The organism is Ahrensia marina (assembly GCF_001293565.1).
GTDB lineage: Bacteria > Pseudomonadota > Alphaproteobacteria > Rhizobiales > Rhizobiaceae > Ahrensia > Ahrensia marina.
On record NZ_JXMU01000015.1, the window covers coordinates 1 to 113922 of the forward strand.

The 113922-nt window shown below is 50.5% G+C and carries 117 protein-coding genes, 1 pseudogene and 1 riboswitch; of the genes and pseudogenes, 52 read left to right on the forward strand and 66 right to left on the reverse strand.

Going from position 1 to position 113922, the window contains the following annotated elements; translation table 11 throughout:
* Together SU32_RS17525 and SU32_RS10700 are read left to right on the forward strand one after the other, a co-directional pair.
* Positions 1-149 (forward strand): GIY-YIG nuclease family protein (locus SU32_RS17525; protein ID WP_483756991.1); only part of this gene is annotated, 149 nt, incomplete at its 5' end.
* A gap of 185 nt (positions 150-334) precedes the next feature.
* Positions 335-994, forward strand: coding sequence for a hypothetical protein (locus tag SU32_RS10700; RefSeq protein ID WP_053999364.1), 660 nt, complete (start codon positions 335-337; stop codon positions 992-994).
* A 21-nt stretch (positions 995-1015) separates the two neighbouring features.
* On the opposite strand, the gene SU32_RS10705 is transcribed toward SU32_RS10700, so the two are convergent.
* The 17 genes from SU32_RS10705 to SU32_RS10785 all read right to left on the reverse strand — a co-directional run bounded on the left by SU32_RS10705 (position 1016) and on the right by SU32_RS10785 (position 16424).
* On the reverse strand, positions 1016-1771 hold the full coding sequence (locus tag SU32_RS10705) for an ABC transporter permease (RefSeq protein WP_053999365.1): 756 nt from the start codon (positions 1769-1771) through the stop codon (positions 1016-1018).
* The gene (locus tag SU32_RS10710) at positions 1768-2493 is read right to left on the reverse strand and encodes an ABC transporter ATP-binding protein (protein ID WP_053999366.1); all 726 of its coding nucleotides are present in this window, start codon (positions 2491-2493) and stop codon (positions 1768-1770) included. Before SU32_RS10710 ends, SU32_RS10705 begins: the two co-directional genes overlap by 4 nt.
* On the reverse strand, positions 2490-3176 hold the full coding sequence (tenA, locus tag SU32_RS10715; protein ID WP_053999367.1) for a thiaminase II: 687 nt from the start codon (positions 3174-3176) through the stop codon (positions 2490-2492). The genes SU32_RS10710 and tenA overlap by 4 nt, the downstream gene beginning before the upstream one ends.
* Complete coding sequence (locus SU32_RS10720; RefSeq protein ID WP_053999368.1) at positions 3173-4111, reverse strand: ABC transporter substrate-binding protein; 939 nt, start codon at positions 4109-4111, stop codon at positions 3173-3175. The genes tenA and SU32_RS10720 overlap by 4 nt, the downstream gene beginning before the upstream one ends.
* The gene (locus SU32_RS10725; protein ID WP_201454930.1) at positions 4111-5118 is read right to left on the reverse strand and encodes a HesA/MoeB/ThiF family protein; all 1008 of its coding nucleotides are present in this window, start codon (positions 5116-5118) and stop codon (positions 4111-4113) included. Before SU32_RS10725 ends, SU32_RS10720 begins: the two co-directional genes overlap by 1 nt.
* Positions 5115-5711: a thiamine phosphate synthase gene (locus tag SU32_RS10730; RefSeq protein ID WP_053999370.1), complete on the reverse strand. Its 597-nt coding sequence runs from the start codon at positions 5709-5711 to the stop codon at positions 5115-5117. Before SU32_RS10730 ends, SU32_RS10725 begins: the two co-directional genes overlap by 4 nt.
* Positions 5708-6481, reverse strand: a complete 774-nt coding sequence (locus SU32_RS10735) for a thiazole synthase (protein ID WP_053999371.1) — start codon at positions 6479-6481, stop codon at positions 5708-5710. Before SU32_RS10735 ends, SU32_RS10730 begins: the two co-directional genes overlap by 4 nt.
* Before the next feature lie 2 nt (positions 6482-6483).
* Positions 6484-6681, reverse strand: a complete 198-nt coding sequence (gene thiS, locus SU32_RS10740) for a sulfur carrier protein ThiS (RefSeq protein WP_053999372.1) — start codon at positions 6679-6681, stop codon at positions 6484-6486.
* Complete coding sequence (locus SU32_RS10745; protein WP_211097750.1) at positions 6665-7657, reverse strand: FAD-dependent oxidoreductase; 993 nt, start codon at positions 7655-7657, stop codon at positions 6665-6667. Before SU32_RS10745 ends, thiS begins: the two co-directional genes overlap by 17 nt.
* Positions 7657-8469: a bifunctional hydroxymethylpyrimidine kinase/phosphomethylpyrimidine kinase gene (thiD, locus tag SU32_RS10750; RefSeq protein ID WP_053999374.1), complete on the reverse strand. Its 813-nt coding sequence runs from the start codon at positions 8467-8469 to the stop codon at positions 7657-7659. Before thiD ends, SU32_RS10745 begins: the two co-directional genes overlap by 1 nt.
* 53 nt (positions 8470-8522) lie before the next feature.
* Positions 8523-8622: riboswitch (TPP riboswitch) on the reverse strand.
* Between the two features lie 32 nt (positions 8623-8654).
* Entirely contained in the window at positions 8655-9800 is a 1146-nt protein-coding gene (locus tag SU32_RS10755; protein ID WP_053999375.1) for an iron-containing alcohol dehydrogenase, read from the reverse strand.
* Between the two features lies 1 nt (position 9801).
* Positions 9802-11181 carry an aldehyde dehydrogenase family protein gene (locus SU32_RS10760; protein WP_053999376.1) on the reverse strand — a complete coding sequence of 460 codons (1380 nt, stop codon included), beginning with the start codon at positions 11179-11181 and terminating at the stop codon, positions 9802-9804.
* Between the two features lie 3 nt (positions 11182-11184).
* Positions 11185-12552, reverse strand: a complete 1368-nt coding sequence (locus SU32_RS10765; RefSeq protein WP_053999377.1) for a glutamine synthetase family protein — start codon at positions 12550-12552, stop codon at positions 11185-11187.
* A gap of 86 nt (positions 12553-12638) precedes the next feature.
* Positions 12639-13673, reverse strand: a complete 1035-nt coding sequence (locus SU32_RS10770) for a TRAP transporter substrate-binding protein (protein WP_053999378.1) — start codon at positions 13671-13673, stop codon at positions 12639-12641.
* A gap of 62 nt (positions 13674-13735) precedes the next feature.
* On the reverse strand, positions 13736-15058 hold the full coding sequence (locus SU32_RS10775; RefSeq protein WP_053999379.1) for a TRAP transporter large permease: 1323 nt from the start codon (positions 15056-15058) through the stop codon (positions 13736-13738).
* Complete coding sequence (locus tag SU32_RS10780; protein WP_053999380.1) at positions 15058-15624, reverse strand: TRAP transporter small permease subunit; 567 nt, start codon at positions 15622-15624, stop codon at positions 15058-15060. Before SU32_RS10780 ends, SU32_RS10775 begins: the two co-directional genes overlap by 1 nt.
* Complete coding sequence (locus SU32_RS10785; RefSeq protein WP_211097747.1) at positions 15621-16424, reverse strand: N-formylglutamate amidohydrolase; 804 nt, start codon at positions 16422-16424, stop codon at positions 15621-15623. Before SU32_RS10785 ends, SU32_RS10780 begins: the two co-directional genes overlap by 4 nt.
* A gap of 107 nt (positions 16425-16531) precedes the next feature.
* Here SU32_RS10785 and SU32_RS10790 point away from each other — a divergent pair, with 107 nt between their 5' ends.
* A complete protein-coding gene (locus tag SU32_RS10790; protein WP_053999382.1) occupies positions 16532-17392 on the forward strand; it encodes a MurR/RpiR family transcriptional regulator in 861 nt (286 codons plus the stop codon).
* A gap of 15 nt (positions 17393-17407) precedes the next feature.
* Here the strand turns inward: SU32_RS10790 and SU32_RS10795 are convergent, their stop codons facing one another.
* The 9 genes from SU32_RS10795 to SU32_RS10835 all read right to left on the reverse strand — a co-directional run bounded on the left by SU32_RS10795 (position 17408) and on the right by SU32_RS10835 (position 26743).
* Complete coding sequence (locus SU32_RS10795) at positions 17408-18169, reverse strand: SDR family NAD(P)-dependent oxidoreductase (RefSeq protein WP_082376646.1); 762 nt, start codon at positions 18167-18169, stop codon at positions 17408-17410.
* Positions 18170-18307: 138 nt separating this feature from the next.
* Complete coding sequence (locus tag SU32_RS10800; protein WP_053999383.1) at positions 18308-20029, reverse strand: ABC transporter substrate-binding protein; 1722 nt, start codon at positions 20027-20029, stop codon at positions 18308-18310.
* A 67-nt stretch (positions 20030-20096) separates the two neighbouring features.
* Complete coding sequence (locus SU32_RS10805; protein ID WP_053999384.1) at positions 20097-20378, reverse strand: DUF2160 domain-containing protein; 282 nt, start codon at positions 20376-20378, stop codon at positions 20097-20099.
* 12 nt (positions 20379-20390) lie between these two features.
* Entirely contained in the window at positions 20391-21287 is an 897-nt protein-coding gene (locus tag SU32_RS10810; RefSeq protein ID WP_201454931.1) for a carbohydrate ABC transporter permease, read from the reverse strand.
* Entirely contained in the window at positions 21287-22174 is an 888-nt protein-coding gene (locus SU32_RS10815; protein ID WP_053999385.1) for a carbohydrate ABC transporter permease, read from the reverse strand. The genes SU32_RS10810 and SU32_RS10815 overlap by 1 nt, the downstream gene beginning before the upstream one ends.
* A 2-nt stretch (positions 22175-22176) precedes the next feature.
* A complete protein-coding gene (locus SU32_RS10820) occupies positions 22177-23250 on the reverse strand; it encodes an ABC transporter ATP-binding protein (RefSeq protein WP_053999386.1) in 1074 nt (357 codons plus the stop codon).
* 2 nt (positions 23251-23252) lie between these two features.
* Complete coding sequence (locus SU32_RS10825; protein WP_053999387.1) at positions 23253-24332, reverse strand: ABC transporter ATP-binding protein; 1080 nt, start codon at positions 24330-24332, stop codon at positions 23253-23255.
* Between the two features lie 12 nt (positions 24333-24344).
* Entirely contained in the window at positions 24345-25865 is a 1521-nt protein-coding gene (gene glpD / locus SU32_RS10830; protein WP_053999388.1) for a glycerol-3-phosphate dehydrogenase, read from the reverse strand.
* 110 nt (positions 25866-25975) lie between these two features.
* Positions 25976-26743 carry a DeoR/GlpR family DNA-binding transcription regulator gene (locus tag SU32_RS10835; RefSeq protein ID WP_053999389.1) on the reverse strand — a complete coding sequence of 256 codons (768 nt, stop codon included), beginning with the start codon at positions 26741-26743 and terminating at the stop codon, positions 25976-25978.
* Between the two features lie 301 nt (positions 26744-27044).
* Here SU32_RS10835 and SU32_RS10840 point away from each other — a divergent pair, with 301 nt between their 5' ends.
* The 4 genes from SU32_RS10840 to SU32_RS17325 all read left to right on the forward strand — a co-directional run bounded on the left by SU32_RS10840 (position 27045) and on the right by SU32_RS17325 (position 29872).
* Positions 27045-28454: a cytochrome ubiquinol oxidase subunit I gene (locus SU32_RS10840; protein WP_053999390.1), complete on the forward strand. Its 1410-nt coding sequence runs from the start codon at positions 27045-27047 to the stop codon at positions 28452-28454.
* 11 nt (positions 28455-28465) lie between these two features.
* Positions 28466-29467, forward strand: coding sequence for a cytochrome d ubiquinol oxidase subunit II (gene cydB, locus SU32_RS10845; protein ID WP_053999391.1), 1002 nt, complete (start codon positions 28466-28468; stop codon positions 29465-29467).
* Complete coding sequence (locus SU32_RS17105) at positions 29467-29574, forward strand: DUF2474 family protein (protein WP_082376647.1); 108 nt, start codon at positions 29467-29469, stop codon at positions 29572-29574. The genes cydB and SU32_RS17105 overlap by 1 nt, the downstream gene beginning before the upstream one ends.
* Positions 29575-29716: 142 nt before the next feature.
* On the forward strand, positions 29717-29872 hold the full coding sequence (locus tag SU32_RS17325) for a hypothetical protein (protein ID WP_160316309.1): 156 nt from the start codon (positions 29717-29719) through the stop codon (positions 29870-29872).
* 71 nt (positions 29873-29943) lie between these two features.
* Here the strand turns inward: SU32_RS17325 and cckA are convergent, their stop codons facing one another.
* Positions 29944-32517 (reverse strand): cell cycle histidine kinase CckA, encoded by a 2574-nt coding sequence (gene cckA, locus SU32_RS10850; protein WP_425394272.1) that lies wholly within the window; start codon positions 32515-32517, stop codon positions 29944-29946.
* Between the two features lie 157 nt (positions 32518-32674).
* Here cckA and SU32_RS10855 point away from each other — a divergent pair, with 157 nt between their 5' ends.
* Complete coding sequence (locus SU32_RS10855) at positions 32675-33505, forward strand: flagellar biosynthetic protein FliO (RefSeq protein WP_053999392.1); 831 nt, start codon at positions 32675-32677, stop codon at positions 33503-33505.
* Positions 33506-33564: 59 nt separating this feature from the next.
* Here the strand turns inward: SU32_RS10855 and dksA are convergent, their stop codons facing one another.
* Positions 33565-33984, reverse strand: a complete 420-nt coding sequence (gene dksA / locus SU32_RS10860; RefSeq protein WP_053999393.1) for an RNA polymerase-binding protein DksA — start codon at positions 33982-33984, stop codon at positions 33565-33567.
* Positions 33985-34177: 193 nt separating this feature from the next.
* Here dksA and SU32_RS10865 point away from each other — a divergent pair, with 193 nt between their 5' ends.
* The 4 genes from SU32_RS10865 to SU32_RS10880 all read left to right on the forward strand — a co-directional run bounded on the left by SU32_RS10865 (position 34178) and on the right by SU32_RS10880 (position 37954).
* Positions 34178-34684 carry a SixA phosphatase family protein gene (locus SU32_RS10865; protein WP_053999394.1) on the forward strand — a complete coding sequence of 169 codons (507 nt, stop codon included), beginning with the start codon at positions 34178-34180 and terminating at the stop codon, positions 34682-34684.
* Between the two features lie 97 nt (positions 34685-34781).
* Entirely contained in the window at positions 34782-36230 is a 1449-nt protein-coding gene (locus tag SU32_RS10870; RefSeq protein WP_053999395.1) for a YcjX family GTP-binding protein, read from the forward strand.
* A complete protein-coding gene (locus SU32_RS10875) occupies positions 36227-37333 on the forward strand; it encodes a YcjF family protein (RefSeq protein WP_053999396.1) in 1107 nt (368 codons plus the stop codon). Before SU32_RS10870 ends, SU32_RS10875 begins: the two co-directional genes overlap by 4 nt.
* An 87-nt stretch (positions 37334-37420) precedes the next feature.
* A complete protein-coding gene (locus SU32_RS10880; protein ID WP_053999397.1) occupies positions 37421-37954 on the forward strand; it encodes a hypothetical protein in 534 nt (177 codons plus the stop codon).
* Here the strand turns inward: SU32_RS10880 and folK are convergent.
* The 5 genes from folK to SU32_RS10905 form a co-directional block, all read right to left on the reverse strand.
* Positions 37947-38462, reverse strand: coding sequence for a 2-amino-4-hydroxy-6-hydroxymethyldihydropteridine diphosphokinase (gene folK, locus SU32_RS10885; RefSeq protein WP_425394273.1), 516 nt, complete (start codon positions 38460-38462; stop codon positions 37947-37949). The two genes, SU32_RS10880 and folK, sit on opposite strands and share 8 nt — an antisense overlap.
* Complete coding sequence (gene folB / locus SU32_RS10890; protein ID WP_053999467.1) at positions 38452-38811, reverse strand: dihydroneopterin aldolase; 360 nt, start codon at positions 38809-38811, stop codon at positions 38452-38454. Before folB ends, folK begins: the two co-directional genes overlap by 11 nt.
* A 15-nt stretch (positions 38812-38826) precedes the next feature.
* The gene (gene folP / locus SU32_RS10895; RefSeq protein WP_053999399.1) at positions 38827-39687 is read right to left on the reverse strand and encodes a dihydropteroate synthase; all 861 of its coding nucleotides are present in this window, start codon (positions 39685-39687) and stop codon (positions 38827-38829) included.
* Positions 39688-39715: 28 nt separating this feature from the next.
* Positions 39716-40036: a 2Fe-2S iron-sulfur cluster-binding protein gene (locus SU32_RS10900; RefSeq protein ID WP_053999400.1), complete on the reverse strand. Its 321-nt coding sequence runs from the start codon at positions 40034-40036 to the stop codon at positions 39716-39718.
* Positions 40037-40154: 118 nt separating this feature from the next.
* Complete coding sequence (locus SU32_RS10905) at positions 40155-40538, reverse strand: Hpt domain-containing protein (RefSeq protein ID WP_082376649.1); 384 nt, start codon at positions 40536-40538, stop codon at positions 40155-40157.
* 1182 nt (positions 40539-41720) lie between these two features.
* On the opposite strand from SU32_RS10905, the pseudogene SU32_RS17655 reads away from it, so the two are divergent.
* Positions 41721-44231, forward strand: a pseudogene (locus tag SU32_RS17655) (apolipoprotein A-IV repeat region-like domain-containing protein); the annotation flags it as partial.
* A 1352-nt stretch (positions 44232-45583) separates the two neighbouring features.
* On the opposite strand, the gene SU32_RS10915 reads toward SU32_RS17655, so the two are convergent.
* The 4 genes from SU32_RS10915 to SU32_RS10930 are packed head-to-tail and all read right to left on the reverse strand — an operon-like array spanning position 45584 to position 49660.
* Positions 45584-46198 carry an ABC-type transport auxiliary lipoprotein family protein gene (locus SU32_RS10915; RefSeq protein ID WP_053999403.1) on the reverse strand — a complete coding sequence of 205 codons (615 nt, stop codon included), beginning with the start codon at positions 46196-46198 and terminating at the stop codon, positions 45584-45586.
* Positions 46199-46258: 60 nt separating this feature from the next.
* Positions 46259-47635: an MlaD family protein gene (locus SU32_RS10920; protein WP_053999404.1), complete on the reverse strand. Its 1377-nt coding sequence runs from the start codon at positions 47633-47635 to the stop codon at positions 46259-46261.
* Positions 47636-48457, reverse strand: coding sequence for an ABC transporter ATP-binding protein (locus tag SU32_RS10925; RefSeq protein WP_053999405.1), 822 nt, complete (start codon positions 48455-48457; stop codon positions 47636-47638).
* Positions 48458-49660, reverse strand: coding sequence for an MlaE family ABC transporter permease (locus tag SU32_RS10930; RefSeq protein WP_082376651.1), 1203 nt, complete (start codon positions 49658-49660; stop codon positions 48458-48460).
* A gap of 113 nt (positions 49661-49773) precedes the next feature.
* On the opposite strand from SU32_RS10930, the gene dgcA reads away from it, so the two are divergent.
* The 4 genes from dgcA (at position 49774) to SU32_RS10950 (ending at position 55165) form a co-directional block, all read left to right on the forward strand.
* On the forward strand, positions 49774-50748 hold the full coding sequence (gene dgcA / locus SU32_RS10935) for an N-acetyl-D-Glu racemase DgcA (protein WP_053999406.1): 975 nt from the start codon (positions 49774-49776) through the stop codon (positions 50746-50748).
* A 15-nt stretch (positions 50749-50763) separates the two neighbouring features.
* Positions 50764-51540, forward strand: a complete 777-nt coding sequence (locus SU32_RS10940) for an SDR family oxidoreductase (protein ID WP_053999407.1) — start codon at positions 50764-50766, stop codon at positions 51538-51540.
* A gap of 90 nt (positions 51541-51630) precedes the next feature.
* A complete protein-coding gene (locus SU32_RS10945) occupies positions 51631-53946 on the forward strand; it encodes an NADP-dependent malic enzyme (protein ID WP_053999408.1) in 2316 nt (771 codons plus the stop codon).
* Positions 53947-54088: 142 nt separating this feature from the next.
* The gene (locus SU32_RS10950; RefSeq protein WP_053999409.1) at positions 54089-55165 is read left to right on the forward strand and encodes a DUF2865 domain-containing protein; all 1077 of its coding nucleotides are present in this window, start codon (positions 54089-54091) and stop codon (positions 55163-55165) included.
* Here the strand turns inward: SU32_RS10950 and gltX are convergent.
* From gltX to rpiA, 10 genes are all read right to left on the reverse strand, one after another.
* A complete protein-coding gene (gene gltX, locus SU32_RS10955) occupies positions 55083-56462 on the reverse strand; it encodes a glutamate--tRNA ligase (protein WP_053999410.1) in 1380 nt (459 codons plus the stop codon). The two genes, SU32_RS10950 and gltX, sit on opposite strands and share 83 nt — an antisense overlap.
* Before the next feature lie 46 nt (positions 56463-56508).
* Positions 56509-57726 carry an MFS transporter gene (locus SU32_RS10960; RefSeq protein WP_053999411.1) on the reverse strand — a complete coding sequence of 406 codons (1218 nt, stop codon included), beginning with the start codon at positions 57724-57726 and terminating at the stop codon, positions 56509-56511.
* Positions 57727-59403 carry an NAD+ synthase gene (locus tag SU32_RS10965; RefSeq protein WP_053999412.1) on the reverse strand — a complete coding sequence of 559 codons (1677 nt, stop codon included), beginning with the start codon at positions 59401-59403 and terminating at the stop codon, positions 57727-57729.
* Positions 59404-59451: 48 nt separating this feature from the next.
* The gene (locus SU32_RS10970; protein WP_053999413.1) at positions 59452-60252 is read right to left on the reverse strand and encodes a DODA-type extradiol aromatic ring-opening family dioxygenase; all 801 of its coding nucleotides are present in this window, start codon (positions 60250-60252) and stop codon (positions 59452-59454) included.
* A gap of 111 nt (positions 60253-60363) precedes the next feature.
* A complete protein-coding gene (locus SU32_RS10975; protein WP_053999414.1) occupies positions 60364-60756 on the reverse strand; it encodes a GFA family protein in 393 nt (130 codons plus the stop codon).
* Between the two features lie 73 nt (positions 60757-60829).
* On the reverse strand, positions 60830-62209 hold the full coding sequence (locus SU32_RS10980; RefSeq protein ID WP_053999415.1) for a class II 3-deoxy-7-phosphoheptulonate synthase: 1380 nt from the start codon (positions 62207-62209) through the stop codon (positions 60830-60832).
* 114 nt (positions 62210-62323) lie between these two features.
* Positions 62324-62950, reverse strand: coding sequence for a gamma-glutamylcyclotransferase family protein (locus tag SU32_RS10985; protein ID WP_053999416.1), 627 nt, complete (start codon positions 62948-62950; stop codon positions 62324-62326).
* The gene (gene gor / locus SU32_RS10990; protein ID WP_053999417.1) at positions 62950-64341 is read right to left on the reverse strand and encodes a glutathione-disulfide reductase; all 1392 of its coding nucleotides are present in this window, start codon (positions 64339-64341) and stop codon (positions 62950-62952) included. Before gor ends, SU32_RS10985 begins: the two co-directional genes overlap by 1 nt.
* Positions 64342-64446: 105 nt before the next feature.
* Positions 64447-64992, reverse strand: a complete 546-nt coding sequence (locus SU32_RS10995; protein ID WP_053999418.1) for a DUF2059 domain-containing protein — start codon at positions 64990-64992, stop codon at positions 64447-64449.
* Positions 64993-65034: 42 nt separating this feature from the next.
* The gene (rpiA, locus tag SU32_RS11000; RefSeq protein ID WP_053999419.1) at positions 65035-65736 is read right to left on the reverse strand and encodes a ribose-5-phosphate isomerase RpiA; all 702 of its coding nucleotides are present in this window, start codon (positions 65734-65736) and stop codon (positions 65035-65037) included.
* 164 nt (positions 65737-65900) lie between these two features.
* Here rpiA and SU32_RS11005 point away from each other — a divergent pair, with 164 nt between their 5' ends.
* From SU32_RS11005 to SU32_RS11015, 3 genes are all read left to right on the forward strand, one after another.
* Positions 65901-66581, forward strand: a complete 681-nt coding sequence (locus SU32_RS11005) for an HAD family hydrolase (RefSeq protein WP_053999420.1) — start codon at positions 65901-65903, stop codon at positions 66579-66581.
* Positions 66582-66696: 115 nt separating this feature from the next.
* Positions 66697-67734 carry a fatty acid desaturase gene (locus tag SU32_RS11010; protein ID WP_053999421.1) on the forward strand — a complete coding sequence of 346 codons (1038 nt, stop codon included), beginning with the start codon at positions 66697-66699 and terminating at the stop codon, positions 67732-67734.
* 168 nt (positions 67735-67902) lie between these two features.
* Entirely contained in the window at positions 67903-69504 is a 1602-nt protein-coding gene (locus tag SU32_RS11015) for a fumarate hydratase (RefSeq protein WP_053999422.1), read from the forward strand.
* A 22-nt stretch (positions 69505-69526) separates the two neighbouring features.
* On the opposite strand, the gene SU32_RS11020 is transcribed toward SU32_RS11015, so the two are convergent.
* Together SU32_RS11020 and SU32_RS11025 are read right to left on the reverse strand one after the other, a co-directional pair.
* Positions 69527-70144: a pyridoxamine 5'-phosphate oxidase family protein gene (locus SU32_RS11020; protein WP_053999423.1), complete on the reverse strand. Its 618-nt coding sequence runs from the start codon at positions 70142-70144 to the stop codon at positions 69527-69529.
* Positions 70141-70494 carry a gamma-butyrobetaine hydroxylase family protein gene (locus SU32_RS11025; protein WP_053999469.1) on the reverse strand — a complete coding sequence of 118 codons (354 nt, stop codon included), beginning with the start codon at positions 70492-70494 and terminating at the stop codon, positions 70141-70143. The genes SU32_RS11020 and SU32_RS11025 overlap by 4 nt, the downstream gene beginning before the upstream one ends.
* A gap of 102 nt (positions 70495-70596) precedes the next feature.
* Here SU32_RS11025 and moaA point away from each other — a divergent pair, with 102 nt between their 5' ends.
* The 13 genes from moaA to SU32_RS11090 all read left to right on the forward strand — a co-directional run bounded on the left by moaA (position 70597) and on the right by SU32_RS11090 (position 82331).
* The gene (gene moaA / locus SU32_RS11030) at positions 70597-71622 is read left to right on the forward strand and encodes a GTP 3',8-cyclase MoaA (RefSeq protein WP_201454934.1); all 1026 of its coding nucleotides are present in this window, start codon (positions 70597-70599) and stop codon (positions 71620-71622) included.
* The gene (locus tag SU32_RS11035) at positions 71615-72700 is read left to right on the forward strand and encodes an NAD(P)/FAD-dependent oxidoreductase (protein ID WP_053999424.1); all 1086 of its coding nucleotides are present in this window, start codon (positions 71615-71617) and stop codon (positions 72698-72700) included. Before moaA ends, SU32_RS11035 begins: the two co-directional genes overlap by 8 nt.
* Positions 72701-72770: 70 nt before the next feature.
* Positions 72771-73694 (forward strand): DMT family transporter, encoded by a 924-nt coding sequence (locus SU32_RS11040; RefSeq protein ID WP_053999425.1) that lies wholly within the window; start codon positions 72771-72773, stop codon positions 73692-73694.
* Positions 73695-74606: a DMT family transporter gene (locus tag SU32_RS11045; RefSeq protein WP_053999426.1), complete on the forward strand. Its 912-nt coding sequence runs from the start codon at positions 73695-73697 to the stop codon at positions 74604-74606.
* Positions 74607-74693: 87 nt separating this feature from the next.
* Positions 74694-75905 (forward strand): multidrug effflux MFS transporter, encoded by a 1212-nt coding sequence (locus SU32_RS11050; protein WP_053999427.1) that lies wholly within the window; start codon positions 74694-74696, stop codon positions 75903-75905.
* Positions 75906-75944: 39 nt separating this feature from the next.
* Positions 75945-76832: a formate dehydrogenase accessory sulfurtransferase FdhD gene (fdhD, locus tag SU32_RS11055; protein ID WP_053999471.1), complete on the forward strand. Its 888-nt coding sequence runs from the start codon at positions 75945-75947 to the stop codon at positions 76830-76832.
* Positions 76825-77451, forward strand: a complete 627-nt coding sequence (gene mobA, locus SU32_RS11060) for a molybdenum cofactor guanylyltransferase MobA (protein ID WP_053999428.1) — start codon at positions 76825-76827, stop codon at positions 77449-77451. Before fdhD ends, mobA begins: the two co-directional genes overlap by 8 nt.
* Positions 77448-77963 carry a molybdopterin-guanine dinucleotide biosynthesis protein B gene (mobB, locus tag SU32_RS11065; RefSeq protein WP_053999429.1) on the forward strand — a complete coding sequence of 172 codons (516 nt, stop codon included), beginning with the start codon at positions 77448-77450 and terminating at the stop codon, positions 77961-77963. Before mobA ends, mobB begins: the two co-directional genes overlap by 4 nt.
* Positions 77960-79231, forward strand: a complete 1272-nt coding sequence (locus SU32_RS11070; protein WP_053999430.1) for a molybdopterin molybdotransferase MoeA — start codon at positions 77960-77962, stop codon at positions 79229-79231. The genes mobB and SU32_RS11070 overlap by 4 nt, the downstream gene beginning before the upstream one ends.
* A 4-nt stretch (positions 79232-79235) precedes the next feature.
* Positions 79236-79790, forward strand: coding sequence for a cytochrome b (locus SU32_RS11075; RefSeq protein WP_053999431.1), 555 nt, complete (start codon positions 79236-79238; stop codon positions 79788-79790).
* A 138-nt stretch (positions 79791-79928) separates the two neighbouring features.
* On the forward strand, positions 79929-80711 hold the full coding sequence (locus SU32_RS11080; RefSeq protein WP_053999432.1) for an ABC transporter substrate-binding protein: 783 nt from the start codon (positions 79929-79931) through the stop codon (positions 80709-80711).
* An 82-nt stretch (positions 80712-80793) separates the two neighbouring features.
* Positions 80794-81501 (forward strand): ABC transporter permease, encoded by a 708-nt coding sequence (locus tag SU32_RS11085; RefSeq protein ID WP_053999433.1) that lies wholly within the window; start codon positions 80794-80796, stop codon positions 81499-81501.
* Entirely contained in the window at positions 81498-82331 is an 834-nt protein-coding gene (locus SU32_RS11090; RefSeq protein ID WP_053999434.1) for an ABC transporter permease, read from the forward strand. Before SU32_RS11085 ends, SU32_RS11090 begins: the two co-directional genes overlap by 4 nt.
* 21 nt (positions 82332-82352) lie before the next feature.
* Here SU32_RS11090 and SU32_RS11095 read toward each other — a convergent pair whose 3' ends face one another.
* The 4 genes from SU32_RS11095 to SU32_RS11110 form a co-directional block, all read right to left on the reverse strand.
* The gene (locus SU32_RS11095; RefSeq protein WP_053999435.1) at positions 82353-82826 is read right to left on the reverse strand and encodes an Lrp/AsnC family transcriptional regulator; all 474 of its coding nucleotides are present in this window, start codon (positions 82824-82826) and stop codon (positions 82353-82355) included.
* 72 nt (positions 82827-82898) lie between these two features.
* The gene (locus SU32_RS11100) at positions 82899-83501 is read right to left on the reverse strand and encodes a uracil-DNA glycosylase family protein (RefSeq protein ID WP_053999436.1); all 603 of its coding nucleotides are present in this window, start codon (positions 83499-83501) and stop codon (positions 82899-82901) included.
* Complete coding sequence (locus SU32_RS11105; RefSeq protein WP_053999437.1) at positions 83498-84130, reverse strand: glutathione S-transferase N-terminal domain-containing protein; 633 nt, start codon at positions 84128-84130, stop codon at positions 83498-83500. The genes SU32_RS11100 and SU32_RS11105 overlap by 4 nt, the downstream gene beginning before the upstream one ends.
* Complete coding sequence (locus tag SU32_RS11110) at positions 84127-84726, reverse strand: thermonuclease family protein (protein ID WP_144421107.1); 600 nt, start codon at positions 84724-84726, stop codon at positions 84127-84129. The genes SU32_RS11105 and SU32_RS11110 overlap by 4 nt, the downstream gene beginning before the upstream one ends.
* A 122-nt stretch (positions 84727-84848) precedes the next feature.
* Between SU32_RS11110 and SU32_RS11115 the strand changes: the two genes are divergently transcribed.
* Positions 84849-86402, forward strand: coding sequence for a sensor histidine kinase (locus SU32_RS11115; RefSeq protein WP_053999439.1), 1554 nt, complete (start codon positions 84849-84851; stop codon positions 86400-86402).
* A 13-nt stretch (positions 86403-86415) separates the two neighbouring features.
* Here SU32_RS11115 and cobT read toward each other — a convergent pair whose 3' ends face one another.
* The gene (gene cobT / locus SU32_RS11120) at positions 86416-87438 is read right to left on the reverse strand and encodes a nicotinate-nucleotide--dimethylbenzimidazole phosphoribosyltransferase (RefSeq protein ID WP_053999440.1); all 1023 of its coding nucleotides are present in this window, start codon (positions 87436-87438) and stop codon (positions 86416-86418) included.
* A gap of 88 nt (positions 87439-87526) precedes the next feature.
* On the opposite strand from cobT, the gene cobS reads away from it, so the two are divergent.
* Both cobS and SU32_RS11130 read left to right on the forward strand, forming a co-directional pair.
* Positions 87527-88324 (forward strand): adenosylcobinamide-GDP ribazoletransferase, encoded by a 798-nt coding sequence (gene cobS / locus SU32_RS11125; protein ID WP_053999441.1) that lies wholly within the window; start codon positions 87527-87529, stop codon positions 88322-88324.
* Positions 88325-88352: 28 nt separating this feature from the next.
* Positions 88353-88574, forward strand: a complete 222-nt coding sequence (locus SU32_RS11130) for a DUF1289 domain-containing protein (protein ID WP_053999442.1) — start codon at positions 88353-88355, stop codon at positions 88572-88574.
* On the opposite strand, the gene SU32_RS11135 is transcribed toward SU32_RS11130, so the two are convergent.
* Both SU32_RS11135 and dusA read right to left on the reverse strand, forming a co-directional pair.
* Positions 88571-89395: a sulfite exporter TauE/SafE family protein gene (locus SU32_RS11135; RefSeq protein WP_082376657.1), complete on the reverse strand. Its 825-nt coding sequence runs from the start codon at positions 89393-89395 to the stop codon at positions 88571-88573. The two genes, SU32_RS11130 and SU32_RS11135, sit on opposite strands and share 4 nt — an antisense overlap.
* Before the next feature lie 26 nt (positions 89396-89421).
* Positions 89422-90459 carry a tRNA dihydrouridine(20/20a) synthase DusA gene (dusA, locus tag SU32_RS11140; RefSeq protein ID WP_082376663.1) on the reverse strand — a complete coding sequence of 346 codons (1038 nt, stop codon included), beginning with the start codon at positions 90457-90459 and terminating at the stop codon, positions 89422-89424.
* A gap of 372 nt (positions 90460-90831) precedes the next feature.
* Between dusA and SU32_RS11145 the strand changes: the two genes are divergently transcribed.
* The 8 genes from SU32_RS11145 to SU32_RS11180 all read left to right on the forward strand — a co-directional run bounded on the left by SU32_RS11145 (position 90832) and on the right by SU32_RS11180 (position 98356).
* The gene (locus SU32_RS11145) at positions 90832-91821 is read left to right on the forward strand and encodes a TRAP transporter substrate-binding protein (RefSeq protein ID WP_053999443.1); all 990 of its coding nucleotides are present in this window, start codon (positions 90832-90834) and stop codon (positions 91819-91821) included.
* Positions 91822-91900: 79 nt separating this feature from the next.
* Positions 91901-92431 (forward strand): TRAP transporter small permease, encoded by a 531-nt coding sequence (locus tag SU32_RS11150; RefSeq protein ID WP_053999474.1) that lies wholly within the window; start codon positions 91901-91903, stop codon positions 92429-92431.
* 2 nt (positions 92432-92433) lie between these two features.
* Positions 92434-93711, forward strand: a complete 1278-nt coding sequence (locus SU32_RS11155; protein WP_053999444.1) for a TRAP transporter large permease — start codon at positions 92434-92436, stop codon at positions 93709-93711.
* A 13-nt stretch (positions 93712-93724) separates the two neighbouring features.
* Positions 93725-94471: a ribonuclease activity regulator RraA gene (locus tag SU32_RS11160; protein WP_201454935.1), complete on the forward strand. Its 747-nt coding sequence runs from the start codon at positions 93725-93727 to the stop codon at positions 94469-94471.
* Complete coding sequence (locus tag SU32_RS11165) at positions 94447-95208, forward strand: FadR/GntR family transcriptional regulator (protein ID WP_053999445.1); 762 nt, start codon at positions 94447-94449, stop codon at positions 95206-95208. Before SU32_RS11160 ends, SU32_RS11165 begins: the two co-directional genes overlap by 25 nt.
* A gap of 32 nt (positions 95209-95240) precedes the next feature.
* Complete coding sequence (locus SU32_RS11170; protein WP_053999446.1) at positions 95241-95987, forward strand: SDR family NAD(P)-dependent oxidoreductase; 747 nt, start codon at positions 95241-95243, stop codon at positions 95985-95987.
* A gap of 584 nt (positions 95988-96571) precedes the next feature.
* A complete protein-coding gene (locus tag SU32_RS11175) occupies positions 96572-97705 on the forward strand; it encodes a type III PLP-dependent enzyme (protein WP_053999447.1) in 1134 nt (377 codons plus the stop codon).
* 72 nt (positions 97706-97777) lie between these two features.
* A complete protein-coding gene (locus SU32_RS11180; RefSeq protein ID WP_053999448.1) occupies positions 97778-98356 on the forward strand; it encodes a GNAT family N-acetyltransferase in 579 nt (192 codons plus the stop codon).
* Here the strand turns inward: SU32_RS11180 and SU32_RS11185 are convergent, their stop codons facing one another.
* Entirely contained in the window at positions 98357-98680 is a 324-nt protein-coding gene (locus SU32_RS11185) for an ArsR/SmtB family transcription factor (RefSeq protein WP_053999449.1), read from the reverse strand. It lies immediately after the preceding gene.
* Between the two features lie 76 nt (positions 98681-98756).
* Between SU32_RS11185 and SU32_RS11190 the strand changes: the two genes are divergently transcribed.
* From SU32_RS11190 to SU32_RS11225, 8 genes are all read left to right on the forward strand, one after another.
* Positions 98757-99209 carry a YeeE/YedE family protein gene (locus SU32_RS11190; RefSeq protein ID WP_053999450.1) on the forward strand — a complete coding sequence of 151 codons (453 nt, stop codon included), beginning with the start codon at positions 98757-98759 and terminating at the stop codon, positions 99207-99209.
* Between the two features lie 3 nt (positions 99210-99212).
* On the forward strand, positions 99213-99641 hold the full coding sequence (locus tag SU32_RS11195) for a DUF6691 family protein (RefSeq protein ID WP_053999451.1): 429 nt from the start codon (positions 99213-99215) through the stop codon (positions 99639-99641).
* Positions 99642-99657: 16 nt separating this feature from the next.
* Positions 99658-100575 carry an MBL fold metallo-hydrolase gene (locus SU32_RS11200; protein WP_053999452.1) on the forward strand — a complete coding sequence of 306 codons (918 nt, stop codon included), beginning with the start codon at positions 99658-99660 and terminating at the stop codon, positions 100573-100575.
* Positions 100576-100736: 161 nt separating this feature from the next.
* Entirely contained in the window at positions 100737-102038 is a 1302-nt protein-coding gene (locus tag SU32_RS11205; protein WP_053999453.1) for an extracellular solute-binding protein, read from the forward strand.
* A 61-nt stretch (positions 102039-102099) separates the two neighbouring features.
* On the forward strand, positions 102100-102981 hold the full coding sequence (locus tag SU32_RS11210; RefSeq protein ID WP_053999454.1) for an ABC transporter permease subunit: 882 nt from the start codon (positions 102100-102102) through the stop codon (positions 102979-102981).
* 133 nt (positions 102982-103114) lie between these two features.
* A complete protein-coding gene (locus SU32_RS11215; protein WP_245625526.1) occupies positions 103115-103906 on the forward strand; it encodes an ABC transporter permease subunit in 792 nt (263 codons plus the stop codon).
* A 12-nt stretch (positions 103907-103918) separates the two neighbouring features.
* Positions 103919-104980, forward strand: a complete 1062-nt coding sequence (locus SU32_RS11220) for a sn-glycerol-3-phosphate import ATP-binding protein UgpC (protein WP_053999455.1) — start codon at positions 103919-103921, stop codon at positions 104978-104980.
* Between the two features lies 1 nt (position 104981).
* A complete protein-coding gene (locus SU32_RS11225) occupies positions 104982-105992 on the forward strand; it encodes an endonuclease/exonuclease/phosphatase family protein (RefSeq protein WP_053999456.1) in 1011 nt (336 codons plus the stop codon).
* Positions 105993-106004: 12 nt separating this feature from the next.
* Here SU32_RS11225 and SU32_RS11230 read toward each other — a convergent pair whose 3' ends face one another.
* The 9 genes from SU32_RS11230 to SU32_RS11270 all read right to left on the reverse strand — a co-directional run.
* Positions 106005-107108 carry a DUF1513 domain-containing protein gene (locus SU32_RS11230; protein WP_082376659.1) on the reverse strand — a complete coding sequence of 368 codons (1104 nt, stop codon included), beginning with the start codon at positions 107106-107108 and terminating at the stop codon, positions 106005-106007.
* Between the two features lie 6 nt (positions 107109-107114).
* The gene (locus tag SU32_RS11235) at positions 107115-108197 is read right to left on the reverse strand and encodes an imelysin family protein (protein ID WP_053999458.1); all 1083 of its coding nucleotides are present in this window, start codon (positions 108195-108197) and stop codon (positions 107115-107117) included.
* Between the two features lies 1 nt (position 108198).
* Positions 108199-109728, reverse strand: a complete 1530-nt coding sequence (locus SU32_RS11240; RefSeq protein WP_425394271.1) for a di-heme oxidoreductase family protein — start codon at positions 109726-109728, stop codon at positions 108199-108201.
* A 2-nt stretch (positions 109729-109730) separates the two neighbouring features.
* Positions 109731-110216 carry a bacterioferritin gene (bfr, locus tag SU32_RS11245; RefSeq protein ID WP_053999459.1) on the reverse strand — a complete coding sequence of 162 codons (486 nt, stop codon included), beginning with the start codon at positions 110214-110216 and terminating at the stop codon, positions 109731-109733.
* A gap of 59 nt (positions 110217-110275) precedes the next feature.
* Entirely contained in the window at positions 110276-110593 is a 318-nt protein-coding gene (locus tag SU32_RS11250) for a (2Fe-2S)-binding protein (protein ID WP_053999460.1), read from the reverse strand.
* 13 nt (positions 110594-110606) lie between these two features.
* Complete coding sequence (locus SU32_RS11255) at positions 110607-111881, reverse strand: imelysin family protein (RefSeq protein WP_144421108.1); 1275 nt, start codon at positions 111879-111881, stop codon at positions 110607-110609.
* Between the two features lie 12 nt (positions 111882-111893).
* Positions 111894-112424: a hypothetical protein gene (locus SU32_RS11260; RefSeq protein WP_144421109.1), complete on the reverse strand. Its 531-nt coding sequence runs from the start codon at positions 112422-112424 to the stop codon at positions 111894-111896.
* A 270-nt stretch (positions 112425-112694) separates the two neighbouring features.
* On the reverse strand, positions 112695-112967 hold the full coding sequence (locus tag SU32_RS11265; protein ID WP_053999463.1) for a hypothetical protein: 273 nt from the start codon (positions 112965-112967) through the stop codon (positions 112695-112697).
* A 96-nt stretch (positions 112968-113063) separates the two neighbouring features.
* The coding region (locus tag SU32_RS11270) for an ABC transporter ATP-binding protein (protein ID WP_053999478.1) at positions 113064-113922 on the reverse strand (859 nt) is incomplete at its 5' end.

The window sequence follows — 113922 nt, forward strand, 5'->3', positions numbered from 1 at the left end:
GGCTTGTCTGGTACGAAGAACATGACGACATACGAGATGCTATTCAGCGTGAAAAATCGCTCAAACGCTGGCGGCGCCAATGGAAAATTAATCTGATCGAGAGCATCAATCCTGAATGGCACGAGCTATATAAAGGAATGGGTTGGTAGCAGTTCTGTTCGGATTTTGCTGCCCACCTTCACGGAATGGATCCTCGGCTCGGCGGCCGAGGATGACGACAGTGTGGGGCGAACACCGCGCCCGATCCCTGCCCTAGAGGGAGAGAAAGATTGCGCCAACTTATCCAACTCCCCAAAACCTGACCCCATAATCTTCCCCAAACAACGAGGACGATATGGACTGGCAGGCGGCGATCAACATAAACAGGCAGGCATTGCTGCGAATCGTAGCGGCGCTGGTGGCGCTTGTTCAAATTGGCAACGCTGTGCCACATGTCGTGCGCCATCAAATCCTGCGTGTGCTTGATCCCGCCGAAAGTGCAGCACGGCGGCTGATTGTGCTGGCGGCACGGGTTCAGAAAAGCGCGGAGATTGTCTCTGCTGCTTCGGCCAACCCTAACCTGCCGGATTTTGCTGCGTTCAATCGCACCATACAAACACCACGCTTTAAACTGTTCGATCCGCGCAAGCGTTTTGACTGGCTTGATGATCAACCAGCAAAACAGATGCCCAAAGCCATGCCGCGCATCAGCGTGATCGGCGTATCGGACCCCGTGTTTGAAACGCCCAAGGAACTTAACCAAGACAACACCGCCCTCACCCGTCGCCTCCAAGCGCTGCAAGACGCGCTTTCCGATCTGCCCAGAGAGGCAAAGCGTCTGAGCCGTCAGATGCAAAAGCGGAAAACCGCCCCCGCTGGGCCAAAGCGTGTGCCGCCCCTGCGACCGGGCCTGCCGCCAGGTTTCCGGCAAAAGCCGGATCACACGGTCGATTGTGTCTTAAAAGAATGTCATGCGCTGGTGCTTCAGCACATGGCGCTGACAGATACGTCATGAACGGTAATTTCACGCAAATCATTATGGCCCGCTGCGCGTTTCACCCTGCGCATAGGCCGTTAAACGCTTGGCCAGAAGTCCGACAAGGCTGTGTAAAATCACCGTCAGGCAGGCAAGTGCAATCAAACAGGCAAACATCAGATCGGTTTTGGCGCGGCCATTGGCCAGCAGCATCAGATAGCCAAGCCCCTTGGACGCGCCGACCCACTCGCCAATCACCGCGCCGATCGGTGCATAAACCGCGGCCAGCTTCAGCCCCGAACCAAGAGACGGCAGCGCCGCCGGAATACGGATATGACGCAAAATCTGCATCCGCGCCCCGCCCATTGTTTTGGCCAGATCAAGATAGCCGCGGTCAATGCGTGTCAAACCGTCATGAAAAGCTGAAGTTACGGGAAAATAGATGATCAGAACCGCCATCACCACTTTTGAACCCATGCCATACCCGAACCACAATGTGAGCAAGGGCGCGAGCGCAAAAACCGGCACGGCCTGGGTGAAAACCAGAATGGGGAGCATCAGACGCTCGGCTGTTTTGAAAAGCGTCAATTGCAAGGCCGTTGCCATGCCGAGCAAGGTGCCCAGCAGCAGCCCCAGCACGACTTCGGTTATCGTCACCAGCGCATTTTCAGCGATCAGCGCACGGCTGAAATATGCCGCTTTTGCAACGCGCCACGGCGATGGCAAAATAAAATGCGGTGCTCCGGTTATCACAACCAGCACTTGCCAGATGCCGAGCCCCAATAAAATTGCCAGTAGGAAATCGAGTTTTCTCATGCCGCCAGCGCCCGCAAATGCGCCAGTAATTTTGACTGGCAATCCAATGTTTCAGGCGCATCAACCGCGCGTATCGCAGGCATTTGAGGTGCCGGCCAGACATCCATACCGGTTTTGCCCATGACAAGAATCTGGTCCCCTAAACGGCTTGCTTCGGCTGGATCATGGGTAACAAGAAGCACGGTTTTATCGCTCAAAAGCTCGGCGGCAAGCTCTTGCATATCGGCGCGGGTGCCAGCGTCCAAAGCCGAAAATGGTTCATCGAGAAGCACAATGGGCCGGTCCTCCATCAGGGTCCGCGCGAGCGCTGCCCGCTGGCGCATTCCGCCTGATAAAGCGCCCGGCTTTTTGTGCCCATGGGCGCCAAGGCCAACCCGTTCCAGCAAGGTGACCGCGCGCTTCTGGTCGCCGGTTTCACCGCGAAGCGAAGCGCCGATCATCAGATTGTCGGTCACCGAAAGCCACGGCAAAAGCAGATCGGATTGCGCCATATAGCTAATCCGCCCCGCAACCGGCTGCCCGTCAGAAGAGGAAATGTTGCCCATGAAAACACCGCCTGTTTCAAGTCCCAAAAGCAACCGCAAGACGGTCGATTTTCCGACACCCGACGGGCCGAGCAAACAGGTCCAACGCGCGGACGGCATCACAAAGCAGGCATCAAAAAGCTCGCGGCCTTCGAGCATGAAATGCCCGCTAAACGTGATTTCAGGCGGCTGGTTCATTGTCCGCGCAATCCCATATCCCAGAACCCGACTTCAAGCTGCGTTGCCTTGGTATAACGCGCTTGCAGGATTTCACACCTTGGCGATGCAGACAGATCATTACCGATACGCCGCTCGACCGCCTTATCAATCATCGCGCCCGCAGTGCGGCAAACCTCTTGATATTCATCGCCCGCATAAGTTTCGATCCATTGCATATAGGGCGTATCACCGGATGCTGTTTGCGCCAGCCGCGCGCCGATTTCACCATAACCAAGTACGCAAGGCGCAAGCGCGGCCATCAGATCAAGAAAATCGCCCTGCATTCCCGCATCCAGTACATAGCGCGTATAGGCAAGGTTTTCGGTCGTTTCGCCGGCGTTGAACAAGGCTTCTTCGCTGATTCCGGCGGCGGCACATGTTTCGACATGCAACGCCATTTCATGATTGACCAGCGCGTGAACTGTTCCGGCACAAATTTTCATCTCGTCCTGCGTTTCCGCTTTAATCACACCCAGAGACCAGGCGCGCGAATAGTGAACAAGATAGACATAATCCTGGATCAGATAATGCAGAAATGAAGCGCGCGGCAGACTGCCATCACGCAAACCTTCCACGAATGGGTGGGTGACATAATCATGCCAGCTCTGTCCGGCTCCTTCGCGCCACAGCGCGAAGGTTTTTCCATAATCAGGATAACTCATTGCGCGGTCACATCGATCGCAATCGCCTCTACCGGATTTTGTGACGGGATAAGTCCGGCCTCATTGAGAAACGCTTCAAACGCGGCATAGCGCCCGGCATCCATAGCAGCAGGACGTTTTGCAAAACGCGGCCAGGTATCCGTCCATGCCCGCTTGTTTAATTCATCCTGTAGCTCTGTCGAAGTACCGGCAAATATTTCCCATCCTTCCTGCGGGTGGTTGGTAATGAATTGTGTCGCCTTTTCGGTCGCCGCAAGAAAACGGGCGATCATTTCCTTATCCATCGTGTCTGAATTGGCCACATAGATAAGCTCATCATAGGATGGCAGGCCTTCTTCCTCGACGTAGAAGCACTTGCCCGCGACACCTTCGATATCCATCTGGTTAAGTTCAAAATTTCGATAGGCACCAATCACGGCATCGACCTGTTTGGACATGAGAGCGGGCGACAGTGAAAAATTCACATTGATCAATTCGACATCGTCTAAACTGACACCGTGATTGGATAACACAGTGCCTAAAACAGCTTCTTCAACACCGCCGACTGAAAAGCCGACTTTTTTGCCTTTCAAATCCGCAGGTGTTTCAATTGGGCCATCTTCAAGAACAAGCAGGCAGTTCAGCGGCGTGGCAACCAATGTGCCAACGCGCTTAAGCGGCAAGCCTTCATGGATCTGAATATGCAATTGTGGCTGATATGAAATAGCAAGATCGCCCTTGCCTGCGGCAACCAGCTTGGGTGGATCGGACGGGTCGGCAGGGGCAATAATTTCCACCTCTAAATCCTGTTCTGCAAAATAACCTTTTTCCTGCGCTACAATAATCGGTCCGTGGTCAGGGTTGATAAACCAATCCAGTAAAACCGTCATTTTTTCTGCCGCCATTGCCGGTGTCGCCAGCATAGCAAGTGCCATAGTCAAAGCAGTTCGTTTCATTATTGCAGCCTTTCAGTTTCGGGCGCATCGCCCATTGCAATCAAGGAAATGGGACCATCCCAATATGTTTTAAGGTGAGAAGCAGCCTGCCAGGACCTCAAGCCAGAGCGGCATATCAGTACAGCGCGCTGCGCCTTGTCCGGTGCCGGTTTTGCGGAGGCAAAATCACTTACCTTCATACGCCGGGCATAAGAACGGATAAGATCAGGGGCTTCGTTTTTATCCCGCAGTTCAACCACCCAATCGGTAGGCTGAATATCGTCATCAGCGATAAATCCGAAGACGCCAGTTTCAGGCTCCGGCGCTTTATCAAAGCGAAAGCCGCCGCTTCGCATCGTACGCAAATCATGGGTAACAAGCTGGCCAAGCGGTGAAGGCTTTAGCTTCAAAAGTACCGACAAAGCCATCTGCGCTTGAGCAGCCCCTAAAAGACCGACGAGCGGTCCGACAACGCCTGCAGTTGCACAGGTCGCCGCGCGATCCGGCAAGTCCGGAAAAACCGCGCGCAAAGAAGGCGCAGTGCCGCAAAAGCCGCCGACATAACCGGAAAAGCCAAGCGCCGACGCGGTAATCAACGGAGTTTCAGATGCCTTGCAGAAATCCGATAAAATATAGCTGGCCGCGAAACTATCGGCGCAATCGACCACCAATGTTGCCTGCTCAACAAGTGCGCCCGCATTGGCAGGCGTGAGGCTCTCGCACATAGGCAAAAACTTGCAATCCGAATTTAACCCCACCAGACTTTCAGCAGCAATTTTCGCTTTAAAACGGCCAATGTCATTTTCTCTAAACAGCGTTTGCCGGTGCAAATTTGAGAGTGAAACAATGTCTCCGTCCACAAGAACCAAACGCCCGACACCCGCGGCTGTAAGATATTGAGCAACCGGACAACCAAGCCCGCCAATGCCCACAATCAGCACTGTGGCGTCAGCGAGCAAAGCCTGACCTTCCGCGCCAATTTCAGGCAATATTTCCTGCCGTGCATAGCGGTTGTTTGGGCGGCTCATCGCGTTGCCTCCAGCCAGGCTTTCACCCGTGCTTCAGGATTAGCATTCAAAGTGATATCCGTGACTGCGGAAACAACATCGGCACCCGCCTGAAAAGCACCGGCCGCACGGTCAATATTCATGCCGCCAATGGCAATCAAAGGTGTATCCCCGATCAGCGCGCGCCATTTGGTAAGCTTTTCAACGCCCTGCTCATGCCATTTCATCTTTTTCAAAATAGTCGGATAAATCGGACCGAGCGCGATATAATCAGGTGCCAGTGCCATGGCGCGTTCAAGCTCGGCACGATCATGCGTGCTGATACCTATCCGCAGTCCGGCAGAGCGAATTGCTTTAATATCAGCATGGTCCAGATCTTCCTGACCCAAATGAATGAAATCGCATTTCTCATCTAAAGCGATCTGCCAGTAGTCATTCACAACCAGCGTACAATCATGCAGCTTGCAAAGATCACGCGCGTTGCGGATTTCATCGCGCAAAATATCTTCGGGCATATCCTTGATACGAAGTTGCACGAGTTTAATGCCAAGCGGCAAAAGCCGTTCGAGCCATTTTGCGCTGTCAAAAATGGGATAAAACCGGTCAAGCATCATAGCAAAAATGCCTTTCCAAGAACCGGTGTGGAAGGCGCGGCCATGTCGCGCGGCTCCATCGGGTCTGCTGCCGCGGCCAGATGACCGGCGTGAACGGCACCCGCAAACGCTTCAGCCATCGCAGCCGGATCACCCGCCTTTGCAACCGCCGTGTTTAAAAGAACAGCATCAAACCCCATTTCCATCGCCTGAGCGGCTTGTGACGGCAGCCCCAACCCTGCATCAATGACCAACGGCACATCTGGAAAATGCGCCCGCATTGATTTCAATCCATACGGATTGTTCAAGCCTAAGCCGGAACCGATGGGTGCGCCCCAAGGCATAAGAACCTCACAACCGGCATCCAGCAATTTACCGGCAACAACAAGATCTTCTGTCGTGTATGGGAAAACCTGAAAGCCATCGTCAGTTAGAATACGCGCTGCTTCAACAAGACCGAATACATCCGGTTGAAGCGTATCCTCCTCACCAATGACCTCCAGCTTGATCCATTTGGTGCCAAAGACTTCGCGCGCCATATGTGCGGTCGTGACGGCCTCTTTCACGCTGTGACAACCAGCCGTGTTGGGAAGCACATGAACGCCGAGATCGCGGATGATCGCCCAGAAATCCTGCCCTGCCCGATCATTGCCGCTTTCGCGGCGAAGCGAGACTGTGGCAACACACGCCGCACTGCGCTTGAATGCCTCCACCATGATTGCTGGAGACGGATATTGCGCTGTGCCCAGCATCAATCCGTTTTTCAAAGTCGTGCCGTAAAAATCGCGCATCACTAACCTCCCTGCATTGGCGCAAGGACTTCGATCAAATCATTCTCATTGAGTGATTGTGTCTCGCGAAGCGTTGCCGGTACAAACTGGCCGTTAACTGCAGTCGCTACTTTCGCATCGCCAAAGCCCTGCTCTTCAAGCAGGGCAACAAGTGTATTGGCATCCGTTTCAATGGCTTCACCATTAAGCTGAAGTTTCATCCATCATCTCCGGTTTTGTGTTATCAAAAATCATTTCAGCGACCATTCGCGCCATTGCAGGTGCCAGCAAGAACCCGTGGCGAAACAGGCCGTTCGCGCAGATCAAATTTCCGTCGCGGCGGATACGCGGCAAGTTGTCGGGAAAAGCCGGTCGCGCATCGACGCCGATTTCGAGCACTTCAGCTTCTCCAAAAGCCGGATTGAGCGCGTAAGCCGCACTGAGCAATTCAAGCAATGACCGTGCGGTCACATGCGTTTTTTGACTGCTTTCAATCATGGTCGCGCCCAGCATAAATATGCCGTCACCGCGCGGAACAACGTAAAGCGGTATGCGCGGATGCAGCAGGCGAACCGGCCGGTTAAGCACTACATCCTTACAGGATAAAATGAGTATTTCGCCTTTAACACCGCGCAGATCATTGATTGTGTCGCGCGCAGCAAACCCGCGGCAGTCCACGGTTAGGCCCTCACGCGTATATAGTTTGGGGTCTGCATCTTCGGTTTTGAACGTAACGCCATCTGCCACCAGACCGTCACGTAGCCGACCAAGTGCCAAACGCGGTGACAGATGCGCTTCGTCCTTAAAGAACAAGCCCGTGTTAAAGCGGCCGGCCAGATCAGGCTCCAAAGCTTCGACTTCGGCACCGGAAACAGTTTCAAAATGACTTGTTCTGCGGCCAAAACGGGAAAGTTCGGCTTTATCACGCGCCGGTGAAACAACCAGCGTGCCACAGCGATTGACCGCGTCGGTTTTTACCTGCCACCAATCCGCCGCTTCCTGTCCGAGACGAACCACCGGTTCTTCTGCGCTTTCACCCTCACAAAAAGGTGCGAGCATGCCGCCTGCCCACCATGAGCAAGCATGCGGACCGATACCGTCATGGCGGTCCACTACAAGCACATCGGCCCCGCGATCACGCAAAACCCGCGCAACGCAAAGACCGGCAACACCGCCACCTATGATACTTATCTGCATCATGTCCATTGCGCCGAAAAGTGATGGACGGGCCCATGGCCTGCACCAATATCCAAATCATCGGCAGCACAAATGGCAGCATGTAGATAAGCATGAGCGCGCTTTACGGCTTCCGCCATTGCAAAGCCCGATGCTAGATTGGCAGCAATTGCCGCTGAATAGGTACAGCCCGTGCCATGTGTGTTGCGTGTGTTGATACGCGGCGCTTCAAAACTGGTTATAACCCCGCTCTGCTCGACCAGAACATCGGTGCAGACAGTGCCCTCAGCGTGCCCCCCCTTCATGAGAACAGCTTTGGGACCAAGCGCCAGAAGTGCTTTGGCCTGTGCAACAATTTCATCGTGTGATTGCGCAACATCACAACCAAGCAAGCGGGCAGCCTCGGGAAGATTAGGCGTTAAAAGATCGGCCTGCGGGAGAATGGCGTCCAATAAAGCGGTGATCGCTTGATCTTGCAAAAGCGCATCGCCGGATTTTGCGATCATCACCGGATCGACGACGACCTTGCCATTATAACCTTTCAGCGCCTCTGATACTTCATGAATAATCGGCGCGGAAAAAAGCATTCCCAGTTTAATAGCATCGACGGCAAGATCGGATAGGACCGCAGAAATTTGCGCCGCAACTATATCAGCGGGCACTTCATGGACGGCCGTTACTGCAGTGGTGTTTTGAGCGGTGATCGCCGTGATGACGCTTGCGCCATAGGCTTTATTTGCTGAAAAGGCTTTTAAATCGGCCTGAATGCCCGCACCACCGCCACTATCGGAACCAGCAATCGTCAATGCAATCGGTATTCTTTTCAACGTCATTACGCCTCCAAAATGGGGCAAAACGACGGGAAAAGGAGATTGGCCGCAATAGGCTATGCGAATTACCCGTTCCCTACGCCGGCATTGCCCGGATCAGGTTCGACGGGTCGGTGCAAGCACCTCTCAGCCCAATGGGCCCCCCGACGGATAAAGCGTCCTTAACGCATAATTTTCAGCGGTGCAACTTAAAGAATGGCCTCAAGCAGCGCGCGTGTATTTTCTTCAGTCATTTTCACCGGATTTCCACCGGTGCTCGGATCACGCAAAGCATCAGCAACCAAGCGGTCAATATCAGGATTTTTAACGCCCAAATCAGTAAGCGTTTTAGGAATCTGCATCGACGCGTTCAGCTCATCGACATAAGCGCAGAAACCGTCAAACCCGCCATCAATACCCAGATAGGCAGCAGCGGCATCAAAACGCTGCGCAATAACTTCCTTGTTGAATTGCAGCACCGCCGGCATACAAACCGCATTGGTTGTACCGTGATGGGTGTGGTGCAAGGCGCCGATCGGGTGGCTCAGTGCGTGAATGGCGCCAAGGCCTTTCTGAAAGGCTGTCGCGCCCATCGCCGCAGCGGACATCATATGCGCACGCGCTTCTATGTCTGTGCCATCGGCATAGGCACGCGGCAGATATTCTTTAACGAGCCGCATGCCTTCAAGTGCCATGCCCTGGCTCATCGGATGATAATGCGGGCTGGAATAGGCTTCCACGCAATGGGCAAAAGCATCAAGTCCCGTACCGGCCGTGATAAATTTCGGCATCCCGACTGTGAGTTCCGGATCGCAAATGACCGTAACCGGCAGCATTTTGGGATGGAAAATGATCTTCTTCTCATTTGTTTCAGAGTTGGTGATAACGCTCGCGCGTCCCACTTCCGAACCGGTACCGGCTGTTGTCGGCACGGCAATAACCGGCGCAATCGCATCTGCATCAGCGCGTGTCCACCAGTCGCCAATATCTTCAAAATCCCACAATGGACGCGACTGACCGGCCATGAAAGCAATCACTTTGGCAAGGTCCAAACCGGAGCCGCCGCCAAATGCGATAACACCGTCAAAACCGCCGTCACGATAAATTTTAACCCCTTCAGCGGCATTTAAATCGGTCGGATTTGGATCAACATCGGAAAATAGTGCACGACCCAAACCGCCCGCTTCCATAAGATCAAGCGTTTTGGACGTTATATCCATCGATGCCAAGCCCTTGTCGGTGACCAAAAGCGGCTTGGTGATGCCAGCGGCAATACACACATCAGCGATCTCTGCGATTCGCCCAGCGCCAAATCGAATGGCTGTCGGATATGACCAATTAGCAGTCAAATTCATATTAGTTAGCTTTCTTCAAATGATAGGATTTTGGTCGGGTCAGATTGTGATAGCCGATGACCGAAAGGCCGCCGCCGCGCCCTGTATCTTTACAGCCTGTCCAGCAAAGCGCCGGGTCCAGATAATCGCAGCGGTTCATGAAGACTGTGCCGGTTTCAATTCTGCGGCCAATTTTCATGCCGCGGTCAACATCGGCTGTCCACAATGATGCGGTCAGTCCGTAATCGCTATCGTTCATCAGCGCGATCGCTTCCTCATCATCCTTGACTTTCATGATGCCGACAACCGGACCGAAACTTTCATCACGCATGACACGCATATCATGATTTACATTGGTCAGGATTTGAGGCGTCAAATACGCACCGCCATCGTCTTCGGCAAACGTCTCGATGTGGGCGACCGCACCGGCGTCGACCGCTTCTTTGATTTGAGCGCGGACTTCATCGGCGAAGCGTTTATGTGCCATCGGACCGATTGTCGTTGCCTCATTCAGCGGATTGCCAAGCTTGTAATTTTTGACAATGGCCACCGCCTTTTCAACGAAGGCATCATACAAAGATTCAACCACATAGATGCGTTCGATACCGCAGCAGCATTGGCCGGCATTAAACATTGCACCATCGATCAACGTATCAACGGCAGCGTCCAAATCCGCATCTTCCATCACATAGCCGGGGTCTTTGCCGCCAAGCTCCAGTCCGAGACCGGTAAATGTGCCTGCAGCCGCTTGTTCCATCGCTTTGCCACCGCCGACAGATCCTGTGAAATTGACAAAGCCGAAACTGCGCTCGGCAATCAGCTCGGACGTGGTTTCATGGTCAAGAAAAACATTCTGGAATACATCTTCAGGAACACCGGCGCTGTGAAAGGCTTTCGCCATACGTTCACCGACCAGCAATGTTTGCGTGGCATGTTTAAGCATCACGCTGTTTCCGGCAATCAAGGCCGGCGCAACGGTGTTGATCGCTGTCATATAAGGGTAGTTCCAAGGAGCAACGACCAGCACAACGCCATGCGGTTCGCGCGCAATCAGCTTTTTAAAAGACGCATCATCGGCAATTTCGATATCTGCCAATGCTTCGTCGGCGATTTTCGCCATATAGGTCGCGCGCTCTTCAAAGCCGCCGAACTCGCCGCCATAACGAACCGGACGGCCCATCTGATGCGCAAGTTCCGGCACAATCTCGTCATTCATAGCACCGACAGCCGCAACACCGGCCAGCACGAGATCAATACGCTCCTGCAACGGGCGATTGGCCCATTCGGTTTGAGCAGCTTTGGCTTTGGCAACAGCGCTGCGCGCCTGTTCACTGCTTAGCACCGCCCGTTCAGCAAAAACCGAGCCGTCGATCGGTGAGATACATTTCAACATTTTTGTCATTGTTTACGCTCTTTCAAATCCGCGTGCGATTTCATAATCGGTTACAACCCGATCAAATTCTTCCATTTCCCATGTCGCCGCGCGCACATAATGGTCGACCACATCATCGCCCATTGCCTCACGCAGCATTTTAGAATGACGCAACGTCTCCGATGCATCACGCAGCGATGTCGGCAATGATTTTGCGTTATCATCCTTATAGATATCGCCCTTTGTCGGCGGCGCCAATTCCAGCTTATCTTCCAGTCCTTTGATACCGGCTGCCATTAATGCGGCAATGGCCAGATAGGGATTGATATCCGAACCACCAATCCGGCATTCAATACGCACCCCTATTGTGCCTACACCGCAAAGCCGGAAGCCGGCTGTCCGGTTATCGATCGACCAGATGATTTTGGTCGGCGCGAATGTTCCGGCCGAAAAGCGCTTATAGGAATTGATATAAGGCGCAAGAAAATAAGTAAGGTCAGGTGCATATTTGATCATGCCGGCAACATAATGGCGCATAGTCTGCGACATTGTATGTTCGCCGTCAGCGTCAAAAAACGCAGGCTCGCCATCTTTCGTCCATAGCGACATATGCACATGCGACGAGGAGCCAACACGGTCATGATGCCACTTTGGTAAAAAGCTCGCCGCGTGCCCCTGTTGCCAGGCTATTTCCTTGGTCGCATGTTTGGCAATCGTGTGAAACTCGGCGCAATCCATCGCATTTGAATAGCGAATATTGAGCTCTTCCTGCCCGGCTTCCGCCTCGCCCTTGGAGTTTTCTACCGGAATACCGGCATTGAATAAATGATTACGCAGCGGGCGCATAACGCCTTCTTCGCGCGTGGTCTGCATAATGTGATAATCTTCATTATACCCGCTGATCGGCTCCAGATCGCGGTAACCGCTTTTGCGGATTTCCTCAAAACTTTTCTCAAACAGAAAAAACTCCAGCTCTGTCGCAGATTTGGCTTCAAAACCAAGTTCGGCAAGACGCGCAACCTGTTTCTTCAAAATGGCACGCGGTGAATGGCTGATTTCTTTATGGGTATGGTGATCAAGAACATCGCACAGCACCATGACGGTGCCCTCCAGCCACGGCATTGGCCGGATCGTATCAAGATCGGGCTGCATGACATAATCGCCATAACCGCTTTCCCAGCTTGTCGACGCATATCCGCTTGGCGTGGCCATTTCCAAATCAGTCGCCAGCAGATAGTTACAGCAATGCGTTTCTTTATAGGCACTTTCGATAAAGTTTTGCGCGTGAAACCGCTTACCCATCAAACGGCCCTGCATATCAACAAGGCATACAAGAACAGTATCTACTTCACCCGACGATACTTTTTGTTTCAGCGCATCAAACGACATCGTACCTGTCATGAAAATTCTCTTCTCTGTAAGTAAACTGTTTTCGCATTAAACCAGCGCCGAATTTCGGCGCTGGTCTTGTTCACGTAATCGCCGGATTAGCCGTAGCGGTACGGACGTCCTGCTTTTCTCATGTCCGCATTATATTTACGGAAAATCTCGACGACTTTCGCTTTTGTCGGCGATTCAGATGCAATCTCATCCCAGAATTTTACAGCCGCTTCTTCAACGGTTTCCCATTCTGCGTCAGGGATTGTTGTCAGCTTGAGCTTGTCACCATTGACGCGAAGATTGGCTTCTCCGCCCCAATACCACCATTGGCGGTAGTAGTGGCTCTGCTCCATGCAGACTGTGAGCATTTGCTTGAGATTGTCCGGCAGTTCATTCCAGCGGTCCATATTGGCAAAGAAGTGGCCAATCCATGCGCCTGAAATATTGTTTGTCAGGAAGTAATTGGTCACATCAGCCCAACCGACTGTGTAGTCTTCGGTAATACCGGACCATGCGATACCATCCAGCTCACCGGTTTGAACCGCAGTTTCAATATCTTCCCAAGGAAGTGTTACAGGCACCACACCAAACTGACTGAGGAAACGGCCCGCTGTCGGGAATGTGAAGATGCGCTTGCCTTTAAGGTCCGCCAATGAATTGATTGGCTCCTTGGTTGCAAAGTGACATGGATCCCATGCGCCTGCCGAAATGTGCTTCACACCAACCGCAGCATATTCCTCATCCCAGATTTCTTTCAAACCGTACTGGTTAAACAGCACTGGAACATCCAGCGAATAACGGCTTCCGAACGGGAAGTAACCGCCAAAAACAGTCACTTCTGTCGGCGAAGCCATTGAGTCATCGTCCGATTGAACTGCGTCGATTGTGCCGCGTTGCAAGGCTTGAAAAAGCTCGCCTGTCGGCACTAACTGGTCTGCGTAGAACAGCTCGATTTCCATCTGGTCACCGGCGATCTGGTTAAATGTGTCGATCGCAGGCTTGATAACATGCTCGCCCAATGCGCTACCGGCATATGTCTGCATGCGCCATTTAATTTTTGACTGTGCAATCGCAGGCGTTGCCAGCGCGGCAGCCGGTGCAGCAAGTGCCGCACCTTTGATAAATGTACGTCTAGTCGTCATGGTACTCTCCTCGTTTTCAGCTCTATTTAAAAAACAGTTGCCGCCTCTTTGCGAGGTTCTTGTTAATTCCCGTATACGTAGTTTGGCAGCCACATCGCGATTTGCGGAAACAGCATGACCATGATCAGTGCAAACACCATCACCAGCACAAACGGCGTGATCGATGCGTAAATATCTTTAAGTGTAATCTCCGGCGGCGCCATTGCCCGCATCAAGAACAGATTATAGCCGAATGGCGGTGTCATATAAGCAATCTGGGTCGTGATCGTATAAAGTACGCCATACCAGATAAGGTCAAATCCGAGCGCATCGACCAGCGGCACATAAAGTGGCGCAACGATAACCAGCATCGCAGTGTCATCCAGAAATGTTCCCATAATCAGGAATGAAAGCTGCATCAGGATTAGGATCATCCACGGGTTGAGACCCAATTGCTCTGTGAACAGGCCATCAATGGCATTAACCGCGCCCAACCCGTCAAAGACCGCGCCAAAACCTAGAGCTGCAAGAATGATCCACATAAACATACAGGATATGGCGAGTGTCTGGCGGACAGAAACTTCAAACACTTCGCGGGTCATACGCCCTTTAAGAACAGCGGCCAGAAACGCTGTTGTCGCGCCGACCGCAGAGCTTTCGACCAGCGAGGTCCAGCCATTGACAAACGGCACCATCATCGCCGCAAAAATAAACAATGGAAGCAGTCCCGCACGCAGCAATTTGAGCTTTTCCTTGCGCGTAACGTCACGGTCCGCCTCCGGCAATGCCGGTCCAAGCTCAGGCTGAATGCGGCAACGAATGTATATGTAAATCATAAACATGGCGGCCATCATCAGGCCGGGCAAAATACCCGCAAGCCAAAGCTGGCCGACCGGCTGTCGCGCGATCATCGCATAAAGCACAAGCACAACGGACGGCGGCACCAGAATACCCAAGGATGAACCGGCTTGAATAACACCGGTCACCATGCGCTTGTCATATCCACGTTTTAATAGTTCCGGCAGCGCAATCGTTGCACCAATAGCCATGCCGGCGACTGAAAGGCCGTTCATCGCGGAAATCAAAACCATAAGCCCGATTGTGCCGATCGCCAGACCGCCGCGCACCGGCCCCATCCAGACGTGGAACATTTTATAAAGATCATCGGCAATTTTGGATTCCGACAGCACGTAGCCCATGAAAATAAACATCGGCAATGTCAGCAGCGGATACCATTTCATCAGCTTCATGGCTGACGAAAACGGAATATCGGACCCGCCGACACCCCAAAGTGCAATGGCTGCAATAGCGCCCACAGCACCGATTGCCCCAAAAACACGCTGGCCGGTAAACAGCATTAGCATCATGGATGAAAACATGAAAATGGCGATCATCTCTTGTGACATTAAACAGTGCCGCCTTTAATTCTGATGAGGTCTTTCAAAAGTTCGGAGATCGCTTGCAGTAGCATCAAGAAAAAACCAAAAACCATGACAATTTTGATTGGCCAGATTACGGGACGCCAAGCGGTCGCGCTGTGTTCCAAGCGGCCAATTTCTTCTGTTCCAGTCAACAGCCCCCAGTAAAAACGGAAAGGCTCGTTCTGGTAATGACCAAGGGAGTAAGCCGTCGAACTCAACGCACCGTAGAGCAATACACCAAGATAGAAAATCAGCATCAAAACGGTGATGGCATCAACTTGCGCTTTGCGGTGATCGCTCCATTCGGCGTAGAACAAATCCATGCGCACATTCGCACCAAGTTGGATCGAATATGGCCCGCCCATGATGTAATAGGTCACCATGGCAAATTGCGCCATTTCCAAGGTCCATAAAGATGGATTGAAAAATGTTTTTGAAATGGATGACCAGAGCAAAATGCCGCCCATGACAAAAATGCCGTACATCATAATGCGGCCGATGCGAAAATTCACGGCATCAACAGTTCGGATATAGGATCGGGCAAAACTCATGGCGACACCTGCTTGAGCTGTTCGCCTTGCCCGACTTGCGACAAGGCATCATTCAGCAGCACCGCAAGCATGCTGGCAACCGCTTCGCAATCCTCCTCGGTGGCGATCAAATCGTTTCTGATCTCGATCATGACGTTGAGAATACTGCGGCTTATTCCATGCTCGATGAGTGTGTGCATGACACCGTCCTGCGCACCATAAGGCTCGTTACGCTCAACTTTCATCACAGTATGGTTGAGTGCCTGCGCCAGCATGGCATCTGCCAAGCGTGAATCCTTATCATGCAGAATACCGATTTCGACCGCCCTCACCTGACCTTTGTAAACCGGCGTAAAACTGTGGATCGTTACCAGCGCAATCTGTTTATCGTGCTTGTCGAGTTCTGATTTTAAAGCCGCCTCAAAAGGCCGGTAGAACTGCTCTACCCGGAGTTTGATATCACCGGCGCTCAAATCAGCGTTGCCCGGGATGTCAAAAATTTCGCTGCGTGACGGCACAGCGTCAACAGCTTCCGGTGGACGGTTGCAATCATAAAGAAGGCGTGAAGCACCGCCCAATACGGCGGGCGCCTGCAATTTTTCACTGAGCTTGTGTGTGACCGATGCGGCACCCGGATCCCATGCAATATGGCTCTGGCGCAAATCCTCAGGCAGTCCGAGATTGTTATACGCGGCAGGCATATAATTCGACGCGTGCTCGCACACCAATAAGAATGCAGACTGATGACCGCTTCTTAAAATCTCGACCTGCGATGAACTTTGCATCTGCCGCAAGTAAATCTCTCCCACCTTAAATCCCATTTTGTAAAATCCTCTTCAATTGAGTTTCACTTGTCAAGATTTATTCTATTTTCTTTTTTACGCGGATACTTTAAATCTGTTTTTCAACGAGGGGGTGAAGTTATCCGATGAAATCAATTGCCGAGCGCCTGCAGGAAAAGACGGATCAACTCACCCGTGCCGAGCGACAGCTTGCACAAACAATCATGCAGAATTATCCGGCGTCTGGATTGGGCACCATTACGACTTTGGCAAATACCGCTGAAGTATCAACGCCCACAGTTGCAAGACTCGTGCAAAAGATTGGTTTTTCAGGCTTTCCCGACTTTCAGGCGCATTTACATAAAGAACTGAATGAAAAAATATCCGGCCCAATAGCTAAGCGCGAAGGCTGGGCGAACAATGCGCCGAACGAGCATATTATTAACCGTTTTACGGACGCCGTTATTGACAATATCAGGCATTCGCTTGCCGACATTGATACCGAGCTTTTTGACGAAGCCTGCAAAAAACTAAGCGATCTAGATCGGCGCATTTTTGTTGTGGGCGGACGGATTACCCGCACCTTGGCGGATTATTTTTTCCTGCACATGCAGGTTATCCGCAATAATGTCACGCATATCAGCTCCAGTTCAAATGCCTGGCCGCATTATCTGATTGATGTTTCCGAAGGCGATATTGTCGTTATCTTCGACATCAGGCGTTATGAAAACAGCACGCTTAAACTGGCTGAAATGGTGCGTGAAAAAGGCGCCGAGATAATACTTTTCACAGACCAGTGGAATTCACCCATCAGTAATTATGCCAGCCACAGTTTCAGCAGCCGGATAGCTGTTCCATCGGCGTGGGATTCAAACGTAACCTGTATGCTTCTGGCTGAAATTGTCATTGCCGAAGTGCAAGAACATCACTGGGAAACCACCAAAGAACGCATGCAGGATCTCGAAAACATGTTCGACCGCACACGTTTTTTCAGAAAATTTTCGTAAGGGCCGCAACGAAGATCAGCAGATAAGCTGTCCGCCATTAATTTCAAAAACCTGACCGGTCACATAGCCCGACAACTTGTCACTGGCAAAAACCACATATGCCGGAGCACAATCTTCCGGCGTTCCCAGACGCTTAAGCGGAATTTTGTTTCTCGTATTTTCCAGCTTTTCCTTGCTCGAATAACGTTCATGAAAATCGGTGGCAATTGTACCGGGCGAAACTGCATTGACGCGGATACCGTCAGTTGCAAGTTCAGTAGCAAGAGCCTTGGTATAGGTAGCAACAAAGGCTTTCGTCGCACTGTAGATGGACGACCCCGCACTGCCGCCCGTCGTTGCAGAAATCGAAACCGTGTTGATGATTGAGGCATTACCCGCAGTTTTAAGCGATGGTATCAACCCGCTTGTGATACGCACAACAGACGTCTGATTAAGCGCCACCAGCTTGTCATATTGCTCAACTGTCAGTTCCTCAGCAGGAAAACGGCCGAGCATTGTGCCCGCATTATTGATCAGCACATCCACTGTCGCCGCTTTCGACTTTACAAAATCAACGAACGCATCGCAGGTCGCGCCGTCTGAAAGATCACCCTCAAAAACCTCATCGGCAATATTGTCCAAAAAGGCGGATGTGCCGTCACGGCCGCTATGCGCTATGAGCCTTGCACCGCAAGCGGAAAGCGCTTTTGCCGCAGCAAGTCCGATACCGCGACCGGCACCGGTTATAACCACAGTCTTCCCGGCCAATAAGTTATTGTCGAAGCCAAATTCTGTCACGGGTCCATCCTTGGAATTTCAATAATTTCTCATATTCGGTTCATACACCGGAACCAATAAAAAAAGGGGCCAATATGGAAGTGGCCCCTTTTTCGCACCCGCTCATAAACGGGTACTTAATGCATCAAACCAATCAGCTTACTGCCAGCTTTTGATCAGCTCGTCGTAGGAAACGGTTTCGCCTTGCGGCTTTTCGTTTTCAACTTTTGGCTTTGGTGAACCAGCCTCTGACAACCAGAACTCGGCATCTTTTTCCTCGTTCAGCTTCGGACCAAGTTCACCCTGAACGCCTGCGCGCTCCAGACGGGAAAGAACTTTTTCCTGTGCTTCACAAAGGCTGTCCAATGCTTCCTGTGCAGATTTTGCACCTGACATTGCATCACCAATGTTCTGCCACCAAAGCTGTGCAAGCTTCGGATAGTCAGGAACGTTTGTACCTGTTGGAGACCACTGAACACGCGCCGGTGAACGGTAGAACTCAACCAGACCGCCAAGTTTGTCAGCCCGCTGAGTAAAGTGATCTGAATTGATCGTAGAATCACGAATGAAGGTCAAACCAACATCAGACTTTTTCACGTCAACAGTTTTTGACGTTACGAACTGCGCATAGAGCCATGCAGCTTTCGCACGGTCAACAGGCGTTGATTCCATAAGAGTCCATGAACCGGCATCCTGATAACCGATTTTCGTGCCCTCTTTCCAGTAAACACCATGTGGTGAAGGTGCCATGCGCCATTTAGGCGTGCCATCTTCGTTCATGACCGGAAGGCCCGGCTTCACAGTGTCGGCAGTAAACGCTGTGTACCAGAACATCTGCTGGGCAACATTGCCCTGCGCAGGGATCGGGCCAGCTTCACCAAATGTCATACCCATTGCTTCAGGCGGTGAATATTTGTTGAGCCAGTCGATAGCTTTTTCAACAGCGTAAACAGCAGCCGGAGAGTTGGTCGCACCGCCGCGGGCTACACATGAGCCAACAGGCTGTGAGTTTTCGTTCACACGAATACCCCATTCATCAACCGGCAGACCGTTTGGCTCGCCCACATCACCCATGCCTGCCATAGACATCCAAGCGTCAGTGTAGCGCCAACCCAGTGACGGGTCTTTTTTACCATAGTCCATGTTACCATAGACTTTTCCGTCAACGCCCATGTGGGAAAGATCACGACCGGTGAAGAATTCTGCGATATCTTCATAGGCAGACCAGTTCACCGGAACACCAAGATCGTAACCGTACTTTTCTTTAAAGTCGGCTTTGTTCTTGTCGTCGTTGAACCAATCATAGCGGAACCAATAAAGGTTTGCGAATTGCTGCGTTGGAAGTTGGTAAAGCTTGCCATCCGGAGCAGTCGTAAACGATGTACCGATGAAGTCTTCGAGATCAAGGGTCGGGCTTGTTACGTCTTTACCTTCACCTTCCATCCAGTCAGTCAGGTTACGAACCTGCTTGTAGCGCCAGTGTGTACCGATCAGGTCCGAGTCGTTGACATAGCCGTCATAGATGTTCTCGCCGGACTGCATTTGCGTCTGTAGCTTTTCAACCACATCGCCCTCACCAATCAGGTCATGCGTGACCTTGATGCCAGTGATTGCTGTAAATGCAGGTGCCAGAACCTTTGATTCATATTCATGCGTTGTGATCGTTTCTGACACAACTTTGATTTCCATGCCTTCAAACGGCTTGGCAGCATCAATGAACCATTGCATTTCTGCTTTTTGCTCTTCCGGTGACAGCACTGAAAGCTCACCGATTTCATCGGCAAGGAATTTTTCAGCCGCCGCCATGTCAGCATGGGCCGGTGCGCCCATAGCCAACATCAGCACACTGGCTGCACTGGTCGTTAACAGATAATTTCGCATTATTAATCCTCCCTAAGGTTCAATGCGTTTTGAAAAGGGCTTGCCGCCCTTTCCGTTCAGTCGAGTGCTATACAGTTTTAAACACAACGATTGCGTAGAGAACTGAGACACCCATGGCCCACCAGAGGTTGGGACCAACAAGACCCAACCAGGCAAGATTGATAAACGCTGCGCCAAGCAGCGAGATAAAGAGCCGGTCGCCGCGCGTTGTTTCAAATCGAAGAATACCAACGCGAGGATTGCCGCCCGGTGAGAAATACTCCCACACGCACATAGCAATGAGGCAACCAATAATTCCGCCCCAGAAAAGTGCCGTTGGGCCGGTCCAAGCCATCCATGATAAATCCATGACAAACGCCTCCTAAACCCGTCCGAGGGCAAAGCCCTTGGCAATATAATTACGTACGAAATAGATCACGAGCGCGCCGGGGATAATGGTCAAAACACCGGCAGCAGCAAGCACGCCCCAGTCAACGCCGGATGCGCCGACAGTACGCGTCATGATAGCCGCAATAGGTTTGGCGTCCGTTGTGGTTAGCGTGCGTGCGATCAGGAGTTCAACCCATGAAAACATGAAACAGAAGAACGCAGCAACACCGATACCGGACGCAATCAATGGCGTGAAAATCTTGATGAAGAATTTTGGAAATGAGTAGCCGTCAATATAGGCGGTTTCATCAATCTCCTTCGGCACGCCGGACATGAAGCCTTCCAAAATCCAAACGGCAAGCGGGACGTTGAACAGACAATGTGCGAGCGCAACAGCAATATGCGTATCAATCAACCCGAACGCGGAATAAAGCTGGAAGAACGGCAATACGAACACCGCTGCCGGTGCCATACGGTTCGACAGCAACCAGAAAAACATGTGCTTGTCGCCAAGAAAGCGATAGCGCGAAAAGGCATAAGCGGCAGGCAGCGCGACGCTGATCGAGATGATCGTGTTCAACACAACATAAATAATCGAGTTGATATAACCGCTATACCATGACGGGTCGCTGAAAATAACGCGGTAATTGGCAAGCGTTGGATTTGCAGGCCAGAGCGTGAAAGACGACAGGATTTCCTGATTGGTCTTAAAGCTCATATTGGTCAGCCAATAGATCGGCAACATCAGCAAAATAATATAAATCGTAGGCACCAGCCATTTCAGACTTCGCTGCTTCTTAATAGAGCTTTCGGTACGCACTTTTGTTATGTCAATCTTGTTGCCAGAGGCATCTTTGGGCGTTGACGGTGTTAGCATCGTATCAGCCATTATTCTGCCGCTCCCTGCTCTGGTTTGTCTGCGCCTGTGTGGCTCATGACTGTAAAGAATACGTAACAAATGAGAATGATAATCAATTGATAAATCAATGACATAGCTGCCGCCGGACCAAGATCGAACTGGCCGATAGCCTGCTTGACCAAGTCAATTGACATAAAGGTTGTCGAATTGCCTGGTCCGCCGCCGGTCAGAACAAATGGCTCGGTATAGATCATGAAGCTGTCCATAAAGCGCAGCAGGAATGCGATAATCAAAACACCGCGCAGCTTCGGTAATTGAATGAAGCGGAACACAGACCATTTTGATGCGCCATCAATACGTGCCGCCTGATAATAAGCGTCCGGTATCGAAGCCAGCCCAGCATAGCAAAGCAGCACAACAAGACTTGTCCAATGCCACACATCCATGACGATAATCGTCACCCAGGCATCGAAGATATTGGATGTATAGTTGTAATCTACGCCAATCGCATCCAGCGTATGCCCCAGCAATCCGATATCCGCACGGCCGAAAATCTGCCAGATTGTGCCGACCACATTCCACGGAATAAGAAGCGGTAATGCCATCAAAACCAGACACACCGGCACCCATGGGCCCTTTTTGGGCATACAAAGCGCAATGCCTATACCCAGCGGTATTTCGATACATAAAATGATGAAAGAGAAAAGCAGATTGCGGCTTAGTGAATTCCAAAAGCGTTCAGAATTCAAAACGTCCTGAAACCATTCAGTGCCCGCCCAGAAAAATTCATTATTACCGAACGTGTCCTGAACCGAATAGTTCACAACCGTCATGATTGGAATGATCGCACTGAGCGCAACCAATACAAATACGGGAAGAACGAGAAGCCACGCCTTGTTATTATACGTCTTATCCATGATTAGGCGCCCCTTCTAACCAAGTGTGAATTCTCATAAATATTGATCCGCGACATATCAAAGGACACTTTTGGATCGGCAGGAACCGGCGCGCCCTCAGGCAACACGGCATTGACGTCCTGCCCTTCAAGCGACGCGCGTACAATTTTGAAACGCCCGATATCTTCCACCGATTTCACCTGAACGGGCATGCCGGTTTTCCCGCTTGAAAGCGTCACAAATTCCGGGCGGATGCCAACTTCAGCGTTCTCCTCAAGCGCACGGTACTCATGAGCCAGATTGATCTCATGACTACCGATGCGCGCGGTCTTTCCTTTGACTTGGGAGGAAAGGATATTCATGCCCGGCGAACCGATGAAATAACCGACAAATGTATGCGCCGGTTCGTCAAAAAGCTCTTCAGGTGTGCCAATCTGCACAACTTCGCCTTCATACATGACAACCACTTTGTCCGCGAAGGTAAGCGCTTCGGTTTGGTCATGGGTCACATAAATCATCGTGTGACCGAGTTGGCGGTGCAGATCTTTTAGTTTTGTACGCAATTGCCATTTCATATGCGGGTCGATAACCGTCAGCGGTTCATCGAACAAAATGGCGTTAACGTCATAGCGCACAAGCCCGCGGCCGAGCGAAATCTTCTGCTTTTCATCTGCCGTCAGTCCGCGTGCTTTGCGGTCCGCTTTGTCTTCAAGATCAAGCACCTGGATCATATCAGCAACGCGTTTGTCGATCTCGTTCTTAGGCACCTGACGGTTCACCAGCGGAAATTCCAGATTTTGGCGCACTGTCATCGTGTCGTAGATCACCGGAAACTGGAAAACCTGAGCAATGTTGCGCTGCTCGGGTTGTAGTTCCGTTACATTTTCCGAACCGAACAAAATATTGCCTTTGGAAGGCACGAGCAGTCCGGAAATAATATTTAAAAGTGTTGTCTTGCCGCAGCCCGATGGCCCCAACAGAGCATACGCACCGCCGTCATCCCACTCATAATTAAGTTCTTTAAGGGCAAAGTCCGCATCCGTTTTCGGATTTGGATAATAGGAATGTGCCAATCCATCGAGCGTAATTTTAGCCATGATTAAGCTCCTGCCATTTGTGGTGACGCGATCAGCTTGCCCTGTGCATCAAACACAAAGAATTTCGACTGTTCGAGATAGACCGGCAATTTGTCGCCAATGTTAACGCGGAAAACACCGTGCATAAGCGCAACAATATGAGCCGACCCGATATCCATATGAATGAACGTCTCTGAACCGGTAATTTCTGTCGTTGTGACGGTACCTTCAATCTTGAGCGCATCACCCGATGGCTCGGAAAGTGTGGCATGGTGCGGACGCACGCCGACTGTATAGGTGCCGTCAGTGTTTTCTTTAATTTGCTCCGGTGCGCCAACTTGCGCACCACCAGTGCTTAGAAGATTTCCTTTTTTCTCAACCTCAATGACATTCATTGGCGGGTCGGAAAATGTTTGCGCTGTCAGCAAATCTATCGGACGGTTATAAACATCAATTGTATCGGCGAACTGCGTGATACGGCCCTCGTGCAATGTCGCGGTTTGACCGCCAAGCAACAGCGCTTCCTGCGGCTCGGTCGTCGCATAAACAAAGATCGCACCGGTTTCGGCAAAAATCTTCGGTAATTCGACACGCAATTCTTCGCGCAACTTATAATCCAGATTGGCGAGCGGCTCATCCAAAAGAACAAGCTCGGCGTCTTTAACCAGAGCGCGCGCCAAAGCTGTGCGCTGCTGCTGGCCACCGGACAGGTTCAACGGCGTGCGGTCAAGATAAGGCGTAAGCTTCATTAGTTCAGCGGCTTCGCGAACACGGCGGTCAATTGTCGCCACATCAACTTTTGCAACCCGCATCGGTGAGGCAATGTTCTCGTACACCGTCATTGCCGGATAGTTGATGAACTGCTGATAAACCATCGCTACATTGCGTTTTTGGACGGGCAGTCCAACAACGCTTTGACCATCCATCAAAATGTCACCGGATGTCGGCCGGTCAAGTCCTGCCATAAGCCGCATCAAGGATGTTTTACCCGAAAGCGTTGGACCCAAAAGAACGTTCAACGACCCCTTTTCCATACGCAATGAAACATCATTGATATGAAGAGCGTTTCCAACTTTTTTGCTTACATTTTTAAATTCAAGCACTGTGAGAAACCCTTATTCTGCCGCTTGTGAAAGCTGAGCGGATCTTTTCCGCATCCATTCTTCCAGCACCTTAACTTCATTATCTTTGAGACGCAGCCCCAGCTTGGAGCGGCGCCAGATGACATCATCTGCAACCCGCGCCCACTCATTACGCATCAAATAATCGACTTCTCGTTCGCTTAAAGAACCGCCGAACTGGATGCCCATATCGTCAATCGATGACGCGCCGTCCATAAGCTTCCATACGCGCGTGCCATAGGCACGTACCAACCGCCATGCCAGCTTTGGCTCCAAAAATGGGTACTTGGCCTGAACATCGGCAACGAACTGGTCAAAAGCATCAACCTTGAAGTCACCGCCGGTCAGGTGCGAGTTCGCAGTCCAAGCCGCTTTTTTGGCGCCAATGGCCACTTCGATCTTTTCAAGCATGGATTCAGCAAGCTTGCGATAGGTTGTAATCTTGCCGCCGAAAATATTGATCACCCGCGGCTCGTCGCCTTCGCCGTCTTCGCGCAGAACATAGTCGCGTGTGGCTTCTTTTGCTTCCGATGCACCATCATCAAACAATGGGCGTACACCTGAGTAAGTCCAGACAATATCTTCAGCCTTGACCGGCTCTTTAAAATATTCGCTTGCCGCTTCGCAAAGATAGGTCACCTCTTCAGGCGTAATCTTCACATCGCTTGGATTACCTTGGTAATCCCTGTCAGTAGTACCGATAAGCGTAAAATCTTGCTCATACGGCAGAGCGAAAATGATGCGCTCATCAGCATTCTGGAAAATATAGGCGCGGTCATGATTGTGCAGTTTCGGCACGACGATATGGCTGCCCTGAACAAGGCGTACATTTTTAGAGGCATTGCTGCCGAATGTATTGCCCAAAACCTCGTCCACCCAAGGACCGGCGGCATTTACAATAAGTTTGGCCGTGCGGGTGCGCGTTTCGCCGGTGTTCAGATTTTTAGTCGTAATCGACCAGTGGCCGTTTTCGCGCCGTGCGGAAATACATTGCGTGCGGGTTTCAATAACAGCACCACGATCTTGCGCATCCTTCGCATTCAATACAACCAATCGCGCATCATTGACCCAGCAATCTGAATATTCAAACCCTTTTGAAAACACCGGCTTGAGAGGCTTGCCCACTTCTGCTGTTTTCAGATTCACCGTGCTTGTACCCGGAAGCAGCACCCGCTTGCCAATATTGTCGTAAAGAAACAGACCAAGCCGCAGCAACCATGCCGGGCGCAAGCCGCTATGATGCGGCAACACAAAACGTAGCGGCCAGATGATATGAGGCGCGGATTTTAAAAGAACCTCACGCTCGCCAAGTGCCTCGCGCACAAGACGAAATTCGTAATGTTCAAGATAGCGCAAACCGCCGTGAATAAGCTTGGAAGACCATGAGGATGTACCGCTCGCAAGGTCATTCATTTCTGCAAGACAAACGGAGTAGCCCCTGCCCACAGCATCGCGCGCGATACCGCAACCGTTAATGCCGCCGCCAATGACGAATATATCAAAATCTACCGACAAGAATTCCTCCGAACAACCACGAATACCCCATCAAAGAACCGCGGTTCTTATTAAGAGATACGAAACTTAAACGAATGTCAAACGAAAGTAAACGAAAGCGTCAGTAATTCTCAAGATTCAGCGATTTCGATCACCCGCACATCGCTTTCTTCACAGATTTTTCTAATCTCATCGTTCGGCAAACGGTCCGTGACAAAAACATCGACTTGTGACAAATGGCCAATCCTCACCGGAGCGGCGCGGTCGAATTTTGAAGAATCAGCGACCAAAACAACGGTTCGCGCATTTTGGATAATCGCCTGCGCCACTTTTACCTCGCGGATATCGAAGTCCAGCAACGCGCCGTCAATATCAATGGCTGACGAACCAATGATTGCGTAATCCACTTTAAACTGCTTGATGAAATCAACCGCGGTCTCACCGACAATTGCGCCATCACTGATGCGCACTGCGCCGCCTGCAATCACGGTTTCAATTTCCGGAAACACACGCAAACTATTGGCAACATTGATATTATTGGTAATTACCAGTAGTTTTTTATGCAATGATAATGAGGCGCAAACCGCCTCGGTCGTTGTGCCGATGTTCACAAACAGCGAGGAATTATTCGGGATAAGGTTGCCGGCCGCTTTGCCGATTGCGATCTTTTCATTCGCCGCGATCTGCCTGCGTGCTTCATATTCGAGATTTTCACGGCGATCGATACTACGTGCACCGCCATGAAAACGGATAAGTTTCTTGGTGGCATCAAGATCTCTTAAATCAGCGCGTATGGTCTGCGGCGATGTGTCAAACTCCTTGACCAACTGCTCTACTGACACCGTTCCATTGGTTTTCAGTATCTCCAAAATTCTCTTATGTCGCTGCCGTGACTGCACTTTTCCATCCCGTTACAAGAATTGCGTTCTCACAATAAAACGAAAATTATAAACATACCAGTAACTTGTATGTTTCGTTATTTTTCCCACGCCACAAACACACAATTTGTACAGACTAACCCGAATATGCGCGCGATGTTTTGTTCATTTTTAAAGTAATGGGGTTGTCTCAACTGCGTAGTTTGGTCACGCTTCTTGTTGCCGCATTGATGCCACTTGCAAAATAGGAGCATAGTGAGCGCGGCCTACCGTTGAAACCGGTAACAATCATCGGGCGTCTATATGGCCGTTGGAGAACCAAATGTTTGAAAATTTCTCAGCAGAAATGCTAGCGCGTGTGCAATTTGCATTCACGATTTCCTTCCATATCATTTTCCCCGCATTCTCTATCGGACTTGCCAGCTATCTTGCGATTTTAAATGCGCTTTGGTTGCGCACGCGCGATGAAACATATCTGACCTTATTCAATTACTGGAAGAAGATATTTGCCGTTGCCTTCGGCATGGGTGTCGTCTCCGGCATCGTTATGTCCTACCAGTTCGGCACCAACTGGTCCGTGTTTTCCGATAAAACCGGTCCGATATTAGGGCCGCTTATGGCCTATGAGGTTTTGTCCGCGTTCTTCCTTGAGGCCGGTTTCCTCGGTATCATGCTGTTTGGCCGAAAGCGCGTTGGCGACGGGCTTCACATGTTTGCAACAGCCATGGTGGCCTTTGGCACATTAATGTCAGCGACATGGATTTTATCGGTCAATTCATGGATGCAAACACCCGCAGGCTACAGCATGAACGAAATCGGGCAGTTTGTTCCGGAAGACTGGTGGTTGATCGTCTTCAATCCGTCTTTCCCCTATCGCCTTGTCCACATGGTACTGGCTGCATATCTGACCACCGCACTTGTGGTGGGCGGCGTTGGTGCATTGCACATACTCAGAAACCGTGGAGATGTTCCGGCGCGGCGCATGTTTTCAATGGCAATGTGGATGCTGGTTATCGTTGCTCCCATGCAGATATTCGCAGGAGACTTGCACGGCCTCAACACTTTGGAACACCAGCCTGCCAAAGTCATGGCTATGGAAGGCCATTATGAGAGCCATCCCGAAGGTGCGCCGCTGATTCTGTTTGGTATTCCAAATACAAGAGAACAGCGCGTTGATTACGCGATCCAAATCCCGAAGCTTTCCAGCTTGATATTAAAGCATGATCTCAATGCGCCGCTGGATGGCCTCGACACAATACCCGAAGCTGACCGGCCGCCTGTCGGAATCGTGTTCTGGAGTTTCCGGATCATGGTTGGACTTGGCTTTGCCATGCTCGGCTTGGGCGTCTGGAGCCTTTGGCGCAGATTTCGCGGCAAGCTCTATGACGGTGTCTGGCTTCAACGCGCTTCAATCGTAATGGGGCCGCTGGGCTTTGTAGCGGTTCTGGCCGGATGGGTCACAACGGAAGTCGGCCGCCAACCCTTTACGGTCTATGGCCTGCTTCGCACCAGCGACAGCCTTGCGCCGATAGCTGCGCCAGCAGTCGCAACATCTTTGATCGCCTTTATCATTGTATACTTCTTCGTGTTCGGCGCTGGCACCTACTATTTGCTGCGTATGATGAACAAACCGGCAGACACCGATCATCTTGGATTGCGTGATGGCCCGATCCGCAGTGCGGGCACCACGCCGGCCATGCAGTCAAAATCAAAATTCGACACCAAGGAATAAGGAGCGCTGATATGTTTGAGCTATCATTTATCTGGGCTGGGATTATCGCCTTTGCCGTTTTGACTTATGTGATCCTTGACGGCTTTGACCTTGGTGTCGGCATCCTGTTTCCGTTTGCCAATAGCGAAAAAGAGCGATCAACCATGATGAACTCTATTGCGCCAATATGGGATGGTAACGAGACATGGCTTGTATTGGGCGGCGGCGGGCTGTTTGCTGTCTTTCCGCTGGCATACGCCGTCGTTATGCCTGCGCTTTATATGCCGATTACACTTATGCTGCTGGCTTTGATCTTCCGCGGTGTCGCTTTTGAATACCGCTGGAGAACCGTCCGCTGGAAACGGGTCTGGGATATCGCCTTTTTCGGCGGCTCTCTTATTGCCGCGCTTATGCAAGGGATTGCGCTTGGCGCTCTGGTTCAAGGTATTGAAGTGGCAAACCGCGCCTATGCAGGCGGATGGTGGGACTGGCTTAGCATGTTCTCCATTTTGACAGGTATTGCTGTTGTTATTGGTTATGCCCTGCTCGGCTCAACTTGGATCATACTCAAAACTGAAGGTCCGCTTCAGGAGCAAATGCAGCGTTACGCATATTGGCTTGCAGCCGGAACATTGGGTTTCATTGGCGTTGTAAGCATTCTGACACCGTTTCAGGATCCCGTATATTTCCAGCGCTGGTTCAATCTGCCCGGCAGCGTGCTCAGCGCGATTATGCCGGCAGCGTTGATCGCAGCAACATTTGCTCTTTATTCCGGATTAAAGGCCAAGAAAGACCTGCAACCGTTTCTTGCCGCTCTTAGCCTGTTTGTCTTGTGTTTTATCGGGATCGGCATCAGCTTTTATCCCAATATGGTCCCGCCAAGCCTGACAATTGTCGAAGCTGCGGCCCCCGATTCAAGCCTGCTGTTTGCATTGGTTGGCACTGTGGTGCTTGTCCCGCTTATCCTCGGATACACGGCCTACGCCTATTGGGTTTTCCGCGGCAAAGTTAATCCTGATGAAGGGTATCACTAATGGCAAATAGCCGTGTGCGAAAACTGGCATGGTTTGCTTTCATATGGCTATGCAGCGTGGCCGCATTGAGTGTCGTTGCCTATCTGATCAGATTAGCCATTCTCTAAATGCAACCATCATGGCGCATTGTGCCGTGAAGCCATGCAAAAACGCATAGCAATTGTGCGTATATTGCACTGCACAATTCGCCGAACTCTACCTATATTGTCTTCAACGAGACAAACACTCACCTGAAAAGGAAATGGGTACATGAAAATCAAATCAGCATTCAGCCGTATTGCAGACGCTTTCTCAACACCGACACGCGAGCAAGCTGAGAATTCTTATCTTGAGCGCTCTATCTCTCTTGCAGACCTAGAACGTCGCCAAAATGAGATTGCACGCGGAAAATTCCGCAACTTCTAAATTATAAGAATAACTTCCAGTCATTACGCCCGGAGCCTGCGCTTCGGGCGTTTTTTTGCGCTCAAGCCGGATTAATCATTGCTGTCGAGCGTTTCCTTCACAACAGTAGCAAGCTGTTTAAGCGAGAACGGTTTTGGCAGGAACCCGAACTTCGCGCCTTCCGGCAGGTTTTTGGAAAATGCATCTTCGGCATAGCCGGACACAAAGACAAATTTCACACCCGGATAATCTTTGGTCACTTCCCGCAAGAGTGATGGGCCGTCCATTTCAGGCATAACCACGTCGGAAACGATAATATCAACTTTACCGTCCAACTCTTCCAGCACATCCAGCGCTTCCATACCGTCACCCGCTTCATGTACCTTATAACCGCGCGAAGTCAGTGCACGAATGCCGCCCATTCGCACTGCATCTTCATCCTCAACCAGCAAAACAGTGGCAGAACCGGACAGGTCCTGCTTTTTGTCTGCCTTGGCATCGCCTTTTGGCTTAGCGGTTTCCTCTTCACTCGGAACATGGCGCGGTAGGAAAATACGGAATGTTGTGCCCTCACCGACCTCTGAATCAGCATAGATATAACCGCCGGTTTGCTTGATGATGCCATACACCATCGACAGTCCGAGACCTGTTCCCTTGCCGACCTCCTTGGTGGTAAAGAACGGCTCGAAGATTTTTTCCAGCACTTCCGGCTCGATACCCGTACCGCTGTCACGAACATCGATCATCACATAATCGGCTGCTTCCAATCCGCGGTAATCCAGCTCGGCAATATCATCGGCGCTCATATTTCGGCTCGAAACAGTAAGATCGCCGCCGTCAGGCATCGCATCACGGGCATTGACTGTTAGATTGACGATCACCTGCTCAAATTGCCCCAGATCAGCTTTCACCGGCCATATGTCGCGCCCGTGATCAATGGTCAGGTTAATCGTGTTACCGATCAAACGGGACAAAAGCATACGCAAATCAGCCAGAACATCGGTCAATGACAGCACTTCCGGACGCAAGGTCTGTCTGCGTGAGAAAGCAAGCAACTGGCGTACGAGTGACGCAGCACGGTTGGCGTTCTGCTTGATGTTCATAATATCAGGGAAAGACGGGTCCGTCGGCCGGTGATTGGTCAACAGCAAATCGGAAGCCATAATGATGGCCGTCAGAACATTGTTGAAGTCGTGCGCAATACCGCCAGCCAACTGACCGACAGCCTGCATTTTCTGGCTTTGCGCCATCTGTCCTTCAAGCGCTTTTTGCTCGGTCGTGTCCATTGCATAGACAATCGCCGCCTCTTCGCTGGCTTGCTCGCCTTCAAGCCCGGCAACACGCGCAACAGCATTTACAAAAACACGAATGTGTTTTTCCTCGCGCATATTATCCGTCATAAGAACAGTGTCGAGAGGTTCAATGTTGACCTGATTTTGCCGTGCCAGTTCGAAGATTTTTTCAAAACGTGCCTGGTCGCGTTCATGCACAAATTGCTCAAATTTAACACGGCGGTTCAATTCCTCCCCGTCAGGTGCCGTGCCAAATAAACTCGCAAAAGAAGCATTCGTTCTTATAATCCGGCCATCTTCATCGATCGCTGCAATCGCCATCGGCGTGGAGTTAAAGAACCGTGTAAAGCGAAGCTCTGCGCTTCTAAGATCCTGCGCCTCGTTGTCACCTTCAGTTCTGTTGATAACGATGGTCCGAGATTGACCTGCGACACCATCTGAATGGGTCTGAACTCTGTGTATAAGCTGAACAGGCAGACGCTCGCCAGAGCTGGCGGCTAAATCCAGATCCAGCATAGCTGTGCGTATATGACCTGGCTCTGCCTTGATAGCGTTGATGAGTTGAAGCCCTTCTTCACTCAAAATGTCGTCGGTTCCCACAGAGCCGGCGCTGAACGACACAAGATCGATGCCAAGCCATTCGGCAAGGGTCGCATTCAAATATTGCACTCGGTTATTGGCGTCAGAAGAAAAGAAGCCAACCGGTGCGCGGTCGAGGTGGTCAATCGCTTTTTGCAGTTCCAGAAAATACTGCTCCTGCGCATCACGCTCTTTGGAAATGTCACTCAGGCGCCAGACTTTCATCTCGGCGCCAGCGGGCGCAGCCATGGTACGAACGGTTGCCCTGTACCAGTGGGCCTCCTTCTGCTTGCCATCCAGGCTCGCTGGCAGACGAAACTCCTCGCTGGAATCAACCGTTTTGTGTGCGTCATTTGCCAGGCGGTAAAGCGCATTGGCAGCGTCTTCATGGCGCGACAGCACATTTTCAAGCGTGTTGAGATCAACACTTTCTGTTACACCTGTTAATCTGCCGTAAGCCGCATTGGCATAGACGATGGAATTATCGGAATCGGTGATGCAGATACCATCATCAAGACTGTTGAGAAACGTATCGCCGATATCGTCATTTTGCTTCAAGCCGCCGAACTCGACCAATCCAATGACGAGGGCAAATAGGAAAAAGACCCCGATCATCGCCAGAATGCCCAACAATGCTAGGAGAAACCCCTCATTTATAGTGTCGCGGAAAAAGACCAGAAAGCCGAAACATATAAGTAGGACGACAGCCAGCATAGTAAGCCGGATGAACGCGGTCGGCTGATTCTTACGATAAACAAGCGGTTCACTGCTCTTTACCGTCGATTTACGTCCCAACATAAAATACCCCAAAACACCCACATTCATCTCTTATAGCTTGAATCATAAAGCTGTGAGGCGCAAAAGCCCCTTATCCATAAAAAATTGTAAATAGTCAGACATCTTGATAGCAGTTGCTGGCATTAGAACATCAGGCGAGAAAAGGAATTCATTCATGTTTGAATGGCTAGCCGAACAATTTGGTGATCAGACTGCCTTGATCATATATTACTTCATTATATTTGTCGCGCTGATCATTGCCGTTATTTTCCTTCGCTGGATATGGAAGAGCATTTCAGGCGGCACTTTCGTCCATGGCGGCAAGGATCAGCGGCGTCTGGCCGTCGTTGACGCGACTGCCGTCGACAATCGCCGGCGTCTGGTTCTGGTTCGCCGCGATAATGTCGAGCATCTCGTGATGATCGGTGGCATGAGCGATGTGCTTATTGAAAGCAATATCGGGCAGCACGAAGCTTCGGTTCAGGCCGAGAGCTTTGAGGAGCCGGAAAAAGTGCGTCCGGCTGAAAAACGTAAAGTGGAACCGCAGGCAGCAGCCCCCGTTGTCGCCGCAGCAGTACCAGAGCGCCCCGAAGCGCCCGCCCCGCAAGCGAAGCCTGAACCGGTTGTCGCAACTACGCCGGATGTAAGCCCGCAAACACCGTCTACTCCAACGGTAGAACCGCAGGTGTCACCAATCGCACCAAAGCCGTCACCTGCAGCACGTCCGGAGCCACCTGCACCGCTTGTTAAACAGCCGCAAAACAGTGAACCTTCTTTCGGGGTCGCAGAAGTTAAAGCAGCAAGTGAATATGAGTTTGACCTTGATATTTCAGCGAATGACCTGACCGTAGCCGCTGAAAAACCAAAACACGCGGCCAATACGTTCGAGCCTAGCGTTGATTTCCCTTCAGACTCAGCTAAAGCCAAAAACGATGACGAGGCGCGCAAACCGCTCGAAGATGAGATGGAAGCACTGCTGAACAAGCTTACCGGACCGGAAAAATAAGCACAAAAAAGCCCGCCACTTGAAAAAGTCGCGGGCTTTAATTTCGATTAAGCTTTGTCCTAGTCGTCGCGGTAAACTTTTTCGCGGCGCTCATGACGCTCTTGGGCTTCAAGAGACAATGTCGCGATCGGGCGGGCATCGAGCCGCTTCACACCAATCGGATCACCGGTCTCTTCACAATATCCGTAAGAACCATCGTCGACCCGGCGCAAAGCTGAATCAATCTTGTTAATCAGCTTGCGCTGGCGGTCACGCGCACGCAACTCGATAGAACGGTCAGATTCAGAAGAAGCTCTATCGGCAACATCCGGATGATTTGAACTCTCACGCTGCAGATGGTCTATGGTCTCGCGCGATTCACGCAATAGCTCTTCACGCCATTTTACTAATTTATCACGAAAATATGCCCGCATCCGATCATTCATGAACGGTTCTGAATCGTCAGGGGAATAATCCGCAATGCGAATTTCATCAGTCATTCACTCACTCCCAGCAAATCGATATTGGCCGGTGTATACGCATAGCTTAGTCAAGGAACAAGTGAAGATTAGTTGAAAATGATTTGAACCTTTGACTTCTCACAACATTTGACAGCCTCGCACGGCAAATGCGATTGAAATTTGGCCCTATTACGGCTATCGCTGGGTCTCTTTCTGGCAGGATAACCATTATATGAACCGATTATTTCTGTTTCGTCACGCAAAAGCGAGTTGGGCCGAGCCCGGTATGCGGGATTTTGAAAGGAAGTTATCGCCGGAGGGTATCGAAGAAGCGCAGCGTATCGGAACAGCTTTGCGCGAACGCGGTTTTATTCCAAGCCAGATTATTTGTTCTTCTGCCGTGCGTGCACGCGAAACCTTTGACGCTGTTGACCAAAATGATGGTTGGCGCGAAAAGGTCACCTATACCGACACACTATATTCAACCGATGCGCCGGGCTATCTGGAAGTTGCATCCGAGCTTGGCCGTGATGGCGATTTGATGCTTATCGGGCACAATCCCATGCTGGAAGACCTTGCTATTGCGCTTGGTCAAAGCGGCAATGATGACGCTTACACCCATATCAATATGGGCTTTGGCACGGCCTGTGTGGCGATATTGAAATTCGAAGGTCCGATGCGCGATATTCAGGACGCGAAATGGACACTGGAAGATTATATACGTCCGCGCGACCTATAATCTCTGACTGTTAAAGCTGTTACTTTTTTGAAATACGCCCATAATGTAACTACCTATAAGGGATAACGTTACGTCTTGAGTGCAAAGGTTGAATAGTTTGGCTTCTCTGACTTCACTGGGAGATGAAGCGCTTATCGCGCTGGATACAATTTCCGAACGTGCCACCGGTCTTTTCTATCCCAATATAAGATTGGGCGTAACGGGCCTTTCGAGAGCAGGCAAATCCGTCTTTATCTCAGCCTTGGTTCACAACCTTATACATGGCGGTCGACTGCCGCTGTTTGAACCTGCCCATAACAACCGGATAGCAAAAGCCTATCTCGAGCCACAGCCCGATGATGGGGTGCCGCGTTTTGCCTATGAAAAACATGTCGAAGACCTGATTAAAAATCAGGTTTGGCCTGAATCAACACGCGCGGTCTCCCAATTGCGCCTAACAATTGAATATGAGACTGCCTCAGGATGGGGCCGCTGGTTTTCGGGCAACAAGCTTCATTTGGATATTGTTGATTACCCCGGCGAATGGCTTTTGGACCTTCCCCTTCTCGGCAAGGATTTTGCGACATTCTCGCGCGAAGCCATTGTGCGCGCAAAAAGCGAAAAAAGAACCGAAATCGCCAAAGAATTCCTCGGCCTAGCGGACAAACTTGAATCAAATGCTCAAGCTGATGAAACCGCTGTCAGAGAACTGTCGGACAGCTTTAAAACCTATTTGGCCAATTGCCGTAACGATGAGCTTGCCCTTTCCACCCTACCGCCCGGCCGTTTTTTGATGCCCGGTGATATGGAAGGTTCGCCTGCTTTGACTTTCGCCCCGCTCCTCGGAGTCACGGACCGCGCTGAACCCGGCTCCATTCAGGCGATGATGGAGCGTCGCTATGAAGCCTATAAGTCGTTGGTCGTTAAACCGTTCTTCCGTGAACATATCACGCGCCTTGACCGCCAGATCGTGTTGATTGACGCAATGCAGGCCATCAACGCCGGTCCGGAAGCTGTGGCCGATCTGGAGCGGGCACTGGTCGAGATTATGAGTTGTTTCAGACCGGGCGCTGGTAATCTACTCACCTCACTCTGGCAACGCCGTATAGACAAGATATTGGTGGCAGCAACCAAAGCCGACCATTTGCATCATGAAAGCCATGACCGGTTAGAGGCTGTCGTCGACAGGCTGGTCAAAAACGTGACGGTTTCAGCCGGTTTTGCCAATGCTTCTATAGAAACGGTTGCCATGGCCGCAGTGCGCGCCACCCGCGAAGCGACGATTGAAGATGACGGGGATAAATTACCCGTCGTCGTGGGCGTGCCCGCAAAAGGCGAATGTATTGGCGATGACGTTTTTGACGGGATACGTCAGACCGCCGTATTTCCGGGCGATTTACCGGACGATCCGGAGCTTTTGTTTAAAATGGAAAGCCTGCCTGAACAGCGTTTTGTCCGGTTTAAACCGCCCAAGCTTGAGAAAACAGCCGAAGGGGTGACCTTGTCATTGCCGCATATACGACTTGATAAAGCATTGCAGTTTCTTTTGGGGGACCGCCTCCAATGAGCAAACCTTCTGATCCACGCAAACCGCGCGCCTTTTCCGTTGATGCGGAAAACACTCGAAAAGCTGCGGCCAAAACAGAAAAAGCAAAGCCGAAACCGCGAAAACCCCGTTCTATACCGGCCTCACCGACACTAAACTTCGAGAAGACCGATGAAGCGTTCTTCGCTGCGGAAGAGCGCGGTGAACTGGACGCCTTGGCACCGCCACCGCAAAAGCGCTTGAAAAGGAGCCGCATCAAATTTAGCGCGATAGCGCTTGCCGCGCTCGGCTTTCTTATATCTGCCTCTATAGGGCTCTGGCTTGAAAGCCTGATTACGGATTTGGCCTCACAAAACATCTGGCTTGGCCGCGCAGCAATGATCGCCACCGCCCTGTTTGTGCTTGGCGTTTTTGCTTTTGCCATACGCGAACTGCTCGGCATCTGGAAGATTCGTTCCATTTCCAAATTGCGCGAGCGGATTGAAACCGCCATTTCGGAAAACAAACCAAAAGAAATCAACAACGTAACCAAAGAACTTGAATCACATTTTGAGAACCATCCAAAGACAGCGCATGGCCGCAGCGTTTTGCAAAGCTACAAAAACGAGATTATGGACGCGCAGGATCGCTACAACCTGACCGAACGTGAATTGCTTGCTGGCCTAGACCGTGAGGCACGGCAGATTGTCATGAACTCTGCCAAAAGAGTATCTGTTGTCACGGCGGTCTCTCCGCGCGCACTCGTCGATATCGGTTATGTTCTTTATGAAAACATACGATTGATACGGGTCATGTGCGAACATTATGGCGGCCGCAGTGGCGTTGTCGGTACAGTCAGCCTCTTGCGCCGAGTCATCGCCCATCTGGCCGTTACCGGTTCCATTGCCATTGGTGATGGCATCATCCAGCAACTTTTAGGGCATGGTCTGGCCGCCAAACTGTCTGCACGTCTGGGCGAAGGCGTCATTAACGGCCTTATGACTGCGCGGGTTGGCTTGTCAGCAATCGATGTTTGCCGCCCGGCCCCGTTTCACGCCCTAGAAAGGCCCAGAATCTCGGATTTTGCCTCCACGCTCGCATCGGTAAACACCGTAAAGCCGCAACAGGACACGGTAAATAAATAGTTCGGGTTCTGCCGAAAAAAAACGATGCGTTAACCATTCGCGTTCATCATTGGACGATATTTCCAATCCAGTCGGGAAGAGTTTTCAATGTTTGTTCGTCTTGTTGCTTCGTGCCTATCTATTGCTGCCATTGCTACAACCAGCCTACCGGCACATGCTGACACCGCACGCGATGCAAAATTTCTAAACAAGATTGAAGGTTCCTGGCGTGGCCCGGGCGAAATTGTTGCGGGCAAATATAAGGGCACTAAATTTACCTGCTCCCTTGATGGCTCAACACCGGCAAAAACTCTTGGCATGTCGCTGAAAGGCGAGTGCCGTGTAGGTATTTTCAGCCAGAAAATGGAAGCAACGGTCACCCGCAAAGGCAAGACCTATAAAGGGTCATTTCTCGATGGCGCATTGGGCGAAGGCCTTGATGTCACAGCCGGTAATGTGACACGCGACCGGATTGTCCTGACTCTGAAACGCAAAGAGTTGAACGGCGCAATGCTTGCCCGCCTTGCAAACGACAACAAGTTGAATGTTACGGTTTCAGTGCGTGTGGGAGAAGACCTTGTGCCGGTTATCGGCATGAGCCTCAACCGCATCGACAACATGGCTGTCGGCTCTATCAAATAGGCAGCGTCAGTTCTTCTGAAGCGATCTCGATATCACTGGTGTCAAGCTTTCCGGCATAGTCAGCAACTTTGCGCCCTGCAACCACACGATCTGGCGCAACATCCATTAACGGTACGATGACGAAGGATCGCTCTGCCATACGTGGGTGCGGTACGGTCAAACGCTCGGTTTCGATCGATGAATTGCCGTAAACCAGCAAATCAAGATCCAGCGTTCTTGGCCCCCAACGCATATCGCGCACCCTGCCCCGCAAACGCTCAATGGATAATAGTTCGTCTAGCAAGGCCTCAGGCATCAATGAAGTTTTGACCTCGGCACATGCATTAAAAAACCAGTCCTGATCAGTCACACCCCAAGGTGGTGTCTTGTACACTTTGGAAATTCTGGTCACGCGGCACTGCGCGTTGCTATGTAAAGTATCAATAGCGAACTGCATAGAAGCACAGACATCGCCGACATTACCGCCCAGCCCGATCAGCGCCGATTCTTCAACGTGATTAAGGTTTATAGACAACGCGAACCTCGACATAATCCAATACGCCGGGCACGGGTGCATTGGGTTTGCGCACCGTAATATCAGCCTGTTTGATTTGCGGAAATTCATCACATAGAGATTTTCCGATCTCCAGAGCGATGGCTTCGATCAAATAGCGCCGCTCGCCTGCAATAATTTTTTCAATCTCGATAAATGCACGCCCGTAATCCACTGTGCCGTCAATCGAGTCATTCTCAAGCGCGTTGCCCGGATCAACCTGCAAAACAGCATCGACGTAAAAGCGCTGACCAAGAAACTCCTCCTGATCATAGACCCCGTGACGCGCAAAAAATGCGCAGTTTTTCATGCGGATTTCATATATCAAGATTCAAGCCTCTCATGATGGGCGTTGACCCGAAGCGATCAAAGCATCGGCAAGCTTTAATGCATCGGCATTCACATTTATATCATGTACGCGGAATATTGCAGCGCCGTTTTTTCGCAAAAGCGCTGTCGTTGCAGCCGTTGCCATATCGCGGTCTTGCGCTTGACGACCGGTTATCGTGCCTAAGAACCGTTTGCGGCTGGTCCCGATGAGAAACGGAAAGCCTAAAACATGCAATTCAGCAAAACGGTTCATAAGCTCGATATTGATTTCAGCGGTCTCTTTGCCAAATCCAAATCCGGGATCGAGCATGATCTGGTTCTCATTCAAACCCGCCTGCTCCGCGATTTTGAGAGAGCGCCCGAAAAACTGTTTCTGGTCCTCGATAACATCGCTCAAAACATCACGGCCGCGGTTCGTGTGCATGATCACGATACCGGCGCCATATTCGGTGGCAACACGGGCAATGTCCGGCTCTTTCTGCAAACCCCAGACATCATTGACGATGTGAGCGCCGGCAGCCAAGCCTTTTTCAGCGGTGGATGCCCGATAGGTATCAAGAGAAATCAATGTTTCGGGCGCTGCTGCAATAATGGCTTCAAGTGCAGGAATAAGGCGCGCCTGTTCCTCATCACCATCAACAGGGTCAGCGTTGGGCTTGGTGCTTTCGGCGCCAATATCAATGATTGTCGCGCCGTCATTGGCCAATTTTACCGCCTGGGTTGCGGCAGATTGCGGATCGGCAAATTTCCCGCCATCTGAAAAACTGTCCGGTGTCACATTCACGACACCCATCAGATGCCCCAGCGGACCGAGCGTTATGGTTCGGTCCGATGCAAGGTGCCATTGTCTTTTACGGAACGGGTCAAGCATAGCCGCCCCTCACTTGATTATAAGAAAATCAGGCTTGACGTTCAGGGACATGCACAACAAGTCCGTCAAGATCATCCGTCATTTTTACCTGACAGGATAGACGCGACGTTGGCTTCTGCTCATAGGCAAAATCAAGCATATCTTCTTCCATCACGTCGGGCGCGCCAACCTTTTCGCTCCATGAATCATCAATGTAAACGTGGCATGTGGCACAGGCACAAGCACCGCCGCACTCTGCTTCCACGCCTGGAACAGAATTTTTGACAGCATTTTCCATCACCGTTGAACCGCTGGCGACATCCAGTTCAAACTTAGTGCCATCAAAGGCGACGATCGTTAGCTTCGGCATGATTTCTCCAACTGATAACCCTTGCGCGTCTATGCGCGCTTAACCTCTAGGCTGCGGACTTAGCCTTTAGCTGTTAATTGTCAAGTATTGCTATTTTGCTGCCAGCACCTTGTGACGATTAGCGCAAGAGCGAGGAAATATAGTCACAGGTGATATTTACTTCCGCAACCAGCGAAGAAACATAAGCCGCCTCTGAGGGATGATCTTCAAGATCACCGGCACAATTTGCAACATTAAAGGCACCAACTGCGCGGGCGGCACCTTTTAGATTATGGGCAGCAAGCTTGCGCGCATCGCAATCGCACCCCTGCTCCATTTCACGGGCCAGCTTGTGAGCCTGTTTAAGGAAAATCTGGAGGACTTCTTCTTCCAGGCCGCGATTGCCGCCTGTTTGGCGGGCCAAATGAACCAAATCAACGGGGCGCGACCGCGCCTCCAATTGTGATTCTCCCGCAGGAGAGGAGAACACCGGATGTTCGGCATTTAAAACTGCTTGTCCCATATCAACACCTTTTTTGCACGCTGTACACAACCACTCCCGATTTTAAGCGTGCCAGAAACTCCTACCCGACAAGTTAACAAAACAGGCGGATTTGCAGGATTTTCGGCACAAAATGATAAATGTTTGTCGGGCGTGTTAACTTTATATTTAAACTTTTAGTGGTTTCGCGATTCAATTGTTTATTTCACGCGCCTGTATCGATACGATACGGGCAAAGCGTGCTGACACCCTAATTGTGCCTTTTTATGGGCATTTAGGCTGAAGACCAGCAAATAATAATTGAGTATGCGTACAGGCCTTCTGGCCGAGTGAGGCGAAATGGCAGTTAAGAAGAATGACCTAACAGATCTCGATCTGGACATGGAAGAAGCTCTTCAAAATGCACTGGATGAAGACCTAGACGACGATCTGGACTTGGATCTCGATTCAGAACTTTCACTTGATGATTTTGAAAATCAGGTGGCTGAAGCTGCAAACGAGCTAAAAAATGACACCAAGCCTGCTGACGAACCGGCAGCGCAGACAGCAGCGCCAGCCGCTGCTGCGTCGACGATTGCGCCTACTTCATCTTTCCGCCCTGCCAATGATGATGATGCTGAACGCGAATACGCGCAAATGATCGCGCGTCTTAATAATAAGCCTGCCAGCTCGTCATATATTGTCGCCACCTTTGTAAGCCTTCTTTGGGCGGCAGGCGGCATATTCTTGGCGCACTCACTTTATGCTCCTGAAATTTGGCAGGTGGGAAGTCTTCAGGAACTTCGGGCGATCCCCGGAGCGCTTGCCGTATTGGTCGGTACACTTGTTCCTATCTTCATGTTCTTTGCATTTGCGATCATGATTCGCCGCGCACAGGAAATGCGCATGACGGCGCGCTCTATGAGCGAAATTGCATTCCGTCTTGCCGCGCCTGAAAAAATGGCTTCTGACCGTGTGGCCACGGTGGGTCAGGCGATTCGCCGTGAAGTTGCTGCGATGGGTGAAGGCATCGAGCGCACCGTTGCCCGCGCTTCCGAACTTGAAGCATTGATGCAAACCGAAGTGAACGAGCTTGAGCGTTCTTATTCTGACAATGAAGTCCGCGTTCGCTCGCTTTTGACTGATCTTGGTAATGAGCGCGAAGGGATTGTCACCCACGCCGAACGTTTGCGCGCCTCCATTTCCGGTGCGCATGAAGAGCTGCGCGACGAACTGACCAGCGCAGCCGATGTTATCCGTGAAAATGTGCTGAATGCCTCAACACAGCTTACGATGGCGCTTAACCAGTCCGGTGAGCAGCTTGTCAGCCGCATCAATGAAAGCGGCGGCGAGATCAACCAGTCTATCGCACAGCGTTTGCAGGAGGTTTCCGGAAACCTGCTTTCTTCTGGCGAAACATTTGCAAGCTTGCTCGATACACGCATTGCGACCCTGCAATCAGAAACAGACAGTGCAAGCCAGCGCCTTGCAGAAGCGCTTGAAGCACGTTCATCTTCAATGGTTTCCCTTATTGGTGGCGCGACAGAATCCATGACAAGCGAGTTCGATACCCGCATGGCCGACATGGAGCGCATCCTGAATGAGCGCGGAACGTCACTTCTTAACGAGTTCCAGACTCGCGTGGAAGCAGTCAATACCGGCACAGACCGTCTTGACGGTGCTCTGGATTCACGGGCACGTCAGCTTAACGAAACATTGCTCGAACGCACACGTGCAATTGCCGAAACAATGACAAGTGGTGCGGAGAATTTCTCTTCCCGCGTTGGCGAGCAGGCGGCAAGCATTACAACATCACTGTCTGCTGAACTAGAAAGCCGCGCGGCTGCATTTACCGAAAAGCTGAATGCGGTATCCGCCATGATGACAGAACAGTCAGATTCGTTTTTGCAGCGTGCTGATGAAAAGACACAAGCCATTTACGGTGCGGTTGATCATACCGCTGCCAAGATTAGCGACCGTCTTGAAGAAAGTAAAAATGCGCTTGAGCAAACGCTGGAACAGCGCGGCGCGCAGCTTGATTCTTCGCTTACAACACGTACCGCAGCATTGACGGCAAAGGCCGAACAATTTGCGCAAACAGCAGATGAGCGCGCCCGTGCCATCGAAACAGCTGCCGATCAAACAACAGCACGGCTTGCTTCATCGCTCAGCGCTCAGGCCTCAAAGCTCGACGAGACCATGCAGGCAAGCGCCTCTGATTTCGATGCGAAGCTTTCTGCACAGGCACAAAATCTTGACCGCAAGGCAGATGAACTGGCGGCCCGTGTAGAAGCGGCCACATCCAATACAGTGAATAAAATTGACGAAACGTCGGAAAACCTGATGTCGCGTCTTGATGAGAAAACACAAGCTATCTACGGCTCTGTTCAGCATACAGCCGAAAAACTGACCAATGCACTTGCCGGCCAAACCGGCGGAATGGATGCCAAAGTTGAGGAGTTGGCTGCGCGGTTCAAACGCGTTACGGAGGAAACCTACAGCCGCATCGACACAGATGGCCGCAACTTCCTGGCCCAGCTTGATGAAAAAGCCGGTGCGATTAGCGGTTCCATTGGCCACAATAGTGCAAAATTCAGTGAAACCATTGATTCTCAAAGCGCAACGATTGAGGAAAAACTGGCGCTGCTGGACGCACGCCTCACCGCGATTTCCGAAGCGACAACGCAGCGCATTGAAGAAACATCTTCCGGCTTCATTTCTCAGCTTGATGCCCGCACCAATGCAATCTACGGCGCTGTAGACCGGACAACCGAACGTCTCGGCTCTGCCTTGAGCGCCCCTGCTGATGATCTTGAAGCAAAAGGCGCAAAACTTGGCGAACGCCTCAGCGCCATTGCCATGGAGATGTCCGCACTGGTGGAACAGCGCACAGCCGCTGCTGTTGATTCAGTTCAGGCAAGCACCTCCGCGCTTGATCAAACTTTCGCAACTCAGTCCGGTATCGTGAGCGAACGTACCGAAACCATGGAAAAAGCACTGACCATGGGTGTCGATAACGTCAGACGCACATTGGAAGAAAGCGCAGGTAAACTGGCCGCGACATTGCGTGACAAAGTTACGGAATCACGGCGCGAAATCGAAGAAGAAGCGAACCGCATCGCTCAGATGTCCAGCGACAATGCAGAAGGCATGTCTGAACGCATCGCCGCTGTTCTTCGTGACCATCAGCAGAGCCTGACAGCGGAGATTTCCCGCTATGAAGGACAGATCGAAGAGCGCACCAAAGAGCTTAATGCTATCTTGGACAATTCGGCCAAGCCGCTTGTTGATCGCCTGACGGATAATGGCGCTAATCTGGCTGCTGAACTCGAAAATGCGACCAAGGCTGCGACCGAACGCCTGCGTGCTGAAAACGCGGAACTGGTCAATATGCTTGCCACACGCACTGCCGACACGCTGACCGCTGTTGAAGAAATGCAGCAAAACCTTAAAGGTGGTGTTGACGGTATGATGGGTACTTTGACCGCCAAAACACAGGACACAGTCAATACCGTTGAGACCATGCGCTCAAATCTTGAAGGCAACATTGACGGAATGCTCAACTCCATTACGAGCCGCACCGCGCAGGCCGTTAACGCTGTAGAAGGCATGAACCAGAATCTGAGCGAAAATGTGGGTGATCTTGTTGAGCGTCTGTCTGCATCCAACTCCCGCCTAGGTGAATTGATTGAGCATGCAGCAGCCAATATCGGTTCAATTGACGGCCGTCTGGATGCAAGCACGGAAGCCTTCCTGAAGAAAGCAGGCGGCGTTGCTGAAAACCTCGCACAGTCTGTCTCGTTGCTGACGACAAACACCAACAAGCTGGACGACGTTTCGACCAAGACATTGCAAAACGTTGCGTCAATCGCATCGCGCTTTAACGAGCATGGCAATGTCCTTGAACAGGCCTCTACTTTGCTGGGTTCTGCGCAGGACAATTTGTCGTCAACACTTGAAGAACGCCGCAATGCACTCGAAAGCTTGTCCAACGGACTAGTTGGGAAGTCTGAGGAAATTCAAACACTGATGCGCTCGTTTGAAGACGTGATAACCTCAACACTTGAGACAATCGAAAAACGTGCGCTGACCTCAACAGACAGTCTGGCCCATTCAATTCGCCAGACCGCAGAAGAAGCGATGAGCCGCTTTGATGAAGCAACCTCGGATATGCGCCGTGTATCATCGGAAATGCGTGATGAATTGACCAATACCCGCGATGAAGTCCGCAAAGGCGTTATGGCGCTGCCGGACGAAACCCGCGAGTCAGCCAATGCGATGCGCCGGGCCGTATCCGAGCAAATCAAGGCATTGAAAGATCTCTCACGTATCGTGGAGGATTCCGGGCGTGCGTTTGACGTCGGTGATGGAGGGTCCCGCGGAAAAAAGGCTTTGGCCTCGGCGAGCGCTACTAATACAGCGCCTGCCGAGGTTACACGCCGCAACTCTGCTCCGGCCGCAAAACCGGCACAGGCGCCAGCGCGGGCACAGGCATCACAGCCCCAGTTGCGCGGTACAGTGAATACTGCACCTAGCTCATCCAGTGACAGGTCAAGTTCGAACGGCTGGGTCAGCGATTTGCTACGCCGTGCATCGCAGGAAGGCGACTTGCCTGAGGCAGGACCGACACAATCCTCGTCTCGGTCTTCGGCAAAACCAGCGAGCGCACCCAAAGGTGATACGCTGAATACTTTGTCAGCGGATATTGCCCGTGCCATTGACCATGAGGCTTCTGTTGATCTTTGGGACCGCTATCGCCGCGGCGAACGCAATGTGTTTACACGCCGCCTTTATACGCTGCGCGGACAGAAAACCTTTGAGGATATGAAGCAGCGTTATGACAATGACCGGACATTTGCCGACACGGTAGACCGTTATATTGCTGACTTTGAACGTCTGATTGATGATGTAAGCCGCAATGACCGTGATGGCACAATGGCCCTTAGCTATCTGACATCGGACACGGGTAAAGTGTATACCATGCTTGCCCATGCAAGTGGTCGCCTGAAATAAGGCATTGCTTCAAATCATAAAAAGGCCGGCTGCAGTCATGCGAGCCGGCCTTTTTATTCTAGTTTTATATGCATTTAGATTTTGGTTGTAACCCAAACAACCATTTTTTCGCTGACATCGGTAAAGGCTGTATCCAGCGCTCGCACATAGTCATTGGAGGCGCTTGACCCTGCATTGGCAGCCGATGAGAAGGTCTGGCTGGCAATGACATTACCGGTCCGGTCATTAAGCAGTTTTACCGCAATCGTGACCTTTGCCTGATTGCTTGAGGCGACAATACCAAATGCCCTGATTTCTGTGATCAGTTGGTAGTCAATCGCCAGTCCCTGACCGGGCAAACCAATACCTGCAAATTTGTTTGAACTGTCAAACGCTGTGGCCAGTTTTTGCTGGACAACGCGCGGCAAGCGGTCGCTCCACTGCGCCTCGGAAAGGTACTGAATTGTAAGCCCAGAGGTTTCAATAACAATGTTTTCTGAATCAAGCGCTTTGAGAGCGGCAGGCTCAACAATCAATATCTGGGAGCCACGGCGCACGGATTGGGCGTTGGTGACTTCCGCAGCAGATAGCTCGAAAGTATCGGAAATAGCTTTCTGGCCACCGATTGCAGCACATCCGCTCAGCAAACCTATGCCGATCGCGCTTAATGCGCCTCGCAAAAATCGTTTCCCAAAAACCGAATGTGTCATTACCCAACCAACCCTTTAACGCCAAGCATGCGATCTGCGCCGCATCACTTTGAACCTTACTTATCGACGCTGACGCGTACCGTCAAAACGTTTCACATCACCTTCACCGCCAAACAACAGGCGCTGCGGGTTTTGCTCCAGCGACGAGATCGCGCTCTCAATCCGGTTGATGGAGCGTCGTGTTTCGGCAACCAAAGCCTCAACATCGCGCAGTCCCCGTCCAGAAAATCTCTCAAGACCCGCCGTTATCGTTCCAAGGCGCGCATTGAGCGTATCAGCAACAGCACGGAAGGCAGTCAAAGTTTCATCGACATTTTCCATGACATTTTCAGCCGATCCGTCGCCCAGAAACCCGTCAACCTTTGCCAGAACACCATCAACCCTAACGGATGCGGCATTGAGACGTTCCGCCATCTGCGATGCATTGGCAAGGATCGTTTCAATTTCCTTGCGGTTTTCGCCCAGCCCGTCTGTTAGCGTGCTTACTTCCTTAGCTGCTTTTTGAATTTCTGTGCCGGCGTCAGCAAATCCACTAACTGCCCGGTCTATATCCTCGGATTTGATAGCAGCGGTTATGTCTTTCAACTGGCTGACAATTTCATCAACCTTGGGGCCTGTTCCCGCATAAGCATCAACCAGCGCTGTAACTGAACTGCCAACACCGCTCAGATCATTCGACATTTTGTTGAGGTTTTCGGTAACGCCCTTGGCATTTGCCACAATGGCCTGCACATCTTCTGGCGGAACAGAGGCGACAAGGTTGTTGGCACTTTGAAGCAGACTGCTCATATCACCGGAAACCTCTTCCAAGGTGGTTCCAAGATCGCCCATGCTTGTCATAAAGCGTTCGACTTTATCTGTGTTTTTAGCCGCCGCATCTGTCAGTTTGGCTGTGTTGGCGAGTGTTTGTGTCAATGGACCACGCGCATCCGCAACAAAGCCTTCCAGTTCGCTTAAAACACTGTCCGTGCGGTCAAAAATATCTTGCGCCGTGACAAGCAAATTGTTCACCGCAGACGGATCGGCTGTCACTGTTGCAACACCGCCCTCATTTTCCGCGGCCTGAAAAACGGTCATTTCATTAAAATCGCCGCCTTCAAACTCGATGTGGGCAATACCTGTCAAACCGGTAAAGCCAAGGATCGCCTTTGTCGAAGGCGTAATTGGCAAATTCGCGCGAACACGCGAGCGCGCAATCACGATGCGCGGGTTGGTCGGGTCAAAGCGCAAATTTGTCACCTTACCAACATTGATACCGTTAAAAAGTACAGGGCTGCCAACGCTCAAACCTGTAACAGACCCTTCAATCACCACATCAAGATCGGTCTGCTCTTCCCCGCCGCCGGACCGTGCAATCCAAAACACAAAAGCAAACGAGGCCGCGAAAACCGCGACAGTGAACAAACCAACAAGTGTATAATTTGCTTTAGTTTCCATTTACTGGCTCGCTAACTGAGAATTATTTGACTGCATTTTGCGCTGCGCCTTATCAAATGCAGGAATTGTACGTGCCCGCTCACCCTTGAAGTAGGATTGTATCCAGGGATCATCTTGGGCAAGCATATATTCCAGATCGCCAACAGCGATAACTTTTTTTTGCCCCAGCACGGCAATCCTGTCCGTAACAGAGAACAAACTGTCCAGATCGTGCGTCACCATATAAACCGTCAGACCCAGCGTATCGCGCAGCTTTGCAATCAAAGCATCGAACTCTGCAGCACCAATAGGGTCAAGCCCTGACGTTGGTTCGTCAAGGAAAACAATGCTGGGATCAAGCGCCAGTGCGCGTGCAAAGGCGGCCCGCTTGATCATACCGCCAGACAGTTCAGACGGCATTTTGTGCGCATCGCTTCGCTTTAAACCGACAAGCTCCATCTTTAGCAAAGCGAGTTCACGCATGAGGCTTTTCGGCATTGATAAATATTCGTGCATCGGCACTTCGATATTTTCAGCCACAGTCAGCGAGGAAAACAGCGCACCATGCTGGAACAGCACACCCATACGCATATCAATGGCGAGACGGGTGTCATTATCAGCCGCATCAATGTCGTGGCCAAAGAATTTGATCTGCCCCTTCTGGCGCTGGTTAAGGCCTAACACAGCACGCATCAAAACAGATTTACCGGTGCCCGAACCGCCGACAAATCCCAAAATTTCACCGGCGTAAACATCCAGATCAAGATCGTGCAGCACGACATGGTCACCAAACTGAACATGCACATCGCGAACGGACAGGGCTATATTATTCTTGTCAGCCATTTAGAAATTCACCGCTGCGAAAAAGATTGCGAACAGGCCATCCACGACAATCACAACAAAGATGGATTTTACAACAGATGATGTAACCCTTCGGCCTAACGATTCCGCACTTCCTCCAACTTTCATGCCCTCAACTGAAGCAATGATTCCGATAATGATCGCCATAAATGGTGCTTTGATGACGCCTGCAAAAAAGCTCGTTAAATCAACAGCTTCACGCACACGCGCCAAAAAAGCATCCGGCGAGATACCGGAATAAGTTTGCGCCACGATCATTGCACCGCCCAAAGCCGCCATATTGGCGACGAACGTCAATAGAGGCAATGAGATAACAAGCGCGATCAAACGCGGCAGTATCAATACGCCAATCGGGTTCAATCCGATCACTTTAAGTGCATCGACCTCCTCGCGCATTTTCATCGAGCCTATTTCAGCCGTGATGGCGCTGCCCGACCGGCCAGCGATCATGATCGCCGTTAAAATAACGCCGATTTCGCGCAGAACCAGGATACCGACCAGATCGACGACGAAAATTTCAGCACCGAAATAACGAAGCTGAAACGCGCCCTGCTGCGCAATGATCGCGCCCATGATTACGCTCATGAGAACAATAATCGGAATGGCACCAACGCCCATTTTGTCAATTTGATTGGCAACCGGTGCCAATGACATGCGCCGGCCCTGCCCCGACTTCATTTGTGAGCCGCGCACAGCGGCACCCAGCAGGTTCATTGCCGACAGGAAGTCTGCAACGAACGCATAGGAAAGCTTGCCAATGCCCGGTAGAATTCCGGAGAACTTAAATGGTGCCGGTTTGACAACATCACTCTCATCATTGGTGACGGCATGCATGACCGCATCGAACAAAATCGTATTGTTTTCACCAAGATTGTGAACGTCTACTTCGGTGCCTGCTCCTTGAATACGGAGCTTTAACCGCGCGATCATCCATGCGCCGGCGGTATCCAGCATCGTGATATCGCCGCAATCGATAACAAACCGGTCAGCATCTTTAGGCAGTTTGATCGCCTTGAACTTCTTGTCAATCGTGCCGACACTATGGGTCGCCCAAACACCGTCAAGAACGATCGTATGGGTTCCGCCTTCCGTATTCTCTGAAAAAGACGGCAGGCGCACTTCATCATCAGACAATGATGAGATTGCCGAGCCTTTCTTTAAGATTGCACTTTTGCTTCGAGTCATGCTGTTGTTCTTAAAGTGTTAACAAAAACTTGTCTGCAACCCGAAAGACACACTCGCATTCGTTTTCCTATATATTCTATAATTATTTGGTGAAGCCTACCGGTGAATTGATCATGCTTAAAATAAATATTGAAAAACAAAGCTATCCTATTCGTGGTGAATTCAGAATTTCACGCGGCGCCAAAACAGAGGCAGAGGTCATCCTTTGTCAAATCGAGCAAGGCGAAACGATCGGCAGAGGCGAATGCGTGCCATACAACCGCTACAATGAGGATATGGACAGCGTATTCGCGCAAATTGAGGCCATCAAGTCCGGCGAAATAGACGAAATCGAAGAGCAAGTCACACACCTCAAACCGGGTGCTGCCCGTAACGCTTTGGATTGCGCGATATGGGACTGGAAAGCCAAATCCACAGGCAAGCCAGTTGCAGATCAGATCTGCCGTATGGCACCGCGCCCTGTGGAAACAGCGTTTACTCTTTCGCTCGACACGCCCGGCCGAATGGCGGATGCAGCGCGCGCTGCCTCGCACCGGACCGTCATTAAAATCAAGCTTGGCGGCGACAATGACATTGCCTGCATGCATGCGGTAACGGCCAATGCGCCAAATTCACGTATCATTATCGATGCGAACGAAGCATGGACCAGCGATATATTCGCACAAATGATGCGCGAAGCTTCACGCTTGAAGATCGCCCTTATCGAGCAACCCTTGCCAGCCGGTGATGATGATATATTGCTCGACATCCCCCATCCGGTGCCAATCTGCGCCGATGAAAGCATTCACACTAGTGAGGAGCTTGGCAATTTACGCGGTAAATATGACTTCGTGAACATCAAGCTGGATAAGACCGGCGGCTTATCCGAAGCGCTAAAACTGCGTGATCAGGCCCGCGAACTGGGCTTTGGCATCATGGTCGGCTGCATGGTCGGTTCATCACTTGCAATGGCACCTGCCGTGCTGCTTGCGCAGGATGCGGAATTTGTTGATCTTGATGGACCATTATTATTGGCAAAAGACCGTAGTCCAGCCTTGAACTATTTTGGCAGTACGGTATCACCCCCAACACCATCGCTGTGGGGATAAAACCGGGAGAGAAAAATGGATCTAGGTATCAAAGGCCGCAAGGCAATCGTTTGCGCTTCCAGCCGGGGCCTTGGCAAAGGCTGCGCACTCAATCTGGCCGATGCCGGTGTTGATTTAACGATCAATGGCCGCGACGAAAAAATCACCCATGCAACTGCCGAAGAACTTCGTGCCAAAGGCGTCGAGGTAAACGTGGTTCTGGGCGATGTTTCTGACCACGAAACTCAAGATGCCTTGCTGAAGGCCTGTCCCGAGCCGGATATTCTTGTCAACAATAATGGCGGGCCACCGCTTAAAGATTTCAGAGAGCTTGACCGTGAAGCCATTTTGCAGGGCGTAACGCAAAATATGGTAACCCCGATCGAACTGATGCAACGTGTCGTCGACGGCATGGCAGAACGTCAATTCGGACGTATAATCAACATCACATCCCTGTCTGTTTACAACCCGATTTTGGGCCTTGACCTTTCGTCCGGCGCCCGCGCGGGCCTGACAGCATTTTTGGCGGGAATTGCCCGTTCCGTCGCTGATAAAAACGTTACGATAAACAACATCTTGCCAGGAAAGTTTGATACTGACCGTATCCGCAATACAATTGTTTTTGCAGCCGACAAAAAAGGCCTTGAGGCTGATGTTGAGAAAGCAAATCAAATGGCGATGATTCCGGCCAAACGTTTTGGAACCATTGAAGAGTTTGGCGCAACGGCAGCATTTTTAGCGTCGGCTCACGCAGGTTATATGACGGGTCAGAACATCCTTCTGGATGGCGGTGTTTACCCGAGCGCTTTTTAATTTTCAGATAAAGTGTTTCGCATTAATGACGCTCGACCGCAGTGATGTGCTTCACTAACACTATTGTTCCAACGGATTCAGGATACGGCCATGTCAGATAAAGATGAGCAAGAAAAGAAACTCTCCGATTTTGAGGAAAGCGCGCTCTTCTACCACCGATATCCGCAGCCCGGAAAGCTGGAAATTCAAGCCACCAAGCCGCTCGGCAACCAGCGCGATTTGGCATTGGCCTATTCGCCCGGTGTCGCAGCTCCATGCCTTGAGATCGCAAAAGACGAAAACAAAGCGGCCGATTATACAGCACGCGGCAATCTTGTCGGCGTGGTTTCCAATGGCTCGGCCGTTCTCGGGCTCGGCAATATTGGCGCACTGGCATCTAAGCCGGTGATGGAGGGCAAGGCCGTCCTGTTCAAGAAATTTGCCGGTATTGATGTATTCGATATTGAAATCGACGCACCGGATGTCGACACGATGGTTCAGGTCACCAAATCTCTGGAACCGACTTTCGGCGGCATTAATCTGGAAGATATTAAATCGCCGGAATGTTTCGAGGTTGAAGAACAACTTCGCAAACAGATGAAAATTCCTGTTTTTCATGATGATCAGCATGGCACGGCCATTATTGTGGCGGCGGCTATTCTCAACGGTCTCGAACTTGCCGGTAAAGACATTAAAACAGCCAAAATCGTTACGTCCGGCGCTGGTGCTGCTGCTCTAGCCTGTCTGAATCTACTTGTTGAGCTTGGCGCGCCCTACGAAAACATCATGGTCACCGACATTGATGGTGTTGTCTATAAAGGCCGGCCTATTCCGTGTGACAGATGGAAATGCCTGTTCGAGCGCGAAACCGATAAACGCACATTGGCCGAGGCCATTGAGGGCGCAGATGTTTTCCTCGGACTATCTGCCGCCGGCGTTCTGAAGCCCGAATATCTAAAATCAATGGCTGAAAAACCGCTTGTCATGGCCTTGGCCAACCCGACACCGGAAATCATGCCAGATCAGGCAAGAGCGGCCCGCCCTGATGCGATGATCTGTACAGGCAGGTCCGATTTCCCCAATCAGGTCAACAATGTTCTTTGTTTCCCTTACATTTTCCGCGGTGCGCTTGATGTCGGCGCAACGGCGATCAACGAGGAAATGAAAATGGCGGCGGTGCGTGCCATTGCCCAGCTTGCACGCGAAGAACCGTCCGATGTTGCAGCCCGTGCATATTCGGGTGAAACGCCGACCTTCGGACCGGAATATCTGATCCCGTCACCATTTGATCAGCGCTTGATTTTACGCATCGCGCCCGCAGTTGCCAAAGCAGCCGAAGACAGCGGTGTTGCAACCCGTCCGATTACGGATCATGAAGCCTATATGGACAGGCTGAACCGCTTTGTGTTCCGCTCCGGTCTGGCAATGAAGCCAATCTTTGCGGCAGCGCAGGCCGCGCCTATGCAGCGCGTTATCTATGCCGAGGGTGAAGATGAGCGCGTATTGCGTGCCGCGCAGATCGTTATCGAAGACAAGATCGCGCAGCCTATCCTTGTTGGCCGTCCGGAAGTGATCACGGCCCGCCTTGAACGCTTTGGCCTTCGTATCCGCCCTGAGCGTGACTTTGAACTGATCAATCCGCATAGCGACCCGCGTTACCGTGATTATGTGGATGATCTTATTCGCATTGCCGGAAGAAAAGGCGTCACACCTTTTGTTGCCCGCACATTGGTACGCACAAACGCAACAACCATTTCGGCTCTCGCTCTTATGCGCGGCGATGCCGATGCGATGCTGTGTGGTCTTGAAGGCCGCTATGAACGTCACTTGCGCTCTGTGCGCGAGATTGTTGGCATGAAAGAAGGTGCACGTGATCTATCCGCACTATCAATCCTTATTTCGCAGCGCGGCCTGACATTCTATACCGACACCTATGTGTCGCTTGATCCATGCGCTGAAGAACTGGCGGAGATGACAATTCTTGCGGCAGAAGAAATTCGCCGCTTTGGCGTTGAGCCGAAAGCAGCCCTGGTGTCCCATTCCAACTTTGGCTCGCGGCCTTCGGAATCGGCAAGTAAAATGCGCCGCGCTACCGAAATATTGCATAAAATCGCACCGGAAATCATGGCTGATGGCGAAATGCATTCAGACAGTGCATTAGTGCCGGAATTGCGTGAACGGGTATTCCAGCACTCTCTTCTGGAAGGTGAAGCCAATCTTCTTGTTTTCCCGAATCTGGACGCGGCCAACATCACGCTCAATGCCGTGAAATCCATGACTGACTCACTTCATGTCGGTCCGATTTTGCTAGGTGTCGCCCGCCCTGCCCATGTGATCACAACCTCCGTGACCTCAAGAGGCGTGGTGAATATGACAGCTATTGCTGCCGTTGAAGCTGCACAACAGCAGGCCTCTGCTGCCAGGTAAATGGACGCAATAAAAAATTAACGCTATCATCAGGCTTTCGGGTTTGATACGCATTTTACTGCAATTTTAATCATATGCGCGTTTTTTCCTGATAGAAAACGCGCAGTTTGATGGCATTCATATGGTTGAGGCGTAGTATAAATTGCTGGGTACAAGAGCTTCATTGTTGACATTCATAGGGCGCTTCGCGGCCTTTGTTGTCGTGCTTGCAACGCTCATTTCTGTGCCTGTGTCAGATGCAAATGCCAACGCGCGACAATGTTCTATTTTGCAGCGGCAATTATCATCCTTGAGCGGTGGCTCCAGCAATTACGCCAAATATGATGCGGCAGCCGAGCGTCAGAGCACCGAAATCTGGTATGTCAAACGCGATATGCGCCGTGCAAATTGCAGATCGTCAAACAGCAGACAATGCCGTGCAATGTCAGCCACATTGCGCAAAATGAACGCCAACTACAAAGCACTCATTCGCAAGCGCGAGAGTTTTCGCGGTGGTTCAACCCGGCAAAGCCGCCTTATCAAACGTAAACTCGCGGCCTTAAATTGCGACGGCTCTGGCAATAACCGCAGAAAGTCGGTGATTGTGAACCGCAACACAAATCAGAATCAGATTTTGACGCCGTCAATTCCTACAGGCGGCGGATACCGCACCATGTGCGTGCGTACATGCGACGGCTATTATTTCCCTGTCTCACATGCGTCTTCACAAAGTGATTTCAAACGCGATGAAGCAATATGCAATGCCTTATGTCCCGCAACAGAATCACGATTGTTTGTCTATAAGAACAGTACCGAAGCCCAAAGCGAGGAAATGGTTTCGCTGGAAGGCAAGCCTTACACCGAGCTGCCGACAGCCTTTAAATACCGCACCCAAACACGCAGCCCGTCTTGCAGTTGTGGCGCAGCCGATCCTGCATCTGTAGGTCTTTCAACAGGTCTGGAGGATGAAAAGGCTGAAGAAAAACAGGCCGATCCTTTGCTGGAACGCCTGCCAGCACCAACCAAGCGCCCCAATCTGTTTGCCGATGCTGAATCACGCGCCAATGCCGAGACCGGCATCACGCCGGAAACGATGAAGCAATTTATCAATCAAAAGACCAAAGGGGAAATCATGGCAAGCGCCAATGAACGCTCTGTCAGGGTCGTCGGGCCAGTATTTCTTCCCGACCCAGAAGCGGCAATAGATCTGCAAGCTCCGGCCCCCACGCGCGTCCAGTAAGCGCAATACGCAGCGGCATGAATAGTCCGCGTCCCTTGCGACCGGAACTTGCCTTCAGCGCATCCGTCCACTGCTTCCATGTCTGATTGTCAACCGGACCTTCGGGCAAAGCATCAAATGCATCGCTTGCGAATTCCAGATCATCGCCTTCCAAAACCGCATCGCTTGCTTTTCCGTTTGCAATGATCGGCCACCAGTCACCGGCATCAGAGACTTTCTTCAGGTTTTTGACGATCAGTGTCCAAAAGTCTTTTGCGCGCTCATCAGCAACATCCACACCGGCAGCACTCAGACGCTCTTTGACATCATCAAATGTCAGGGCGTGAACCAGCGTTTCATTGAGGCCGTCCAGTTCTGCAGGATCAAACTTTGCTGCCGATTTCGTTGTCGATGTAATATCAAACAATTCAGCCAAGGCCTTCATATCAGGCACAGCCGATACATTTTCAGATGTCCCAATCAGCACCGCCAGCGAATTGACCGCCATTGGCTCATAACCGCCTTCTTCAAGGCTCTTGATGGAAAGCGCGCCCGTGCGCTTGGAAAGTCCCTCACCGCTGATTGTCGTCAATAGATTGTGGTGACCGAATTGCGGCGCTGTTGCCCCCATGGCTTCAAACAGTGCAATCTGCGCGCCCGTATTGGTGACGTGATCATCACCGCGAATAATATGCGTAACACCCATTTCGATGTCATCAACCACAGACGGAAGTGTGTAGAGATAGGTGCCGTCCTCGCGGATCAACACAGGGTCGGACATGGAAGCAAGATCAACTGCCTGACGGCCGCGAACAGCGTCTTCAAACACGATTTCAGTACGCTTAGTCGTGAACGGATCATTTTCGAAATTAGGTAGCAAAAAGCGCCAATGCGGCTTGCGTCCTTCGGCTTCAAACGCTGCTTTTTCCTCATCCGTAAGCTTCAGCGCCTCGCGACCATAGAGCGGCGGCAATTTTCGGCCAAGCCGGATTTTACGGCGGCGTTCCAGTTCATCAGCCGTTTCATAGCATGGGTAAAGCAGTCCGGCATCTTTGAGCCTTTGCGCGGCTTCATCGTAATTTGCCATACGTTTGGACTGATATTCGACACGGTGCGGCTTAACGCCGAGCCAGTTTAAGTCTTTTGCGATTTGCTCTGCATATTCCGCTTTTGAGCGCGCTATATCCGTGTCGTCATAGCGCAGCACGAACTGACCGTCATTTTTTAGCGCATACAGCCAATTGAACAATGCGGTACGCACATTGCCAATATGAATAAAACCGGTGGGTGAAGGAGCAAATCTAACTGTAACTGACATAAAAGTCGCCTAACCAAGGATGTAAAATTTTGCAAGCAGAATTGATCTATGCCGTTGCATTGCGTTTTAAAAGCGCGCGCGAAACAAAAGTCATGATACCGCAGGCGACAACACAATATAATCCCATTGCGATAATCTGGCTTGAGTAAGATACGCCAATATCAATCAGCCAGCCTGTTAGCCCCGGCCCTGCCGCCGTCATAAACACCATCATTGCAACCGTTATCGCCCTGATGGAGCCAAGATGTTTTGTACCATAAATTTCCGGCCACACAGCACCAAACAAAGTGGATGAAAAACCGTATGATGTGCCAAGCAGTGCCATGAAAACAAAGGCCGACCACTGGGCATCGGCACCGCCAAGCACGAAACAAGCCAATGATAGCGGAATGAGGAAGGTCGGCAGTAAAGCAACCGCCGAAAACCGGTCAACCAGCGCGCCGGCAATCAGAACAAACCCGATTGTAAAAATGGCCATGACAGAAAATGCCGATGCAAACACCGTTAAAGACCAGCCGCGTAATTCAACCAAGTAAACCTGATGGAAAAAGATCGTGGTGCCGATAAATGCCGGTGCCAGCATGCCGACCAGTAAAAGCCAGAATAAAACATCGCGCAGCGCTTCGGGCCGTGTCCAGTCACGCACGGCTGTCACTTTCGGCTCCGGGTCGGATGCCTGCCGTTCACGGTCTTTCGATACCAGCTTTGTAATTACCGGCAAAGCAAAGAAAATCAGCACAGCAGCGCACAAGATCCAGCTATTGCGCCAACCAATGGCACCGGCAACAAATACAAAAATAAACGGAAATACAGCCTCACCCGTATTGTGGCCGATTGTCACCAGCGAAACCGCTTTTCCCCTATTGGCGGCAAACCAACGCGCCGTAGCAGTCAGCGCATTTTGCGTCATCATCGCCTGACCAAACAGTCGGAGCAGGTAAATTGTTAAAATCAGTGCAACAATATGCGTGGAAAAAGCCATTCCAAGCGCGCCGAGCGCCAGCATGGGAACAATCATCATTGTTACTTGCGCCGGTGTGAACCTGTCAACAATTTTACCAAGCCAGGGCAATGTCAGCGCACTGCACAGCGTTGCAATCATATAAATAAAGCCGAACTGACCGTGACTCAGCCCATATTCGCTACGAATTTCTCCTGCCGATAACGATATGAAAAACGTTTGTCCGAAGGATGAAAAGAAAGTCAGTAAAAACGCGCCGCCGATCCAGCGTGCATTACTAGAAAGAAATTGAAAAATAGACACTTATGTCCGATCTCTGAATCTGTTTGTTATCGGATAGCGACGGTCACGGCCAAATTGCTTGCGGGTGATTTTAACCCCCGGCGCTGACTGACGGCGTTTGTACTCCGCGATATAAAGCAAGTGCTCAATGCGGTGCACCAATTCGCGCTCATGGCCGCGCTCGACAATTTCGTCGACGCCCATTTCACCTTCAACAAGACATTCCAGAATGTCATCCAACACCGGATAAGGCGGCAGGGAATCCTGATCTGTTTGATCCGGCCGCAGTTCGGCAGAAGGCGCTTTGTCGATTATGTTTTGCGGAATAACTTCACCAGACGGACCAAATGCTGTTGCGGGCACTTGAGTGTTGCGCCAACGCGCAAGCGCATAAACCTGCATCTTGTAAAGGTCTTTGATCGGATTGAAGCCGCCATTCATGTCGCCGTAAAGCGTCGCATAACCAACAGACATTTCTGATTTATTGCCGGTTGTTACAACCATCGACCCGAATTTGTTGGAAATCGCCATCAAAATTGTACCGCGCGTACGACTTTGCAGATTTTCCTCGGTAACACCGTCTTCGGTACCCTCAAACATGTCCGAAAGTGAGGATGTGAAGCCTTCCACCGGCTCGAAAATCGGCACCACATCATAACGGCAACCAAGCGCTTTTGCGCCTGCTTCCGCATCAATGAGCGATTCTTTGGCCGTATAGGTGTAAGGCATCATAACGCAGCGCACGCGCTCCTCACCGAGCGCATCAACCGCTAATGCGGCGCAGATCGCGCTATCAATACCGCCCGACATGCCAAGAACGACGTTTTTAAACCCGTTCTTGTTCACATAATCACGAAGGCCAAACATGCAGGCGCGGTAATCGGCCTCTTCCGCATCAGGAATTTTTGAACGCGGACCGTCAGTACACACCCAGACGTCATCCTTGCGCTTCCAGGTGGAAATACTTGTTTGTTCTTCAAACTGGCTCATCTGGAAAGCAAGCGAACGGTCAGCGTTAAACGCAAAGGAAGCACCGTCAAATACAAGTTCGTCCTGCCCGCCCAGCAAAGCACAATATATTATCGGCAATTCAGATTCGATAACCTGCTTGATCACGACCTGATGACGAATGTCGACTTTGCCGCGGTAATAAGGCGAACCGTTCGGCACCAATAATATTTCCGCGCCGCTTTCCGCCAGTGTTTCGCAAACACCCAGATGCCCCCAAATATCTTCGCAGATGGGAATGCCTATACGCACACCGCGAAAATTAACCGGCCCCGGCATTTCACCGGCATTAAAAACGCGCTTTTCGTCAAACTCGCCATAATTGGGCAAATCTACCTTGTAGCGCTCGGCAATGATTTCGCCCTCATCAATCACCATAACGGCGTTATAGCGCTTGCCATCACGAAACAGCGGCACTCCCATAACAGCGCCCGGCCCGTCATTGGTTGCCTTTGCAAAGTCCTCGACCGCAGCCTCACAAGCGCTAAGGAATGCTGGACGCATCACCAAATCTTCAGGCGGATAGCCAGAGATAAAAAGCTCAGGGTAAAGCACCAGATCAGCACCGTGACGTTTGGCGTCCTGATAAGCTTCAAGAGCAAGTTTCAAATTGCCGGCAATATCGCCCACCGTCGGGTTTAGCTGGGCAACGGCGATACGCAATGTGTTGAGAGTCGAATTATTTTCCATAAAACGGATGTAGCGTGGCTTTTAAAGACACGCAATCGTGTGCGCAGCCTAATTAAACGCAAATGCGTTCATCGCCAACGCCCCGAACTCATGACTTTCATGCAGCATCTGACTTTTATTTAAACGTCCGGCTCCCAGCGCAGCAAAGAACGGCGCAATATGCTCTTCTGTCGGATGGTTTTGCCGCGCATTAGGCGCTAGAGCGCGATAGTCCAAGAGCGCATCAACATCGCCGTTTTCCAAATGTTTTATCATCCATTGTTCAAACTCGATCACCCAATCCGGTGCTGCTGCGTGGCGCTCTGTCAGACCGTTTGCACCAAATACAGCGCGCAAATTATGCGTAAACGAGCCTGACCCGATAATGGCAACATCATCGGCAAGGACAGAGCGCAATGCCTTGCCCAACTCAAAGTGCCACTTTGCATCACGGTTGGGGCTAACTGAGATTTGAACAACCGGCACATCTGCGGCCGCGTTAAGCAGCATAAGCGGCACCCAGGTACCGTGATCATAGCCGCGATTTTCAATTGCCTTCGCTTCATAGCCCGCACTTGTCAGAGCGTGCGCAGCATCTTTAGCAAGTTTTGGCGCGCCCGGCGCATCATAGCTCAACGCATTTAATCGCCGGTCAAAGCCGCCAAAATCGTAAATCATTTCAGGCGCTGCATCCGCTGTGAGCAAAATTTCATCTGATTCAAAATGAGCACTCGCCACCACATAAGCCGCCGGCTTTTCAACCTGGCTGCCATAGTCTTTCAGGAAGCGCGCAGCCGTTGTGTCAGCCAGAACAAGGTCAGGCGCACCATGAGAAATAAACAAAGCATCAGGATATCTATTATGTGACATCAATATTCTCCTTACTCTGGAGAATGTGCGCCCTGACCATGGCTCCGACAAGTCATGTAATACAAGACAGATTGTCAACTATATGCAGACAAACGCAATGATCATCGTTCGCTAAATCAGATCGGATTGCGGAAAAGTCGGCAATCCGTCACAAATTTCGTAATAGTCGCCTTTATCTGCAACATAGATATGCCTGTCGGCAACCAGTCCGGACGGTTTTTCAAAGCTACCGGCCATGATCGACGTTTTCTCGCTGTTATTGCCTCTCCAGAAGAGTATGGAGCTGCAATGCGAACAAAAGCCACGCTTGGCGCTGTCTGAAGCCGCATACCACGTCAAATTCTCCTCACTATGGATAGTGAGATGGTCATTGAGTGCGCTTGTTGCGGCCACAAAATGTCCTGTCTGTTTGCGGCATTGTTCACAATGACAGTAAATTACTTTGCGAAGCTCTCCGGAAACTTCAAATGAGACAGCGCGGCAATGACACGAACCTTTAGGCATTTGCATATCTCCAAAAATAAAGGCCGCAGAATAACATCTGCGGCCTCGTTATTTCGTCTAATTTGCGACCTGATCAGCCATTAACAGCTACTTTCGACGTGTTGCTGTCTCGATCTTTTTTCAATAGTTCCGCAACAAGGAACGATAGTTCCAAAGCCTGATCCGCATTCAAACGCGGGTCACAGTGCGTGTGGTAACGGTCTTGCAGGTCAGCTTCGGTAATCGCTTTTGCCCCGCCCATACATTCGGTAACATTTTTACCGGTCATTTCAACATGCATACCACCGGCATAGGTGCCTTCTGCACGGTGAACATCAAAGAATGACTGAACTTCACCAAGTACGCGGTCGAATGGGCGTGTTTTAAAACCGCCAGCAGAAATCGTGTTACCGTGCATCGGATCACATGACCAGACAACTTTCTTGCCTTCTTTTTCAACGGCTCTGATGAGCTGCGGCAAATGCTGCTCGACTTTATCATGACCAAAACGTGCAATCAGCGTCAGACGCCCGGCCTCATTTTCAGGGTTCAGGCGGTCAATCAGCCTTAGCAAATCATCGGCTTCCAGTGACGGTCCGCATTTCAGCCCAATTGGATTTTTGACACCGCGGCAGAACTCAATGTGCGCATGGTCAAGCTGACGAGTGCGGTCACCAATCCAGATCATATGACCGGATGTGGTGTAATAATCGCCCGACATTGAATCCGTGCGTGTCATCGCCTGCTCATAGCCGAGCAACAGCGCTTCATGGCTGGTAAAGAACTCTGTCTCGCGCAGCTTGGAATGGTGTTCGGCCGTAATACCGATCGACGCCATGAATTTCATGGTTTCGGAAATACGGTCCGCCAGTTCCGAATAACGCGCGCCTTGAGGACTGTCGGCAACAAAGCCCATTGTCCATTGATGCACATTTTCCAGATTAGCGTAGCCGCCCTGCGCAAAGGCGCGCAGCAGGTTCAACGTAGCCGCTGATTGACGGTAGGCCATAATCTGGCGCTCCGGGTCAGGAATACGTGACTCTTCATCAAAGCCGATACCGTTGATGATATCACCACGGTAAGACGGCAATTCGACACCATCTTTCTTCTCGATATCGGATGAACGAGGCTTGGCGAACTGTCCGGCAATGCGGCCAACTTTCACCACAGGCTTGGAACCGCCAAATGTCAAAACGGCAGCCATCTGAAGGAAGACGCGGAAGAAATCGCGAATATTGTCGGCTTCATGCTCGGCAAATGCTTCGGCACAATCGCCGCCCTGAAGAAGGAAACCATTGCCTTCGCAAACATCCGCAAGGTGGCTTTTCAGCGAACGCGCCTCGCCTGCAAAAACAAGTGGTGGAAATGTAGAAAGACGTTTCTCAACGATTTCCAGCTTTTCCTGATCCGGATAATTTGGCACCTGCAAGATTGGTTTGCTGCGCCAGCTGTCGGGTGTCCATTTGTCTGCCATAATCTTAAAACCTATAATGCGCCGCCTCATGCGACATTAACTTGCGGAGCTATAAAACATAACTTGCCACGATGTCACCCCGCAATTCGACTTAGAAAGACTTGTCGCGGCTACTTATTGCGACTTAATGACCTGCATGAAAGAAGTGACGTGATCGAAAAGCGATTGCTCGCTGTCTGACAGTATAACATTGCGCGGATAGCGCGGTACTGCACGGTCGGCAAAAAGAGCGGTATCAAATCGGGCGGTACGCTTCATAAAATTATGAACCCCCTCCTCACCATATTGGTGCAAATAGCCTTGAAGAACAGCATCCAGATAGCTTTGCAATATGTAATGCGGCTCGTCAGCATTGTAGGGCGCGCGTCCTGAATAGACATAAAGCGGTATCTCAGGCAGCACTTTATCGCCATGCAATGTCAAATCCTGAGAAACAACGTTAAGCCGGTCATAGCCGCTTTCCCTCTCATCGAGTAAGGGCAGATTTTCGGCAAAATCAAAAACCAAAAGACCGTCCAACAAATCTTCGCGGGACGAAGGAGCTGAACTAAGCAATGCGATAGGCTCGTCACTCTCGTCAGGTCTTTCCTGCCACGTCCGCGTAAACCCACGCAATTGCGCGCGTTCGTAATGTAATACATTTGTCCTGTGCGTTGCCGGATTAACGAGCGACCCATAGCCAAAATAGGCTATCAGATCGCCCTCACCGGCCCGCTCGACAAGAGTTTCCCATTCCATCATTAGCTTACACGTTCACCGTTTTTCACGCGGTAAGTCGGCTCATACATCGTTACAAGTTCTTCTGAGGCGGACGGGTGAAGCGCCATCGTCGCGTCAAAATCATCCTTGGTACAGCGCGCTTTAAGCGAAATACCAAGCAATTGTGCCATCTCACCGGCATCCGGACCAATCACATGAGCGCCGACGACAATTCGGCTTTCAGCATCAACGATCAGCTTCATCATCATCTTTTCTTCGCGGCCGGGCAAAATATTTTTCATCGGGCGGAATGTTGTTTTGTAAACTTCAAGCTCACTGTACTTGTTTGCGGCCTGGTCTTCCGTCAATCCTACAGTGCCGATTTCCGGCTGCGAAAATACGGCTGTCGGGATCGTGTCGTAATCCGGCTTTGTCGGATTATCCAGAAACGCGGTCTGGAGCAGTGACATCGATTCATGAATAGCAACGGGCGTCAGTTGCACGCGGTCAATCACATCGCCTACCGCCCAAATATGCGGCACATTCGTCCGGCAATAATCATCAACGACAATGGCGCCTTTCTGATTAGTTTCAACGCCGGCCTTCTCCAATCCAAGCCCTTTGGTGTTTGGATGGCGCCCTAGACCAAGCATAATTTGATCGACGGTCAGCACATCACCATCAGATAGCGTCGCATCCAGACGGCCATCATCACGCTTTTCTACTTTTGAGAAAACCTGATGCAGAATGACTTTAATGCCCTTATCGATCATTGTCTGCTGCAAATGATCGCGCAGATCTTCATCAAAGCCGCTGAGAATTTTAACACCGCGGTAAATTAGCGTTGTTTCAACGCCGAGCCCGTGGAAAATATTGGCAAACTCAACAGCAATATATCCCGCACCGGCAATAATGATCGATTTAGGCAACTCTTCCAGATGCAGCGCCTCGTTTGAGGTGATGCAATGTTCGTGCCCATCCAAATCTTCGTGCTGGTTTGCGCTGCCGCCTGTCGCTACCAATATTTGAGCTGCCGTAACAGTTTTGCCGCTGGCCTCCAAATAGACTTCGTGCGGCCCTTTCAGAACCGCGCGGCTATCGAAAATCTCGACGCCATTGCCTTCAACGCCTTTGCGGTAAAGTCCTTCCAGACGCGCGATTTCTTTGTCCTTATTGGCCATAAGCGTCTTCCATTCAAAAGACGTCTCGCCAACAGAAAACCCGTAACCGGCAGCATCTTCGAAATATTCCGGATAATGCGAAGCATAGACAAAGAGTTTTTTAGGAACGCAGCCGCGAATAACGCATGTGCCGCCCATCCGGTACTCTTCTGCAAGGCCAACTTTCTTTCCAAGAGCGCCTACTCTTCGTGCCGCACGAACACCGCCGGAGCCGCCGCCAATAACAAAAAAATCGAAATCAAAATCAGACATAGTATATTCCAAATAAAAAAGCTGCCCGTAGCATATCGCGTTACAAGCAGCTTTTCACAAGGTCAAAGAGGACCGATCAGCGATCACTCTTAGTTTATTTTATAGTTATTCAGCTTTTGGCTCTGCTGCATCGTCGGTTTGTTCTGTTTCCGGACGCGGCGCAACTTCCTTAAGTTTCGCATTCACATTTTCCATCAGGTCACGCTCGACACCGCGCTGCCATACAGCAGCAGATTGTTGAACTTCACGCGCCAAGATGGCGCCGTTAGTCAACAAAGCCTGACCGGCGCTTGATGAATAAAACTCTGCAATTGCATTTAAATCTTCTTCAGATATGGACTTGGCATAAACAAGCGCAGCCTCTCTTTCCAAATCTGCACGACGGGATACAAGAGCAAGTGTTTCCTGATCGACAACTTCATTGATTTGCGGTTCCAAATCCGGATTGTTTGCGATCAACTGGCTCGTAATGCGTAGTGCCACACCCGGTAGAATATCATCAAAACGCTCTGTCGCCTGAATGGCAGTAATCGCTTTGCGGGCAGCTTCCAGATGGCTTTCAGAGACCTCTTGCGCAAACGACGCAGTCATCGCAGCACCTGTCACTGCGGCAGCAATAATGCTACCTTTAACCCATTTGGTAATCTTCATTTTCCCAGCTCCTATACTCTGTTCCGTCAACATTGTGAGCTTTCACAATGCAGTTGTTTTAATTTCAACGCCGCTTTCCTGAGCAACCACAGCCGTGTCAGCCAAGCCGATAAACAAACCGTGCTCAACGACTCCCGGTATTGCATGCAGCGCGTTTGACAATGCCTCTGGGTCGCAAATGTGGCCGAATGATGCATCGACGATCAAATGTCCGCCATCTGTTTTAAATTCGTCGCCATCGCGGTTTTCCCGAATTTTCAATGGACCGGCAAGCTCCAATCTTTTCGCAGCAGCTTCAATCGCCTTTATTGTCGCTCCTGATCCGAAAACATTGATCTCGATAGGCAAAGGAAAAGCGCCGAGCTTATCGACTACTTTGCTACCGTCGGCGATAACAACCATTCTCTTTGATGCGAAGGCGACAATTTTCTCGCGCAGCAATGCGCCGCCGCCGCCTTTTATCAATGACAGATTTGCGTCCAGCTCGTCAGCGCCGTCAATCGTCAAATCCAGCTCCGGCGTTTCCTCAAGCGAGGTTAAAGGCACGCCCAGCTCTGTGCAAAGTTTTGCAGTGCGTTCCGATGTCGGCACACCAATAATTTCAAGCCCTTCACTCACCCGCTCGGCCAGAAGTTTAACAAATTCCTCTGCTGTGGAACCTGTTCCAATGCCAAGGCGCATGCCATTGTCAACATATTCCAGCGCAGCACGCGCCGCTTCAATTTTCATAGCCTGTTGTGACATTTGCTTTAGCACTCACTCATACGATAGGTCAGATCGTCCGATAACATGTGCAATCCCCCCCGCCAACCGCGAAAACACCTAATCAATACTGCAAATCACTTTTCATTTTTTGGTTTATTAGGATAGGCACATACAACAACCGCATCTTTATATTAGGATTATTCATGGACAGCCCTGCTCCGCTCATCGTGTTTGACCTCGACGGGACACTTATCGATACGGCACCCGATCTTATAAGCTGTCTCAATGATATTATCATGGCAGAAGGACTTGAAGCGGTAGACGCCGAAGCGATGCGACCTCAGGTAGGTTTTGGCAGCCGTGTCATGCTGAGCCGCGCCTATGAAATGGCAGGCAAGCATCTACTGGATGAAAAACTAGACCTCTTGGTAAACGACTTTATCAAGCTCTATGGGCAAAACATGCCCGGATCGTCCGAACCTTTTGATGGTATGCTTGATGCGATGTCTACGCTGAAAGACAACGGCTTTAAATTTGCCGTGTGCACCAATAAAACAGAGATGCTGGCAAACAAACTGCTGGATGCTCTCGATATGAGCCAATGGTTCGAAGCTGTAACCGGACAAGATACTTTTAAAGTACGCAAGCCACATCCGGACCATCTGCTAAAAACAATCGAGATGGCGCATGGCTCAGCAAAACAGGCCATTATGGTGGGTGATACGCCAACTGATTTTTCAACAGCCAAGGCCGCGTCGATACCAGTGATAGCCGTTGATTTTGGCTATTGTGATTCACCGGTTGATGAATTTGAGCCAGACAAGATTATTTCCCACTACAGTGAAATGACGCCTGAGCTCGTTTTGTCGTTGATAAACAACTAAATAATTGACGTTTTTACACAGCTTTAACGCGGCATAAGCCGCACGTGTGACTTTTCGTCTATTGCACTTATTGTTTCAGCCGTTCATCAAGTACAAAATCAATCGGGCTTAAGATATGAATCAACTACCAAGTGCAGAGACGTTTAACGTCGGCCATGACGATAAACCTGCCGCTGACTGGATGCGGACACTCGCAAAATACAGAGACCCGCATCACGGTCGCTCAACACTTGAAATCGCATGGACACTTGTGCCGTTCATCGGCCTGTGGCTTGCCGCCTGGTTTGCATTTTCGATAAGCCCTCTGCTTTCAGTCCTCATTTGCATACCTGCCGCGTTTTTTCTTGTCCGTTTGTTCGCTATTCAGCATGATTGCGGCCATGGCGCATTTTTTAGATACAAAAAGCTGAACGACTGGGTCGGACGCGCTCTTGGTGTCCTGACGCTCACGCCTTATGATGTCTGGCGTCAAAGCCATATTCTGCATCACGCATCTTCGGGAAATCTGGATAATCGCGGCATTGGTGACATCAAGACGCTGACCGTGAAAGAGTTTGCGGAACGCGGATTTTGGGGACGTTTGAAATACCGCGCCTATCGTAATCCACTGGTGCTGTTTGTCATTGGTCCCATTTATATTTTCATGTTCGATAATCGCGTGCCATTCCAGTTTCTAACCGCCGGTGCAAAATACTGGATCAGCGCAATGGGCACGAATATGGCTATCGTCGCGATCGCTGCGGTGTTGATTTACATTATGGGTTTTGCCGAGTTTTTCACGGTCTTTTTCGCAACCACGGCCATGGCCGCTGCTATCGGTGTTTGGCTATTTTATATTCAGCATCAGTTTGAAGAAACAGTTTGGGAAAACGGCGATGAATGGCAACTTCATGAAGCCGCGCTCTATGGCAGCTCACACTATGATTTGCCGCCGGTTTTCAGATGGCTGACAGCAAATATCGGTATTCACCATGTTCACCACCTTTACAGTCGCATACCGTTTTACCGTCTTACGCAGGTACTTAAAGACAATCCTGCGCTGGCAGATATCCGCCGTCTGACATTTATCGAAAGTCTGAAATGCGTGAAACTTCAACTGTGGGATGAAGACAAACGCCGGCTGGTTACATTTGCCGAAGCCAGAAATGCCTGAAAAATTAGCGGCCCGTTACGGGCCGTTTTACTATCCGCAGCACGGCTGGGTGATAAACAGCTATTTGTCAACGTTTGCGGTCTAAGCAGAAAATCCTATATCCCGGTGATTGCGATTTTCGCACAAATCCTTACAAACCGGACCATCGCAATTCTTTAGGAAAAACAGATGAGCAAGCTCTTCCCGCTGGGTAAAAGATCCACTCAATGGCGCCAGCTAACTGATAAATTCGTATCGATTGATAATTTCCGCGGCAATGAAACACTGGTCGTCGAGCCTGAAGCATTACGCATGCTTTCAGAGCAGGCATTTTCGGACATCAACCATCTATTGCGGCCGGGCCACCTCAAACAGCTTGCATCGATCCTCGAAGATCCTGAAGCCACTGAAAACGATCATTTTGTTGCCTACGACCTTTTGAAAAACGCCAACATAGCCGCAGGCGGCGTTCTGCCGATGTGTCAGGACACAGGCACCGCTATCATCATGGGCAAAAAAGGCCGCAATGTCTGGACCGAAGGCGGCGATGAAGATGCGCTGGGTGCAGGTGTGCGTGATGCCTATGAGAAGAAAAATCTGCGCTATTCGCAGCTTGCGCCTTTGTCGATGTATGAAGAAAAGAACACGAAGAACAATCTGCCGGCACAGGTCGACATCTATGAGGAAGGCATTGACGAATACGAGTTTCTATTTGTTGCCAAAGGCGGCGGTTCCGCCAATAAAACATTTCTTTATCAGGGCACACCCTCACTGCTGACGCATGACCGTATGACAGAGTTCTTGCGCGAAAAAATCCTCACTCTGGGTACAGCAGCCTGTCCGCCATACCATTTAGCAATCGTTATCGGTGGCACGTCAGCAGAAATGAACCTTAAAACAGTCAAGCTGGCCTCGACCCGCTATCTGGATGAATTGCCGACTGAGGGATCAGAAGAAGCACATGCTTACCGCGATCTGGAAATGGAAAAAGAAATCCACAAAATGACCCAGCAAATGGGGATTGGCGCGCAGTTCGGCGGGAAATATTTCTGTCATGATGTGCGCGTTATCCGCTTGCCGCGCCATGGTGCATCTTTGCCAATCGGCCTTGGTGTCTCCTGCTCCGCAGACCGTCAGGCACTCGGTAAAATCAACAAGGATGGTGTGTTCATCGAACAGTTGGAAACCAATCCGGCACAATATATGCCGGATGTGGACGAGGAACATCTGGGCGGATCGGTTGTCAAAATCGACCTTGCCCAACCGATGAATCAAATTCTTGAAGAACTGTCAAAACACCCTGTAAAGACTCGTCTTTCTCTAACCGGCACCATTATCGTTGCGCGTGACCTCGCCCACTCGAAAATCAGAGCACGGCTTGAGGCTGGCGAGGAAATGCCGGATTACTTTAAAGACCATCCGATCTATTATGCCGGTCCGGCTAAAACACCGGATGGCATGGCTTCCGGTTCTTTCGGTCCGACAACAGCAGGCCGAATGGATTCTTACGTTGATCAGTTTCAAAGCTTTGGCGGCTCAATGGTGATGCTTGCCAAGGGCAACCGCTCACGCCAGGTGCGTGAAGCCTGTAAAACCCATGGCGGGTTTTACCTAGGCTCGATAGGCGGACCGGCTGCGCGCCTTGCTCAGGACTGCATCAAGAAAGTCGAGGTCGTGGAATATCCCGAACTGGGGATGGAAGCGATTTGGAAAATTGAAGTTGAAGATTTCCCCGCCTTTATCGTGATCGACGACAAAGGCAATGACTTCTTCAAAGAGTTCGGAATGTAAGTCCGAACTCACTGGAGCCTCATCACCACATTGTCTTAGCTGCGCGCCCTGCCCATTCGGCATCATAGGTCTTGCCGTCAAAACTGCCCTGGGTTTGGGCGTTTAATACATCGCCCGGCGATGGAATAGCTTTCGGGTCGACATAGGTTGCCGGATCCCATAATCCCGCCCGCAAAACGGCCCGTCCGCATTGCGTGTAAATTTCGCGCAGCGTCACAACAACAGCAGAGCGCGGTGTTTTACTGTCGCGCTCCAGCGCGCTTAACAACCCCTCATCGGTTGTAACGATGGCTGTCCCATTCAATCGAATGGTCGTTAGCGATCCGGGTATGAGAAACAACATGGCAATTTCGGGGTTGCGCACAATATTGCGCAAACTGTCGATCCGGTTGTTGCCGCGCCTGTCGGGAATGATAATCGTTCTCTCATTGTGAATGACAAATGCGCCGCCAAGCTCGCCGCGCGGCGAACAATCAAGCCCTTCAGGACCGGATGTCGCAAGCGCAAAGAACGGCGATGATTCGATCAGCGCGCGATATTCATCCGTCAGCCGGTCAGCGACTTTCACAAGCGAAGCCTGCCCCGGTGCGCCGTATATTGCCTCAAGCTGCGATACGTCATTTATTGCTTCAAAGCTCATCGGCTAAGTCCTTTTTCGGCCAGTTCGTTCAAATATTCAGACCATTTGGCCTCTTTGTTAGCGCCTAGTTCGGCCAGATATTTCCATGAAAAAATACCGGTGTCGTGCATGTCGTCAAAGACAATGCGAACAGCGTAGTTACCGACAGGTTCCATTTTCATGATTTCGACATTTCTCTTGCCATACATGAGCTTGCGTTGCTCGGGCGAATGTCCCTGCACTTCTGCGGATGGAGACAACACACGCAGCATTTCAGAAGTTAGTTTATAGGCACTGCCATCATCAAATCGAATCGAAAGGACTTTCTTGTCGCTTGAAACCCGCAATTCCGTCGGCCATATCTCGCTCATAACCAGCATCCGTTAATTATTGTGTCAGTGTCAAAAAAACACCGGAAGTTGAGTTGACCCAAAGGCCTTTAGGGCCAAGAGTCACCTAATATGCGTTAGGACATGAAAACAATGACAGCAAGCACAACAGGAGCAGAAATGATTGATCCATTCGGCAGAATGGTCGATTATTTGCGTGTTTCAGTGACAGACCGCTGTGATTTCCGATGTGTCTATTGCATGTCGGAGCATATGACTTTTCTGCCCAAGAAAGAACTACTGACGTTGGAAGAATTGGATCGGCTCTGCACGACTTTCATCGATAAAGGTGTGAAACGTCTGCGTCTGACCGGCGGAGAACCTTTGGTCCGCAAGAACATCATGCATTTGATCGAGCAATTGTCGCGGCACTTGAAATCCGGTGCGCTGGATGAATTAACGCTTACAACCAACGGCTCGCAACTGACCAAATATGCGCAACAACTGGCTGATAACGGCGTTAAACGTGTCAATGTTTCGCTCGATACGCTTGATGGTGACAAGTTTAAGAAAATTACCCGCTGGGGCGCTTTGGACCGTGTTCTGGCTGGTATAGAAGCTGCGCGCAGTGCGGGCCTTCACGTTAAAATCAACGCCGTTGCCCTCAAAGGCGTCAACGATATGGAAATCGTCGACATGATGCGTTGGGCGCATCGCGACAATATGGATTTCACACTTATTGAAACCATGCCAATGGGCGAAATTGATGAAGACCGCACCGATCAATATTTGCCTTTGAAACAGGTGCGCAGTGATCTGGAACAGCAATTCACGCTGAATGAAATTGCTTATAAAACCGGCGGTCCTGCGCGTTATGTCAAAGTGGAAGAAACCGGCGGTCGCCTTGGTTTCATTACACCGATGACGCATAATTTCTGCGAAAGCTGCAACCGTGTGCGCCTTACATGTACCGGCACGCTTTACATGTGCTTAGGGCAAGATGACGCCGCTGATTTACGTACTCCTCTTCGTAAATCTGAAGGCAACGAGCTTGTCAGCCAGGCCATAGACGAAGCAATCAGCCGCAAGCCGAAAGGGCACGATTTCATTATCGACCGCGCAACAAAACGTCCTTCTGTATCACGCCATATGAGTGTCACCGGTGGTTAAAGTAGCAATTATTGGCGCCGGCATTGCCGGACTGTCATCAGCATGGGCGCTGACAAAAGACGGGCATCAGGTTACCCTTTTTGAGCAAGGCCCTATCCCCAATCCATTATCTGCCTCAGGCGACGAACATCGCATCATTCGCCGGGCCTATGGCAAACAAAGCGGCTATCAAAAGCGCATTGATGATGTTTATGCCGCTTGGGACGAATTATTTGCCGACATTGGAAAGCGGCATTTGAAAGAAACAGGCTTCTTACTAATAAGCCAGCGCGAAGGTGACGAGGCGGACGAATATTATCAGGGCCTTGTTGAAGGCGGCTATCCGCACAGCAAAATGACACCGCAGGAAGCTGAAGAAAAATATCCGTTTCTGGATGCTTCGACATTCAACTATGCGGCTGAAAGCCCCGAAGGCGGCGCACTTTTATGCCAGAAAATCGCAAATGATTTAAAGCAATGGCTTTTGCAAAATGGCGCGCAATTACGCGAAAACCATAAAGTAAAATCTGTCGCCCCCAAATTTGGCATTGTGGATGGCGATCAATTTGACGAAGTCATCATCACCGCAGGCGCATGGGTATTGGAGCTTATGCCATCGCTGTCGGAACATTTGACAACCTATCGCACGGCCGTCGCCTACTTTACACCGCCCGAAGACCTTGCTGAAGCATGGGCGGCGGCCCCCGTTATCCTTGACGTTGGTGCCGACACAGACGGCTATGTCATTCCGCCTGTCGGCGGTTCAGGTGTAAAGCTTGGAACCGGCTTGCACCGTTGTCTGTCAAACCCCGATGAAAACCGGATCGCTGAACCGCAAGAAGCCGACGAAATCAAGAAGCATTTTTCGCCGCCATTTAAAAGACTGGACGAATATATCCATGAAAAAACAGTGACATGCGCTTACACTTTTACCGAAGATTGTCACTTTTTCACCCATAAAATGCAGCGCGTAACAATCGTATCAGCCTGTTCAGGTCACGGGTATAAATTTGGCGCGGCTGTCGGCAAACAGGTCGCAAAATCAGTCACAAACAAAGATTATGAAACACTAAAACTTTGGCTTGAAGCGCGCGATTGAGCAAAGTGCACTAGGTGGTTTTACACCTTGATGATATGGCGGCCGCTTAAACCCATTTAAGACAACCAACATGACCCTAGCAACGAACTACAAGGCTGCCGCGTTTATGGCGCTGGCAATGTCCGGCTTCATCATAAATGATGTGATCGTCAAAACCCTGACAGACGAAATCAACTACGGTCAGGTTATGTTCGTGCGTGGACTGATGATGGTTGTTTTGCTTGCGGCACTCATCGCCTATAAGAAGCACAGCATTACAATCAAGCAGATCAAAAGCGGGCCAATGCTTCTTCGCGTAAGCCTAGAAGCAGTTGCGACCACATTCTTCTTGATCGGTTTTTCAAACCTGCCTGTCGCAAACGCATCGGCGATCATGCAGGCATTGCCGCTGGCTGTCACACTTGGCGCATATTTGTTTTTAAAAGAGCCTGTCGGCTGGCGCCGTCTCTCGGCGATTCTGATCGGGCTTGTCGGTGTCCTGATTATCATCCGGCCCGGACTGGAAGGCTTTAACATCTACTCGCTGGCAATTTTGACGGTCGTCATACTGGCCGCAGGGCGCGATATTGTTACGCGCCTGCTCGATAGAGACATCTCACCGTTTTACGTTTCTTTGCTTGCGGCAATCGCTGTCACAGTTCTCGGCGCAGTTTTGATTGTGCCATTTGGTGGCTGGCGCCCGATGAACCTTCACATTTTCGGTACTTTGATGCTTGCTGCAGGCTTTCTGTTTGTCGGTTACCATTTTATTGTTCTGGCCATGCGTGACGGTGATATCGCGACGGTGGCGCCGTTCCGCTATGCTGCGTTATTATGGGCCGTCATTTTGGGATATCTTGTTTTCGATGATTTGCCGGACCTTTGGACGGTTATCGGCAGTATCATTGTCGTCGGCAGCGGCCTTTATGCCATTTTCCGTGAACATCAGCGCAATAAAAGCATCAAGGTTATCAGCAAGTCAGCCTCGCAAATACCCGGCGGTCGGGGCACATAAATGGCGCTGGCACTGATACAAAACAATTTTCGGGCAATCATGTTCATGATTTTATCAATGGCGTTTTTCGCTGTTGAAGATGCCATGATAAAATTTGCCGCGCTGGACCTTCAAGCCGGACAAATATTATTCGTGCTGTCGATTGCCGGCTTCTTGTTTTTTGCACTTATTGCGCGGGTACAAAACGAAAAACTGTTCACAAAAAAACTGCTTAGAGGGCCGGTCGTTATCCGCAATTTGGGCGAAGTCATCGCAGGACTTGCCTTTGTTACAGCGCTCACATTGCTGCCGCTTTCCAATGCCTCTGCTATTTTGCAGGCATCTCCGCTCATGGTGACACTTGGCGCTGCTCTCTTCTTAAAAGAGCCTGTCGGCTGGCGGCGCTGGGGCGCAATTTTGGTCGGGTTCACCGGCGTTCTCATCATCATCCGGCCGGGCATGGACGGTTTCAACGCGGCTTCAATCCTCGCCCTGATTGGCGTTGCTGGCCTTTCGATGCGCGATCTGGCAACCCGCCGTGTCGAGGTCAACATTTCCACGGCCGTTGTATCGGCAGCAGCTTATTTCGCCCTAACGGTTCCCTCCCTTATTGTCATGCAATTTCAAGGCGGATGGCAGCCGGTTGACACAGCCACATTCTGGTATCTGGCGGCGGCCTGTTTTATCGGTCCGGCGGGCTATTACAGTCTTGTGCTTTCCGTGCGGCTTGGCGAGATGGGAACCATTGCGCCCTTTCGGTATACGCGCCTTATCTTCGCAGTTTTGATCGGATATTTCTTCCTGAATGAACGCCCCGACACGATGATGATTATCGGATCAATTCTGGTAATTGTATCAGGTGTTTACGCCATTTACCGCGAGCGGATACGCTCACTGGAGCTGAAAAAACATCCACCACAACAGGATATTTAGAGAGTTTCACGGCCATTTGCATAGCAGGCCGAATTAGTTTGCAAATTCGGTCAGATGGATTAGACCTGCCCTACATACGAGGCAGCCATGACGATTACGACAGACATTCTCCAGCCAGCAAAACCGAAACTTTGGATTCTGGTTATTTTGGCAGCGGTCGGTCCATTGGCAATCAATATTTTTGTGCCGTCCATGCCCAGCATCGCTCTGGATTTGAACGCACCTTACGCCACTGTTCAGCTCGGCTTGTCGATGTATCTCTTGGCGACGGCCGTTATATCACTGTTTTCAGGGCCGCTGTCGGATAAATATGGCCGCAAACCAATTCTCATCTGGTCGCTCTTCCTGTTTCTCATCGGTTCGCTGATCTGTCTTCTGGCTGAAAACGCATCATATTTTTTGATCGGCAGAATTATTCAGGCAGCAAGTGCAACTGGAATGGTACTATCGCGCGCGATTGTGCGCGATGTTTATCCGCGCGAAAAATCGGCAAGCATGATCGGTTATGTTGTGATGGGCATGGCTGTCGCACCGATGATCGGCCCTGCTATCGGCGGATATATCGACAGTGTCGCAGGGTGGCGCTGGTCATTCGGCGTGCTTACCGCGTTTGGCTTTATCGCACTTTTGGCCGCTTTGGTTCTGCTACCGGAAACAAATTCAAACATAGGTCAAAGTAGCGGCAGGCAAATAAGCGTTTATACCTCGCTCGCCAAAATGCCTATTTTTTGGTTCTATGTGGGCTCCGCCTCCTTTGTCACTGCCGTTTTCTTCTCATTTCTGGGCGGCGGCCCTGCGGTATCCAGTTTGTTTTTCGAGCAAACACCATTTGAATACGGGCTCTATTTTTCCCTTTGTGCGGTCGGCTATGCGTTGGGTAACGGGTTAGCCGGACGTTATTCTGAAGCCGTTGGACTTGAGAAAATGATGTCTATTGGTGCGATTTTCAGCTTTATCGGGCCGGTCATTTCTCTTGCTTTGTTTTACCTGTCCGAAGACCCTGCGCCCTGGATGCTGTTTGTACCGCTGTCGCTAATCGGTTTGGGCAACGGTATTACGCTTCCCAATGTCACGGCCGCAACCATATCGGTCAGACCGGAAGCTGCCGGTGCCGCATCGGGCTTGCTGGGCTCGTTGCAAATCGGCGGCGGCGGACTGGCATCAATTGTTGGCGGTATTGTTGTCGGCGAAACCGGTTCTCCATACGGACTATGCGCTTTGCTGGTCGCATTCGGTTTCATTGCATTGATCATAACATTGATCGGCGCCCGTATGTCACGTCAGTATGAAGCAAATTAGTGTTTGAAGTCTGTCGCTTTAGTCATGCATATTGGTGACATGAACACGCTTGATGAAAATCAATATTTGCTGGCCCCTGCCCCTGATGGCGAAGGCCTGTCGACACATGTGTCCGGCTTTGATGAAAACGGGCAGCCCGTCACCGTTAATGTGGTAACAGAAAAGCCTGTTACGCTTTATCTCAACTCTCAGGAAATCGTGACAATGATGACGATTGGCGATCATCCTGACCTTTTGGCTGTCGGATATTTGCGTAATCAAAACATGCTTAAACCGGATGATGAAATTACCGGCATTGATTATGATGACGATCTTGATGTTGTCGTCGTTCGCACAAAGCGCCAAACAAATTACGAACAGATATTGAAAAAGAAGGTGCGCACATCCGGTTGTGCGCAAGGAACGATCTTTGGCGACATTATGGACGGCTTTGACGATGTTTCTCTTAATCAGGAGACCCGTTTAAAGACATCTGATCTCTACAAGCTGACCAAAACCATCAACACCACACCTAGTCTGTACTTAAGCGCGGGCGCAATTCATGGATGTGTGCTGTGTCAGGATGGTCGGGCACTGGTTTATATGGAGGATGTGGGACGTCATAACGCCGTCGATAAAATTGCAGGTTGGATGCATTTAAACAACGAGAATGCTGGTGATAAGGTCTTCTACACCACAGGTCGCCTCACCTCGGAAATGGTGATTAAGACCGTTATGATGGGAATTCCCGTTCTCGTTTCACGTTCAGGCTTTACCGCATGGGGCGTCGAGCTTGCGAGGCGCGCCGGACTTACGCTTATTGGCCGCGCGCGCGGCAAACGCTTCACCGCGCTTTCAGGCCATGAGCGTATTATACGCGATTTGGAGCCAGCCTCTATCGCGAACGAGGAGCCGGATCACGGCCGTAAAGGCAGCAGGCATGATTGAGCATAAAAATATCATTGGCATCGTCATAGCCGGTGGCCAGTCAACCCGTATGGGCGGCGGCGACAAGACTTTGATGAAGCTCGGAGAAAATACCATTCTTCATGCTGTCCTCGGCAAATTACAAGCACAAGTCAACGAAACCGCCATTAACACAAATTCCGACGATGCCGGATTTAACATCAAATCGGTTGTTTGTTTCTCAGACACGCTTGCAGGGTTCCAGGGGCCGCTCGCCGGTCTTTTGGCTTCAATGCTCTGGGTACGCAAGAACCATCCCTCAGCGACCCATATTGTTACCGTCGCTGGCGACTCGCCATTCTTCCCCGATGATATGACAATGAAGCTGTTAGAGGCCGCACCTGACGGCAAAACCATAGTCGTGGCGGAATCAGGCGGTTTTAATCATCCGGTTTTTGCTTTGTGGCCCGTGTCTTTATGCGACGACCTACAGAAATGGCTGGATGAAACCGGTATATTAAAAGTCATGGCTTGGGTTCGTTCGCACCCCCATATCTTCGTCGATTTTTCTTTCGAAAAGGAGTTCGATCCGTTTTTCAACATCAACACACCGGAAGATTTGACCATTGCTGACAGGCTCTATCGGGAGCAACAGCCATGACGACACCGCTTTTCGGTCTTTCCGGCTTTAAAAATTCGGGCAAAACAACCCTGACGGCCGCTTTGATTGCCGAATTTACAGCGCGAGGCTTGCGCGTATCCTCGGTCAAACATGCCCATCATGAATTTGATCTTGATCAGCCGGGAACCGATACCGATAAACACCGCCGCTCAGGCGCAATGGAAGTGGTTATATCGAGTGCAAAACGCTGGGCGCTCATGCACGAAATTCATGGTGATGAAGCCGAGCCGGATTTGCAGACATTGATCAACCATATGGCCGATGCGGATCTCATTTTGGCAGAAGGGTATAAAAGCGAGAACCATCCCAAAATTTTGCTAATCGCTTCTTCCGAACAGGCAAAGCTTATGGACCGGATAAAGAATGTCGTCGCCATCGCCGCTGATGAAGATATTGAAATCAACGCTGATCTTCCCCGTTTTGGGCGCAGCGATATGAAGCAGATTGCAGACTTTATTGCCGGCTATCTCAAACTCGGGCCACAAGCATGACGACACAGCGCCAATTACTCGATGATTGCTTTTTGCATGACAAAGACCGGATGAAACATGCCGAAGTGCTTGAGACAATCGATCGTAATTTAGCGCTCATTGTTGATGATGAAGAACTGACAATAAATGATGCCGCCGGGCGCGTTGTTGCAGAAGATATTATCGCGCCGCGCAATGTGCCCTACACCGATAACACGGCCGTGGACGGCTACGCCTTCGCGCATGCCGATTATATTTCCTGCAACGGAAAATTATCATTAGGTGCATTGATTGCAGCCGGTGATGCGCACGAGGTCACATTGAAAAAAGGCGAATGCGCGCGCATTTTTACCGGCGCAATCATGCCGAACAATGCAGAAACCGTAGCAATGCAAGAAGATTGCGATATAGGTGAAGACGGCAAAATTCATATACCGCCCGGCCTGAAACAAGGAGCCAATTGCCGTAAGTCCGGTGAAGATTTGAAAGCCGGAACGCCGGTTGTAAAACAGGCGGAGCTTCTAACCCCTGCAAAAATTGCCGCCCTCGCCTCTATCGGCATCGATAAAATCAAGCTGCGCAAAAAACTGCGCATCGCAATTCTGTCTACAGGCAATGAAATTCTTGAAAGCGGGCAGGACTTCACTGCCGGTAAAGTCTATGATGCCAATCGTCCGATGCTCAAAGCGCTGCTTGACGGCAACATGGTTTCTATAACGGATTTGGGCATTCTGCCAGATGATGAAAGCGCGATCACGCAAGCCATGCAGCGTGCTTCCAAAACCCACGATTTGATTTTAACCAGCGGCGGTGCCTCACGCGGTGATGAAGATCATATGCTGAATGTGCTCAGCAATCTGGGTAAGCGGCATCTTTGGCAAATTGCGATCAAACCAGGCCGACCTATGATGTTCGGCCAAATCAAGAATTGCGTGGTCGTCAGCCTTCCCGGTAATCCCGTTGCCTCTATGGTTTGTGCAAATCTTTACGCCTATCCTGTCATTGCAAAACTACTGGGCATGAAAACAAAAAAACCGCAGGGCGTTAATGTAGAAGCCGCATTTGAAATCAAAAAGAAAAAAACTGACCGGCGCGAATTCCTGCGCGGCTGGCTGGAAGAAGATGATGCAGGGAACACGATTGCAGTAAAATTTGACCGTGACGGATCAGGGTTGATAACAGGTCTGCGCAAAGCAACCGGCTTAATTGAAATTCCTGAAAATGTAAACAAAATCAATAAAGGTGACCGTGTACGCTTTGTGCCGTTTCATACCTTTAAACCGGAATGACTAAATGACCGAAACTCTATTGCCGCACGATGTTACCAACGCGAAAAAAGACCCTGCCGCAAATTATTCGCTTGTTTCGGTCATCAACCACTGGCTTGGCGCGCTTGCAATACTGGTCATGGCCATCACATATCAGTTCGAGTTGCATTCCACCCATTTAAGCCTTGGAATTTTGCTGGCCTTGCCGTTGATCTGGCGGGTTTTGTTGCGCCTGTCACGCGGCTTCCCGCGTACACCTGATCAGCACCCGACCATTAGTTTTCTTGAACGTTTGATCATTATCGGGCTTTTAACAGCAATATTGTTGCTCGCCATAACGGGGCTTTTAATACCTCTATTGTCCGGCACTCAGTATAATATTTTCAACTTAGTTGTGTGGACCGCGCCATATTCCGGCAGTCCAGCGGCGCTGGAAATAACGCTCTCTATTCATAAATACAGCGCGATGGCCTTATTGCCATTATTCGTCCTGCATCTTGCCGCTTTCACGCGCCATGCGTTTTTTAATAAAAATGGCAATACCCTACGGATGCTAAAACCCTTACGCGGCGGCAAATAGGCTATTCACCCATTTTTTAACGACGCTCCAGATTTCCTGTTGCATTTCAACGTAAACTAATGGGAAGATCAAGTTCCTGAAAAATTGGGTGTAATTACGCTGCGGAAACAGCAGCGAACATAGTACAAGGGAAGAAAAATGCGTTTTACAAAAACAATTCTAACATCTGTTGCAGCAGTCGCGCTTTCAATCGGCGCAGCGCAAGCAGAAAGCCACTCCATGAAAATCAAGATTGGCACAGAAGGCGCCTACCCTCCATTCAACAACCTTGAAGCAGACGGCTCGCTCACCGGCTTTGACATCGACATCGCAAACGCACTTTGTGAGGAAATGAAGGCCGAATGTGAATTCGTAACAAGCGACTGGGACGGTATTATCCCTGCACTTCTTGCCGGTAAATTTGACGCCATCATCGCGTCCATGTCTATCACTGAAGAGCGCAAAGAAACTGTCGACTTTACAAACAAATACTACAACACGCCACCGGCCATTGCCGTACCTAAAGATTCCGACATTGCCGAAGCAACTGACGCTGCACTTGCTGGCAAAACACTCGGCGCGCAATCTTCAACAACGCACTCCAACTATGCTGAAGAAAAACTGGGCTCCGCAGAGCTGAAACTTTATCCGACGCCTGACGAATACAAACTCGATATTGCCAGCGGCCGTATCGATGGCGTGATCGACGATGTTGTTGTTCTCTCAGACTGGCTGGCAACAGAAGATGGCGCATGCTGTAAATTGCTCGGCACTTTGACACCTGATCCGGTAATCAACGGTGAAGGCGCGGGTATTGCAATCCGTAAGGGCGAAGATGAGCTTCGTGAAAAGTTCAACGAAGCCATTGTTGCGATCCGCGAATCCGGAAAATATGAAGAAATCAACGCAAAGTACTTTGATTTCGACGTTTACGGCGACTAATCATTCGCTTTAATTCAGGCTGCGGCGGGAGTGCGTTTACGCTTCCGCCGCTGTCATATCAACAAGTCGAAGGGACTGGGATTTGACGAGTTGGGAGCTACTCTCCTTTGGAGACACGGGCTGGGGTGATGAAATCGCCTCAGGTGTTGTCATTACAATATCTCTTGCACTGGCCACGCTTCCACTGGGATTGCTCATCGGATTTCTGGTTGCCTTGGCAAAACAGAGCCAGGAATGGTCGCTAAGAACCGCAGCGGATATATACACCACGATCTTTCGCGGCCTGCCTGAACTTCTGACATTGTTTCTTGTCTATTTCGGCATGCAAATTGCCGTCCAGCAAACCATTGCACTAATGGGACTGGACATATCCTTTGAATTCAATTCCTTCGTTGCCGGTATGATTGCGCTCGGATTGGTGTTTTCTTCCTATGCATCCGAAGTGTTTTTATCGGCATTCCGTGCAATACCCCAAGGGCAATATGAGGGCGGCTTTGCTCTAGGCATTCGCAAGAAAACCGTTATGCGGTTGATCATTTTCCCGCAACTTGTTCGTATCGCGTTGCCCGGTCTGGCAAATTTGTGGATGCTACTGCTGAAAGATACGGCGCTGGTTTCGGCTATCGGCTTGGCAGATATTGTGCGACAAACCGGCATTGCCGCGCGCGTTACAAAACAGGCATTCCTTTTTTACGGCGTTTCGTTCCTGCTCTTCTTAATTCTTGCGCTTCTTTCCTCAATCGTCATTGCCCGCATTGAAGCCTTTAGCGAGAAAGGTGACGCGCGATGAAATTTGTTGCTGCTGAAATCTTGCCCGATGAAACGCCGCCGCCCCCCCCACCGCGCCAATGGAACAATGCCCGCCTGACCGGCAATATTCTTATGCTGTTTTGGATGCTGGCGGGTATCGGTTTAGTCTGGTTTCTTTACTCTGCATGGAGCCCGGAAAAATTTGACCGGTACGGTATTAAATATTGGACCGGTCTGCAAACCACTTTGTCGCTGGTCGGAATTTCGATTGTTTTAGGTGCGATCATCTCGTTGCCGATTGCCTTTGGAAGGCTATCAAAAAATAAGATCATCGGCGCGCTGTCTTTCTCATATGTCTACATTTTCCGCGGCACGCCCCTGCTCGTTCAAGTGTTCCTGATCTATTATGGCTTGGGTACATTCAGGGCAGAGCTGGACGCTTTGGGCATCTGGATATTTTTCCGCGACGCATGGAATTGTGCGATTCTTGCGTTCACATTGAACACAGCCGCCTATCAGGCCGAAATTCTGCGCGGCGCCATTCAAAGTGTGCCTAAAGGGCAATGGGAAGGCGCGGATTCGCTTGGCATACCGCGCTGGAAAACGTTCCGGAAAATCATTCTGCCACAAGCCTTGATTGTGGCGCTTCGCCCCTATGGCAATGAAATTATCCTGATGATCAAGGGCTCGGCTATCGTCGCGCTTGTAACCGTGTACGACTTAATGGGCGAAACCCGCCGCGCCTATTCGCGTACTTTCGATTTCCAGATGTATATCTGGGCGGCGGTGTTCTATTTTGTCATTGTCGAAGCGCTGCGCAACATCTGGAACTGGCTCGAAAAACGCCTCACACGCCATCTCAAGCGTTAGGGCAATCCACCAAGAATTGCTCTAGCTTTTGTCGATCACCATATAATCCAGCGGCATTTCTGTCGTGTATTTGATCTGCTCCATTGCAAAGGTCGACGACACATCACGAATTTCAATTTTTGAAATCAGGCGCTTGTAAAAGGCATCGAAGGCTTCAATATCCGGCACCACGACGCGCAAGAGATAGTCGATCTCACCGCTCATCCTGTAAAATTCGACAACTTCGGGAAAGTCGCTAATGACCTCCGAAAAACGCTTTAGCCACTCTATCGAATGGGAATTGGTGCGGATGGATACAAAAACAGTAACACGCGCATTAACCGCCACAGGATCGAGAAGAGCAACGCGCTTGCGGATAACACCCTCATCTTCAAGTTTTTGAATTCGGCGCCAACATGGTGTGGTGGACAGGCCCACGGCCTTTGCAATGTCAGCCACAGAAGCAGTGGCATCTTCTTGCACCAATTTCAAAATTTTCCTATCAAGACGATCCATTAGGTATAACCTTCTAAAATGAAATGTATGAAAGCCATACATTAGAATTTAATTCCGTATCACAATAGAAAATCAAAGCAAGTCTTGCACACGTTTCTTCAGCACTGGCAAAATTTCTTTCGCAAACCACGGGTTGCGTTTCAGCCATCCTGAGTTGCGCCAGGAAGGATGCGGCAATGGCAATATGGCAGGCTTGCTGTCGATATATTCGCGCCACGCTTTCACCGTTTGCGTCATATTGGATTTGCGCTTTGCCCCTAGATGATAGGCTTGCGCATATTGCCCGATCACAAGAACAAGTTCGAACTGCGGCATGGATGAAAACACCTGATCATGCCAGTGCATGCGGCATTCCTTGCGCGGCGGAAGATCACTGCCATTTTTGTCATATCCGGGAAAACAGAACCCCATGGGAACAATGGCAAGTTTGTCCGGATTGTAAAAATCCTCCTCACTAATGCCCATCCAATCTCGTAAGCGGTCGCCTGAAGGATCGGTAAACGGCCGCCCTGATTTATGCACACGTATACCCGGCGCCTGACCGCAGACGCAGATACGTGCTTTGTGTGAGATCACGCAAACCGGATTGGGCTCATGGGGTAACGGCTCACCAATTGGCTCTTCCACGCAGATCCGGCAGGCTTTAATCCGGGCGCTTAGGCTATCAACACTCATAAGCTATAGCTTGGGCGCGCGCGTACTTCATCGATCCATCGGTAAAGATCAGTCAGCTTTTCATCATAGGAAATGCGCGCCACTTTTGAAAAATCAACGGCTATAATCGCGGTAATATCGGCAATCGTGAATGTATCGCCGCATATAAAACGGTGCTCTTTAAGCTGGTCATTAAGCAGTCCGGCAAAGCGAAAAGCTTTGGGCTTGTTGGCTTCGCCCCAGTCCTGAATTTGTGGTACTTCCCAATCTGTCATCGCAGGATGAATATGACGAAACGCTTGCGCGACCGGATAGAGAAATTGAAGCTCTATGCGCCGCTGCCACATTTCAACAAACGCTTGCCCCTTTGGTCCTTCACCAAAAAGTCCGCTACCAGGAAACAAAAGGTCGAAATACCGGCAGATTGCAACTGATTCAGTGAGAACACTGCCATCAGGCAACTGCAATAAAGGCAATTGTTTCAATGGATTGAGCGCAGAAATTGAATCACTTTTATGTTCGAGTGCGCCCATATCGACCGGTTTGACAGTCACGTGGATATCACATTCAGCCAGATACATGGCAACACGCCGCGGATTGGGCGCACGCCCGCCGTCAAAAAGCGTATGATCCGTCGCATCGATACTCATTCATTACTCTCCACGGTTGAAAACCAGTAACTTATCCTACGCCATAGCCCGTGCCAAATACGGCCCGATGGCCCGTCTGCCAAACCGCTATGGGTTGCACGCCAGTCCTGCGGGCGATCAAACTGGCCGCTCCACAGTCCGCGCTTTCCACGCCGCGCCACCTGCTCCTGCCAGCCATAACTGCCATATGAGACCGCCCACCCCGAAGCGACAAGCTGCGCGTTAAGATTGGTTTTGCCGACAAAGCACTCTGCCAGAAAACGACCATATTTATCCTTACCCTCCACATAACAGTCGGGCCTGTTATCGCCGATAAGCTTGCGTAAAAAATCACGGGCTTCGATGCCGCAGCGATAATCACCTTTTGCAGAACCGCATATTTGTCCTATTTCCGGCGCATCAATCCCCACAAGACGGATGCGCACATCTTCGTTTTGAAGACTGTCTCCGTCAACAACCTTAAATTCTGCGGACAACTGTTCCCGATTTTGATGCTCAAGCCAACTGGCAACAACAGCCATGACCGCAAACAGGGCCATGACCTTCAAATATCCAAATGCGCGCCACTTCTTGCGCCGTTTATATCGCTTGTTCAAATCACAAAACCTGAGAATCGAAGGGACTTGTTAACCCATTAGAAAGTATAAATTGGGCTCTGTGCAATGGCATTGCTGTGCGCAGGTGCGTTAGTTTTGTTCGATTGTGTTGTGTTGTTGAAATGATTTCCACGGAAAATCTGCCCGATAAAACCATTGTTGACCGTCGCAAGTCGGTGCGCAACCGTGACTTGCGCAATACGATGAAAAGAAATCGTGACAAACTCGCATCACAAAACATCGTTTCGCCGGAATATTCCCTCGATCTTTTAAAACTACACGCAAATGCAATCGTATCATCCGTGGTTGCAGTTCCCCTTCTGGTTGTTCTTGCATCCTTTGCAGGTTTTGCAATCGGGTTTGGTCCCGAGATTTTCATATGGGCCACCCTATCGTGTTTGATCTACTCTGTGATGGCATTGCTGTCGCGGCGCTTCTTAAATACCGGTAAGAAAGAAAACCGTAAGCTCTGGACGCGGATTTTCCTGATCGGCCATTTATTCGTCGGCCTATCCTGGGCGGCACTGACAATTATTCCCTGTACATCCTGCAGTGCGGAACCGGCCATATTTTACAAGGCAATCCTTTTGCTTATGGCAACATCGGCAACAGCAACAATTTGCTATACCTTGCCGATCACCATTGTGATTTCGTTCGCAATACCTGTTGTTGCATTTGGCGCACAATACGGCTCGCACCCAACAGGCATGTTAGCGACAGCATTGATATTTGCCGGCCTGCTGTTCTTTACCTTTGTCGCTGTCCGCCTTGAAAAAACATCGAAGTCCGGTCTGGCGTATCAAAATGAGAACCACTCTCTGGTCGCTGAACTTGAAATGGCCAAATCCATTTCCGATGAAGCGCGCCGCCGCGCCGAGGAGGCCAATCTAGCCAAATCGCGTTTCCTAGCCTCCATGAGCCACGAGTTACGCACGCCGCTCAATGCGATTCTGGGCTTTTCAGAAACCATGAGCGCGGAGATATTGGGGCCTCTTGGCAATGAGACGTACAAAACCTATGCGCAGGACATTCATAATTCCGGTGAGCACCTTTTAAATCTCATCAACGAGATACTGGATTTAAGCCGCGTTGAAGCCGGAAAATATGAAATCAAGGAAGAAACGCTGCGGTTAACGGATATTGCTGAAGACTGTATGGCCCTCATCCGAATGAAGGCAGACCAGAAAAGCATCAAAATCGAGCCCAATTTCCAAAGCGGTCTACCGCGGGTATTGGCAGATGAACGGGCAATGCGTCAGGTATTGCTGAACACGCTTTCCAATGCGGTTAAATTCACGCCATCGGGCGGCACCATTAAACTGCTGGTCGGTTGGACCCAGTCCGGCGGACAATATATGTCCGTTGTAGATAATGGTCCGGGTATTCCCGAAGAAGAAATCCCCGTTGTTCTCTCAGCTTTTGGGCAAGGCTCAATCGCTATCAAAAACGCAGAACAAGGCACAGGCCTCGGTCTGCCGATTGTTCAGGCGTTGCTGGCAATGCATGGCGGCAAGCTGGAGTTGCGCTCGAAGCTGCGTGAAGGCACTAAGGCTATTGCAATCCTCCCACGCTCGCGGGTGCTGCATGAACTGCCTGCAGAACCGGTGGCAAGCCGCACACAAACAAAACGGTCAGGCCTTCAGGAGCGGCGCAGTAAAGTACGCTCGACCGCCTGATAACATAAAACCGCTAGGCTTTATCGCTCACACCGGCCTGTTCAAACGTTGCCATGCCGCTATGGCACTGGGCGGCAGCTTTCACGATCCCTGCGGCAAGCGCGGCTCCTGTGCCCTCCCCAAGACGCATATCCAGATCAAGAATTGGCTTCTTACCAAGCTTATCGATGACACGCCTGTGTGCCTGCTCTGCGGAAACATGGCCCATTTGACAGTGGTCCAATGCGTCAGGTGAAGCGGCATGTAAAATGGCAGCTGCCGACGTTGCCACAAAACCGTCAATGATTACCGGAATGCGCTCGACCCGCGCGGCAAGAATTGCACCGGCCATGGCTGCAATCTCGCGGCCACCCAAGCGGCGCATAACTTCAAACGGGTCTTTCAGGTGGTCTTTGTGCAGTTCGACGGCTTTGCGGATCACATCGGCTTTTAGAGCAATTCCCTCCGCACTGTGGCCGGTTCCAGCGCCTACCCAATCCTCTGCCTTACCGCCATAGAGTGCGTAATAAATCGCAGAGGCGATCGTCGTATTGCCAATTCCCATCTCGCCAATGCACAGAAGATCGGTGCCACCAGCAATGCTTTCCATGCCGAAAGCCATTGTCGCAGCACAAGTACGCTCATCCATGGCCGCTTCTTGCGTGATATCAGCTGTTGGAAAATCTAGCGCCAAATCAAAAACTTTAAGACCAAGATCGTGCGCGATACATATCTGGTTGATCGCTGCGCCGCCCGCCGCAAAGTTTTCCACCATTTGCGCAGTAACCGTAGGCGGGAACGGCGACACGCCTTGCGCGGTGACACCATGATTACCGGCAAAAACAGCCACAAGAGGACGTGTGACAGCCGGTGCGCGGCCGGTCCATTCAGCCAACCATACCGCAAGTTCTTCCAACCGGCCCAGTGATCCGGCAGGCTTTGTCAAAACCGCATCACGTTGGCGCACAGCTTCGCCAGCCTCAAACGCTGGTTTTGGCAAATCGCGAACAAGAGCGCGAAAGTCATCAAAAGGTAATCCTGTAGTCACGAAAGCCATCCATGTGAAAGTGTGGTTATTGTATTCCGATTAGCCTATAGCTTTAGTCAACTAAAGCCCCATTTGCTCCAAGATTGTCGCAGTAAAGATGAAATTGAACACACCCATTGCAGAAACAGCCCGCGCTCTTGCCTTTTTGACTCGGCTGCCGGTGCCCAACAGTTATTTTGAGGATGGCTCACACGATGAAGCAATGCAAAGCGCCGGTTATTATCCGGCGGCAGGAATTGTGATTGGTCTGTTCGGCGGCGCGGCTCTTGTGATCACCGGTCTATTGCATATACCGCCAAGTCTTTCGGCTGCCATTGCAATCATAACAGTTATTATTTTGACCGGCGCTCTGCACGAAGATGGTCTGGGCGACATTGCAGACGGATTTGGCGGCGGCGCAAACAAAGAACGCCGCCTGGAAATCATGAAAGATTCCCGGCTCGGCACATACGGTGTCATTGCTGTTATATCCTCCTTGCTGCTTCGCGTGACTGCGCTTGCCGCCATTCTACAGGCCTCAGGTATCATCGCCGCATGTTTTGCGATGATTGCCACCAACGCAGCATCACGCGGTGCGATGGTCTGGATGTGGTCCGATTTACCATCCGCCCGAATAGACGGTGTGTCCGGCCGGTTGGGCAAACCGCACGAAAACGCTGTCTCAATCGCAGCTATTACCGGCCTTGGCAGCGCGTTGATATTTGGTGTTTTGGGCAGCGGCTTTATTGCCGCAACCATCGCAATCGCACTTTCCGTCACCATTATGATCGGATTTCAAAAACTATGTTTGAAAATGATTGGCGGTCAAACCGGTGATACGCTTGGCGCATGCCAACAGCTTGTCGAAACCACGATGCTCATCGGCCTTGCGATCACATTTGCAATCACTATGTAAGAATGAAGACGAACTAAAGCGGATTACGATGGAATCGCCCTGCATCCTTCTATGCTCGATTGATATGAAAAGCGGCCATTGTTTTGGCTGCGGGCGAACGCGCGACGAAATAGCGGCATGGACAATGTATACCGATGAACGCCGCAAAGAGATCATGCAGGAATTACCGGCACGTGTTGCGAAACTTGAAACACGGCCGCGACGCGTCACAAAACGCCGCGCGATGAAATCCAATGCGAAAAATGATTAAACAACGCTGTATATAAAGCGCGCGGCAACAATCAGCAAAAATATTCCGAACCCGATCTCAAGGTGTCTTTTCTTAAGGCGATGGGCAACATTGGCCCCGAACGGTGCCATATAAAGCGTGATGGGGATAATCAAAAAAACACCGATCCAATTCACATAGCCTGTTGAAAATGGCGGCAAACCCGCCTCACCCCATCCGGCCCAGATCGCGCCAAACAAGCCCGGCACCGAAATCAGCACACCGGTTCCCGCAGATGTGGCAACCGCCTGATGAATAGACCGGCCGTAAAGCGTCATGAACGTATTGTTTAATACACCGCCGCCAATGCCCATCAGCATCGATAAGAGACCGATGACGACACCGGCAAACCAGCGGATTGGGCCTGTTGGAATATCGCTGCCAAGCTGCCAGCTTTCACGGTGCAGAATGAGCCGTAATCCGACAACGGTAGCAATACCGGCAAAAACAAAACGCAATTCCGTGGATGATATACTGGCAATTACCAACGTGCCGAGAAGTACGCCGATGGGAACCCAAATAATGAATGACTTGAACACATCCATGGCAACCGCACCCTTTTTATAATGGGCCGAAAAAGACCGTAAGGATGTCGGAACAATAATGGCCAGGGAGGTACCAACTGCCAGATGCATACGCACAGCATCGTCAATACCAGCCACACCAAAGGCAAAGAAGAATACCGGCACAAGAATGGCACCGCCGCCAATACCAAACAAGCCAGCAAGAAATCCGGCAACCACACCGGAAACAGCAACAACGCCGGCCAAGCCGGCAATAAGTGTCCAATCCAAACCGGCCAAAACGCCTCCAATCTCAGGCGCTTAACTTATGCTGCCTGAGAAGGGTCTAGTGCATTGGCTGTATCTTTGCCAAGCCCATCGCGGACAATATCAAACGCATCGCGCAAAACGAGGCTCGACGCATCCGGCTTGACGGATTCATTAGATAGAATTTGCCTGAAACGGCGCGCACCGGCGACCCCCGGAAACAGTCCCACCATGTGCCGTGTGATATGGTTGACCCTTATACCGCTATCACCTGCAATTTGCCGGTCAATATAATCGCACATCACATCGATAAGATTTGCCGCGTCGAAATTGGTACTTTCATCACCGTAAACCAGCGGGTCAACTTTGGTCAGACAAAGCGGATTTTGGTACGCCGCGCGGCCAAGCATGATACCATCCAGAACAATATCTTCGCCTTTTGCCGATTCAATACCATGAATCACATTCTCAAGTCCGCCGTTCAACCCGATGAAACGATTCGGGTTTTCCTTTTTGAGTTGATGCACCCGTCCATAATCCAGAGGCGGCACATCGCGGTTTTCTTTCGGGCTTAACCCTTCAAGCCAAGCCTTCCGCGCATGTACCCAAAGCGCATCACTACCAGCCGCCCAAGACTTTTGAGCCAGCGTATCAAGCGCTATTTTTGTATCCTGCTCATCAACACCGATACGGCACTTTACCGTGACCGGAATATCGACTGCCTGCTTCATCGCTTCAACGCACCGCGCCACAAGATCCGGCTCACGCATGAGGCAAGCGCCAAATGTGCCGGACTGCACACGGTCCGACGGACAGCCAACATTCATGTTGATTTCAACATAGCCGAAGTCAGCGCAAATACGTGCAGCTTCCGCCATTTTTTCCGGCTCGCTACCGCCGATCTGAACAGCCACAGGATGCTCGGCCTTTTCAAAACCGAGCAAACGCTCGCGGTTGCCATGAATAACCGCGTCCGCAACCACCATTTCAGTGTAAAGCAATGCATGTTTGGTCAACTGGCGGTGGAAAAACCGGCAATGCCGGTCCGTCCAATCCATCATAGGCGCGATAGCAAATATCTGTTCTGAATTTTTCAATGCAATATTATTTGTTCGGATCAATCATATCAAAAGCAACTTCAGCCAAGCTGCTACTGTTTTGCAAAACTACATATTAAAAGCAATATCACAAACGCTCGCGTCGCAGTAGGTCGAACATATCTTAGGCGTCAACAGACAAGTTCGAATTTTGTAGCTCGCGTTCATTTTCAAAAACAATTCGCACAATTTTACCCGCAGCGAGGCACTAGCTTAAAGCCGCTGCTTTTAAAGGGACGGAGCGCGACAAGAAATGTTCTGCTCATACCTTTTGCACGACCTCATTGATGATAAATACAAAAAACAACTTGTAAAAAGTTGTAAACTAGATATATGGTCTTTGTTACAAATATAAACGACTAGGAGGATCGCATGTTTGTAACCCAATCGAAATTTATCAAAGCAGCAGCGCTTGCAGTAGGACTGAGCCTACCGGCACTATCGGCACAGGCTATCGAACTTCGGGGATGGAATATTCACGTTGAAGACTATCCGGTCTCCATCGCGATGGAATCGTTCATGAAAGAAGTTACCGAGAAGACAAACGGTGAAATAACCGGCAAGACCTACCACAACGGTCAGCTGGGCAGCCAGCCTGACGCGATTGAGCAAATCCGTCTGGGCGCGATTGATTTTGGTGAGTTCAGCCTTGGACCGATGGGGCAGGCGATACCGGAAACCAATGTTGTCTCGTTGCCATTTATCTTCAAAAGTATTCCGCAAATGTACGAACTGATGGATGGTGCGGCTGGTGAAGCCATCGGAAAAGGTATGGAGGCGAAAGGTATCGTGCCACTTGGCTGGTATGATGCAGGCGCGCGTTCATTCTACAATTCCATTCGTCCTATTACGTCGACCGAAGATGTAAAGGGCATGAAAGTGCGTGTTATGAGCAACGATTTGTTCGTTGGCATGGTCGAAGCAATGGGCGGTAATGCAACGCCTATGGCGTTTGCCGAGGTGTTTCAATCACTGAAAACCAATGTCATTGACGGCGCGGAAAATAACCCGCCATCATATGAGTCCACCAACCATTACGAAGTAGCAAAATATTACTCCCTGACCGAACATCTGATCATTCCGGAATGTCTGTGCATGTCTAAAAAGACATGGGACAAGCTGACACCGGAACAGCAGAAGATCGTGAAAGAAGCTGGCCGTAAAAGTGCCGATCTACAGCGCGAACTGTGGGCCGAGCGTGAAAAGGCAAGCATGGAAAAGGTAAAAGCCGGTGGTGTGGAAGTTAATGAAATCGCTGACAAAGCACCGTTTCAAGCTGCAATGGCACCGGTCTACGACCAGTTTCTGGAAGCCAACCCTGAACTGACTGACCTTGTCGATCTAATCCGCAATGCTGATTGATAAATACTGACCGTTTCGCCCGGTCTTCTCCTGAAAGACCGGGCGTTTCCAATTTACAGCAATTTTGAAAGATGAAGAGATGGCCGATCGCACGTTGATTATTGCCAGAGCCGAAAGTGTGCTCGCTAAAATCAGTTCTGCTTGCATTATTGTTGCATCATGCGCTTTGGTCGTTTTGATCGTTACATTTGGATGGCTTGTCTTTGGCCGCTATGTCCTCAATGTAACCCCGACATGGGTCGAGCAACTGGCTCTTGTTCTTATAGGTTACATAGCATTTCTTGGCGCCGCGGCGGGCGTTTATGATGACAGTCACCTGGGCGTCACGATGTTTCGCGATGCCGCTGGAGAGCGCATCCGCACAGTTATTATGGTCATCGTTGACATTGTGCTCGCTATTTTTGGCGTTGTCATGTTTCTGGCAGGTCTCGAATTGGTGAAGTTCGGTTGGGATACTAATCTGCCAATGCTCAACGTGCCCGAAAGTGTCCGCACATTTTCTATGGTGTGCTGCGGCGGACTGATGACCCTTTTTGTTACCGCGCGCATAATCATTCGAATTTCAAAGTTCTCACAACCGGCTAACGCCGAACTTGAAGAAGGGCGTTAATTATGGGCCTCGCAATACTTTTAGGTGTCTTTGCAATTAGCGTCGTTCTGGGGATGCCCGTTGCCTTTGCAATGGGGATCGCCGCAGCTTCGGCTTTCTGGTTTGAAGGCTTTCCAATGCTGATCACCTTTCAGCGCGCAATGGCCGGTGTCACAGTCTTTTCGCTCCTTGCTATCCCATTTTTCATCTTTGCGGGTGAAATCATGCTTCACGGCGGCATTGCGCAGCGTCTGGTACGATTTGCCTCCGCTCTGGTCGGCCACATCAAAGGCGGACTGGCAATGGTCAACATCTTTTCCAGTATGATGTTTGGCGGCATATCCGGCTCTGCAATCGCCGACATTTCTTCGCTCGGCTCATTGCTCATTCCGGTCATGAAGGAACGTGGCTATCGGCCAGAATATGCGGTGAATGTCACCGTGACATCTTCAATCGCAGGCATCGTTATTCCGCCAAGTCATAATATGATTATTTTCGCAGTTGCAGCAGGCGGTGGCATTTCCGTTTCCAAGCTGTTTTTGGCAGGTGTTCTGCCGGGCATTCTAATGTGTGTATGTCTGGCCATTGCCGCATATATTCTCGCTGTAAAACATAAATACCCTGCAGAGCCTTATCCAGGCCATGCCGCAGTTGCGCGCACTGCACTTGATGCTGTTCCAGGGCTAATCACGGCGGTGATCATTGTAGGCGGCACGTTGTCGGGTGTCTTCACAGTTACAGAATCTGGTGCATTCGGGGCGATATATGCATTGCTGTTGACCACATTCTACTATCGCAGTCTGTCCTTTAAAGGGTTTATGATCGCGGTAACGTCGTCTGTGCGCACCACTGCGATGGTTATGATCCTGATTGCCTTCGCCAGCTCTTTCGCCTATCTGCTCGCTCTCTATCAGGTCCCTGCCTTGCTGAGTTCTCTGCTGGTTTCCATTTCGGAAAATCCGATCGTCATCCTTCTCATGATCAATATCATCTTGCTTTTGCTCGGCATGATTATGGATATGGCTGCATTGATTTTGATTTGCACACCTATCTTCCTGCCTATCGCTAAAAGTCTTGGCATGGCGCCTGAGCATTTCGGCATCATGTTGCTGATAAATCTGGGCCTTGGGCTTTGTACACCGCCAGTTGGCACTTGTCTGTTTGTTGGCTGCGCAGTTGGCAAAATCCGCATCGAAGACGCTGTCCGCACGATCTGGCCGTTCTATCTGGCGATACTGGCTGCGCTGCTTCTGGTAACTTATGTACCTGGATTTTCAATGTGGCTGCCTGGGCTGTTTTAAGATGGAAAGACAGATGAGCAATAAATCAGCACACGTTAATCCAGACGCCGCTATTTCTAATGATAGTTACGAGCTTCTAAAGCACGTAAGCACCGCGACCTTAACCACAGTCCTGTTTAAACATGGTTTGAAAAACGTATTTCTTCAAGGGCCAAGAAGATTGTCGGCGGGTGAAAATATGGTCGGCTTTGCTTATACGCTTCGCTATATTCCCGCCCGTGAAGACATGGATGTGTTGGCCTCTTTTGAAGACCGCAACAATTTGCAACGCAAAGGCATCGAAGAGTGCCCCGAAGGCGCCATCTTTGTTATCGACGCCCGTGGAGACGCAACCGCCGCCTCAGCTGGCAGTATTCTTGCAACAAGGCTGCAATCCTTGGGGTGCGCCGGTATTGTAACCGATGGCGGTTTTCGGGATTCCCCCGACATCGCAGGCCTCAATATGCCCGCATACCATACACGCCCGAGTGCGCCGACAAACCTCACCAAGCACCACGCGATCGGTCTTAATGAGGCCATTGCCTGTGGCGGCGTATCCGTGTTTCCGGGCGATACGATTGTCGGAGACAATGAAGGCGTTGTGTGCATTCCCCTGCACCTTACAGATCAAGTGGCAAAGCAGGCCGCGGAAATGACAGTGTTTGAAGACTATGTGATGGAGATGGTAAGAAGCGGAGCATCCACTTACGGATTGTATCCGCCCACCAACAAACAAACAGCAGAAGACTTTGCGACATGGCGACAAACAAACAATCGATAGCACGTTCAGTCATTAATACTGAAAATGGCTCCGAGCGCATTGTTCAGGATGGAACACTGGCCGATAGAGCCTATGAACGCATTCTGACGATGATACTTGATGGCAGCATCCCCGTTGGCGAAAAAATGCCTTCGGAAAATGACTTGTGTAAAACGCTTGATGTATCACGCCCGGTCTTGCGTCAGGCGCTCAAGCAGCTGCGAAGTGACGATGTCATCGTATCACGTCAGGGATCAGGTTCCTACGTCATTCGCAAACCGGAAAAAGCTGCGCTGGATTTCGCTCCTGTCGGGTCCATTGCCGATATTCAGCGTACCTTCGAATTTCGTGCCGCGATTGAAGGCGAAGCTGCTTATCTGGCCGCACTTCGCAGAACTGACGCTGATCTAAACCGTTTAAAATCCATTTTACAGGAATTGGACCGCTGCATTCAACAAGGTGAACTTGGCGTCGTGGCCGATGAGGAATTTCACATGGCAATATGCGAAACATCGACCAACCCGTATTTTACCGCAGCGCGGGCTTCAATGGAAACCAATATTCTGACCGGCATGAATTTGACGCGTAATCTCTCGCTCACAAAACCGCGCGAACGTCTCGAATTGGTTCAGGCAGAGCATTACGCGATATTCAAAGCCATCAGTGACAAGGATGCAGCCGCATCGAGAGCAGCAATGCGTGCCCATGTTGAAAACGCCAGAAAACGCGTTTTCGAGGGCGACACCCCTGCCGATTAACAGTCGGCATTTAATCTAACAGGAGTAAGACTATGGACCTCAACGGAAAAACTGCAATTGTCGCTGGCGGCGGAAGAGATATTGGCCGGGCATGCGTCATGCGTTTGGCAGAAGCAGGTGCACAAGTCGCAATAAATTATCACAGCAGCAGTGAGGGTGCTGAAAGTGCGGTAAAGGAAATTGTTTCAGCCGGCGGTAAAGCCTTTGCTATGCAAGGTGACATGACAAAAGAGGCCGAGGTTGCAAAATTTGTTGATCGCACCGTATCGGAATTTGGAAAAATTGACATCGTCATGCCAGTTACAGGCGGACTAGTTGCCAGAAAAACGATTGTCGAAATGACGCTAGATCATTGGCAAAAAGTCATGGATTTGAATGCAACTTCTGCATTTCTTCTCATTAAAACGGCCTTGCCGCATATTCCTGAAGGTGGCGCTATTGTTAATATCGCATCACAGGCAGCGAGAGATGGCGGCGGCGGCGGTGCTATCGCATATGCGGCCTCAAAAGGCGCGGTGGTTACCATGACACGCGGCATGGCAAAGGAACTCGGCCCGAAAATCCGTGTCAATGCGATTTGTCCCGGTATGATTGATACTGACTTCCATAATGTTTTCACAAAGCCGGAAGCCCGGAAACATGTTGCCGGTGTGACACCTCTCAAACGTGAGGGTACGTCCGAAGACGTTGCCAATCTTGCAACCTATCTCGCTTCTAGTGAGGCCGCCTTTATTACAGGTGCTTGCGTTGATATTAACGGCGGCACACTTTTCTCATAAGCCGTCATGACAATCGCGAAGGTAAAGCCCCTTGCCTTCGCAACTCAACACGAGCGTAATATGCAGCAAATTCAGCTAATCCCAACGGCGGAACGGCACAGTTCAAATCGCCAAAACTGGCGACACGGAAATGAAATTTCCAACCGGCTGCCGGAGATTAAAAATCCGCTTGCATTCGTATAAAAACGGCGTATTAAACGCGCACCCATAGTCGCACGTGCCTATAGGTATCCGCCGTCTCTTCGATATGGTGAAGAGCACGGAAAGGTAACCGGAGCTAACCCCTCCGGACGCATCAGGGACCAACCTTGATACGTGGATATCGTAAAGCAACGACGGTGAGGGTCTCAGGGTTTGAAGCCCAAGTTTACTCGTCTGGCGGTCCAAACGCCGGGGTTTTCGAGACACCACTTTCATTGCCAAATGTGCGGCGGAGGAATCCCCAATCAAAGGCAGAACCGGTCCAATCCAAATGGACCACAATCTCGCTGCTTGTTCATCGTAAGGCGCGTCCGTGCCTTCATTTACAGGTAAGAATGTTCTGACACCGGATTATCCGGCACCTGATTTTGAGGATTGGCCACATGGCAACTGCACGTATTATCGACTTCTTCAACACCCGCAATCCGGCAACACCTTGCCTTGTCGTCGATCTTGATGTTGTCGCGGACAACTTTACAAAATTTCGCCGCGCCCTTCCCCTGTCAAAAATTTTCTATGCGGTCAAAGCAAATCCTGCACCGGAAATTCTGCGCCTTCTTGCGGACATGGGTTCATCATTCGACTGCGCCTCCGTTGCTGAAATTGAAATGGCTTTGGAAGCTGGAGCGACACCGGACCGTATCTCTTACGGCAATACCATCAAGAAAGAGCGCGACATCGCTGCCGCGTACGCACATGGCGTAACAATGTACGCCGTTGACTGCGAAGCAGAGGTGGAGAAAGTTGCCCGTGCAGCCCCTGCCACACGCGTCTTCTGCCGCATACTGACAGATGGCGAAGGTGCCGAATGGCCGCTTTCACGCAAATTTGGCTGCGTGCCAGAAATGGCGACAGATGTGCTGAAACATGCCGTTTCACTCGGACTGACCGCGCACGGCATTTCCTTCCACGTTGGCTCTCAAATGACGACAGTGGATGCCTGGGACTTGCCGCTATCTCATGCACGCACCATTTTCGATGCGATGGCTGAAGCTGGCGTGCAATTGAAAATGGTCAATATGGGCGGCGGTTTTCCAACACGCTATTTGAAAGACATTCCAACAGCCGAAGCCTATGGCTCTGCTATTTTCGATGCGCTTTCAAAACATTTTGGCAACCGTATGCCGGAAACCATCATTGAACCCGGTCGCGGCATGGTGGGCAATGCAGGCGTGATCAAATCCGAAGTTGTGCTCATTTCCAACAAGTCCGCGAATGACAATGTGCGTTGGGTTTACCTCGACATCGGCAAATTTGGCGGCCTTGCAGAAACAATGGACGAGGCCATCCGCTACGAAATCAAGACACCACGCGATGGCGCGGATAAAACACCGTGCGTTTTGGCCGGCCCAACCTGCGATTCTGCCGATGTTCTGTACGAGAAAAACGCCTATCCAATGCCGGTCACTCTGACGATTGGTGACGAAATTTTTATCGAAGGCACAGGCGCCTACACAACAACTTATTCTGCCGTGGCATTCAATGGCTTCGAGCCTTTGAAGGCTTACGTCATCTAAACAGACCTCCAGCCTATCAGGGTGCTGGCATTGAGCCAGCACCGACTGCATTTATGTTTCTGGTATAGCGTAATGAACCTTCTTTCTGCCTCGGCCAGTGCCGACTACATTTTCACCATTGGCGCGGAACATTGCGGCGAAGGACGTGCGCGCAATGCGCTGCTTGACCGTGTCATGGCACCGAACTGGCGCAAGAAAAGCTCCAACGCTTTGCGCCGCGGCTCCATGCCTTCCCGTGACCTGGCATTGGTTGCACGCGATGACTCCGGCACCCTTGTCGGCACAGTGCGGCTTTGGGATGTGGCTTCAAGCAATGGCACACCTGCATTACTGCTTGGTCCATTGGCTGTTGAATGCACATTGAAATCCTCGGGCATTGGTTCTGCTTTAATGAAAGCGGCGATCAGTAAAGCGGCCGAACTTGGACACGGCGCAATTCTGCTTGTTGGCGATGCCGCCTATTATGAACGCTTTGGGTTTTCTGCCAGCCTGACAAAAAACCTCGCAATGCCCGGCCCTTATGAACAGCACCGGCTTCTTGGGCTGGAACTGCAAGAGAGTGCCCTTAAAAACGCATCGGGTGTGCTTGTACCAACAGGCCGCAAACGCGCGTCCAACCAGAACAGGCTTTCGACCAGAATAGTCGGCTAATCAAAGGTCAGTCTTGCTTGCAAAAATATTGCACATAGCCTGCATCATAGCGATTATCTGCTCATTGGCCAGACGATAATAAATTGTCTGTGCATCGCGCCGCGTTGCAACAACGCCGCCTTCACGTAACTTGCTCAAATGCTGGCTGAGAGAAGATTGCCCGAGACCAAGTGATTCCTGAATTTTCCCGACCGGAGCCTCCCCTTCGGTCAGGAAACAAAGAATAAGCAGGCGTTTGGAATTGGCCGCCAAAGATAAAATACCCGCCACCTCTTCAGCGCGATTTTTCAGATCTTCGATTTCGTCACGTTGAACACGCAGCATCTTTATATTACCATTGCCTTATATACATTTTACTAATATACTACATTCATCCTCAAATAAAAAGCGGAGACCGGATATGTTACCTGCTGTAATGACTGAATTTACACCATGGGCATCGCTCATCGGCGGTGTGCTCATAGGAATTTCTGCGGTAATGGTCATGATGTTGTTCGGGCGCATTGCCGGCATTACGGGTATCTCCACCGGCGCTTTGAGCCTGATCGCTCCATCACAAGCAAAAGCCAAGGATTGGGACTGGCGCATTGCCTTTATAGCAGGATTGATCGTAGCGCCGCTGCTTGTCTCATTTGTTTCCGGCGACATTGAACAAACCGTATCGGACAATGTGCTTGGCATGGCTTTGGCCGGCCTGTTGGTCGGCATGGGAACAACGATAGGTTCCGGCTGCACATCGGGCCATGGCGTTTGCGGTCTGGCGCGGCTGTCGAGCCGTTCTCTCGCAGCTGTTGCAACCTTTATGCTGTTTGCGGCCGCGACAGTATTCTTACTTCGTCACGTCTGGAGTTGATCAATGCGTATATTATTCGGTTTTCTTTCCGGCCTTGTTTTCGGTATCGGACTTGTCATCTCCGGCATGTCGAACCCTGCCAAAGTACTTAACTTTTTGGATGTATTCGGCGCGTGGGACCCTTCGCTGGCCTTCGTGATGGGCGGCGCAACGCTTGTCACTTTTATAGGGTACCGCGTCATTTTGCAGCGCGAGCATCCGGTCTTGCTGACAGACTTTCAGCTTCCAACAAGCACCGCCATCGACAAGCCGCTTTTGGTTGGCGCAGCCTTGTTTGGTATTGGCTGGGGTATTGGCGGGTTTTGCCCGGGGCCTGCATGGACCGCGCTCCCGCTCATGACGCCCGGAACACTTGCCTTTTTACCGGCAATGCTGATCGGGTTTTTACTTGGCCAGCCACTCAAGAATGTTATGACAAGCGCGACTAAGTGACAGGGAGCCAATCAACATGAGCAATTCGAATGACAAGCGCTTAGAACGTCTTTCAAAATCGAACGGTAAAAACTCACCGGATGTCTGGGGAATTTACGACCCGCCAACCGGCTCGGCGCAATATGTCGTCGCGTGTCCGGCGACAAAGAAATGCGCTCTGGTCGATATCGTTCAGGGCTTTAACCCCAAAAGCTTTGCGACAGATACCATCGCCTTTGACCAGATTGTTGCTCTGGTTAAACGTGAGGGCTACCAGGTTGAATGGGTGCTTGATACGCATCCCCATGCCGACCACTTCACCGCATCGTCAATGCTCGCATCGCATTATGATGTGCCTAATGCGATTGGCTCGAAAACACGGCAGATCGCCGAGCTATGGCGCGACTATTACAATGACCCTGACGGATTGAAAGTGGATGAGCATTACACGCGGCTGTTCGATGACGGCGACACTTTTAAGATCGGGGAACTTGACGTAAAAGTAATGCTGTCTACCGGCCATACACTTGGTTCTATTTCTTATGTTATAGGCGAAGATTGCGCATTGGTGCATGACACATTGATGCAGCCTGACCGTGGTACGTCGCGTTGTGACTTCCCCGGCGGATCAGCCGCAGAGCTTTGGGATTCGATACAGGCTATTTTTGCCCTTGGCGATAATGTGCGTCTTTTCATCGGCCATGACTATGCCAATGATGAACGCAGCGACCCTGAATGGGAAGCAACAGTAGCCGAGCATTTAGCAAACAATATACATGTCAAAAACGGCACCAGCCGCGAAGACTGGATCGCAAAACGGGAAAAACGCGATGCAACGCTTCCCCTGCCCGATAGAATGCTTGCGGCCTTGCAGGTAAACCTGTGCGCAGGAAAATTACCGCCGAGCGAAAGCGATGGAAATCACTACTTAAAAATGCCGGTAAACAGGTTTTAAAGCGATCAATGCACTGGCCATGCGAGTGGCCAGTGCAGAGTCATAAATAGTAATACACAAACCATTCACCCAATCGTCACAAAAACTACATTCAACTGTCACAGGGCATTCATAGATAGCTGCAACCCAAGATGGGCTCTCAAACATCTAAGGAAGCTATTATGTCCCTTCGCAAATTACTGGCAGCCGGTCTTGCTGCGACAATGTTCTCAACAACTGCATTTGCAGAAACAAACATCACATGGTGGCACGCTATGGGCGGCCAGCTTGGTGAAACTGTCAATAAAATCGCGTCTGACTTCAACGCCAGCCAGGACGACTATAAAATCACGCCTGTTTTCAAAGGCACATATGAAGAGGCCCTGACTGCGGGTATCGCTTCTTTCCGCGCCGGTGAGCATCCAAACATTCTTCAGGTTTTCGATGCCGGTGCCGCAACAGTTATCGGTGCCAAAGGCGCAACAATTCCCGTTGAAGATCTGCTGAATGAAAACGGCGTTAATTTTGATATCAACGATTACATCGCAGGCGTTCGCTACTTCTACGCTGATGCCGATGGCAAAATGATCGGTATGCCGTTCAACTCTTCTACACCAATCATGTATTTCAATGAAGAAGCGCTTGAAAAAGCCGGTGTTAGCGCACCGAAAACATGGGAAGAATTTGCGGAAACAACGGCTCCGGCTCTTAAAGAAGCCGGCTATATCCCAATGACACAGTCGCACCTTCCTTGGATTTTCACCGAGAACTTTTTCTCACGTCACAACCTTCAATTTGCAACCAACAACAATGGTTATGATGAAGGCGTGGCAGAAATCAATATCAACACACCTGAAATCAAAGCACACTTTACTGCGCTTAAAGAGTGGAAAGACGCTGGTCTGTTTGAATGGTATGGCACAGGTTGGGGTGACAACCAGAAGCCGTTTGAAGAAGGCAAAGTGGCCGTATGGCTTGGTTCTTCCGGCTCATTTGGCGGCCTTAAAGAAAAAGTCGACTTCAAATTCTCAGCAACATTGCTCCCTTACTGGGAAGGCGTTACAAAAGAGCCTACACAAACATTTATCGGTGGCGCGTCGCTCTTCGCTATGGCTGGTAAATCTGCCGAAGAAAACAAGGCTACTGCTGAATTCTTCCAATATCTGACATCTCCTGAAGTTCAGTATATGTGGCACAAAGAAACCGGTTATGTGCCGGTAACAGAAGCTGCTTATGAGCTTGCAAAAAAAGACGGCTACTATGAAGAATCTCCAGCGGCAGAAGTTGGCATTCAGCAGTTGCAATTGCCTGCCGGCGAATGGACAAAAGGCTACCGTATGGGCTTTTACGTTCAAATTCGTGATGTCATGAACCGCGAATACGGCCGTATTCTTACTGGCGAAACATCTGTTGAAGATGCATTTGCCACGATCGAAAAAGAATCAAACGCGCTTCTTGCCCGTTTTGCCAAAACACAGGGCTAATCCCTAACCTAACGAACGGCTCGGATAATTTCGGGCCGTTTTCTATTACGGAGTTGGCCGGTTGAAGCGCGCTTCCTTTTCAAATTTATGGATGCCTGTTCTGCTGCTATTGCCGCAGGTGAGCATTATTTTCGTGTTTTTCTACTGGCCTGCATTTGAGGCACTCAAATCCTCATTCTACCTGCAAGACCCATTCGGTTTTAGCGGCACATTCGTTGGTCTGGATAATTATTTTACGCTTTTTCAAAATGCGGAATATTTGCGCATCAGCCTGTTCACACTGGTGTTTACTGTCTGTGTAACCTTCTTCTCACTGGCGCTTGGCCTGTTGTTCGCTGTGAAGGCTGACAAAGTTATTCGGGGCGCCTCCACATATAAAACGCTGCTCATGTGGGTTTATGCGGTCGCGCCGCCCGTCGCCGGTATTTTAGGTGTCAGCTTGTTCTACCAAGGGCACGGTTTGATTACGCAGCTATTTGCATTCTTTGGCCATGAATTCGTTATTGGCGTGAACTATTACGATACGGGCTTTGCATTGATTGCTGTCTCGATCTGGAAACAGGTTCCCATTAACTTCATCTTCTTCCTGTCCGGTCTGCAATCTGTGCCGCGCTCGATCCGCGAAGCCGCGATGATCGATAACCGTTCCTCTTCCCGCCGTTTCTGGACGATTACATTCCCGCTGCTTGCACCGACTGCATTCTTTCTTCTGATCACCAATATCACTTACGCCATGTTTGATACATTCGGTGTGATTGACGTGATGCTGCGCAGTGAACCGGGCAACAACCCGATGACTCTCACTTACAAAGTATATGTCGATGGTTTCCGCGGCGGCGATCTAGGCGGCTCATCGGCACAATCGGTCATACTTATGATTCTCGTTCTGGCACTGACAATTTTCCAGTTTCGCCTGATCGAACGCAGAATTCACTACACCTGAGGCAATAAAGATGGCTGTAACGGATACATTCTCGACGTCACCCCCTTCCCCGGCAGTGACCACAAAGAAACGCTTTCGCCTCAAACGTGAAACAGTTGTCGACCATGCCATACTGATCCTCGGCGCGCTGTTTATGTTGTTTCCGGTTGTGCTCACCCTCATGACGTCCAGCTATGACAATCTGGCATTTGCAAGGTCCGGACTGCAATTTGGCTGGAGCGACCAGTTTCTGGAAAATTATGAACGGGCGATGTTTGAAACATCCGGTTTCACAGGCCAGATTGACGGCCTATCCATGTTGAAAAACTCGCTTATTCTGGGTTTTGGATTTGCCATTGGAAAAATCGCAATCTCGATGTTGGCAGCTTATGCGATTGTTTATTTCCGATTCCGTTTTGCAACGTTGAGCTTCTGGATCATTTTCACAACGCTTCTTTTACCGCTCGAAGTACGTATTCTGCCATCATATGAAGTCGTACAGGGACTCGGGATGGGCAATACATATGGCGGTCTGATCATTCCTCTGATCGCATCGGCAACCGGAACATTTTTCTTCCGGCAGTTCTTTCGTTCAGTACCAGAAGAACTCGTCGAAGCGGCACGCATTGACGGCGCAGGACCGGTAAAGTTCTTTATTGATATTCTTGTCCCGCTATCAAAAACCATGATCGCAGCACTGTTTATCATCATGTTTGTTTATGGATGGAACCAATATCTTTGGCCGACGCTCATCACCACCGATGAAGGCATGTTCACGCTCGTGCGCGGTATTAAAAACATCATCCAGTCCTTTACAGACAGCAGCAGCGTTCCGGAATTCACTGTCGGCTTTGCGCTAACAATGATCACCATGCTGCCACCGGTTTTAATCGTCATTTTCTTTCAGTCCTGGTTCGTCAAAGGACTTACCGAGTCCGACAAATAGAAAGTCACCTCTATGGCAACCGTATCGCTCAAAACATTACAGAAGATCTATCCAAACGGGTTTCAGGCCGTGCACGGCGCGGACATCGAAATAGCCGATGGCGAATTTATCGTTCTTGTCGGCCCTTCCGGCTGCGGCAAGTCGACATTGCTGCGCATGATCGCCGGTTTAGAAGAAATCACATCCGGTGACCTGCTCATCGGTGACCGTCAAGTAAACGATCTTGATCCGGCCGACCGCGATATTGCGATGGTATTCCAGAACTACGCGCTTTATCCGCACATGACGGTCTACAACAATATGGCTTACGGTTTGCGCAACCGAAAAATAAGCAAGGAAAATATTGATAAAAGCGTGCGTGAGGCAGCTAGCCTTCTCAATCTTGCCGAATATCTGGACCGTCGTCCGAGCCAGCTTTCAGGTGGCCAGCGGCAGCGTGTCGCGATGGGCCGCGCGATCGTGCGCGAACCGGCACTATTTCTCTTTGACGAGCCCCTCTCCAACCTTGATGCAAAGCTTCGCAATCAGATGCGGATCGAAATTCGCAAGCTGCAACGGCAACTTGGAACAACTTCTATTTATGTTACCCACGATCAGGTTGAGGCTATGACCATGGCTGACCGTATCGTGGTACTGAACGCTGGCAACATCGAACAGATCGGCACACCGGACGAAATCTACCATCGCCCCGCCAGCGTATTTGTCGCCAGCTTCATGGGCGCACCGGCCATGAATATGATGGAAGGTAAACTGGCTTCCGGCGGCATTGAAATTGAGGGCGTCGGTTTACTTAAAAGTGACCATAAGCTTGACGCCAATTCAAATGTATCTGTTGGTGTACGCCCTGAAAAAGTAAAGCTGACCACAAAAGCAAACGGCATCACGCAGCCATTTATCCATGACTTTACAGAAGAACTTGGCGCAGCGCGATTGGTTCATGGGCGCTTAGGCAACAAGCCATTTGTCGTCAATTTGCATCAGGAAGATGAAGTGCCGCAAGGCGAGCTTTACGCAACCCTTTCGCCAGACACTCTCCATATTTTTGACACCGAAACCGGCAAAAGGCTGAGGTGATATGGAACTCTTCAGCGAAAACCATTGTGATACATTACCCGATGTACCAGCGCCTCTGCGTGAAGTAATAGCCAAAGCGCCGCGCACACCCAGTGCACACCGTGACTTGATGTCCCAAATAGAAGCCCTCACGCTGGTCCAGCAAGACTGGACAAATGAGGGTAGTGCAGAATTACCGTCAGAATTGACCATAGCGGCGTGGAACGTCGAGCGCTGTATTGATGTTGAAGGCAGTGCTGAACTCCTTATCAAACACGCTCCTGATATTGTACTTCTGTCGGAAATGGATTGCGGTATGGCCCGCACGCATCAACGCCATACGACACATGAGATCGCAGGACTCATGAATATGGGCTATGCTTATTGTGTCGAGTTTTACGAACTTGGGCTTGGCAGCGGTCCAGAACTTGAATTCGTGCAAGATGACCACAATAAAAACGGCTGGCATGGCAATGCAATTTTAAGCCGCACGAAGCCAAAACGGACAGCTCAAATCCGTCTTGATGATCATGGTCACTGGTTTTGTGCAAGCGATGAAACGGATGCAAATCAACCGCGCATTGGTGGCCGCATCGCTGTTGCAGCCATTATCCCCACCAATGCCGGTGATATCTGTGTTGTATCAACCCATCTGGAAAGTGCCGGCAGCACCAGCATGCGCCAGTCTCAAATAGACCGTATCATCGCGGCCATTGATATCTTCGCTGCCGGATTGCCCGTAATCATTGGCGGTGATTTAAATACGGGCAACAATTTGGAAAGCCATGACTGGCGCGAAGAAACATTGTTTGAGGCCGCAGAACGTCAAGATTTTAGCTGGGAAGGCAATGCGGATGGAGACACCACCCGCGAAAGCCGCCTGACCCGGTTTCCAGAGCGCACTATGAAGCTCGACTGGTTTACACATCGCGGTGTTAAAAAGCTGGCCTTGGACATCGTACCGGCTCTTGATGCTGATGGCGTTGCGCTTTCAGATCATGAATTGATACTTGCCAGGATCGACATTGATTAGCTTGATGGACGGTTAGCTTTTCCTGCCGGAGAGCCGCTTTGCAGTGCTGATATGATTATCCCACAGCTTAGCATGATCGGCAGGGCCAAAACGGCCCTCGCCATTTGACCAGATGAATTGTTGGTCATGTGCCGCAACGCCGCAAATTTCGTCGCTGCGCGTTGTGCTTATGACCTTTTGGGTGCGCGTATCATACCGCACCATTATACCGCCGCGTGGCGATGTGAACGCGACTTCACCGTTTTGTTCATTGGCAGCAATCGAACCGACATAACCGCGCAAATTTGCGGCGGTCGTTTCAGGCAAATCTACCATTTGAATGGCGCCGTTATCGAAGGAAAATTGTCCGACAAGCGAACGGCCAGCCGTATGATCACCCTCATCCTGACATGCAAACCAGACCGTGCTTTCCATCAATGCCATATGCCGGATCGAAAGCTTGTGCTGGTCGTCCGGCAGCTTGAATGATTCAATCAGCTTACCGGTCCGGATATTGATAAAAGCCAGATTGGGCTTCATCGATGCAATGTTAAGCTTTGCGCGCGGAAAATCAGGATGCGTCTCGATACCGCCATTGGCAATGACCAATGTTTGCCCGTCGGGCAAAAGCTCCATATCGTGTGGCCCGATGCCATGCGCGTCAAACTCGCCAATACGTTTGAAGCTGTCACGTGTATTATAAATGCCGATAACACCGCGCGCATTATCAAAATCATTCTCTGTGGCATAAAGAAGCGCGCCATCAGCCGAATAAACACCATGCCCGTAAAAATGGCGTCCTTCGGCCGCATTGATGATGGTCGGAGGAGCTTTATTGCTAGGGTCAATAACAGCGGCAAATGTGCCCGGCCTCCGCGCAAAAGCAATTAATTGAGCGCCGTCAGCACGCCAAACCGTATCATGCCCACGATCGGGCAAAGAATAGCGATGCAGCAGTTCTCCGTTTTCGGACATAGTCGCGATGCCATAGCTGCCATCGGCGCCCTTGAATGCAGACGCAAAAACGGCATCGGCTTTCTGCATCGCTCGGGCTTGCCCATCGTTCAACCCGGTAAGAAATGCGGCGCCTGCCGAAGCAAGAAAAGTTCTACGGTCAATAAGCATGGGCTTTTGCATTTGCTGTTAATCACCGTCCAGCGAAGAAAAGCCGGAGGAAAGATTGAAAGCCGGAGACAACTGCTCGCGCATAATGGTTTCTATGCTCTGGCCGACAATATCAACATAACGGAATTTGGCATAATCTTCCGCTTTGGCGGCGATGTCCGCAGTTGGCCTATTGATTGCTTGCAAGGTTCGTGCGGCATTTTCAAATTCAAAGAAAACGCTTTCAGCCGTTCTTACCGCGTCGCCTTCCAATGCATCTGCCAGATTTGCCGCCCTCACAATCGAATTCAATGCATCAAAGTTCGAAGCAATCACATCTATCGTATTGTCAGAGCGCCAAAACAAAGCTGATTTTGGTTTTGCTTTCTCAAAGCTATCATCCAGAAAAGGTCCAATGCGCTGAACGCGGACAATTTCAATTCCATCACCTACAATTTTGAAAAGTGCGGATAATTGCTCGCGCCCGTCGCGAAACAGCGGGTTAGTGTCAGATGGATTTTGCCAGAGTGTTGAAATGGCCTGCGGACCATCATCATACCATGCGGTCTCGATCTCTTGCGCCAGATTGGCGATATTGCCTGTGATCGCCTGAGCATATTGGCATCGCACCGCGCCTTCTTTGGAAGCCAGCGCTTCACTGCCATTGCCAAAAAGCGTAAACTCGAGTGCAAGCAGCCCTTGAACTGCAACACTTTTCTCCGACAAACTCGCAACATCGAGCGCCGTTTCATCGCTTGTGCGTATGACGTCACGTACTTGTTTCAAGCCCCGTCCGCGGCGATCGGGCCAAAACAACATGCGCTCCAACCGGTTTTCCTGCACCAGTGGGCCGAGGCGCAAAAGCTCCACCTGTCCCCAGTCTTTAACCAGCGCGCTGAACTCTTCTCTGGCCGTTTCAAGCGAAACTGTGTCGGACTCTTCACAAAGAACATTTGCCGCTGCATGCATGGTATTGGCACGTGTTTTCAACGCAGTCGTTGCCGGCCTGATGTAGTCGGCAATCACATCATGCACGATGTCATTCGCATCACGTGCAAGCCCGTGCGTTGCCGTAGCTGTCAGAACAACAGCGACAATTAAACCAGTAAAGACATTTCGCATACTATAAGCTTTCCAAAAATTCGATGAGCGCTTGCCTGTCGGCCTTTTCCATCTCGGCAAATATTTGCTTGGCGTTTTCCGCTTCGCCGCCATGCCACATGATAGCCTCTGTCAAATTGCGCGCGCGCCCGTCATGTAGAAAGAATGTGTGTCCGTTGACCATCTCGGTAAGGCCAAGCCCCCAAAGCGGCGGTGTGCGCCATTCACGTCCGTTTGCAATACCAACCTGCTGTCCATCGGCAAGCCCTTCTCCCATATCGTGAAGAAGCATGTCGGAATACGGCCAAATCAATTGAAAGGCTTGCGCTTTATCCTCGGTATCACGGCGCGTTACAAATTTAGGTCTGTGACATGAGGCACAACCGGCACCATAAAACAGTTCCTTGCCGCGCAAGACTTCCGGTTTTTCGACATTGCGCCGAGCCGGAACCGCCAAATTTTTCGAATAAAATGTCACCAGATCGATAACCGGATCTGGTGCCTCGGTCTCGCCCAGCCTTGTTTGCACACCGGTTGCAAGGTCAAAACAAGCTTCTTGTTTGGCTGTACAGTCGCCAAAAGGCTTATCAACTTCAGGCGACGAAATACCGATATCACCGGCAAAAGCAGATGCGGACTGATGGCGCACATTGGGATTTTCGGCTTTCCAGCCAAATCTGCCAAGCGTTAGTCCGTCCGTGTCCGGCTCACGTGCAATAGCAAATTTTCCGGAAATACCATCACCATCAATATCATCAGGGTCCGCATTCTTGATAATATCGGCCGGGTGAATCGCTTCCAGCAATCCCAGTCCGATCATGGGCGGCGCAATACGCGGCGAAAGGGTCGTATCTTCATGCAGGGGACCATAGGCAAGATCAGAAACCGAATATTCAGGCTTTCGCAAAGATACTTCTGTGCCGTCTTTAAGCTGCACGATCTGCTCTTGATACGTAATGACCATATGGCCTTCAGCAGCAAGCCCAGGCACAGCCAAATCTTGCAATTGGCCGCCATAAACAGGGTCCGGAATGGTTGCAGAAACAAAGTTCTCCAGCGCCTTTATTTCTTCTTCTGTTGTACCTGTTTTGCCTAGGCGCAAAAACATCGAGGTCGCATCGCTATCGCCTTCGGGCGGATGCCCGCGCCCGTCTTTCAGATGGCAGCTCTGGCATGCACGGGCGTTAAAAAGCGGCCCCAAACCATCAGAAGCCTGCGTTGATGACGGCGATGACACCCATAATTTTCTGAAAAGCGCATTGCCCAGCTTAAAGTCTTGTTCGCCTTTAAAGTCCAAATTGGCTGAAAATTGCGAAAAGGCATCGCGATTGGCAATCTTTGTTGAGGTGGCCGCACCACCCTGATTGGCTTCAAAACGCTCCGCTTTTGAAAAGTCCTGCGTTGGTTCAGTGATTTTTTCTACGCGTTGCAGATCTTTGTTTGAAAGATCGTCACGCACCGTCGAAGAAAAATCCAGATCAGCACTTTGTGCAGATAAGGGCAGACTGAAAAGAACACAGCACAGTCCAAAGCGGAGACGTTTCAGTAGCAATTTTACTCAGCCTCATCCGCAGAAACGGCATTGAGAAGTCCGTATTTCTCTTCGCCGATTTTGCTCATTAAATCGAGCTGTGTTTCGATAAAGTCTATGTGCCCCTCTTCGTCGGCAATCAGCTCTTCAAACAGGTTCTTGGAAACATAGTCCCCTGCTTCTTCGCAAATATCGCGCGATTTGGTGTAGCTGTCCCAAGCTTCTTTCTCGCCTGCTAGATCAGCTTCAAGCACTTCTTTCACATTCTGACCGATACGCAACGGCGCAACAGACTGAAGATTTGGAAAGCCTTCCAGAAAGATAATACGTTCAACCAGCTTGTCCGCATGGTTCATTTCTTCAATGCTTTCAGCACGTTCTTTCTTGGCAAGTTTTTTAAACCCCCAATCATCAAGCAAACGGTAATGGAGCCAATATTGATTAACAGCACCAAGCTCTAAAAACAGCGCCTCATTTAATCGCTCGATTACTTTTTCATTACCCTTCATCAGGTCACTCCCTTGTTTAAAGATGTCCTGAACAGCTTAAACTGAATTGACCACGATTGTCAGGCTGCAAATTGCTTTGACTTCTGTTTTTGATGCAGCGCTTTGAAAGTTTCACAGCGATCATGTTCGTGCTTCATACGGCTAAGCAAGTAAATGACTTCCGCTTCGGGAGATTGTTTTTCGCGGTGCCATTGTTCGCTAACGTCAACAATCACACCGATCGCATTGGGAAAACAGCCGCAACATTTTCCGCGCTTTTTCAGCGCATGATATACCATGCCGACAGTGATCAATTGCCATGCATCAACATCGAGGAAGCCGCGAACGACTTCCTCAATGTCATTTTTTGTAATGTAGTTGCAGCTACATACGATCATGATCGGTCAAAACCTATTGGAAAACAGCATCAGGGCTATCGAGGCTGTCTGAACCTTCAATTTCAAGTTCATCAAGCTCAAGCGCCGCAACAGCCCGTTCGATGGATCGTGTTTGAGAAATCAAACCGTCAATAGCAGCCTGTACAACCGCATTGCCCTCGCTGTTACCTTCAGCGATCATCTGGTCATAGGCCTCGCCTTCTTCAGCGCGTTTTGCCATTGCCTGCATCAAAGATACAGTTTCGCTCAACTTATCTTTCAGTTCTGTATCAACACCGGCGTCTTTTGCAGCCACAAGGTCTGAAATGGACGGGCCTTCAACCTTTGATCCATCAACGCGAGTGTATGAACCATTATAGACATTCTCGATACCGACAGCGTCGTAAAGGTGAGAATTATGCGTATTGTCAGAGAAACAGTCGTGCTCTTCTTCCGGATCACCGAGCAACAAGCCGAGCTTCATTCGCTCACCGGCCAGTTCACCGTAAGACAATGAACCCATGCCTGTAAGAATGACAGACAAGGCATTTTCAGGATTCTCGACAAGAACGGCGCGTGCCTCGCCTTCTGTTGTCCAGTTGGCAACCATCTCTTCAAGGTCGGCAATCAGCAAATCAGAAGCCGCAGCCAGATATTCCGCGCGGCGGTCACAATTGCCGTTGGTGCACTCATCGCCAGACGCATAATCAGTCCATTCGCGCGCACCGGCACCGGCATCATTGCCGTTCAGGTCCTGGCCCCACAACAGGAATTCTATGGCGTGATAGCCGGTTGCCACATTGGCTTCCACCTCACCGGCTTCCTGCAAAGTCGAGGACAGGAATTCCGGTGTGATTTTAGATGCGTCTACATCCTCACCGTTAATAGCCACTGTCTTGTTGGCAATAACATTGGCCGCATAAAGAGCATTTTCGTCATTTTCCACACCATAGGAAGCATCAACATAGTCAATGAGACCTTCATCCAGCGGCCAGGCGTTCACACGGCCTTCCCAATCATCAACAATAGCATTGCCGAAACGGTATACTTCACTTTGCTGATAAGGCACGCGAGCGGCTAACCAAGCTTCTTTTGCAGCAGCCAGATTGGCTTCCGACGGTTCTGCGATAAGCGTATCAATTGCAGCATCCAGTGTTTTAGCGGTCGCCAGAGAATCTTCGTATTTAGCCAGCGCAATATCAGCATAAGTCTTTGTAACGGCTTCTGCTGTTGCTTCCGCAAACGCCGGTGAAGTAAAAATAGCTGTTGAAGCGGCAAGCATTGCCATAGCGGTTATCGAACGTTTCATAATTAGTTCCTTCTAGTGAATAGTTGGAGGCGTCACATCGTTAAAGCGATGTGCTGCTGTTTTTGCGCGATGATTTAAAATCGATGTGAGAACTTCCGGCGGGATCGGCATCAAAATTTTTGCAGCCCCTTTTAAGATGAGCGCAAACGAGCCTGCGGCCATGACAACTTCATCACAGCGTGTCGGGCAGCTAAGCGCACTCAGGCAAAGCTCAACCGAGGCTTCATCACCGTTTTGAATACCTGAAATAAGACCAAGAATCATGGTTTCGTCAGTACAGATATTGGGTGTGTTGGTCGCAAACATATGCAGGGGACACTTCGCGCACATGCCCAGCGTATGAAGAAAATCTGCCATTGCAACAAATGCCGGACGCGCAAATTGCGCACCCAAAATAGTGCGGTACAAATCGCCGGCTTCATCCATGGGCACAGGTGATTGCGTAATGACGCTTTTGGTCCAATGACGATAGCCTTCAAGCACCAACCGCTCTGGCGGACGGCTTAGATACCGGTGTGCAACCTTATGTGTTTGTCCCTGCATTTGCAGAACCGCCATATAACTTGACTAATTTTGTCCGATTAAACACGCCGGAAAACATGTGTCAAACACTCAAGTTTAAAACAGTTCTAATCTGACTCGCTTGCATAATCGCCAGCGCTGCGAAAACTCGAAGGATTATACATTAAAATCAAGATGTTAATGAAACTGCATCATCGCGTGGGAGTTATTCAAACGACCTGCTTGCAACTATGATAATTTACTTTTCTTCACAGACGGCCGGGATGAAATGTGCAAATCAGGCACAAAGCTTTATGAAAATAGCTTTTCCAAGTCATTCAGAGCAGCCAAGGATGTATCCCTGCTCTTCTGTATTGCTGTATGATTTTCAGCATTAATCGCCGCGAGCAATTCGACAAATTGCTCATTGGCTCTGGCAAACAAAACAGATTGCTGCCCGCTTCGAATATTGTCGGGCAAAGCCGATTTAAGCAAATTCCTGAAGGAGATTGCCGTCGATTTATCGGCCGACGTAACACCGCAGATCATCTCGCGGGCACGGTCAAGTTTAGCGGCTGAAATCATAGGCGTGTGTTTTCATTTCGTGGTTACAGCGATAGGCCACAACTACATCAACGTCCCCTCGCAACCAACACCCTCAAAGTGCATTACCGCTGATTTTTACGCACTTGCCTTCTTCAACGTCATACCGGTTGCGGAATCGAACAGATGAAACTCGTTTTGATCAAGAACAATGCCGACATCTTTGTCAGCTTCAATAGACGTCTGTCCGCTAACATGAACCGTAACCGGTGTGCCATCTTCTGCAAACGTATAGATAAAGGATTCGCCGCCAAGCTGCTCCGTATTGCGCACTTTAACGACAATGTCTGATTTTGCTTTCGTGCCGACACTTAAATGATTGGGCCGGAAACCGACGGTCACCTTATCGCCAGCCTTAACATCGAAACGCTTTGCATCCAGCTTGATCGCTTTACCGGCAACCGGTTGGAAGCTCATTTTCCCTGCTGTGACACCGGTGACTTCACCTGCCAGAAAATTCATCTTTGGCGAACCGATAAAGCCCGCGATAAAAATATTGGCCGGATTATTATAGATATCCAGCGGTGCACCATATTGCTCAACAATGCCCAAGCGTAGCACAGCGATTTTATCGGCCATTGTCATCGCTTCCACCTGATCATGCGTGACGTAGATCATCGTGTTGCCAAGCCGCTTATGCAGACCTGAAATCTCTCCGCGCATATCAACCCGCAATTCGGCATCGAGGTTTGATAATGGTTCATCAAACAGGAAGATTGAAGGTTCGCGCACAACAGCGCGCCCGATAGCCACACGTTGCCGCTGCCCGCCTGACAGATCTTTTGGCTTGCGGTCAAGCAGTTCCCCGATCTGCAACATTGTGGAGACTTCGTTGACCTTCTTTTCAATTTCCGCTTTCGGCGTTCTCACATTTTCCAATCCGAATGAGAGATTTTCACGCACCGACATATGCGGATAAAGCGCATAGGATTGAAAC

Coding starts and splice junctions, on each gene's coding strand:
- SU32_RS10700 (WP_053999364.1), top strand. CDS start 335: ATGGACTGGCAGGCGGCGATCAACATAAACAGGCAGGCATTGCTGCGA.
- SU32_RS10705 (WP_053999365.1), bottom strand. CDS start 1,771: ATGAGAAAACTCGATTTCCTACTGGCAATTTTATTGGGGCTCGGCATC.
- SU32_RS10710 (WP_053999366.1), bottom strand. CDS start 2,493: ATGAACCAGCCGCCTGAAATCACGTTTAGCGGGCATTTCATGCTCGAA.
- tenA (WP_053999367.1), bottom strand. CDS start 3,176: ATGAGTTATCCTGATTATGGAAAAACCTTCGCGCTGTGGCGCGAAGGA.
- SU32_RS10720 (WP_053999368.1), bottom strand. CDS start 4,111: ATGAAACGAACTGCTTTGACTATGGCACTTGCTATGCTGGCGACACCG.
- SU32_RS10725 (WP_201454930.1), bottom strand. CDS start 5,118: ATGAGCCGCCCAAACAACCGCTATGCACGGCAGGAAATATTGCCTGAA.
- SU32_RS10730 (WP_053999370.1), bottom strand. CDS start 5,711: ATGATGCTTGACCGGTTTTATCCCATTTTTGACAGCGCAAAATGGCTC.
- SU32_RS10735 (WP_053999371.1), bottom strand. CDS start 6,481: ATGCGCGATTTTTACGGCACGACTTTGAAAAACGGATTGATGCTGGGC.
- thiS (WP_053999372.1), bottom strand. CDS start 6,681: ATGAAACTTCAGCTTAATGGTGAAGCCATTGAAACGGATGCCAATACA.
- SU32_RS10745 (WP_211097750.1), bottom strand. CDS start 7,657: ATGCAGATAAGTATCATAGGTGGCGGTGTTGCCGGTCTTTGCGTTGCG.
- thiD (WP_053999374.1), bottom strand. CDS start 8,469: ATGACGTTGAAAAGAATACCGATTGCATTGACGATTGCTGGTTCCGAT.
- SU32_RS10755 (WP_053999375.1), bottom strand. CDS start 9,800: ATGAATTTGACTGCTAATTGGTCATATCCGACAGCCATTCGATTTGGC.
- SU32_RS10760 (WP_053999376.1), bottom strand. CDS start 11,181: ATGACAAAAATGTTGAAATGTATCTCACCGATCGACGGCTCGGTTTTT.
- SU32_RS10765 (WP_053999377.1), bottom strand. CDS start 12,552: ATGACAGGTACGATGTCGTTTGATGCGCTGAAACAAAAAGTATCGTCG.
- SU32_RS10770 (WP_053999378.1), bottom strand. CDS start 13,673: ATGACGACTAGACGTACATTTATCAAAGGTGCGGCACTTGCTGCACCG.
- SU32_RS10775 (WP_053999379.1), bottom strand. CDS start 15,058: ATGTCACAAGAGATGATCGCCATTTTCATGTTTTCATCCATGATGCTA.
- SU32_RS10780 (WP_053999380.1), bottom strand. CDS start 15,624: ATGAGTTTTGCCCGATCCTATATCCGAACTGTTGATGCCGTGAATTTT.
- SU32_RS10785 (WP_211097747.1), bottom strand. CDS start 16,424: ATGGGATTTAAGGTGGGAGAGATTTACTTGCGGCAGATGCAAAGTTCA.
- SU32_RS10790 (WP_053999382.1), top strand. CDS start 16,532: ATGAAATCAATTGCCGAGCGCCTGCAGGAAAAGACGGATCAACTCACC.
- SU32_RS10800 (WP_053999383.1), bottom strand. CDS start 20,029: ATGCGAAATTATCTGTTAACGACCAGTGCAGCCAGTGTGCTGATGTTG.
- SU32_RS10805 (WP_053999384.1), bottom strand. CDS start 20,378: ATGGATTTATCATGGATGGCTTGGACCGGCCCAACGGCACTTTTCTGG.
- SU32_RS10810 (WP_201454931.1), bottom strand. CDS start 21,287: ATGGCTGATACGATGCTAACACCGTCAACGCCCAAAGATGCCTCTGGC.
- SU32_RS10815 (WP_053999385.1), bottom strand. CDS start 22,174: ATGGATAAGACGTATAATAACAAGGCGTGGCTTCTCGTTCTTCCCGTA.
- SU32_RS10820 (WP_053999386.1), bottom strand. CDS start 23,250: ATGGCTAAAATTACGCTCGATGGATTGGCACATTCCTATTATCCAAAT.
- SU32_RS10840 (WP_053999390.1), top strand. CDS start 27,045: ATGTTTGAAAATTTCTCAGCAGAAATGCTAGCGCGTGTGCAATTTGCA.
- cydB (WP_053999391.1), top strand. CDS start 28,466: ATGTTTGAGCTATCATTTATCTGGGCTGGGATTATCGCCTTTGCCGTT.
- SU32_RS17105 (WP_082376647.1), top strand. CDS start 29,467: ATGGCAAATAGCCGTGTGCGAAAACTGGCATGGTTTGCTTTCATATGG.
- SU32_RS17325 (WP_160316309.1), top strand. CDS start 29,717: ATGAAAATCAAATCAGCATTCAGCCGTATTGCAGACGCTTTCTCAACA.
- SU32_RS10855 (WP_053999392.1), top strand. CDS start 32,675: ATGTTTGAATGGCTAGCCGAACAATTTGGTGATCAGACTGCCTTGATC.
- dksA (WP_053999393.1), bottom strand. CDS start 33,984: ATGACTGATGAAATTCGCATTGCGGATTATTCCCCTGACGATTCAGAA.
- SU32_RS10865 (WP_053999394.1), top strand. CDS start 34,178: ATGAACCGATTATTTCTGTTTCGTCACGCAAAAGCGAGTTGGGCCGAG.
- SU32_RS10875 (WP_053999396.1), top strand. CDS start 36,227: ATGAGCAAACCTTCTGATCCACGCAAACCGCGCGCCTTTTCCGTTGAT.
- SU32_RS10880 (WP_053999397.1), top strand. CDS start 37,421: ATGTTTGTTCGTCTTGTTGCTTCGTGCCTATCTATTGCTGCCATTGCT.
- folP (WP_053999399.1), bottom strand. CDS start 39,687: ATGCTTGACCCGTTCCGTAAAAGACAATGGCACCTTGCATCGGACCGA.
- SU32_RS10900 (WP_053999400.1), bottom strand. CDS start 40,036: ATGCCGAAGCTAACGATCGTCGCCTTTGATGGCACTAAGTTTGAACTG.
- SU32_RS10905 (WP_082376649.1), bottom strand. CDS start 40,538: ATGGGACAAGCAGTTTTAAATGCCGAACATCCGGTGTTCTCCTCTCCT.
- SU32_RS10915 (WP_053999403.1), bottom strand. CDS start 46,198: ATGACACATTCGGTTTTTGGGAAACGATTTTTGCGAGGCGCATTAAGC.
- SU32_RS10920 (WP_053999404.1), bottom strand. CDS start 47,635: ATGGAAACTAAAGCAAATTATACACTTGTTGGTTTGTTCACTGTCGCG.
- SU32_RS10925 (WP_053999405.1), bottom strand. CDS start 48,457: ATGGCTGACAAGAATAATATAGCCCTGTCCGTTCGCGATGTGCATGTT.
- SU32_RS10930 (WP_082376651.1), bottom strand. CDS start 49,660: ATGACTCGAAGCAAAAGTGCAATCTTAAAGAAAGGCTCGGCAATCTCA.
- dgcA (WP_053999406.1), top strand. CDS start 49,774: ATGCTTAAAATAAATATTGAAAAACAAAGCTATCCTATTCGTGGTGAA.
- SU32_RS10940 (WP_053999407.1), top strand. CDS start 50,764: ATGGATCTAGGTATCAAAGGCCGCAAGGCAATCGTTTGCGCTTCCAGC.
- SU32_RS10945 (WP_053999408.1), top strand. CDS start 51,631: ATGTCAGATAAAGATGAGCAAGAAAAGAAACTCTCCGATTTTGAGGAA.
- gltX (WP_053999410.1), bottom strand. CDS start 56,462: ATGTCAGTTACAGTTAGATTTGCTCCTTCACCCACCGGTTTTATTCAT.
- SU32_RS10965 (WP_053999412.1), bottom strand. CDS start 59,403: ATGGAAAATAATTCGACTCTCAACACATTGCGTATCGCCGTTGCCCAG.
- SU32_RS10970 (WP_053999413.1), bottom strand. CDS start 60,252: ATGTCACATAATAGATATCCTGATGCTTTGTTTATTTCTCATGGTGCG.
- SU32_RS10975 (WP_053999414.1), bottom strand. CDS start 60,756: ATGCCTAAAGGTTCGTGTCATTGCCGCGCTGTCTCATTTGAAGTTTCC.
- SU32_RS10980 (WP_053999415.1), bottom strand. CDS start 62,209: ATGGCAGACAAATGGACACCCGACAGCTGGCGCAGCAAACCAATCTTG.
- SU32_RS10985 (WP_053999416.1), bottom strand. CDS start 62,950: ATGATGGAATGGGAAACTCTTGTCGAGCGGGCCGGTGAGGGCGATCTG.
- gor (WP_053999417.1), bottom strand. CDS start 64,341: ATGTCTGATTTTGATTTCGATTTTTTTGTTATTGGCGGCGGCTCCGGC.
- SU32_RS10995 (WP_053999418.1), bottom strand. CDS start 64,992: ATGAAGATTACCAAATGGGTTAAAGGTAGCATTATTGCTGCCGCAGTG.
- rpiA (WP_053999419.1), bottom strand. CDS start 65,736: ATGTCACAACAGGCTATGAAAATTGAAGCGGCGCGTGCTGCGCTGGAA.
- SU32_RS11005 (WP_053999420.1), top strand. CDS start 65,901: ATGGACAGCCCTGCTCCGCTCATCGTGTTTGACCTCGACGGGACACTT.
- SU32_RS11010 (WP_053999421.1), top strand. CDS start 66,697: ATGAATCAACTACCAAGTGCAGAGACGTTTAACGTCGGCCATGACGAT.
- SU32_RS11015 (WP_053999422.1), top strand. CDS start 67,903: ATGAGCAAGCTCTTCCCGCTGGGTAAAAGATCCACTCAATGGCGCCAG.
- SU32_RS11020 (WP_053999423.1), bottom strand. CDS start 70,144: ATGAGCTTTGAAGCAATAAATGACGTATCGCAGCTTGAGGCAATATAC.
- SU32_RS11025 (WP_053999469.1), bottom strand. CDS start 70,494: ATGAGCGAGATATGGCCGACGGAATTGCGGGTTTCAAGCGACAAGAAA.
- moaA (WP_201454934.1), top strand. CDS start 70,597: ATGAAAACAATGACAGCAAGCACAACAGGAGCAGAAATGATTGATCCA.
- SU32_RS11040 (WP_053999425.1), top strand. CDS start 72,771: ATGACCCTAGCAACGAACTACAAGGCTGCCGCGTTTATGGCGCTGGCA.
- SU32_RS11045 (WP_053999426.1), top strand. CDS start 73,695: ATGGCGCTGGCACTGATACAAAACAATTTTCGGGCAATCATGTTCATG.
- SU32_RS11050 (WP_053999427.1), top strand. CDS start 74,694: ATGACGATTACGACAGACATTCTCCAGCCAGCAAAACCGAAACTTTGG.
- fdhD (WP_053999471.1), top strand. CDS start 75,945: ATGAACACGCTTGATGAAAATCAATATTTGCTGGCCCCTGCCCCTGAT.
- mobA (WP_053999428.1), top strand. CDS start 76,825: ATGATTGAGCATAAAAATATCATTGGCATCGTCATAGCCGGTGGCCAG.
- mobB (WP_053999429.1), top strand. CDS start 77,448: ATGACGACACCGCTTTTCGGTCTTTCCGGCTTTAAAAATTCGGGCAAA.
- SU32_RS11070 (WP_053999430.1), top strand. CDS start 77,960: ATGACGACACAGCGCCAATTACTCGATGATTGCTTTTTGCATGACAAA.
- SU32_RS11075 (WP_053999431.1), top strand. CDS start 79,236: ATGACCGAAACTCTATTGCCGCACGATGTTACCAACGCGAAAAAAGAC.
- SU32_RS11080 (WP_053999432.1), top strand. CDS start 79,929: ATGCGTTTTACAAAAACAATTCTAACATCTGTTGCAGCAGTCGCGCTT.
- SU32_RS11090 (WP_053999434.1), top strand. CDS start 81,498: ATGAAATTTGTTGCTGCTGAAATCTTGCCCGATGAAACGCCGCCGCCC.
- SU32_RS11095 (WP_053999435.1), bottom strand. CDS start 82,826: ATGGATCGTCTTGATAGGAAAATTTTGAAATTGGTGCAAGAAGATGCC.
- SU32_RS11100 (WP_053999436.1), bottom strand. CDS start 83,501: ATGAGTGTTGATAGCCTAAGCGCCCGGATTAAAGCCTGCCGGATCTGC.
- SU32_RS11105 (WP_053999437.1), bottom strand. CDS start 84,130: ATGAGTATCGATGCGACGGATCATACGCTTTTTGACGGCGGGCGTGCG.
- SU32_RS11115 (WP_053999439.1), top strand. CDS start 84,849: ATGATTTCCACGGAAAATCTGCCCGATAAAACCATTGTTGACCGTCGC.
- cobT (WP_053999440.1), bottom strand. CDS start 87,438: ATGGCTTTCGTGACTACAGGATTACCTTTTGATGACTTTCGCGCTCTT.
- cobS (WP_053999441.1), top strand. CDS start 87,527: ATGAAATTGAACACACCCATTGCAGAAACAGCCCGCGCTCTTGCCTTT.
- SU32_RS11130 (WP_053999442.1), top strand. CDS start 88,353: ATGGAATCGCCCTGCATCCTTCTATGCTCGATTGATATGAAAAGCGGC.
- SU32_RS11145 (WP_053999443.1), top strand. CDS start 90,832: ATGTTTGTAACCCAATCGAAATTTATCAAAGCAGCAGCGCTTGCAGTA.
- SU32_RS11150 (WP_053999474.1), top strand. CDS start 91,901: ATGGCCGATCGCACGTTGATTATTGCCAGAGCCGAAAGTGTGCTCGCT.
- SU32_RS11155 (WP_053999444.1), top strand. CDS start 92,434: ATGGGCCTCGCAATACTTTTAGGTGTCTTTGCAATTAGCGTCGTTCTG.
- SU32_RS11160 (WP_201454935.1), top strand. CDS start 93,725: ATGAGCAATAAATCAGCACACGTTAATCCAGACGCCGCTATTTCTAAT.
- SU32_RS11165 (WP_053999445.1), top strand. CDS start 94,447: ATGGCGACAAACAAACAATCGATAGCACGTTCAGTCATTAATACTGAA.
- SU32_RS11170 (WP_053999446.1), top strand. CDS start 95,241: ATGGACCTCAACGGAAAAACTGCAATTGTCGCTGGCGGCGGAAGAGAT.
- SU32_RS11175 (WP_053999447.1), top strand. CDS start 96,572: ATGGCAACTGCACGTATTATCGACTTCTTCAACACCCGCAATCCGGCA.
- SU32_RS11180 (WP_053999448.1), top strand. CDS start 97,778: ATGAACCTTCTTTCTGCCTCGGCCAGTGCCGACTACATTTTCACCATT.
- SU32_RS11185 (WP_053999449.1), bottom strand. CDS start 98,680: ATGCTGCGTGTTCAACGTGACGAAATCGAAGATCTGAAAAATCGCGCT.
- SU32_RS11190 (WP_053999450.1), top strand. CDS start 98,757: ATGTTACCTGCTGTAATGACTGAATTTACACCATGGGCATCGCTCATC.
- SU32_RS11195 (WP_053999451.1), top strand. CDS start 99,213: ATGCGTATATTATTCGGTTTTCTTTCCGGCCTTGTTTTCGGTATCGGA.
- SU32_RS11200 (WP_053999452.1), top strand. CDS start 99,658: ATGAGCAATTCGAATGACAAGCGCTTAGAACGTCTTTCAAAATCGAAC.
- SU32_RS11205 (WP_053999453.1), top strand. CDS start 100,737: ATGTCCCTTCGCAAATTACTGGCAGCCGGTCTTGCTGCGACAATGTTC.
- SU32_RS11215 (WP_245625526.1), top strand. CDS start 103,115: ATGTTGTTTCCGGTTGTGCTCACCCTCATGACGTCCAGCTATGACAAT.
- SU32_RS11220 (WP_053999455.1), top strand. CDS start 103,919: ATGGCAACCGTATCGCTCAAAACATTACAGAAGATCTATCCAAACGGG.
- SU32_RS11225 (WP_053999456.1), top strand. CDS start 104,982: ATGGAACTCTTCAGCGAAAACCATTGTGATACATTACCCGATGTACCA.
- SU32_RS11230 (WP_082376659.1), bottom strand. CDS start 107,108: ATGCAAAAGCCCATGCTTATTGACCGTAGAACTTTTCTTGCTTCGGCA.
- SU32_RS11235 (WP_053999458.1), bottom strand. CDS start 108,197: ATGCGAAATGTCTTTACTGGTTTAATTGTCGCTGTTGTTCTGACAGCT.
- bfr (WP_053999459.1), bottom strand. CDS start 110,216: ATGAAGGGTAATGAAAAAGTAATCGAGCGATTAAATGAGGCGCTGTTT.
- SU32_RS11250 (WP_053999460.1), bottom strand. CDS start 110,593: ATGATCGTATGTAGCTGCAACTACATTACAAAAAATGACATTGAGGAA.
- SU32_RS11255 (WP_144421108.1), bottom strand. CDS start 111,881: ATGAAACGTTCGATAACCGCTATGGCAATGCTTGCCGCTTCAACAGCT.
- SU32_RS11260 (WP_144421109.1), bottom strand. CDS start 112,424: ATGCAGGGACAAACACATAAGGTTGCACACCGGTATCTAAGCCGTCCG.
- SU32_RS11265 (WP_053999463.1), bottom strand. CDS start 112,967: ATGATTTCAGCCGCTAAACTTGACCGTGCCCGCGAGATGATCTGCGGT.